The organism is Vibrio artabrorum, assembly GCF_024347295.1.
GTDB lineage: Bacteria > Pseudomonadota > Gammaproteobacteria > Enterobacterales > Vibrionaceae > Vibrio > Vibrio artabrorum.
On record NZ_AP025459.1, the window covers coordinates 173015 to 288357 of the forward strand.

Below are 115343 nucleotides of genomic sequence, written 5' to 3' on the forward strand. Positions count from 1 at the left end.
ATACAGATATAACACTTTAAATGGTTACAGATTGAGAGTAGGCAACGAGGAAGAAAAACATGGAAGCAGAACTCAGCGGCAATAAATATCTTGCTGCCGAACAACATATTAAGGCTCAGATCGATAAAGGACTTTTTCATCCAGATGATCGTCTCCCCTCAATCCGCCAGTTAAGCGAACAGCTTGGCGTGAGTAAAAATACCGTGATTCGTGCCTATCAAGAACTGGAAGCGACAGGTTGGGTTTATTCAGTACCCAAATCTGGCTATCGCGTCAAGGCGCCCAACAACACAAACTGGGATGCACTAAGCCAACCTCAAAAAGTCGATCTGTTGTCTGTCACCAAATCGGTACTCTCTCGTCCAAAAGGTCACCTGAAACTGTTGGCAGGCTCAGCACACCCGAACATCAACAACCCTGCGATTCGAAGCTTGTATGCCGAGATCGGTCGCCATAGCCGCTTGCAGACTCAGCTTCCTGGTTATTACCAACTGCCTCCTGGAGACGAGCAATTAGTAAAGCAATTGTTAAAGATCACCCATGATCTCGGTGTACCCGCGGGATCGAAAGAGATAGCGATTACTCATGGGGCTCAACAAGCGATCAGTCTGGCTTTACGTGCGCTCACCAAACCCGGCGACATCGTGGCGGTCGAGTCGCCCTGTTACTTCGGAAACCTACTTTTACTGGAGTCGCTTGGCTTGCAAGCCCTTGAAATCCCAAGCAGCGTTAGCCACGGTATTGATATCCCATCACTACAGAGTGCGTTGGACAAATGGGAAGTGAAAACCTTACTGCTAACGCCAAACTTTACTAATCCAACGGGTTCACGGATGCCATTGGCGAATCGAAAAGCATTACTGGAGCTCACCGGATCTTTACCAATTATCGAAGACGATGTGTTCGGTAGCTTGGCATTCGATACACCCATCGCTAGCCTCAAAGAGCTCGATGACCAAGATAGAGTCATCTACGTCAACTCTTTGTCTAAAACCTTAGACTCACGCTTGCGAATCGGTTGGTTACTGTCGGGGCGCTACCAACCTTTGGTCGAAAAGTACCTTTTATGCGACAACATGGGCAGCTCAAACCTGATGCAATCCGCGGTGGGTCAATTCCTCACTACCGGTAAATATCGCAGCCATTTGTCTAAAATGAAGCGGCTCTACCAAACCAATCAAAAGCAATTCCAAAGCCTGTTAATACACGCACTAGATAGCCACCCACACCTTGTCGGGCAATACCACCTATCAAAACCGGAAGGCTCTTTTTTAAACTGGATAACACTGCCTGAATCGGTCGACAGCTACGCGGTCTATCAAGACTGTTTAAAACATAAGCTGGGAATTTTACCCGGCACAGTATTTGGAACCAACGATCAATATAAACACTGCTTGCGCTTCACTGTCGCCAATATTGAAGAGAGCAAAGAGTGGAAAGAAGGGGTTTTGACACTAGCGAAGATAATCGCTAAGCACGTACGTTAGATTGCCTTTCTAATTCCCCATTCAATCCAAACAACAAAGCCCAACAGGCAATACCTGATGGACTTTCTCTTTTTCTCAATTTTTATTACCAGCGGCTACCAATATTCTGCATGAGCCAAGCCTTTAACGCAGTTCGATTTTTCACTCGTCACTGTAATTTCACCGCCAGTCAACGATTGAGCTAACCAACCGTGAGGAAAGCTTAATTTAAAGGGTGCTGGGATCTGCTCAACGGTAATTTGCCCAAAGCCCACTTTTGAATAGTAGTCAGGATCACCGTACGTCACTGCAAGCTCGATACCCTGCTCTTTTAGAGCCTGCAAACCGAAGTTAATCAGTTGCTGGCCAATACCACGCTTTTGTACTTGAGTGCTCACCGCTACTGGCGAAAGTAAATACGCCTTTGTTTCATCGCCAAATGAAAGCGGCGTAAAGATAATCGCGCCAACAATCGTACTATCTGCATCCGACTCACTAGAATCGTCTTCAGCAACAAAGCAAAGTAGCTCTGTCGGAGCTGTGGTCGTTAAAAGATCGTTGGCAAGCTTACCCACTGTTTTACCTTCGTTCTCACCTTCTGAATTCGTAAAGGTTTGAGTGAAAACTTGAGTGATCGTTTCGATTTCGTTTGAATTATAATGTCTAAATTTCATGGTGTTACTCACTTACTTTAATTTCTTGAGCACAAAGAATTGATAATCAAAATCACGTTGTTCAGAACCTTTCGAAGGCTGTTGATCCAAACCGTTCTTTGATGTGCTGCTATCGAAAAATTGTTTAACTTCACTGTCGCAATCTACGAGCGCTTTTGAGTTCGGCATCGTTGCTTTAAGCGCTTCTACTCGCTTTTGAAAGGGCTGGTAATACGCAAGCCAACCAGCGTCACTCATTGCAAAGTGCTCCAAAACTTCATAACCCGCAGCTTGTGCCTGTTTAATTCGCTCGGATACCGTTGTCATGTCTGGGTACTCTTTTTGCCAGAACGCTTTGCTCGATTCGTTAGGTTGTTCGGTATTCCAGACTAAGTCATTGACGACCAATATGCCGTCATCACTGAGTAAATTTCTCCACTGCTTTAACGCCTTTTCAACCCCCATAATATAAGCACTGCCTTCCGACCAAATGAGATCAAACGACTGAGCTTCAAACGGCAGATCCATCATGCTCGCGCACACGGTTTGGACGTTGTTTTCTAAGCCAAGAGCCTGTGCTTGCTGAGTCAGAATATCTAAGCTCGGTTGATCATTATCTACCGCCGTTATTTGCACATCCGCTTGATGTTCTCCTAAGGCTTTCGCTAACACAGAGGTGGCAATACCTTTACCACAACCGATCTCAAGTACACGTTTGGGAGAAACCGTAACGTGTGCCAACGCCGCTAAAGTATCCTCCGCCGTTCCGGGCCCTAAGCGCTCTAAACCCTCAAAGATCACCTCAAAATCGGCCATGTACTGCTCATGATCGTTCATGTCTTTTGAAAGCCACTTTAGCCGCAGTGCTTGCTTCTCATCAAAGCCTTGCTTAATTAACCAATCGAGATGCGCATCAGGCGCCACCTTATCCATCGACTCATGCCAATCTTGCAAACCACTCTCGCCTAACAAGGCCGATAGCAACGCACGTGACCGCTGTTTCTGAGCAATCTCTTGGTCTAACTGTTCGAGTCGATTTTGTAACAAGGAGCGGTCAACCTTGGCATCCAAACACGCCTGACACTCTTTCAACGTCAGACCTCCTGCTTGTAACTGCTGCAACAATTTCACACGTTGCAAGTCACGTTCACAATAACTTCGATAACCATTACTGGTCCGTTGAGCTTCAATCAAACCCAACTTTCCATAATACAAAAGCGTGGAACGGCTCAGGCCAACAAGTTCAGCTAATTCAGATATGCGATACATCCACTTCTCCCTCATTTCTATCTATAAGATAAACTATGAAGCTGTAGTCAGGTCAACACTCAATGACGCATTACACTCTTCTTTTACTCATTTTCTTTTTCTAACTTCAAATCGGTAAGGTGAGTTAAGCGTATCTTTTAACCGTAGAAAGATTCGAGATCGACATTGCTTCAACAAAATTCAAGAAAAGATGAATGGGTTAAAAACGGATTAAGGTATCAACCGCCGCCACAATGGTATGTCTGTGTTAATGAGCGAAGATTAAAACCTCACCCCCCCAATACGGTAGATCAAAAAGACTCCGTTGTTAGCTCAGAGCTAGAACGGAGTCTTTGTCGTTTGGGTCCGATAAACCGAACGGTTTAAGAGTTACACCTTTCTCATGATCAACGCCTGAGCATTAAGCATTGCTTCCTTAGTACTGACATCCAAGGTTTTCACGTTCGCAAAGCGTTCAACTTCTTTAATCGCCACATCGTGAGCAAAGATCACCAACCTCGCCCTTTCAATGTCTTTCTGCGTAATGCGATTACCTATTCCGTTGGCACCTTGGGTTTCGACTTTAATCCGAACCCCAAGATGATGCGCCGCCTTTTCTAAAGACTTCGCCGCTAAGAAAGTGTGGGCAACACCAGATGGACAAGAAGTGATCGCCAATACATCCGCTTGCCCCTCTTCCGTTACCGAGCCACCCGTGAACGGATTAGAATTCGCTTCGCCTTCGACCACGTTCTTCTTCAAAAGAATCACGATCAGCGCTGTTGTTAGAGCACCGGCTAATGTGCCGACAATATAGCCAATCTTGCCATCCACCACTGGTAGCACAATCCAGCCGCCCCATGGTGCATGGTTTACCACATGGAACATAAAGCCAACCACGTTACCGACAATACCACCAGCAACAACCGCAGGCAGAACGCGCGCAGGGTCAGCGGCGGCAAATGGGATCGCACCTTCACTGATGCCAATCATGCCCATGATGCCTGCAGCTTTACCCGCTTCACGTTCGTCGCGTTTAAATTTCTTTGGCGATAGGAAAGTCGCCAGTGCCATACCGAGAGGTGGCGTACAAATCGCAATCCCGACCCCACCCATCAACCATGGTTGAGTATTCACCTGAGTTTGGGCAAACAGCGTTGCAACTTTATTGATTGGGCCGCCCATATCAAAGGCCGTCATTGCGCCTAAAATACTGCCCAACACCACTTTTCCGGATCCTGCCATGCCAGTCAGCATTTGGTTCATCTCTAGCATCACTTGGGCAATCGGCGAGCCAATCACCCACATCACCGCACCACAGGTTACAAAGGTGCCGACAAGCGGATAAATGAAGATCGAGCTCAGCGAGATCATGCTGTCTGGCAGTTTGATCCTCTTGAGTAAATTAACCACAAAGCCCGCAAAGAAACCGACCACTATCGCACCAAGGAAACCGGTGTTGTATTGATCGACGGCGACCCAAGAGCCAATCATTCCGGGCGCTAAACCCGGTTTGTCAGCCATTGAATACGCGATGTAACCTCCGAGTACCGCAGTAAACAGGGTTAACCCCGCAATGCCCATCTGTGCGATGTCTGCTAACACGCCACTTTCAGGTACGGCACCATGACCCGACATCATCACCGACAAAGACAAAAGCACACCACCTGCAACCACGAATGGGATCATGTGTGAGGTGCCGTATAACAAGTGTTCTTTGAGGCGATTAAGAGATTGTGCCCAAGGGCTGAGTGGCTCGACATACACTTCATGATGGCTAGAGGCGTAACTATCGAACGATTCAGAATTGGCTTCGAGAAACAGCTCTTGAGCTTCCTCAACTGACTCCACCGCCTTTAATTTTGTAACAAAGCCGTCTTCGATAAGTCGGGTCGAAATCTGAGCCAATACCTCGATATGGTGGTCGTCGTTGTTGTCCGGAGAAGCGAGCATAAAGAACACATCAGACAGTTCGCCGCCGTCTGCACCATAATCGATACCCGTTCGGCTGATACCTACCGCAACAGCAGGTTTCGCTACAGCACTGCTTTTCGCGTGTGGAATCGCAATACCATCGTCAAAGCCAGTATTACCGATGGCTTCGCGCTTCCATATGTCTTCAAGGAATTCACGTTTATTGGAGAGCTTACCGGCACGGTCAAGCAGTTCAACAAGCTCTTCAAATACCGCCTGTTTTGAGTCGGCTTGTAAATCTAAGCAGATGATCTCGGGCTCGATAATGTTGGTGATATCCATATGCAGCTCTGCCTCGTCTGATTTCAGACTGAAGTAATTAGGTAAGTGATAAGGTTAATAAGATGAAAAGATTAACGGTGTGAAAGCACTCAATATATAGGACGAAAGGTGCATTAACTGGATTATTGTAACCAAGAACTCAGAGTGTGACTTTCACCTTGGAATAAAAAACGCCAATCCATAAAATCCACAGAACCCATAACAATATCGTCCCTCCGCCATGCGAGCTTTCCCTACTGGTTTTCCCATACAAGATAGCTTATGCAACGTAACAGGGACGAGATTAAGCCGAGAATAATAATGAGAATTGTAGCGGTGACTGCGTGCCCTACAGGCATTGCGCACACCTATATGGCAGCTGATGCTCTAAATAAAACAGCCCCTAAGTTCAACGTTTCAATCAAGGTTGAGACGCAAGGCGCTATGGGTATTGAAAACTTACTGACCGCCCAAGATATTACTCTCGCAGACAAAGTGTTGATCGTCTCTGATATCGACATCGACCAACCAAGCCGATTTGACCCAGCTAAAACCGTATTTGTTCCCATGGAAGAGGTATTATTGAGTGTCGATAAAGTCTTCATTAAGCATTGTCGAACTTAAACTTTTGATGAACGAATACCAGATCACCTTCTTCGTTGACGATCCTGCCGCGAACTCACATGTCGCACAGCCGCTAACTCGCTTAGCGAAGAAGTTCAAAAGCAACATCCGCATTATCAACATCACTCAAAATCGAACCGCTGATCTCTCCAAATCCGTCGCGATGCTGCAAGTCGGTTTACTTCGTGGTGATTTGTGTCAGATCACCGCGGTCGGTATTGATGCAGAGCTGGCCTGTTTCGTTCTCAAAGATGTCATTGCCGAGCATTACGACATGGTTGGCTCACAAGTAAACCATGAGTTCTCTAACGATCTAATCCAACGCATGCCGCAGATATGCCCACCTTGTGACATTAAATGGCACCACGCTAAGGCGCAAACCCAACTGACCAAATTTGAGTGCTTAAAAGGGCTCGCTCACCTTGTTTATCCAGAAGACCCGGATGAACTGATTCTGGCCTTTATTAAGCGAGAGGAACGCTCTTCAACCTGCGTGTCACCGGGTATCGCCTTGCCGCATGTGATGTTTGAATCGACTCAAGATCTCTCGATTGCGGTTATCGTCAGTGACGACCCGATTGACTGGGCATCACGTATCGGCGAAGTGCACGTTGCCATTGCTTTGGTATTGCCAACCAAGCCACAGCGAGAGCACATTGTGGCGGCGACCAACCTAACTCGAAACCTGCTTCACGATCAGGTCAATGAGCGTCTGCAAAAGACCCGAAGCAGCGTCGACCTACAAGCTCTATTAATGTACATCTCATCACGCCTTATTTAATCAACTAAATTGAACCACGATATTCAGTCGGCGTCCTACCAGTGCGATTCTTAAACACGCGACAGAAGTAGTTCACATCCTTAAAACCGCAACGTAGTGCCACTTCATTGAGCTTGAAATTGTATTTCTTAAGCATGAACTTAGCGCGGTCGACTCGAACACGGGTGATGTATTCTGCCAGCGTCATATGACCTTGTTGACGGAACATTCGCGACAAGTGATTGGATGAAATGCTAAAGCGCGAGGCAATGCTGTCTCGGGTGATCTGGCGATGGAAATTCTCTTGAATATAAATGCAAATGCCCTGATACACATCCTGCACGCGGCTGTGAGATTTCTCGACAGGCGCTTCTAACATTGCCTTGCTGTATTGCAGTAGAGCTTGCAGCAATAACTCATCCATCGGCTGCTTGTTACTCTCTCTCGCTAACGAGCTGAGCGCCTCCAGTATGTTATCAATTGCAAACCCAGAGCGAGTCTGAATACTGTGCTTTTGGATATCGTAAAAGCTCGCTTCCCCTTTGCGCTTACTCACCAAACTTAAACCAAGCTGACGACGGCCAAACAACATACTCAACACCGAACAATCGGTATCCCAGTTAGGTTTATTCCAGCAGTTGGATGGAATAAAAATCGCATCTCCGGCTTTGGCAATGACGTGAGTGATTTTGCGATCATGACTCTCCATTTCATTAATATACTCTCCGTCTAGCACCAGCTCTAAACGTGGAAAGTTCACCTGATAACTGCAAGCGGAAGGCGTGTGAAAGTCTCCAGCAAACCAGATGTTGTGAAACGGTTCTCGCTCATTTAACACCGACGAGATTAAGTCATGAAATATCATTATTCGAACTCTTATAGGCAGCAATAAGGCTACCGGAATAGATATACCTGTAACTGAAACATAGCGCTATTGAGCAAAATCACAATTTGAGATCTAGGTTACAAAAATCCAGAATTAGGAATAAATATCCAGTACCGAAACTGATGGGGCACGTTATTTTCCAGATAACAAAACACGCCGAACCCCTTATAAACAAAAGCTTTAAAGCACGATAAACCTTGTCAATACAGGGCTCAAAACACCCGTTCGACTGATCAAAATCACACTCTATTTATAACGCAACAATCATCCAGTAAATGCGTTTTTTCTTCACTACAGAAGGCAAGTTTTAGATTCCAGAATACTCCTAACAAAATAAAAATAGAGTAGGGGTTTATTATGATCACGACATTGATCAATCAAGATTTGATTAAGCTTTCGCTTAGCGCTAATTCAAAAGAAGACGTATTTAAAGAGCTGATAGACGTACTTTACGCACAAGGCAGAATCTCAGACAAAGCACAGTTTCTTGCCGACATTAAGGCTCGTGAAGAACAAGGTAATACCGGATTTGAAGAAGGTATTGCTCTGCCACACGCGAAAAGCAGCGCGGTGATCAAACCCGCGGTTGTGATCGGCGTCCATCAACAGGGTATCGAGTACGGTGCCGATGACGGTCAGCCTTCCAAACTGTTCTTTATGATTGCTTCTCCGGATGGTGGCGATAACCACCACATCGAAGTACTGGCAGAGCTTTCTTCAAAACTGATTGAAGAAGGCTTTATCGAAAACTTCATGAATGCTCAATCTGAACAACAAGCTTTGGAACTGCTGCTTAGCAAACCTGAGCCATCAGAAACCGAAACCAACGTTGAGAAACAAGGCTTCATCATTGGTGTGACAGGCTGCCCAGCTGGCGTTGCACACACGTATTTGGCCGCTGAAGCGCTAGAGAAAGGCGCAGCGGCGCTTGGCTACGACATCAAGGTCGAAACCAACGGCTCTATCGGTGTCAAAAACAGCCCGACTCAAGAAGAGATCGAACGCGCAGACGCGATTGTTGTCGCTTGTGACAAACAGGTCGACATGGCTCGCTTTGCTGGAAAACGTGTGATCAGCACTAACGTAAAAGCGCCCATCAAAGACGCGCAAGGTTTAATTCAACAAGCACTCAACGCGCCAAACTACCAAGCAGAGCAAGCGCCGACCAACCAATCTGTTTCAGAGAAAGCCTCGCAAGCGCGTTCAGACCTTTATCGTTACTTGATGAATGGCGTATCTCACATGATCCCATTCGTGGTGACTGGCGGTCTTTTGATTGCCCTAGCATTAGCGATTGGTGGTGAGCCGAGTGAATCCGGCATGGCGATTCCTGCTGGTAGCATGTGGAACCAAATCCTAGAAGTGGGTGTGGTTGCCTTCACATTAATGATCCCGATTTTGGCGGGCTACATTGCTTACGCGATTGCTGACCGCCCTGCTCTAACTCCTGGTCTTATCGGCGGTTGGATTGCCAACAATGGCTCTTTCTACGGTGCTGATGCCGGTACAGGTTTCATTGGCGCAATCATCGCCGGCCTATTAGTCGGTTACTTCGTTAAATGGATTACCTCGTTTAACTACCACAAATTCGTTCAACCGCTTGTGCCTATCATGATCGCTCCGATCACTGGCTCTCTATTTATCGCGGGTCTGTTCATCTTTGTTATTGGTGCTCCAATTGCAGGGCTAATGGATGCACTTACTGCGCTGCTAACCAGCATGAGTACAGGTAACGTGGTTCTGCTTGGTATTGTTCTTGGTGGTATGGCCGGTTTCGATATGGGCGGTCCATTCAACAAGGTGGCGTTCCTATTCTCAGTCGGCATGATCGCCAGCGGTCAAACTCAATTCATGGGCGCAATGGCGTGTGCGATTCCTGTGGCTCCACTGGGTATGGCTATCGCAACCAGACTTGGTCGTAAGTTCGACCTGTTTGAATCTTCTGAAATTGAAGCGGGTAAAGCTGCTGGCGCAATGGGCTTGGTGGGTATCTCTGAGGGTGCCATTCCTTTCGCGGCTCAAGATCCGATGTCGGTTATCCCAGCCAACGTACTGGGCTCAATGACGGCAGCGGTTATGGCGTTCTCATTTGGCATTACCAACAGCGTCGCTCACGGTGGCCCAGTTGTCGCTCTACTCGGTGCAATGAACTACCCAATGCTGGCACTGCTGTGCATGGCATCAGGTTCGGTCGTGACTGCGGTGACTTGTATCGCGCTTAAAAATCTACGCAAAGCCAAGCTAGCGGCTGCAACGGCTTAAGCCATTTTTAATGCCAATGGCTTGAGCCCTTCGACCCTACTGTTTTTAGTAGCTAATAGTTTTTTAGGAACGAATAGAGCTCAAGCCATATTTCCCTTCATGGTGATTTCGATGTCTGATTTTTCTTTAGCGAACGACTCGTTCGTACCACGCTTTTTCTACCCTATGACGAACGTAATTCAAAACTACGCATGGGGGAGCCCTTCTTCGTTCAACCTGCTGTTTGGTATTGATAACCCGTCTGGTGAGCCACAAGCGGAGATCTGGATGGGTGCTCACCCGAATGGTTGTTCGACGGTGACCGACAATGGTCAGCAAACCACGTTGTCGAACTTAATTGCCAAGAACCTCAACCTGTTTCTAAGCGAGAAAGTAGCCCGTCGTTTTGGTGAACTTCCGTATTTATTTAAGGTGTTAGCAGCAGAGAAAGCGCTCTCGGTTCAAGTACACCCAAACAAGCAACAAGCAGAATCTGGCTATGCTCTAGAGGAACAACAAGGCATACCAATGACGGCTGGCAACCGTAACTACAAGGATCCCAATCACAAGCCGGAGCTGGTGTATGCATTAACCGACTACACTGCGATGAACGGTTTTAGGTCGATAAGCGAGATCCTCGAGCACTTCCATTACCTCGACATTCCTGAACTGCACTCGATGGTTAACGATCTCGCGGGCGATCAAACCCCCAATGGATTAGCCAGCTTTTTCGCAAGCTTATTGTCGTTGCAAGGTGAACAAAAAGGCATGGCGTTAACAATGCTGCTGATGAAGGCGAAGCTTGCAGATGCCCCTGTGTTCCAGTTGATTTCAGAGTTGGAACAACAGTATCCGGGCGATGTTGGCCTGTTTGCTCCGCTGCTATTAAACGTGATCACGCTAAAGCCGGGCCAAGCCATGTATCTGGATGCCGAAACCCCCCATGCTTATATCAAAGGGACGGGCTTAGAAATCATGGCGAACTCAGACAATGTACTCCGCGCAGGATTGACGCCTAAATACATGGATATCAACGAATTAATCTCTTGTACTCAATTCAATGAAAAGCCTGCAGATAGGCTACTGCTCAGCCCGATTGAGCAAGGTGACGTGATGGAATACCAAATTCCAGTCGAGGATTTTAAGTTCTCTATCGTGCAAAACTCACATCAGAGAAAGATCACCACCGAAGGTGCCGAGATCCTACTGCCACTCGATGAATCCATGGTGCTAACCCATCAATGTGGTGAAACTTGTGTAATCGAAAAAGGCCAATCGGTTTTCATTCCCGCTTACGCAGAAAGCTACAAACTCGATTGCGTTGGACGTGTCGCACGCGCTTACAGCTAGCTCTACAAAGTAAATCTAACTCTCCCGAGTAGATACAAACATTAATCATGCCCTGCTTTGCGGGGCATTTTTGTTCCTACAGCTCTTTTCTTCCTACAGAAAGTTATTTCAACACCGAAATACACCCTCAAATATGACTCACCTCACACTGGATGAATGATGCAAATCACACTTAATTTTGCTTGGTACAAATGTACAGTGAAGCGCTTTTATTTGCTATTTCGCGAATGCCGTTAATCCATTAATTTTAATTCAAGAACTTCAATAGTGAATGAGTTAATAAATGATCACACAGCTAACTAACGTCAATTTAATTAATAACAACCTTCAAGCGAGTAATAAACAAGAACTGTTTGAAGAATTGGCAAGCATGTTATTTGAAAACAACCGAATCAGTAATAAAGAAGCCTTCTTGGCAGACATCGAAATTCGTGAATTTCAAAGCACTACCTCGATGGACGGCATCGCTTACCCACACTCAAAAAGCAAGGCAGTCACTGAGCCGGCGATTGCTGTCGGTGTTAAGCGTCAAGGTATCGAGTATGGCGATGAAGACGGCATCAACCCAACCGTATTTTTTATGATTGCTTCACCCGACAACGGTGCTGACCATCATATTTATGTACTACAAGAACTGTTTGGAAAATTCAGCGATGAATTTATTCAAGATATCCATAACGCAAAAGACGAACAACAAATCCTTAATATTTTAATTAATTCATAAGGCGTAGAAAATTATGAGCACCCAGACAACTCAAGCTACGAATACCAATAGTAATAGTAATAACAATAGTAGCGACTATAAGAAATTCCTTAGTACCATGAAAGGTCACCTACTTTTCGGAACCTCACACATGCTACCTTTCATCGTAGCCGGTGGTGTTCTATTGGCTTTAGCAGTAATGGCATCGGGTAAAGGGGCGGTTCCAGCAGACGGCTTGCTGGCAGACATCTCGAATATCGGAATCAAAGGCCTTGTTCTTTTCCCAATCATTCTTGGTGGCTTTATTGGTTACTCAATTGCAGACAAACCCGCATTGGCGCCTGCGATGATCGCCTCTGGCATCATGGCTGATATGGGCGGCGGCTTCCTTGGCTGCATCGTGGCGGGCTTCATCGCCGGTGGCGTAGTGCTTCAACTTAAGAAGATCCCACTTTCTACCAATATGACAGCACTGGGTGCTTACTTCATCTACCCGCTTGTCGGTACACTAATCTCTGCAGGTATCGTACTGTGGGGCATCGGTGAGCCAATCAAACTGTTCATGGCTTCAATGAACGAGTTCCTAGCGTCAATGGCGGGTGCGTCTAAGATGGTTCTAGGCACAATCCTTGGTGGTATGACGGCATTCGATATGGGCGGCCCTATCAACAAAGTCGCCACCCTATTCGCTCAAACTCAAGTAGACACACAACCTTGGCTAATGGGCGGCGTAGGCATCGCGATTTGTACCCCACCTCTAGGTATGGCTCTGGCGACTTTCCTATTCAAAAACAAGTTCTCTAAACAAGAGCAAGAAGCAGGTAAAGCGGCAGCAATCATGGGCTCTATCGGTATCTCTGAAGGGGCTATCCCATTCGCAGCCAATGACCCAATGCGCGTTCTTCCTTCAATCGTTGCCGGTGGTATCGTTGGTTGTGTGTTTGGCTTCATGACAGACGTTCTACTGCACGCACCTTGGGGCGGCCTAATCACGGCACCAGTATCAAGCAACATTCCAATGTACGTGGTTGGTATTGCACTTGGCTCGCTAACCACAGCGGTTATCGTAGGACTCTGGAAGCCTGTTGTGGTTGAAACGGAAGAAAATATGGTTGAAGCGCCAGTACAAGCTCAAACGGCTCCTGTAGCAGGCGAAGGCGAGTACGACATCGTCGCTGTAACATGTTGCCCTTCAGGCGTTGCACACACCTTCATGGCAGCAAAAGCACTCGAGAAAGCAGGCTTAGCCGCTGGCCTTAAGATCAAGGTAGAAACACAAGGTCAAAACGGTATTCAGAACCGCATCACCGACCTAGATGTAGCGAACGCAAGACTGGTTATCTTGGCTCACGATATTCAAGTGAAAGACGCTCACCGCTTTGCTAACGCGAACGTGATTGAGTGTTCAACCAAGGAAGCAATGAAGAAAGCCGCAACTATGGTGGCTATCTAAAACCTAAGGTTATTTAAAGCCAAAGGCTATCTAAAAGAATCCATAAATTAGTGAATGCTCACTATTGATAAAGTCACGACCCCCTAGTAACCAAAATCCCCATTCGTCAGTCAACGAATGGGGATTTCTTTGTCCTTAAATCGTCACAAAAAATCTTCTCGATACACGTTATTTATGTGTTGAAGGTTGAATTATGCTATTGAACATGGTTCTGTTTCAGAAGTAAGACTTTCTCTTAACTGTTGCGATGGCATCGGGTAGCCAAGATAATAACCTTGGGCTTGTTCGCAATTTAATGTTTCCAAAATTGCCAATTGTTGAGCATTTTCAACCCCTTCCGCCACAGCATGAATACCAAAACCACGCGCGATATCAATGATACCCGAGGTAATCGCCCGCGAACGGTAATTGGTCTCTAAGTCTTTAATATAACTACGATCGACTTTGATTTCATCTACGTCCAATTTATTAAATATACTAAAGGAAGTGTAGCCAACACCAAAGTCATCGATCGAAAAAGACACTCCTTGCTTTTTCAATTTCTGAACCGCACGCGCACATTGGTCTATATCTTTTAAAATCGCCGTTTCTGTGATTTCGAGGCACAACAAACGTGCAAAATCGGGATCCCTTCGTAGATAATTATCAAGGTAATCCATGTCATCAACGCTATTTAGCTCAACCGCTGAAATATTAACCGAAACGCTGTTCAACTCTTTTCCCAGCAAACCGCAAGTTCTAAGTTGTTGCGAAGTCTTTTCTAGAACTAGCATGGTTAAATCTCGGCAAAATTGATGCTCTTCAGCTAGCGCAATAAATACCTCAGGTGAGACAACCCCATAACGTTCATGTGTCCAACGAGACAATACTTCCACACCCACAACGAGTTTACTCTTAATGTTGTATTTTGGCTGGAACACGACCTCAAGTGTTTTTTCATCAATCGCTTTACGCAGTTCAAGCACCATTTCTTGTCGATGACGTTCAAGTTCAGTCAGTTTTGGGTCATGAAACTCAATTGCATTTTTACTTTTCTTTGCTTGGCCCAACGCATGGGTCGCCGAGGCCATCAGTTGCTTTGCGTTATTGCCATCAGAGGGAAATAGAGCAGCACCAATACAACAGGTCGCTGCAATATCATAGCGATAAGCACATTCACTGAATCTGCGATGAACAAGCGCAATGTGAGATTCAATTTGCTCAGTATCATTGAGTTTGATTAAGGATGCGAATCCGTCTGAATGCACTCGGGACGAGAGCAGTTGATGTTCAACGGGAAGTTCAATGGATCGTGCGACATCTTTTAAAAATGCATGGGTGTTTTCGAAACCAATTTGGTCAGCGATAGTTTTGAAATCATCAATGTCGAGTAAGAAGAGGATATAACGGTCACTGGTATCAGAGCTTTTTAGTCTTTTTTTTAAATATCTAAAAAAGACCGAGGGGCTGTGGAGTCCTGTCACACTATCAAGGTCGTTGGCACTCTCTAAGTCTCGATTGTTTTTTTTAACTAATACCCACAATAAAAAAGACGTCATAACAATAAAGACAAGACCTTTAAACGTTTGGAAAAAGGCATGTTCCTGTAAGTCATTTGATAATGCCTCCACCGCAAGATCAGAAAACAAAATCCATGATGATGAAAGCATTAAGTAACTGAATACTATATTTACAGGGTACCGCTTTGTCTTATCCATCATGAGTTGTTATCTCTCAATCTAATCTATTTTGTTCATGTTTTATAAACGACCAACAACATACCATTAACACGAGTAACACTCTACTGTTCGAGGGCTTTCTTGTTAATCCTCGCCTATCAATTTATGACTCTGTACGACGCTTGCCTTTTATGATTAAAGGATGCCCACAATAGAGTGAGTGTCCACAACTCGACCGACCCAAATTAAGGGTTACTGCTACCTATAGCCTTGGTTGAGAACGAACCGTTTTCGAGTGATTCTTCAGCCACTATCGTATTTCGCCCTTTAAGCTTTGCTTGATAAAGTGCCTGATCGGCACGGTCGACACAATCCTTCCATCTTTCATTTCCTGAAAATAGACTCAAACCAAAACTCGACGTGATTTGTAGTGACGGATGCTGTGCAAATTTGAGCTTTTGGATAGCGACTCGCAAGTTCTCTGAAAGAGCGGAGGCTTTGTCTAGATTCGAATAGGGTAGCCAGATAAGGATTTCATCACCTCCAAGTCGAAAAACTTTATTGGGTGGTTCAACTAAACTCACCACTGTTTTAGCGATCGCTTTTATTACGTCGTCACCGACGAGATGCCCATACCGATCATTCACTTGTTTAAACTTATCGATATCCAATAATGCAATACAAACAGGTTTGCTATTCTCTAGGGCTTTATGCCTTTGTACCGCTTCATCTAAAGCTCGGCGATTCTGTAACGTAGTAAGTGGATCTTGTTGCGAAATACGTTGAAGTGAATAGACAAGCCTAGCATTGATAAGCCAAAGCATTGAAAAGGACATAGAGACAATAAGGATAATACTTAAAATATACGTATATTCATTCAAGTAGTTAACGTTAATAAAACGATTAAGCTCATTCAATATGAAATGGGTTTTTACCGCTCGAAAAATCATAAAGAGACTATAAATAACGAAGGGTAATGCCATCATATTGACAGCGAGTGAAAGGTCATTCTTTTTTCCATTCAATATGACGATTGCAGAGCTTGCGGTTGAGAAAGCCAAGTACAGGCTAATAACAATAATCCGATTTTGTACCGAATGTTCGTAATACGTAAAATAGATAAAACTCACTAACACTAAAAGCAACGCTATTCGACTGTAATGAATAATATGACGTGAATGGCAACGAAAAAGAGTCAAACTATGCAGCACTATATGGAAACCATAAGCAATAGTAACATTTGCAACAATAATACTCATAAAGTCGGGAATGATCCCTCTCAGGCTCAACAAAGTCGTGCCGATGCCGATGACGAACATGGATAACGAAAAAAGAGAAAGACCCAATACTTGCTTTTGAGCCGACTGAAATAATAAAAGACCAATACTAAAAATCAGTGAGAAGATAATAAAAATTATACTTAGGGTTCTTATGTCTAGCGGGAAAGTATCCATATTCTTCCTTAAATCGGACAGACAATCACATCATCTAACTTTTTCTGAGCTTGAGATGTTTTTCTATCTTCCTTCTCTCATTTTAATTTCCAAGCAATCAAACTACACAATCAAACCTGTTGCATATCAAAAAGAGCAACATTAAGGTCGAACTATAGCAAATACTAATTAAAAATACATCTCACTATCGTGTTTGTTCTTGATGATGCGATATCAGGCGAGAGAAGTACTGATCTGCTCCAGTCAGACTGGACACCGCATTAAGCGACATATTGTTTTTCAAAGTTAACTGGGCTTAGATACCCAAGAGCACTGTGCCTTCTTGTTCGATTATAATCAACTTCGATATATTCAAAAAGCGCTTGGCGCATCTCTTCTCGCGTCATTATCGGCTCGTATTGGATGGCTTCTACTTTCATTGTGTGGAAAAAGCTTTCAACACAGGCGTTATCCCAGCAATTTCCCTTCCTACTCATACTTTGTTTTAAATTATGAGCTGCGATTAAGTCTCGGTAGTCTTTTGAGCAATATTGGCTGCCTCTATCACTATGGATAATCATTCCTTCTGGCATGCCTCTGCGGAACAAAGCCATTGATAGCGCATCACAGACAAGAGTTGCGGTCATTCTTGTACTCATTGACCAACCAACGACTTGCCGTGAATACAGGTCGATAATAACAGCTAAATACATCCAGCCTTCGCTAGTCGCGAGATAGGTGATATCTCCAGCCCATTTTTGATTTGGGGCTGTCGCATTAAAGTCTTGGTCAAGCAAGTTCGGGGCAACGGGAAGCCTATGCTTACTGTCTGTCGTGCTTTTGAACTTACGGGCGGCCTTCGCAACGAGTCCCTGACGCTTCATGCTCGCGGCGATGGTTTTTACATCGTGCTTATTACCATTTTCTTCAAGTTCTTTTTGAATACGCCTTGCACCATCACGTTCCTTTTTATCATCAAAGACTTCGCGAACTTTGATATCAAGTTGCTTGCGGTGCTCGTTTCGTTGAGTGACTTTATTGCGATTATCAATCCAGTAATAAAACCCACTTCGAGAAACCCCAAACACCTTAGCCATACGGACAATCCTATATTGCATAAGGTGTTTGAGCATAAACTCATAGCAATCTACTTTAGATTTTTCGCGAAGTAGGTGGCGGCCTTTTTTACGATATCTAGCTCTTCAGCTTGCTCTGCCAATAATCGTTTGAGTTTGGCATTTTCGGTGGCGAGCTCTCTTTCTCTATCACTGACTTTCGCGTCTTTTTTGACGGCTTTACGCCATCCATAGATCTGGGATTCATATAACGATAGCTGCCGTGCAGCCGCAGCGACCCCCACTTTCTCTGCTAACTTAAGTGCTTCAGCTTTAAATTCAGGAGCATGTTTGATTCGTATTTTCTTAGTTGTCATTGTTCACCTCGTTAGTGATTGTACTCACTTAACTCAGTGTCCAAAACTTTTGGTGCGGATCATACCATTATGATCGGTGATTACACTCAACAAAATTTAAGGGAGGGGAAGAAAGAATTAGTATAAGGAAGCGATAAGAAAACACCCTAATTAGGGGCTAACGGCTCTTTCGCTGTATGAAGAGTTTTAATGAGCTTTTGCTAGCGTCTTATCATTAACGTCCACAGTCATGCTCTTCCTGATCAATAAGCAAAGTGAACACCTTTATTGGATAGAAATAAATCATATTTCTTTACTGTCTCGTTATAGATTAACGATAAAGGACGTTGATCAGATATTTATGATCAACGTCCCTTTTCTTCTATCTCTTATATCTATGCGTTAGGCCTGAACTCGCATTTAGCCTATCTATTCTTTGATATAGAGGTCCTTAGAATAGATACGCCCTTCCACGTTGTTCTTCGCAAAGCCGCCAACACTTGGTCGCACTAGGCGAGCCTGCATGTAGTAATAGATGGGTGCGATAGGCATATCCTCAGCAAGGAATTGTTCTGCTTGGTCGTAGAGCCCTTGGCGCGCTTGCTCATTGGTTGCTGACAACGCGTTGTTCATCACTGAATCGTACTTTTCATTACTGTAGCGAGCAAAATTACCGGAAGTGCCTGAACGCAATAAGCTCAAAAAGGTTGATGCTTCGTTGTAATCACCACACCAAGAAGCTCGCATCACATCAAAATCCCCTTGTCGACGTGATACTAGGTAAGACTTCCATTCTTGGTTTTCTAAATCAACGTTCGCACCGAGATTGCCCTTCAACATTGAAGCAATAGCCACCGCTATCGATTTGTTCGATTCACTGGTGTTATAAAGCAGTTGAAAACTCAGCGGGTTAGCAGCGTCATATCCGGCTTCTTTTAACAGCTCTTGCGCTTTTTGGTCGCGCTCCTTTTGTGTCCACTTACTGTATGCTGGTTGAGTAGCCTCAAAACCTGACGTGTACTTATGAACAAAGGTATAAGCCGGTAAATTACCCACCTGAGTAACCCCATTAGTAATCACATCACGCATTATCGAATAAGACACCGCTTTGCGCACTCGAGCATCGTTAAACGGAGGACGCGTGGTGTTAAACGCGTAGTAATACGTACACAGTAAAGGCACTGCGGTATACGCATTTTTGTATTTTTCTTTAAGTTGCGGTGCCAGGCTTGTTGGCACATCGGAAGTGATGTCGACCTCACCTGCCGCATATCGATTAATCGAAGCATTTTGGTTTTCAAACGGAATATAGGTTACTTGGGTTAAATGCGTATTTGAGCTGTCCCAATATTGAGGATTCTTCTTAAGTTCAATGCGCTCATTCACCACCCATTTATCCAATACAAATGCACCATTACCAACAAACTGCTTAGGATCGCTCCACGGCTTATCGCTGTTCTCCAGTGTCGCCTTGTGTACTGGCATCATTGAAGTATGTCCCGTCATCGCCACAAAATATGGGACCTTACTGTCAAGTTCAAACTTCACCGTGTATTTATCGACAGCGGAGACCCCCAGATCTTCAATGGGCTTGTTACCTTGTGCTACATCGGCAACGTTTTTAATTTTAGTTAACTTGAGATACCACACGTTGGGTGATGCTAATTTAGGATCAACCGCACGTCTTATTGCATAAACAAAATCATTCGCCGTCACAGGATCGCCATTCGACCATTTCGCATCTTTGCGTAGATGAAATACAAAGGTTTTGTTATCTTTGGTTTCCCATGATTCAGCCACGCCGGGCTTGATATTGCCATCACGATCTTGAATGACAAGACCTTCAAACAGGTCTCGTAAAATGTGCATTTCAGGCATCCCTTCAGCCTTCGCAGGATCTAATGTTGCGGCTTCTGCATCATTCGCTCGCACCAAATGTTGATCTTTCGCCAGAGTCACTCCAGCCGGCAATGTTTCTGCAGCAGCGGTTAATGCTATAAAAGGGGTCAGTAGAGATGAAATGAGTAAAGCCATTGAATGTTTCTTAAAGTCCATATTTTTGCTCTCTTAGCCTATCTTCAAAAATAATAAAAATAATAAAAATAACACTACAACTATTGACGAATTTAGCCGTTCAGTTTATCTAATTAGTGAATAGTTAACAGCACTTTATCAATAAGGGTACTCATGTGAGTTTAATTCCAAGAACGGAAAGAGCAGCATTTTCATTAAAACCTATCCCATTCGGATGCTCAGTATTAGGCGCACCATTGCTCTACTTTCCTGCGCAGCGACAAAGCGAATCTCGCGGACTCATTTTAGCTGGCACACACGGCGATGAAACCGCGTCTATAGCGGGGCTGTCTTGCGCGCTAAGAAGCTTGCCCGCCGCCAACTTACAACACGATGTGATTCTATCGATGAACCCAGACGGTAACCAGTTAGGTACACGAGCCAACGCCAATCAGGTTGATTTAAACCGTGCGTTTCCGACTCAAAATTGGACAGAAAAAGGCACCGTCTATCGTTGGAGTTCTCACATCCCCGTAAGAGACGTTAAAGTGAAAACTGGCCAAACCGATAAACTTGAGCCTGAAGTCCAATCACTGATCAACCTTATAGAGCAACGTAAACCCCAGTTTGTGGTCTCTTTTCACGAGCCACTGGCGATGGTCGACGATCCCGCTCAATCCGAACTTGCGACTTGGCTAGGCAAACAATTCAACCTACCACTCGTCGAAGACGTCGATTACGACACCCCAGGTTCATTTGGCACATGGTGCAGCGAAAGAAAACTACCTTGTATTACCGTTGAGCTGCCACCCGTTTCAGCCGATCTGACGATAGAGCAGTATTTAGATGCATTCATTTCGATATTGCAGCATGATCCTGTCATCTGATTAAACAATAGAGAATGAAAAAATTGACATGCTATTAGCACTGAGTATTTCATTAAACAACATGTCCGTTTTCTCTATTAATTTACAGAAGAGGTTGAGCTTTTAACCAATAATACTCAACCATTGTTCATCATATCGTCAACCTTTAATTCTGACTCATGAAGTATCGCACTTATTCTCTAAATTGGAGTATAATGGGAGTTTTCAGTAGAAAAACATTCATTCCATTTCCCAGGTCAATTGTATTATTTATGAGCTATTTAAAAAAGATATATACCTTGTCAAATAAAGTTCATCCTCACAGCTCTGGGGTTGATTACTTACGTAAAAACATTCGATTTATGATGTGGGGAATATTGAGTCCACATGTTATCCGTGCCATGGATAATCTGCACGAGAATGAAAATCTAACCACCATCTTTGAGCTGAACTATAAGCTTTTTGAAAAGCCGTTAAAGCCTTTTATTTCACCTCGCTTCTCATCCAAGCAACGCGTCAATCTTATCCAATCTCATTTTGATATATTAGCGTCTAAATTTGGTAAAAATGTTATCAATATTTACGCTCAACCCTTTGAGATAACGACCTTTATTGACCGCAATGGTAGCGCCTATCGGATTGAGTTATTCTCTGGTGAAGTAAGAGAGGGGTCTATCGGTATCAGACTTGTAGAATGTGATACTGGTTATTCAATATACTCAATTACCTTTAATCTATCCGAGCAATCAGGGGAAAGAGTATTACACATCGGGTGTTTGCAAGGTTCGAATCGGCATGTGGTTGATAGTAATAGTAAAATAAAAGAGATCACTCGAACATTGCACGGCCTTCGCCCGAAAGCCTTAATGTTGAATTTAAGCTTGAGCTTTGCTAGATATTTTAATGTGAATAAAGTTGTTGCGGTATCAAATAAAGGCCATGTATATCAAGCACTTAGGTATTGGGGCTCAAAGAAAAATGCGATAAAAAGTGATTATGACTCCTTATGGAAAGAGAATGGTGGGGAACAGATAAATAAACATTTCTATCAAATCCCAACCAATCTCGAACGAAAGGAGCTTGCCGGATTAAAAAGAAGTAAACGCAGTCTTTACACAAAAAGATACGCACTACTTGATGATCTCGAAGCAGACCTTATCTCCTCATTGAACAGTCTCATTCAATAATTTTAAGGTATTCACACTCAAGCTTAGCTCAGTTAGCCACAAGCCGTACTTATCCGCTTGTGGTTAGCTCGACCCGCTAGCCATTTCACCAGCCATGCCCCTCCCTGCTCTGAACAATAATCCGCCCGGATGCCTACCAACAAGATATACCTAAGTCCACTCACCTGAGTTCAATCTCTGTCACACTGCTCATTATTACAAATACGTAATAATCATTTTCTATTTAGGGGGATTATCAAAAATAATACTCGCACCTATACTCGCTCCAACAAAACGAGAGGGCGCAAACAATTAAGCTCAACTACGCTTAACGGGTTGAATTTAATTACACGCTTATTCGCTGTACTGAGATAGATAGGAAACCTCCAATGACAATCGAAATTAAACCGGGTCAAACGCATATCAAATCAAAAGCGATGGTTGCATGGGCCGCTGGCGAGCCACTAAAAATGGAAGAAGTTGATGTACAACTTCCTAAAGCGGGTGAGGTTCTCGTTCGCATCGTTGCTACTGGTGTTTGTCACACTGACGCATTCACATTATCAGGTGACGATCCAGAAGGTATCTTCCCTTCAATTCTTGGTCACGAAGGTGGCGGCATCGTTGAGATGATCGGCGAAGGCGTGACAAGTGTTGAGGTTGGCGACCACGTTATCCCACTTTACACCGCTGAATGTGGTGAATGTAAGTTCTGTAAATCGGGTAAAACTAACCTATGCCAAGCGGTTCGCGAAACGCAAGGTAAAGGCCTAATGCCAGACGGTACAAGCCGCTTCTCTATTAATGGCGAAACAATTTTCCATTACATGGGTTGCTCGACTTTCTCTGAGTACACTGTACTTCCAGAAATCTCTCTAGCGAAAGTAAGCAAAGAAGCACCACTTGAAGAAGTCTGTCTTCTCGGTTGTGGTGTAACAACAGGTATGGGCGCGGTACTGAACACAGCGAAAGTTGAAAAAGGCGACAACGTTGCGATATTCGGATTAGGCGGTATCGGTCTTTCCGCCATCATTGGTGCTCGCATGGCGGGTGCTAACCGCATCATCGGTGTAGATATCAACGAGAGCAAATTCGAGCTAGCAAAACAGCTTGGCGCGACGGATTGCATCAACCCGACTAAATTCGACAAGCCAATCCAAGACGTTATCGTTGAGATGACAGACGGTGGCGTTGAGTACTCTTTCGAGTGTATCGGTAACGTAAACGTGATGCGTCAAGCGCTTGAGTGCTGTCACAAAGGTTGGGGCGAATCGGTCATTATTGGTGTTGCAGGTGCGGGCCAAGAGATCGCTACTCGTCCATTCCAACTGGTGACTGGTCGTGTATGGCGTGGTTCTGCTTTCGGTGGTGTTAAAGGCCGCTCTGAGCTTCCAGAAATCGTTAACCGTTACATGGCGGGTGAATTTGGTCTGCAAGAGTTCATCACTCACACAATGGGGCTGCAAGACGTTAACGAAGCATTCGACCTAATGCACAAAGGTGAATCTATCCGTACTGTTCTACACATGGATAGATAATACCAGTCGTAATTAAAACGGGTTGTCCTCGATTCTTTGAGTATCGAGGACAAAGCTATGAATAAAAAGCAACAAACTGTCTTCACCACCTCCTGCCCGGTGGGTGGTGAAACTTAAAATGCTATAGACAAAAAACCATCAACCTAACGGAGCACCATAGATGACAATCGAAAACATTAGCCAAGCAAAGGTTGCTGGTGGTTGGCACAAACAATACACCCACTTTTCTGCAACGCTTGACTGCAACATGCGTTTCGCGATTTTCTTGCCACCAAATGCAAGCAAAGAAAACCCAGTTCCTGTTTTGTATTGGTTGTCAGGCTTAACCTGTACCGATGAAAACTTCATGCAAAAAGCCGGCGCATTTAAAGCTGCGGCTGAACAAGGCATCGCGATTGTTGCACCAGATACAAGCCCACGAGGTGAGAACGTTGCTGACAATGAAAGCTACGACTTAGGCCAAGGTGCAGGCTTCTACGTAAATGCCACTCAAGCACCATGGGGCAGCCATTACCACATGTACGATTACGTGGTAACCGAGCTTCCTGCATTGATTGAGTCTTTCTTCCCAGTAACTTCGGTGAAGTCGATTTCTGGCCACAGCATGGGCGGACACGGTGCCCTAACGATTGGCATCAAAAACGAAGATAGCTACCGTTCTATCTCGGCATTCAGCCCAATTACCAACCCAATGCAATGCCCTTGGGGACAAAAAGCCTTCAACCAATACCTAGGCTTAGATATTGAAGAGTGGAAACACTACGACGCTTCTGAGCTTCTAAAAACCAAAGGCACTAAACTGCCAATGTTGGTTGATCAAGGTGAAGCCGATAACTTCCTGATTGAGCAGCTTAAGCCTGAGCAATTAATCGAAGCCGCGAAGGTAACCAATGCCGAATTAGAGCTACGTATGCAGCCAGGTTACGACCACAGCTACTACTTCATCTCTAGCTTTATTGATGAACACATTGAGTTCCACGCTGCTTACTTAAACAAGTAGCCAGATGAATTTAGCCCGCACCTTGTAAGCGCAAGGTGTGGGCTTTTTTGTGCCTGCTTTTACTCATACTCATCGATATAAATCAAAGGATGTAGGCAGAGAATCGTAAGCAAAGATTTAAGATCAAAAAGTTGTGAACAGTGAGTCAACTCATTCAAACTTTCTAACAGACTGGTGCCACCTTCACTTATTCATACTCTTACAATCAGCAAATCAAACCTGTTACCATAGCGTCTTCAACATCACTTATTTTGAAGGTTGCAATGAAAGTAATTAAGACTCTTTTCTTTCTGATGGTTTTATTAAGCGGCCTATTTACCGCCTGGTTGTTTATACCGATCCCTGCGACCATGGACAAACAAACACTTAATGTGCCACTAACGGAACCGTTCAAGCTTGTGGCATATCGCAGCAATCCGAATGATGCAAGCAAACCACTCACTTACCACTACTATGTGATTTCAGATGTGGTTGGTGTGGACGATATGGATCCGTTTCTAATTACTACAGACCAATTCGTGAAGCTTGGCGAATTCGACGAGAACACATTCAACCTTACGGTTAACGGCAAGATTGAGCGCTACACCAACGATTTGTGGGTCAAAAAGGCCGACGGCAAGCTGCAGCACTGGTACGTGAGTATTGATGCGAACTATATTCGCTAAAATCGAACGGCAATAGACCTCATTCAAAAACTGCGCTTTGGCTTCCAAGCGCAGTTTTTGTTCCCACTCATATTAAGAAACTTTCTTAAGAGCCTATGCTCGGCTCCAAATAAATTAAAAACAATAAAAGGTCACCCATGGAATGTTGACTCTACAGACTTCAAATTATTTGGTAAATAGAATAGCATCAGGAAAAATACAACCTTAACGGAAGCGAAGTAGGGAAAACCTAACGCCTCAATTAAACGATAATTTTCAGTATCTAAATTGGTACCGTCAAGCTAATTGGGTGTAGAATGATATAAAAATCATTAACCGTTATTATTTTTTCGAGGTCACAATGAAAATATTAAAGCTATTACTCGCAGGACTTATATCTATAACCATAGTGGCGTGTGGTGGCGAATCAGATTCAAGTCCGGTTCCAGCACTCAATAAAACATCTAAAGTCGTCATCCAACCTGAATCTGATACAGGGTATTCAAAGAATGCAGTGACCTCATCCTCTCTCCATTTAGGCACTACATTAAATCTCAGGGCTTATGAATTCGATTCGACGGGTGACGATGACCCAGGTCTAATGCCAGATAAGACTGCGTGGAAATCTAGTAATGAAAATGTTGCAACCGTTAGCCAAAATGGAGAGCTGACTACTCACAACGAAGGTCATGCCGAAATAACAGCAGTCATTAATGGTGTAAGTAGCAAAGCTTATATTATCGAAGTCAATCCTGCGGCGTTAGCTGAGATCAACCTCACCAACAACAACTATATGAACCTTCCTCAGGGCACAACTATTCACTACCGCGCTATCGCTACTTATACTGATGGTACTTTACAAGACATAACCTCAAACGCAACTTGGGAAACCGATAATAATTCAGTGGCTAATTTCGTTGAAAAAGGCGTCTTAAAAGGGTTATCTACTGGAGAAACGGAGGTTATCGCATCATTTAAAGGGATCTATTCAAATGTGAACAGTAATAGCTGGGGCTGGGGACATACATATATCAACGTCGTTTCGGCTAAAATTAAGAATATCACACTCACAAACAATACCGAGCTAACCGTAGCTGTGGGTGAAGCGTTTAGACCGACAGTAATAGCTACATATACTGATCTAACCCAGCAAGACGTTACTATCAATACTGACTGGAAAATTTCAGATGAAACAATAGCCAAAAGTGGAAATAAAATTCAAGCCTTATCTGCTGGCAACACCACAGCCACAGCCACTTATGCAGGGAAAAGCGTCACATTAAACTTAAAAGTAACCCCTGCGAAACTGACCAAAATAGACATAACGGAAAATGACCTTAGAAATGGTTATACTGTAGCAAAAGGTTATAGTTTACAGTTACATGCATTGGGTACCTATGGTGATGGCAGCAAACGTGATATAACCTCTATGGTTAACTGGAACACGACTGGAAATTCGACCTATTTTACCTATCAATACAATGAGTCAGGGCTAGTTCATAGCGCAATACCAGGGTTTTCTGATATCACCGCAACCCTTGGTGATGTACAAAGCCAGCCTCAACGCATTCAAGTCAAAGATAAAGTCATTGAGTCTCTTAGGATTGCTCAACCAAAGGATAAGCTTACCCTAACAATGACTGACCAAGATGGAAATACAGATGATCAGCGTTTCACTCCTCGTCACTTTAGTGTTGTAGCCATTGCAACCTATAGTGACAATACGGAAGGTTTCGTTCAGGATAGGATTCATTTCAAGATAGCGGATCAATCAATAGTACAACCTAGCAGGGCTAGCTACACGACAGATATTTTTTATCAAACACTTAAACCTGGCACTACCACGCTTACGGCATGTACATATCAAGAACAACCCGTTTGTACTGCTCCGGTTGAAATTGAAGTCATCAACTAAGTAATAAACATAAAAATAGCCACTTAGCTTAATTCAGTTAAGACGCTATATACCTTTAAAAAGATAAAAATCCGAGAGTATTCTATACACTCGGATTTTTATCTTTTTAAGAGCTTTGTTGCGTAAATCGATGGGCTCTTTACTTGTCATGGCTCGACTCATCAAGGCTCTTGAACTATTGTTAAACATATCAGTCGTTCGAGAGGGTCAAATATGGCAAAGTTCATATTACTACTATTTTTTATGGTTATTTCTACGGGCTGCGGAACAAGCGACAGTACCCTAATTGAAAGCGGACATAACATGGCTTATGTGCAAGGTTTTCATGATGGCAGACACAGTGGTATACAAGAAGCTGGCAATAACTTTGAAACCTATATTAAGGACCAAAAGCGTTATGAATCCGATGTTGATTATCAGCAAGGTTGGATCGCAGGTGAGTCTGAGGGGAAAAGACTACAAGATAATGCAAGATCATTCGGTAAAAGCGTCGCGACTAGCTATCATCCAAAGTCTGAAGTGACCAATCCTGACAATGAGGCAAAAAAAGCATTAAAGAGTGTCGATACATCGGACTTAAAAAACCTAGAATAACAATTCAAAGGGCTTTGTTACAGTGCTCAGAGACTTTGTTTTTTGACGTCATTAAGCCACTCGTTAGCTATTGTATATTCTCAAGGTGAGCAAGTCGGTTTAATTCTGATGCGCCAAGCATCACTTCTTGCTGTCGATTCGTAAAATATCTGCTGTATTATTTAAGACTAATAGTTGTTTTGTAACGTTATATCGCGTTTTTCGAGACATTCCTTTTTCCATATTGCTTTCCCTTTTCCACCGAGTGCTACTCAATGCCGAATAAACCATCAAATGATTCATTCTTTGTATGGAGTGTTGCTCGTCAGCATACAAATTTTTTGGGAAAGAATGACTATCTCAGCGTTTAGACAGTGCTGCTGACAAAGTATCGTAAAATTTGGTTAGGGAAGAGGAAGAAAGTCTCAGCTCCGAATTGACTTGGGGCACGGATAAGCTCGGAAAGCCTACACAATACGATGCAACAGACTCAAACAAAAGCCGCTGTTGATGAGCAGCGGCTTTTTGGTGAAACAAAGAGGGCTTAATCATCTAGCCCTGTCATTGGGCTCATCGAATGGTAAACGGTTTTTACGTCACCTTTGATGGACAGCACACTTAAATCATCAATGAAGAAACGGCTGGTCATGGTATGTTTACCGCCATTGATGAAGATTTCGATGACCGACTTGTCGACATAAACCTCGATGGTTTGCTTGATGCTCAACCTCGGCGCTTTTCTCACACACCCAAAGTCTTCAGCGTAGAGTTTAGACATCTTGCTACGATCGAGAGTGAACGCCTTATTTGTCGCACTGAACACGATGTTATCACCCGCAACGTTGGCAAGTGTAAACTCAAACTCGTCCGCATCCGTTTCGATCTCAACCATGAAGCTGGTCGTATCCAGTTCAAGAACATTTTCAACCGTAACCGCTTCACCCTGTAGCACTTTCAATTCAGGTAAAGCAGACTGAACAAGATAGCCATCTTGGATGTGAAGTTCGCGAGGTAACGACAACATACCCGCCCACTGATGTTCGTTAGATGGTGTGTCAATCTCTGGCAGACCAATCCAAGCAATCATAATACGGCGACCTTTATCATCTAAATAAGTCTGTGGGGCGTAGAAATCAAAGCCGTAATCCGGCTGCGCGATGTCTTGATGATTTTCCAATTCCGCCGTATCTAGGTTCAGGCGATCACCCACAATGTAAGCCACAGAATAGATATTTTTGAAGTCGTATGGGTTTTTGCTCGACACGCCTTGCGGAGAAAACAGCATCACCGACTGATTGTCTATTGCAAAGAAATCGGGACACTCCCACATATAGCCAAGGTTGTTGTAACGAGTTTGAATTGGGCCTTTGTGCTGCCAATTCATCAGGTCACGGCTGCGATATAGCGCCATTGAACCTGTTTCCTGAGGTGTTTGAGCCCCCACAACCATCAGGTAATCGTCACCCTGCTTCCACACTTTTGGGTCGCGGAAATGTTCAGTGTAGTGCTCGTTTTCAATAACCACGCCGTGCTTTTCTATTTTGCCGTCGGCAGACATCTTGGCAAAACATTGAGTTGGAATTCGTTGCCAGTTTTCATCACGTTTATTTCCCGTAAAGAACAACAGTGCCTTACCGTTTTCAACCAATGCGCCACCAGAATAAACACCGTGAGAATCGTAATCTTGGTCTGGGTGTAGGCCAATGCCGTGGTCTTCGAAATGAACGAAGTCTTTGGTTGAAAGGTGGTACCAATACTTCATGCCATGGACAGGACCAACCGGCGTCCACTGATAAAATAAGTGGTGCTCTCCATTAAAGAAACACAAGCCATTTGGGTCATTGAGCAGGCCAAACTTAGGCGCAACATGGTAGCTTGGATAGCCAGAGTCTTGTTTGCGAAGCTCTACCATCGCATCAATACTCTCTTGAGAAATATCTTCTATACGGCGATATCTTTGCTCTACTGTCCAGTTCGAGTTCAAACTCATACACTCTCCTCTACGGCATTCGTATTTGAAGAGTTTTTTTGAATAAACTGAGTTAGAGCTTCTTGCGTTGGAAGTGCGGTCATTGCGCCTTTTTGCGTTGTCGCCAGTGCACCACAACCATTCGCCCACTGAATTGCAGAATCGACGACTTGTTGATTGTTCCACTCATCATGTTGAGAAAGTTTTGCAAGCAAGCCACCAACAAAAGCATCGCCTGCCCCTGTAGTATCCACTGGCGTCACTGAACGACCTGACATCAACACACCTTGCGTTTCAAATACTCGCCATACGCCTTTCGCACCCTGTGTAACCAGAACAAGCGTGTTGTTAAGATCTGCAATATGAGCCAAACCTTGCTCCATCGACGTTGAACAGGTTAAGAAATCCAACTCTTCTTCCGAGAATTTAACCACATCCGCCAACGCTACCGCTTGCATGACCACAGACTTGATTGCTGAGGGATCTTGCCACACTTCATCACGAAGGTTTGGATCGAAGCTGATGTAACCACCAGCCGCTTTCATGCGTCGGATGGCTTCAAAGGTACTGCTTCGACTTGGCTCATTAGCCAGAGAGATTGAGCAGACGTGTAGCCACTCGTTTTTCTTAAACTTAGGAATGTCATCCACAGACATAAACTGATCGGCACTTGGCTTCACCATAAACGTAAAGCTGCGTTCACCTTGGTCATCAAGGTCCACCACCACCGTTGACGTTCGCTGTTCAGGATCCTTCACCAAACGTTCGGTATTCACACCTTCGTTTTGCAGAGTCACTTCCATAAAGGTGCCAAACGGGTCGTTACCCACTCGGCCGAAAAAGGCGCTTTTGCCTAAAAGACGAGTAATAGCAACCGCGACATTGGCAGGAGCACCACCCGGACATTTCAACAATGTCTTATCTGTCTCCGGAATGAGGTCGACGACAGCGTCTCCCGTTACCCAAACTTGATTCATCTTTCTTACCTTAAAACTGAAAATCATGACAAGTGAATGGATATAACGGTTCACATTGTCATGTAAAAATATAAAAAGGCTAGCTAAGCCAAATCACCTAGCTAGCACCCTAAAGCTTAGGAAATGAAGTGAAAAGGGGGACTTCACTTCTAGGGAGAAACGTTAAGCCGTTGCTTTAATGTTTTGTTTATTACGCTCGCGCAGCCCTAAAACAACGGTCAGTGCAAAGGCCGTGACGAACGCGATAATCATACCGACCACGTAGTAACCGATTTTTTCCGGCGATATTGAGATAATACCGGGAATACCAGCCGCACCAAGCGCTTGTGCTTTCACATGAAACATGGTGATGAAAGCACTTGAAACCGCAGCGGCACAAACCGCAGCAATGAATGGATAGCGAAGCTTTAGATTCACACCGAACATGGCTGGCTCTGTAATACCGAGTAAACCAGTGACGCCTGAAGGAATCGCAATACTCTTCATTTTGGTATCGCGAGTCATGAAACCAACAGCCAGCGCCGCCGCCCCTTGTGACACGTTAGACATCGCTGCGATAGGGAAAATGAACGTGCCCCCCGTTGTTGCAATATCCGCAAGCAACTGAGTTTCGATAGCGATAAAGCTATGATGCATGCCTGTGATAACGAATGGCGCATAAATCAAACCAAATACCGCCCCACCAATGAAACCAGCACTGTTATATAGCCAATTTAGGCCGTCACCCAGTAGGAAGCCAATATCACGTGTAAATGGACCCACTACCGTGAATGTCAGTAGGCCAGTCACAAAGATAGCCAATAGCGGTGTTAGCAGGTTGTCCAGAACTGAAGGCACGACTTTACGTAGACCAAGTTCTACTTTCGCAAGAATAAACGCAGAAACGAGCACTGGCAGCACTGAACCTTGATAGCCCACTTTCTCAATTTCGAAGCCCAGAATGTTCCAAACCGGAATATTGCCTGTCACCGATGCACTGCCGAAGCCCCAACCATTCAGAAGATCTGGGTGAACCATTAACATCCCTAAAGCCGCACCAAGGTATGGGTTACCACCAAACTTCTTACTCGCTGAAAATGCCAATAAAATAGGTAAGTAAACAAAAGGAGCATTAGCAAATGTGTTGATCATGTTTGCTAAGTCAGTCAAGCTCGGATTCGCGTCGATCAAAGATTTGCCATCAATGAACAAGCCTTGAGCCGTCAATAGGTTGTAGATACCCATCAACAAACCACCAGCAACAATCGCAGGAATAATTGGGACAAATATATCAGACAGGCCTTTCACTGCGCGCTGCACGATATTTTGGTTGTCAGCCCCTGCCGCCGCCACATCATTGGTCGACATTTCCGTCATCTCAGTCAGTTTTGCCATCTCTGCATAAACTTGGTTGACGATGCCTGAACCAAAGATGATCTGATATTGACCCGCGACTTTAAACTGGCCTTTGACCCCTTCTAGGTTATCAATTGCCTGTTCGTCAATTTTGTCTTGATCAGCAACGGCAAGACGCAGACGAGTCGCACAGTGCGCGAGTGCCGTGATATTACTTTTACCACCTAATAGAGTGAGCAGCTCTTTTGCTATTTTTGGATAATTCATTACATACCCCATTGGATTATCATTTGTGCCTTTGAACTTTCGGGAACGTTTGCAAAACAAATTTTTGCTTAGAAATAACAAATGATCAAAGATAACTGCTCAATAGTGTGAGGATGATCTTTAAATTATCTCCCCTGGATGAGGCGAGAGGGTTAAAATCTCCGAATAAACAGGGAAATTTGATGGCTCGTTTGCAAACAATCCCAAAACTAAAATGATAATGGATAATTTATAATGGCTAGTCTTCATGATGTCGCTCGTCTCGCTGGAGTTTCCAAGTCGACGGTCTCAAGAGTAATCAATGATGAGTATGGCGTAAAAGACGCGACCAAGATTAAAGTGCGCAAAGCGGTTGAAGAGTGTGGCTATCTCCCAAACCAAGTCGCTAAAGACTTAAAGTCTCAGAAAACCAACCTCGTTGGCGTGATTGTTCCTAGGGTTTCTTCCCATGCCACCGCTCAAGGTGTCGACGGTTTAACCGCAGTATTAGAGCAAGCAGGCAAGCATGTTTTATTAGCGAGCACGCACCAAACACACCACAAAGAACTTGAATACATTCAGATATTTAACCAGAAGCGTGTTGAAGGCATCATCCTGTACGCGACCCACCTCGACAACCAATTGGTCAAAGCGATTCAAAGCTCTGCCGTACCCGTGGTGTTGGTTGGTCAAGACGGTTCAATGTTTAACATCCCAAGCATTGTGCACGACGATACTCGTGTAGGGTTTGAAGCAGGCAACCGCCTTATCTCGAAGGGTTGTCAATACATGGGGTTCATAGGCGTACAAGGCGATGATATTGCGGTGGATAAGATGAGATCGGAAGGCTTTGCTCAATCACTTCAATTTAGCGACCTCGCACTGCAATTTCACGCCCGTGGCGACTTCACCATCGATTCTGGCTACAAACTGGCTAAGCATTATCTCAAGGAGCACACCAAGCTCGACGGCCTATTCTGCGCTACTGACCGTATCGCAATCGGTGCGATCAGAGCGATTCAGGAAGCGGGGCTTGTTCCTGGAAAAGACATATTGGTGCTCGGTGTGGGTGACGATGAGCTGGCTTCTGTCTGTACGCCAACGCTGTCTACGTTTAACTATGCGTTTGATAAAGCGGGAGAAAATGGAGCCAAGCTGCTACTCGACCGTATTGAGAAAAAAGGTTTTGAAATGAGTAAAATGGTGCTGACCTTCACCACCATTGATCGAGAATCTTGCTAGCGATTTATTTCAGAGATCAAGTGCTCCCAAAATAAAAATGCCAACCCTCGAGTTAACAACGATAAGGTTGGCATTTGACGATGTGAATCTCACATCATGATTAACACTCTCTACCTAAACGATATATCGAGCCATTAGAACCAAGTTTCCATCTGCAGTGCAAATAGAACCTCACCGCCCTCTCCCATCGTTGCTGCATCCGCGTCAGTGCTGATCGAGTAACCATTCAGATCTTCACTCCAATCCACATAGCTCACAGCGAAACGCAGTTCTGGTCGGTCAAAAAAGCCGGTGCTGGTCGAAAGCTTTAGTGTTGGTGCAATTGTCGCTTTGTAGAAACCGCCGCTCGCTTGCTCGGTCGCGTTGTCCAAATCCATGTACTGCAGTGAACCTTCGTAAACCATCTCAAAGTTCTCTGTGAACTCTTGAGCCAATCGAACGTTTAAAGAAGCCCATGTGAACTCATCATTCTTCTTCAGACGGTCTTGGCTATGCTCTGCCATTAGTGCCGGCGCTAAACGCCAGTTGTCGCCAATGCGAGTCACACCGTAGCTGAATAGACGAACAGCTTTTGCATCATCCAGTAGATCACCATTTGAACCGATGCCTTTTAGCTCCGCACCTAAACCGCTACCCACCAACATACCTGTTTTAGAGAAGCCTTCGCTCACACCAAAGAAGCTGTCTCCATGGTACGCTAGCATAGCGTGTACACCGCTTTTCGCTGCGCCATGTAGTCGGGTGTCGTTGTCTGCTGACGCCATGCCACTCAGCATCACCTGCCATTGGCCAATACGGTTATTCATGGTTGCAATGTAGTTTTCAACATCGGTTGATGAGCTATCAATCTCACCAAAATCTCGACCGTAAATAGAGAAACTCGCTTTCCAGTCGTCGCTCATTTGAACGTCGTAAACACCTGCGCCAGTGCCTGACAGGAAGACAATATCCGAGTCGAAAAAGTGAATATCAAAATTATCGCGATCGAATCGTTTACCTGCCCAGAACGTTGCTTCAGAAAACGCTTCAGATTCAGAGAACATACTCAGGCGATTCAGCTCTGAATACACTTGTCGTACATTCAACTGGCTTTCGCTGGCAGTCCACTCGTTATTTGTCTCGGTACTGTCGGCTAACATGATGCGAAACAAAGCACTAGAACCATCGTCTGCAAATCGTTTATGAATCAAGTTCGCTTCAACGTAATGATCATCTTCAACACCAAGGCGTCCAATTGGCGCACCAATGGCACCTGCTGCCGTCATGTAAGGTCCAGTGCCTGTCGCACCGTTTAGGTCATCGTTGATCAATAACCCAGAACGAGCATAGCCGTGAAACTCAAACAAAGAAGCATTTTCATTAGCCTCGGTGGAGGCCTGTTCCGTTTGTACAACCCTTTGTTCTAATTCATTAATACGTTGCTCTAATGCCGCAACATCTTCACTTGCTAATACCGATGTTGTCATTAGCCCCATTGTTACAGCAACCGCTAAAGTGTGTCGTTTCATTCTGATGTTCTCACGTTAATTATTTTGGATAAAACTGCAAACGTTCCCGAAATAATTCGTAAGCGCACTTAAACTCATACTTTTGATGCACAAGCTTAATATCGAAGAAGAAATAGAAATCAGTTGTATTGATTTCTACAGATTTTGTATCTAGCTGGATGATAGATCGATACTTTCGGGAACGTTACCGAGAATGCATAATTCTGATAACTTTGTCACAAGTGAAGTGAATGAATGAACGAAAAACGGTGTCTCGCGCACATTGATGTACTTTAGCGAAACCTAAGAAAAATAAATTTTTCAAACGTTTGAAATGCCATTGAATGATGTTGATTGATAGGGGGTTAAAATGAGTATATGAACAACTGAAACTTATCGAACCTTAGATTAGAAAGCATAAGGCATGGCGAAAATTACTTCTTTTTGTTCTGCTCAACCAACTTTTCATTCCATGCATCGTTGCCGTCTCGCTTGCTAACATCATACTCAGAACAAAACTGCGATATGGTCATGTTGTTATCACCAGTGGCTAGCTTTAACGCTAACTGCACTTGCTGGAGCTTACTTTGAAGACGAAGGTTTTGACCTGCCTTTGGGCTTTTCTCTTTGGCGAACTTTAAAGCAGCATGTTTGCGCTCTGCAGCACCCGCACGGCGATCCGCTTCTGATAATAGATATTTTAGCTGCGCGACACTTTTTCCCTTTTTGAAAGCAGGTTCAAGCAGTTCAACACATTCATCAAATGATGGATTTATAACATACGGATCAATTTTGTGCGCTTGTTGGCGCATCCACTCTAGCGCGAGCTTTTCATCTGACATTGTATAATCTTTATCGATAAAACAGTCGTATATGGTATCGCTCAATAGCAAACCACTGCAATAACAAATTTAGCGACTTCGTATCTTTGTACTACTGCTAATTCATCATTCCTTTGCTAGGACGCTAACCAAGTATCCTAAGATCCCTTCCTTTCTTAAACATCCAAGCACTTTCTCAAACATCCAAGCATGTAGCCGCAGACTCTTTGATCGATAAAAGCGGATTCTTCGTATATTTAAGTTCTTTAGTGAGCATGCTCGAAGATAACAAAAATGAGAAGAAAAGAAGATATGAAGGACATGACCCTTTCAAGGCAAGACATCCAAGCAATGGATCAACGTGAGCGCGCTCGCCTAATTAACTCCTTATCAGGATTCAAAAGCGCAAACCTAATTGGTACGCGTGATAAACAAGGGCTAGAAAATCTTGCTGTGGTAAGTTCTGTCATTCACCTAGGGTCTGCTCCCGCGCTGGTCGGTTTTATTGTTCGCCCCGACAAAAGCCGCCGTCATACGCTAGAAAACATTCTAGACACTAAGTACTTCACCATTAACAGCATTGGTGCTGACTTTGTTAAAAAGGCCCATCAAACCTCGGCTCGCTACCCTAAACCGGTATCAGAATTCAACGCGGTCGGCTTAACGGCCTATTATGACGACATGTTCCCCGCTCCATTCGTCTTGGAGAGCAGTTTAAAGATAGGGTTAGCGTTCAAAGAACAGATCACAATCGAAAGCAATCAAACGCAAATATTGATCGGTGAAGTTATAACGATCCACGCACCCAAAGGCTACACCGTCTAAGCTATGCCAAGTCAAATAAGTCTCTGTTTCCGCTAACTCGTGAAGGAAACCCAACATCATGGGACGCTCGTGAGCTGAATTTAGGGTAATTTTGTTCGGTAATTTACTCACAAAGGTGCTAATTTTCACATCAGCACCTAATACGCACACAACAGAGCTAAATTAAATCTACGCCCATTTCCAAGGAATCCTTTGAAGTTAACCCACTTTAAATACAAAACGCGCAAAGGCCCTGATTATCGGCATGGCGATCAGGTGTCTTTCATGGACATCAAACAGACCTTCGGTATGGGCAGCATTCGTGTGGGCGCTTGGGTCACTAAAGAAGAGAAAGAGCTCGCCGCGAATCTGATATTCGATTCGCTAGCAGATTTGGCTTACATCTTGGCTCTGCCGCCAGAAGCAATTGGCTTGCGTGGCACATTAGGTTTAGCGTTCGGCAGTGGTGGCAGAAAAGGCGTACAAGCACACTATGCGCCAAACCAAAGAGAGTTAGCCCTCGCTAAAAACGCAGGTGCAGGTGCATTAGCGCATGAGTTCTGGCATGCATTTGACCACTACATTGCCGAAAAGGCGTTTGAGATTGGTGACACCTCCGGTCCACGCAAGCAAATCTTGTTCGCCAGTGATTGTTGGCTACACGATAGAAAGGTAAGGCCTCATCCATTAAACGAAAGTTTGATGTCTGTGTTCGACGCCACACTACTCAGTGACAACAACCTAGATAAACACGACTACGTTGCGCGCAGCGTTATTGCAGACAAGGCAACGTCGGCTCGTTACTTTTCACTACCAACAGAAATGATGGCGCGAGCCTTTGAAGCTACGATTGAATCCTGTTCAGATATCGAGAATTCTTACTTAGTCGATGGCACGACCAAGCCGGATATGTTCCCTCTCTATCCAGACCTCACGCATCGCAAAGAGATTTATGAAGCGCTTCAAGGTTATTTCGCGCCGTTAGGTCGATCTTTAAGTAAGTAACGTTCGAGTCGTTAGAGGTAAGAGATGATCCATCAGCGAAAAGTGTTTATAGTCCAGACATACACTTCAACATCCATGATTTAGAGGCAGTAATGATCAGTTGGCCATCTTAGGTAAAACTCGACGGTGATGATGAGCTTATTTACGTCGCATCCGAGAACGATTTTCAAGCAAAATGCTCAGATATGATCTTGGGTGAAGAGGATTATCTCATAGATTCAGTTGGCGACAGCTACTCGCTACAATCAAACTCAAACCAACTGGGTTTAGCTAAACGAGCCGAGCAGTATTCGGTTGAAAGCGTGACTAAACTGATTCGAAATCATGAGTTCCAGAAGGCCGAAGTGTGCCTGATGAAGATCCACTTCCTAACGATTGAAGAAGCAATTCAATCTTTGGCATTTGAGCCTCGTTAAGATTGGTTATTAATTCAAAACCTAGATTCGAATCAGAACAAACAAAAACAGCGCCAATTTAGGCGCTGTTTTCTAGGATGCAATGAGTGGTAATAACCTCAACAACTAAGACGTCGCTTTGTGCGTAATTCCTGACTTATCAACAACCCCTTCAGCAAACTCACCACGCTCAAGTTTTTCGCGTAAAATTGCATGCTGGTCTTCAGTAAAGGTATAACGAGACATAATAAATATACGTACCAAAGCCCCTAAAGCCGGCAGTAAAGCAATACAAAAGAACATGCCATTCAATGCTGTTTCTGTTTGGTCCGCATTTGGAACATAACCAATAGTTGTCAGGATCAGACCTGTTAAACCACCTGCTACCGCAACGGATAATTTACCTGTAAATGTTTGGCCAGAGAAAGTTATCGCTGCTGTACGCTTACCACTATGGTAGTAAGAGTATTCAACGGTATCTGCAATCATCGCTGAAATAAGCGGGTTAGTCATCATAAAGAGCCCCGTTACTACTGCCAGCCACATCATCACCACCGTTGTGTTGTCATAACCTGTTAGATAAAAACCAACACGTGCGATAATTTCCAACACACATAGAGCAATAAAGATATCTCTCTTCTTGAACCGTTTAGTTAGGATTGGCGTCGCTAAACACGCGATAGCACTGACTAAAGTGATAGTACCAATCAATGAAACTAAACCTGCATCGCCCATGTTGTAGGTGAAAAAGAAAATGTATAAACCATTAACTAGATTAAAGAACACATTCATAAAGAATGCAGCCAAGATGAAGAATAATGGCTTGTTTTTACGTACCGCTTGAAAAGTATCTTTCAGTGTTACTTTTTCACAGCTCGCCGTCGAAATACGCTCTTTGGTATTGTAAAAACCGTTCAGCATAAACAGCAGACCTGCCACCATCAATACGATAACAGCAGGTAAGTAACCTTGATCAGCACGACCATCAGCAAAAAATGCGCTTAATTTAGGAAAAATAACCAGCGTTGCGCCAATACCAGCATTAACACCTAACATGGCACACGTTGCTGCTTTGGCACGCTCTTGAGGCTCATCAGTCATCACCGACGACATTGACCAAAATGGCACATCAGAGATGGTGTAAAGGGTACCCCACAGAATATAAGTGATACCCGCATACATCACTTTAGTCGACATGTCCGCATCGATATTATAGAAGGCAGCGATGGTCACCAATACAATCAAAAACGGAGTAAACAACATGTAGGGACGGAACTTACCGAAGCGAGATTCTAACGTATCCATATAGCCAGCAATCAACGGATCATTAACAGCATCCCACACTCGTGCAATAAGAAATATGGTACTCGCAGCAATCGGCGAAATACCGAGAATATCGGTGTAGAAGTATAAGATGAACGAGCCAACCAAGCCAAAACTAAAGCATTGGCCCACGCCATAGCCGAAATAAGAAATCAGCTCTCTATTGTTTAATCTATTTTTTATAGTAGTCATTGTTCACGTCTCGATTGATTTGATTCTAGTTTAGAAGCCGACCTTTTTCTCTAGGCCGGCTAAATGACAGTTATTCCACCTCTGCGAGTGTTTGAATCAACTGTACTTCGCTTGCATCATATGGCTGTCCTTGCTCATCAAGCAGATCGTGGAACCACTGACTGGCATAGTTAGCGTCATTGCGTTTAATTTCAGGCCAAGGAAGGTGCGTTTGTGTTTTACCTTTCACTAATCCCCATTGATAGCAGCCAATATTCTTAGCTTTAAAAATTGGCAGCTGTTCATGTAAGGAAGATTGTGCATGACGTGCTAACCACTCGGTACACATCATCGGACGGTTGTGCGCTTGCACAACTTCCAGCGCTTCATGGAACAAATCCAACGGAAGATAAGCATGAAAAGTGATAATGTCTGATAGCTCCATCGCTCGACGATCGGTTGGATGTTCAAAAATAGGCAAACTACGGTCGAGAATACTAGGGCAATGCCATGCACCCACCGTTAGCGGCTGAGTCGGGTTCACATCGCGCGCCCACTCAAACGCTTTTTCCATCAACTCGTGGCTGAACGTCTCCATTTCTTCATCGTAAGCTAGCTCACCAGTGGGTGTAAAAATCATACGGTTGGTTGGCTCGTTGTACAGATCCCAAATCGCAATACGCGGGTCGTTTTTATAAGTCGAGAGAATGTCACGGATGTAAGTTTCAACGTCACCCCACTGTGACTTATCCATCACAACATTACGACCTGGGCTGGCCGCAGCTTGGCTATTATGCAGGTCAGGGACGGGGGCTTTTTGTTGACCTAGATACGGATGGTCACCGGAGAATCCACAATCATCCATTGGCGTTAGCATGACTTTGATATTGTTACGTTCACAGATATCTAAAAATCGATCGATACGAGCATGTAACCCCTCACGGTCTGCTTGCCAAACGATAAAAGGCAGGTTGGTACGAAGGGTGTTGTAACCTACCTGTTTTGCCCATGCTAATTCTTCTTCCATGATCTCTGGAGCGAAACTGTCTGCTTGCCACATTTCGTTCCAGTTTACAGCCGTCCTTGGTAAGTAATTAAATCCACGTAGCCATCCATGTTGTTGTTGCCATTGCCACGCTTTGTCTTCAGACCATCTTTTCATATTACTCACCTTGAAACTAAATTATTAACTAATAATATTAGCTAATATAATGAGCTGAATTTTTAGCGCTACTATCTAAAATTAAAAACGCGTGAACGATCACAACTATCAGACTGCTCGGACAACTTTTCGTGATCCCCATCTTTAACAGGTGATCGAAAGTTGATAATTAGCTAATATCTTTAGCTAACTAAGTTGAGTTGAAATTTACGATGGCTAAAAAAATCACTATGAGTGACATTGCTGCAGCGGCAGGTGTGTCTCAATCAACGGTATCACTGGTACTTAATGGTTCAACGTCTGTAAAAATTGCAGACACCACAAAAAGTAAAGTGCTCGATACCGCCGAATCACTTGGCTACAAAAATAAGAAAGTCGCTCATGCGCTGGGTCGACCTAATAAAATAGCACTGGTTGTCAACGGGTTATCGAGTTATGACCCTTTTATTGATGCTATAAACTCAGCGCGTGAAGAGGCTTGGGCGAACGACTTTATTTTAGTGATCTTCAATTACAGCCACGATGAAGTACTAGCGAGTAAGATTGAGGCGGAAATCAACAGCGGTGATTACGCAGGTTTGGTTTATGCATCGAGTATGACTCGAGACCTTGAACAACAAAGAGTTAATACGACGCTACCAACAGTGCTCTTAAATTGCACCAATGAAAGCCTTAGTGATACACCAAGTATTTTGCCTGCCGATATGATTGGTGCTTACAAAGCCGTTTCTCACCTCACGCAGCAAGGCTATCGTCGCATTGCTATGCTCACAGGCGAGAATTGGATGCTGGCAAGTCAACAGCGAAGCGAAGGCTACCGTCAGGCGCTAATTGATGCGGACATTATCCCAAATAGTGATTACTTAGCTGAAGCTAGTTGGTCTTTAAAAGAAGCACATCAACAGACATTAGCATTGTTTAAGTTGCCTCAAACACCCGAAGCCATCTTTTGCGGAAGTGATTACATGGCAATGGGCTGTTACCAAGCCTTAGCTGAACTAGGACTTAAGATCCCTCGAGATGTCGCGGTCGTTGGCTACGATAACCAACAAATCGCATCGGAAAGTTTTCCTGCGTTAACATCCGTTGAATTACCTTACTCAGATATGGGCAAGCTAGCGGTTGAGTCCTTAATGGCGCAAATTGAGGATCAGCCTTTGTTGTCCAGTAGACGAAAAGTGGAAGGAGAATTGATTATTCGTACATCCTCAACACCATCGGATAAGGTGGGCACATAGCCCACCGATAGTTAGGGCCTAAAACTCAAACTGATAAACCGTCTGATGTTGATAAAGCTCTCCAGACTTCAGGAGCCCGCGGTTAGCTCCCCACTCTGGTTTATTAGGACCATCTGGAAAATATTGGGTTTCTAAGCAAAGACCATCGTACAACTCATAATTTTTACTCTTACCAGGCGTCCCTGCAAGAAAGTTACCCGAATAAAACTGAATAGCAGGCTTCGTCGTTTTTACCTTCATCACGACTTCTTTTGCAGGTGCAACCAGAACCGCTGCAACCGACTCTCCATCGGTCACTTCAGGCTGAAACACAAACGCATGATCATAACCACCAGCCATTTTCTGGTCCGACTCAGTCAGAAAATCCCGCCCAATGAGCTTTGCGTGTGAAAAATCAAAACTCGTATCCTTAACCGCCTTTATTTCTCCCGTTGGTATTAAGCCTTGATCTGTCGGTAAATAATGGCCTGAACTCAACTGTAATACATGATCCAAGCTTTTCGAACCAGAAGCCTCACCAGCCAAATTAAAGTAAGCATGATTGGTTAAATTAACGGGGCAAGTCTTATCAGTATTGGCTTCATAAGAAATAGATACTTGGTTGTCATCCGTTAGAGAATAGGTAACTTTGACACCAAGATTACCCGGATACCCTTGATCACCATCTTTGGTATGAAGAGTAAACACTACCTTTTGTGCACTTTGTTCAACAATGCTCCAACGCTTTTTATCAAAGCCCTCTACTCCACCATGTAATGAGTTTTCACCATTATTAACCCCGAGTTGGTAGCGCTTCCCTTCAAGTTCGAATTGGCCTTTAGCGATACGGTTTGCAAAACGCCCAACAATCGCCCCGAAATAAGCGTTCTGCTCCATATGTTCAGCCATATTGGGCGAGCGAAGTAACACCTCTCGAGCTTCTTCATTCACTGGTATAGAACAACTCAGCCAAGTAGCTCCAATATCCATGAAGGATACACTCATTCCATTGCTGTTCGTAAGGTGAACCAGTTTAGCTAACTGACCATCAAACGATGGCGTGGATGCCATGTCTTGCTCTAATTGCTCAAAGTTAGTAATCATTAGTGCCTCTTCGTCTCACAAAAATAGCGTTATATCACCACTACTCATCTGCAACTAATAATATTAGCTAATATTTTGACCTAGATTGCCTTTTGCTTAATTCACATAACTTTTCAAGCGTCAGAAACAAAAACAGCGCCTCAGTAGGCGCTGTTTTCGTTTCTTATCTCGTTATCGCTGGTTTAATTAAGCGTCAAAAAGTAAGATTAAGTGATAAAGAGCTAGATTAAGCGATAAAAATCTGTGCCAGTGCGTAGCCTAAACAACATGCGCCGACCACACCGATTAAACCCACCGACATGAATGAGTGATTGAAGTACCACTTACCAATCTTAGTGGTGCCAGACACATCAAAGTTAACCGTTGCGATATCTGATGGGTAATTCGGGATGAAGAAGTAACCGTACACCGCTGGCATCAAGCCGATAAGCAGTGCTGGGTCTAATCCTAAGCCAAGGCCAACCGGTAACATCATACGTGCTGTTGCAGCTTGAGAGTTCACCACAACCGATACGATAAATAGCGCTAGCGCAAACGTCCATGGGTAGTTGGTCACCATTTCCACGATGCCAGATTTAAACTGAGGCATTGCGTATTGAAAGTAGGTATCCGACATCCAAGCGATACCGAAGATAGCAATCGCTGCTACCATACCCGATTTGAATACCACACCATTTGGCACGTCACGCGGGTCTGTTTTGGTTGCCAACAAAATGATACCGCCGAAACAGAGCATCATCATTTGGATGATCACTGACATCTTAATGGGCTTGTCGCCATCTACGATGGTTCTGATTTCAGGCACCATCGCCACGATAACAATCACGACAATCGACAATAGAAAAATCAATACTGCATTACGAGCCGACGTTGGCAGCTTTTCATCCAAAGACGTCGCGGTGGTGCTTTCAATGCGCTTTTTCCACTCAGGATCTTTTAAACGTGCTTGATAATCGGGATCGTCATTCAACTCTTTACCACGCTTTAAACTGTATAAAGAAAGTAAAAATGTGCCAAACAGCGTTGCAGGAACTGTCACCATCAAGATAGAGAGTAGTGTAATAGAATGTTGAACATCTGACAGTTGCGCGAGGTAATAGACCACTGCGGCAGAGATTGGCGAAGCCGTGATGGCTAATTGTGAAGCCACTGATGCCGCTGCCATTGGGCGCTCAGGACGAATCCCGTTCTTCAATGCGACATCACCAATGATAGGCATGATTGAGTATACCGCGTGGCCAGTACCCAATAAGAACGTCATCGAGTACGTAACAAAAGGGGCTATCAATGTAACCCGTTTCGGGTTCTTTCTCAGCACCCTTTCCGCGACTTGCAGCATATATTTCAAGCCACCAGCCGCTTCGAGGATCGAAGCACAGGTCACAACCGCGAGGATGATCAGCATTACGGTAACGGGTGGAGACGTTGGCGGCATCTTGAAGACAAACACCTCGATCACCAGACCAATTCCAGAAACAACCCCTAAGCCAATACCGCCATACCGAGAACCGATATAAAGGACGACTAATAAAAATAAAAACTCGAAATACAACATAAGCAACCCTGCTAAAAATATGGACTAATGATATTTTGTCCCTAAGTCGCAACATTTACTTTTTGCTTGGTCACACTATGATTGCAAGCTTCTGCAAATTACTTTTTATCAGATTATGGTCACGCTACCAAGCCTGTTCGTTTATGAATTGTAATGGTGAGCTGAAGGTTTAACCGAAATTTGTTATCTATGATAATCAGTATTGTATCTGTTAGATCACGATGCTCTATAAAACACAAAACTCATAACCTAAGGATATTATTAAGGCGAAAACCAATTGTATTGCCAATCATTCAATGGCCTCCCCCATAGACAACTTGTTAGGTTTTGCTCAACACTCGCTCGCCTATCCCTGATACACTATGCCAAAATACTTCCCCTACCACGACACTAGATAAAGAACCACGAATATGAATTTTCAAGCGGCTATTTTTGATATGGATGGATTATTGCTCGATACAGAGCGACTTTGCATGCAGGTTTTTGAAGAAGCGTGTCGCGCGCAAGGCGTTCCTTTTTTGCAAGATGTTTACCTCAGAATCATTGGTTGTAACGCAAAAACCGTCGAACAGATTTTTAGAAATGGCTACGGTGAAGGCTTAGATTACCCAGCGCTGAACAAAGAATGGCGCACTCGCTACAGTGCAATCGTTAAGCACCAAGCCATTCCAGTAAAAGATGGCGTGATTGAGCTGCTTGAATGGCTAAAATCGAATGACATTCCAATCGCGGTGGCGACCTCCACTCAGCTTGATATCGCGAAGAAGAAGCTTGAACTGGCTGGCCTAGATTCTTACTTCACCTCGTTAAGCACGGGTTGTGAAGTCACCAATGGTAAACCCCACCCAGAAATCTACCTGCTTGCGGCAAAGCGCCTAGGGGTTGCTCCGGAGACTTGCCTAGCGTTTGAAGATTCGAATAACGGTATTCGCGCATCAGTGGCAGCCAACATGATCAGTTTTCAGATCCCAGATTTGGTCGAGCCCTGTGAAGAAGTAAGAGCGCTTGGGCATACGATCAGCCCATCGCTGCATCATGTATTGGCGCTGCTGCAACAAGCCGCAGCATAAAAGCACATCACATCCAATAAAAACCAATATTAAACCGACTTACTGAGTCGGTTTTTTGTGGTTATTCCTTTTATAAAAGCTAAAAACGCACACTAGAAACTGTTACAGTCGATGTAAAACAGAGGCTAAGTGACAGGCAACATTGATAACGTCTAGAGATGGAGAAAAGGACGCGTGATTGAAAAATTTGAAAGTCAACTGCTTGATTTTGCACAACAAGAAATGACCCAAGATGCGGCGCACGACATCAGCCACATCAAGCGCGTCGTCAAAACTGCTAAGGTTTTATGTACTCAAGAACAAGCGAAGCTTGAAGTCGTTCTGCCTGCCGCTTACCTTCATGATTGTTTCACCTTTCCCAAGAACCACCCAGACCAAGCCAAAAGCTCGACAATGGCGGCAGACAAGGCGATCTCTTTCCTCAAATCCATCGAGTATCCCGCGCCTTATCTCGACGAGATTCACCACGCGATTGTTACTCACAGCTACAGCGCTAACATCACACCAGAAACCTTAGAAGCTCAAATCGTCCAAGATGCCGATCGGCTCGATTCTCTCGGTGCGATAGGCATTGCTCGCTGCCTATACGTGGGCCAAAGCTTCGAGGCCGAGCTCTATAACCACGAAGACCCGTTCGCGAAGCAGCGTGACTTAGATGATCAACATTACAGCGTCGACCATTTCTACGTAAAGCTGTTCAAGCTCGCTGAAAGCATGAATACAGAATCCGCCAAGTTAGAAGCCAACAAGCGCACCGACTACATGCGTGGTTTTGTTGATAGACTGGCCTCAGAAATTTAACAAGAAGAGCCGAACGTGAAAGAGTTCAATGATAAAACATGGCCCTTGTATCAGATGGCATTAAAGCTCTGCTAGCTTGTTTTAATTAACAGGCTGGTTTTAACAGAATCGCTTTAGTTAACAGAATCGTTTTAATTGCCAAATTTGACCCCATATCATTAAGCATTGGCTACACAGATGTAATTTGGAACCTCCAATGACCCAAGAAAAATTCGATACCATTTATCAACGTGCGGCTCACCGTAAAGGTGGAGCGGCCGAGCTCGAAAAGATTGTTCGTGCGCCCCTTTCCCAAGCCGAGTTATCGCAAACCACCGACGACCGTTGGCTAGCCGCCTTTACCGAAAAGGTATTCCAGTGTGGTATTTCATGGAATGTGGTGAGAAAGAAGTGGCCGCAATTTGAAGAAGTGTTCTTTGAATTCGACATCGAAAAGATGCTTATGCTGCCGAACGAGATGTGGGAGCAGAAAGCGCAAGACCCGCGCATTATTCGTCACCTTACTAAGGTGATGACCATCCCTGCCAATGCCACTATGATTCATAATGCCAAGCGTGACGCTGATTCGTTCTCACAAATGGTTGCCGACTGGCCATCAGAACGCATCACAGAACTTTGGGATTACCTGAAAAAACACGGCAAGCGATTAGGTGGCAACACGGGCGCTTACACCTTGCGTCAAATGGGTAAAGACACCTTCATCTTGTCCTCGGATGTTGAAGCGCACCTGCGCAGTACAGAGGTCGTCGATAGCGGTCGTAACACTAAGCGAGCACAACTCGCGGCAAGTAAGGCTTTCAACGAATGGCAGCAACAGTCGGGGCGTAGCCTGAGCGAAATCAGCCAGATCGTGGCATACAGTTGTGGCGATAATCGCGTTTAATTGAATTGAATATGGCTTAAAGCTAAAGATTGCAGACCGTTCCCTGCAAACTGCATGTTATAAATCATTAACAAATCAGGGCGCATCGCACTTTCATCCGGTGGTATTGTATAGATAACACAGTACAAAGTTTGATATCCAAATCCAAGACGTAAGTGTCTTGCGCGTCTGTCGCATAGAAAGTATTGAACCCGTCCAGATTTGCTTTGCTTTTCAAGACCAGCTGTTAACTCAGCTGGTCTTTGTCTTTAATGCAAACAGGTAAAGTGGCTGTGTGCTTTTTATTTCATAAATAGACGCAAAACTTAGCTATAAAATGCGTATACGATAATAAAATGGAACACGAAACCGACCAACACAGGTACAGATGTCCGCTTAACCACATCAAAAGGGCTTAACTTCGCCCCGGTAGCTGAAGCAATGACAACCGCGGATACTGGAGACATCGCACGACCAATTGCGGACGCTTGTTGCATTGGCATTAACATTGCTGCCGTATTCGCTCCCATACTTGTTGCGATCGTTGGAATTAACTCAACAAACGCTAAGAATGGTGCATTACCTGACCCCATAATGACTGCCGCCATTAAAGTGACAACAGCAAAAACCAAAGTCATAGCGACACTTGGCAAACCAACCGATTGAGCAAGCATGATTAAGTTAGAAATCGCACCAGTCGCTTGAATACCATACGCAAAAACACCCGCAGCGACTAATAAAACGACGACGCTGCTAAACGCACTTCCCATCCCTTTCGAAAAGACTCCAAAGCCATCAAAAACAGCCTTTAAGCTTTTTTTCGTTATGCATTCGCACAGCATGGCGATAAACATAGAGACGAAGACTATCGTCGTTACGTCCATATTAATCGTTGAAACAACCAATTTAGAGAAAGCGATCGCCATCATTATAGGGAGTAGAGGCAACATAACATAATAGCTCGGCGCAGATCCTTCCACTTTTGACTCCGCCATTGCTGTCGCTTCAAACTGCTCGGGGTGTTTTTTGTCGACATGCGTTTGCCAAATAACATGCATAATACCAATAACGACCATTGTCGCTATGGATGTTGGCGCTTGATAATGAGAAACGTAACTCATTAAATCCATTCCTAGCGCCTCACTAGCACGGATAGCATCGACACCGGTTGGCGTAAAACTTACCGCCAATGAGCTAGCAATAACAGCCGCAGCACTACCACGAGAAAGCCCTAAACCCAACATAACAGGAAACAAAGTACCCATTAACAACACGCCTAATCCCGTTGCTGATGGAATCGCGAGCTGAAGGATACTCGCCATACAATAAGCGAAAAAGAGCATGATATTTTTGTTTTTAATGCGACTTAATGGTTTGGTGGCTAAACGAACGACAACATCATTCGCTCCTATATGGCTCATATAATCAGCAAAACCGACTAATGCCATGATCATTAAACCCAACGAACCAGCACGGTATCCCATTAAAAATTGAACGTATTTAAACGGCTCAAATCCTGAAAAGTTTGTTGATGCTACAGAAGCTGGTAGCATCGGTCCCCAGCCAAATATCCCTGTGGCAAAGATTAAACCTATTCCTGACATTAATAAGGTAGGCTCTGCTCGATACCCTTTTAAAATCATTCTGGCAACAATAACAACAATAATAAGAACTAATATTAACTGAGCCATATTTATAAACCTTCATGCTCTGTCAAGTTAATAATAATGCTCTTAACCACATTACTTGCCGCCACGAGTGATGGAACCGGCAAATATTCAAATATCGAATGGAAGTTGTGAGCACCAGTAAATATATTCGGACATGGTAACCCCTTTTCTGAAAGCACAGCCCCATCATAACCGCCACGCATAGGGATCACTTTTGGTTCTATACCATTCTCTTTATAGGCCGTCATTGCGAGATCAACAGGCAACATAGAATCTTTTAGATAATTGTGCACATTGCTATAACGATCCGTCAATTCAAGAACAGCTCTATTATTGTTCCTTTCATTGAATATTCTAACTTGTTCCGCAATAAAGGCTTTACGATACGCATAGCCTTCTTCCGTAAAGTCGCGAATATCCATATTAAGAACCGTTTTCGCTGAGTTACCTGCCAGTTTCTTCATCCAATAGTAACCTTCGCGCCCCTCAGTATGCTCTGGCGTTTCTTTTGCTGGAAATTGGGTCATAAATGAATTGGCCAACAGTAAAGAGTTGATCAAATTACCTTTTGAGTTCATAGGGTGCGCAGATTGTCCTGTGAATGTAACCACGGCATTACCTGCGTTCCAGTTTTCACAAACAAACTCACCAATTCCACAACAATCGAGTGTGTAAGCAAAATCGGCACCAAACTCATTCACATCAAATGCATTTGCTCCAAGAAGCCCTTGCTCTTCATCAGGAACAAAACCTACCTTTACCGTCCCGTGTTCGACGTCTTGATTTTCTTTAAAAAACTGCAACGCATTTAAAATAGCAGCGATAGCGGCTTTATCATCGGCACCGAGTAATGATTGCCCGTCACTCACGATGATTTCTTGCCCAATATAATTTGCGAGTTCAGGCTGTTCTGCTAAAGAGAGAATTGGGCCTGTCGATAATGGAATGTCTCCGCCCTGATAATGAACCACTTCTGCATGCGTGTCTTCAGTGCGTTCTGAGCTAGTATCAAGATGCCCAAAGAAAGCAACGGTTGGTAATTTTTTTTCAGAGTTAGAGGGTAAAGTAGCGGTCAGAATAGCGGTATCTCGAAGAACGATATCAACACAACCTAGCTCTTCTAATTGCTTTTTAACCAAACACGCTAATTCGTATTGTCCAGTGCTTGAAGGCATGATGCCTGCGGCACCGTTTGCTTGGTTTGTGGTTGTATTAATCTCTGTGTAACCTAAAAAGCGCTCCACTATATTCATTGCTTAAATCCAAGTTTTAATAAAACGAAGATATTACAATTTTTACCACTTGATTGAGTGACTATTATCTCAATAAACCTAATCTAAAAGTGATAATTTAACTTTCAAAAATAGCTATACCCAACTCGAGATTTTGAATGTTTAAATATTGTTTTTTATTTGAAAATAAAATGAATCAATTACTCAATGTATATTGTATTGAATTATTCGTGAATAAATAACTTACTGCCGAACAATCGATCAATAAATAAGCACTTCTCATACTGCCTTTTTATCTCTTAACCAGGCAACCCCCTTATATTTCAGCTGAGTTAATCATATTCGTTTCCATAGTAGCTCACTTACTGGTCAGTTTAATTCATCCAACTGAACGAGAATATTCCGTTCAATGCTGTGAAAAAATACAAGACTAATAACAATCTCCTGGAAAATAGGAGGGCGTTTGGCGCTAGACGATGAGTTGTCGAAAAACTACTCGAACGCACTCAACCATGTTTTCAAAAGTTGGTTGGTGTTCTTCTTCTGACTCGCAGACAATGATTTAACCAGTTTTTTCTGCATTTCGACATGTTCAGTTATCATTTGGTCAATCAGAATCAGCCCCTTTTGGGTTAACTGAACACTCACGCTGCGTCTGTCTTCTTTGCTGTGCTCACGACTGATCAACCCTTTCGCTGCTAGCTTATCAAGACGATTGGTCATCGCGCCAGAGGTCAGCATCATAGAGCCAATCAGTTCAGATGGCGTCAATCGGTAAGGTTTTCCAGACCGGCGCAACGTCGCCAGCACATCAAACTCACCCAGTTTCAGGTCGTATTTTTTATGAAGCACGGCAACTTCCGTCTCCATATACTTGGCAATACGCATAATCCGACCCATCATTGCCATCGGTTCAGTTTCTAGTTCGGGCTTTTCCTTTGCCCATTGCTCTACTACGCGGTCGATAGCATCCATTTGCAATCTCGCTCCGTTGTTAGTCTGATTACTTTAAACTAGTTTAACATAAAGATACTTTACAACCACTAGTGCTCAGTATACAGTTCACACAATAGTTATCTTAACGTAAAGATATTTCAGATGAACATATTATTAGCAATGATCCCCGCGTTTTTTTGGGGAACAACCTATGCAGTGACGCAATTTACGCTACATGAGTGGCCACCATTATTATTGGGTGCTTTGCGTGCGTTGCCTGCTGGCTTGTTATTGCTAGCGGTCAAGCCAACACTGCCTAAAAAAGGCGAATGGCTAACTATTTTCACACTGGGCTTTATCAATATCGCGACCTTCTTTAGCTTGATCTTTATGATGGCGCTAACCCTGCCTTCGGCAATCTCTGGCGTGGGTATGATCTCAGTGCCTGTATTCGCAATGATCTTCCACTGGCTAGTGAAAAAACAACGCCCACATTTGATTCAAGCACTGTCTGGTATTGGCTTGATCACCTTAGCGTGGTTCCTGTTCAACCCAAGTCAGATCGCACTCAACCCAATCGGTTTAAGCGCCATGTTTGCTGCGATCATGTGTATCGTTATCGGCAGCAGCATTACTAAGTCACTGGGTAATCGCATGCACTGGTGGAAGGTGTTAACGTGGCAACTGATTTTGGGCGGTACGATTTTATCTGTCGCGTCTGGCGTTCATGCATTTATCGACCCGCAGCCTTATGTTAACGCTGTGACGCATTTCGATACTCGTAATGCTATCGGACTCGTGTGGGTGATTGTGCTCAACACAGCGCTGGGTTACGGCATGTATGTGTGGTTACTGCAACGTATGTCTGTGGTTGATTTCACCTTTGGTGGTATCGCCAACCCAGTAGCCGGCATCGTGACAGGCATGGCGTTAATGGGCGAATCCTTTACCGCAATTCAGTATTCATTAATGGCAGGCATGATCGTGATGTCACTGCTACCGCAACTTATTCTAGCCATAAGACAGCCCAAAAAAAGTTGAGCCTGCTACGCAGTTGCTGGTGCAGTGTAGGAAATATCTATTCCAGAAACCCGTTTTGTGGCCTTTAGAAACAGAGCGGTCATGAACAATCAATCCCTAAGCCATTGATAGCTACCACTGGCTCCTCTTTGCTTCTCAAAAAAATTAGAATGTTGTTGCTTGAACTGGTCGGCTTTGAGTTTAGAAATGGGCCACTGAGTGAAGTCCTCTCGGAAATTGTGATTATTAAAACTAAATTCTACCGATTTTAATCTCTTATTAATCGCTCGATATATATAGCTTTCACCCGAGCTTTCACAGGTCATGAAGGAATGCGATATAGGCTGATGATTAAAAGAGATGAATATCGATTTATTCGATTTCGGTTCACAGGTCTCTTTATTCACAATATCAACTTCAAGCTTATTATCGAATGTCGTCAAAACAAAGATGACGATGTTTTCCTCTAAATACACTCGCCGAAGCAAAAGCTGTTTTGTGTCCTGAGTACGGGTAACTTGAAGACCATTCGAAAATGGCAAATAGTATTCCCAGAGCCAACTCCAGTCCAATCCCTTCTCTACAAAGTGTAATTGCTTAAAGCCTCTCCATAGGGCTGTGCTCCCAAGAGCGAAAGTAAAAATAGTTAAGATGAGAAAAATTCGGATTAATAATTTCATGGTATTGATCAACTCGCGGCCATACCGACTCTTTCATGCATGGCAGAGCGAGTGCAGCGTAAGCCTGTAAAGCCTAGATTTAAGTGTAAGCCTTCTTTTTCATAAAGCAGGCCTTTGATCGGTTCCTGTTAGGCTGGACTCGCCATTAACCCCAGTTTACTTTTCAACGTTAGCTGAAGTTAAATGCCAAAGAACACTGTGCCTTCTCGTCCGATTATAATCAACCCCAATCTATTCGAGGAACACCTGGCGTGTTATACCCAAATAGCCGTTTAGCGGGGCTGGGATATTTTGATGGTGTTGAACAACGGTAAACGGCTCTGGTTCAAGTTCAACGGTGAAGTCACTTTCTTCTTACCCCTATTTTGTCGCCTTCATACTCAACTTCAATAAATAATTGATAGCAAAAATAATAAATGTTTGAACTATTATCTCCTTATAAATAGACTATCGTATGCGCAACTAAATACAACGAAGTACTTATAGACAAGTTCAATATTGAACACTGTTGAGTTTAATTAAAAGTCTCTACAGACAAAAACTAAGGTACACCAATTAAAAGTTGCAAATCACTTGTTTAGTCAGAACAAATTACCGCATGTTGGCACATGGAGAGTACAAAATGAACGCACCATTAAAAAGATCTTTGGAGCATAATAAAACGCTTAACGACCCTCGTAATCGCACCGTATCCACAATAAATAGTACCGATGCTCTGGCGATGATTGAGCACGGCAGTGAGTTAACCTTAAACGTCTTGACTCCTGTTGGGACTAAGTTTCTCGCGACCACTAAATTTATTGGCACGCACAGCGATAATTGCATTGTGGTTGAGGTTCCTGAAGTATCCCATGAAGATCTAAACTTTTTCTTTCAAGAAGGTTTTTGGATGACCGTTCGCGCCTATTCTCTAAGAGGTGAAGGTGCACTTATCCATTTTAAATGTCAGATTTATCATAAAATTGGCGAACCGTTTCCTATTCTTGTACTTTCAACACCAAGTACGATGAAAGTGACTCAATTGCGTAAAGAAACACGCTATGAAGTGAACTTACCTTCAAGAATCATCTTCAACGATCAACGAACAGATTGTGAGATAAGAGACTTATCCAAAAGTGGTTGTCGCTTTGTCACATCCCCCACTTCTCGGGCGATTCAAATTGCGGAACGCGTCTCTATTGAAATCACGCCTCATAACTACAATGGTCCACTGATTCCACCACTGAAAGGCGTCGTCTGCAACCTACAAAAATCGACGCACTATGCTCGATACGGTGTAGAGTTCGACGACATTGGTCGAGCTAACGCCAAGCACTTACTGGCAAAACTAAAGTTCAATGGGACCAAGCTCTGCTTGAGAAACGCGTAAACGCGTTGAGACCTTAACCTCATCCCATACCGTGTACAGCACACTAAGAGGTAGGTAAAAGATCAATAAATAAAAAAGCCATCGACTCTACAATCGATGGCTTTTGCGTTGTATCTCTTTATCACTCTATTTACGCAAGGCGTTCAACTTGGCCTGAGCGATACCAAAAACCGTATCAATTGGGTAACTTCCCTCATCACTCGCCTCACCCGCAGCTTTGCCGGTAAACAGCTTAATCGCTTCAGTAACATGATCGATGGCCCAGATATGGAACTCACCCTTTTCAACCGCTTTAACGATATCACTGCGCAACATTAAGTTATGAATATTCGAGCGTGGAATGATGACTCCTTGCTCCTTTGAACGTCCTTTAATTTCACACACATCAAAGAAGCCTTCAATTTTCTCGTTCACACCACCGATGGGCTGAGACTCGCCAAACTGGTTCATTGATCCTGTAATTGCAATGTCTTGACGATTTGGCTGTTTGGAAAATGCAGACACTACCGCACAGAATTCAGCCATACTCGCACTGTCCCCATCAACCCCTCCATACGATTGCTCAAAGGTAATATGAGTAGTCAGTGGGACTTTTGCTGTCTTACCAAACACCGAAGAGAGATAAGCAGATAAGATCATCACACCTTTAGAGTGAATACTGCCTCCTAGGTCTACATTTCTTTCGATATCAATGACCTCACCATCACCATAAGCGGTGGTGGCAGTGATTCGGTTTGGCGCGCCAAACATGTGGTCCGTTGTACTGAGTACCGACAATGCATTGACTTGACCCACCGCCTGACCGTCCACATGGATCAGCGTTGTTCCATTGGTGAAAGTCTCCATAACACTGTCTTGTAATCGGCCGACACGCATCTGTTGATTAGACAGTGCTTGGTCAACATGGGTAGCACGAATCAGGTTCGATTTCGATCCTCTTGCTACATAGTTTGATTCACGCAGCAGATTCGCAATATGTGCCGAGTGTAGTGATAGTTTGCCTTGGTCTCCTGCTTGACGAGAGCTGTGCTCAATGATCCGAGCAATCGCTTTTCGGTCACAATGCAACATGTTGTTGTCGTGTATGATGCTTGAAATGAAGCGTGCATAATGCATTTCAGAATCCGCAGTACGCTTCATCTCATCTTCAAAATCAGCTGTCACACGGAACAGTTCAGCAAACTCTGCATCGTAATGCTGCAATAGTTGATAAGTACGATAATCACCAAACAGAATGATCTTCACATCTAATGGGATTGGCTCAGGATCGAGTGAAACAGCCCCAGTTAACGGGCTTTGTTGCGTAATTAAATTTAGAGATAGAGCCAACCCGTTTCGCTTGTTTCTTAGTCAATGCGACAAGTTTCAGGCATACCTAACCCAGTAAGCTTGTTCAACGCTTTTATCATCGCGTAAGTTTCACCCACCTGGGCATTGTAATTTCTTAAGCTCAGTTTCCCTCCTAGCAACTGTTTAACTCGATACATCGCTGTTTCTGAGAGTGAACGTTTGTGGTATCCATACCGCTCTTTCCAATACTTATTTGAGCCGTATAATTTCTGGCAACCCACGGCGAGATTTCGAGGGTGACCACGCTCCCAAAAGGCAGCCCCTTCTCTTGGGGGAATAAGCGCAATAGCTCCCTTAATCTTAATAGCAGCGTGACACGCTCTCGTGTCGTAAGCGCCATCACCAGACACCTTAAGGATACTTCGGCGTGTTTGTTTCAGTAAGTTCGGGAGTACTTCTCCATCTGTAACCGTCGATAAACTTAGCTCGGCGGCAATGATCTCATGAGTGTTGGTATCGACTGCAATATGCAGCTTTCGCCAGACTCTACGCTTGCCATCCGTCCCATGTTTTTTGACTTTCCATTCACCTTCGCCATAAACCTTAAGGCCAGTAGCATCAATAGCTAGGTGCTGTATCGCTCCTCTCGTTTTAGTCTTAAATGAAACCTCAACTTGCTTGGCTCTACGACTGATGCAGGTGTAATGCGGACAACTTAACGGTACATGGGCTAACCTAAATATCGAGTCGATAAATCCTTGCAGCGCTCTCAATGGCATAGAAAAAACTCGTTTGACCATGAGTGCTGTCGTGATAGCTAAATCACTGAACCGACGCGGCCTCCCGCGCTTATTCTGTTTGCTTTGCGCCCATCCGCTTATTGCTTCTTCATCAATCCAAAAGGTCAGAGAACCACGGTTAATGAGTGATTGGTTGTATTGCTTCCAGTTAGTTGTTTTGTAACGTGGTTTAGGCATAGGGCTACGAGATAGAGTGGACGTAGCTGCTCAGATCGTAGGTTCTTGATTTAGTTCCATTGAATTACGCAACAACGCCCAGTTAACGTCACCTCCTTCTCTAATGAAGTGAAACTCAACTGACGGGAACGTAATGCACGCTTCAAGCCTTCCCAAACATAGGGCTGTTCAAGCACTTTCACCGCATCCATTAACAATACACCGCCATTGGCTCGGTGTAAGCTACCTGCACGAATCAATGAGAAGTCCGTGAATACCGTTCCCTTGAACGTCGCCGTTTCTACATAGCCAAACAGAGAGTGATAATTTGGGTTCTCTTCAACCACAATCGGCAGAGACTGTTCTTTTTGGCTAACAATAACGTTCACCATATAACGACGGGGCATTTTCTTATCCAAAGAGGCGGTCGCAACTTCTGCCTGATCGGCGCTCTCTTCAAGGAAAATATCGGCATTATCAACAATATCCTTGCGCAGTGCAGTGAGGTATTTTTTTATCTCTGGATATTGGCTGTAATCCAACTTCAACTGCTTGATGAAGTGAGTAATCACATCTCGTGCCGTGTCATCATTCAGCTTTTGGATTTTCTCTGTGTAGGTCTCTTCAAGTTCCGTCAATTCACGAGAAATGGTTCGTAACCCCACTTCCAATGCATCGATGGTTTTATCGAACTGATCTTGCTCTTCAGCAGAGAGCAGATCAAAGCTCTCTTCGGTATGAAGCTCATCACCATTCATTGCGACAAACTGATAATCACCTTGTGTAGTAATCGTCAGGTTAATGCCTTTATCTTTTGCTTCTTGGCTAATCGTTTCCAATGCTGCTTGTTGCTTTGCAGCCAATTGATTTTTAAGCCTATCAGCACGGCTAAAGTACATCTCATTGTCGAATGCGAGCGGCATGGCTTTAAGCAATTTACGCATTAGCTTTTCAATATCTTGCTTTAAGCTACTGCCGACACCACTCGGTAACTTAAGCACCTTAGGTGTACGAATATCTTCAAAGTTCGCGATATAACACCAATCAAAAAGCTCCTCAACGTCTTGTGGGTGACGGTTAAGATAACGCAAAATCATGGTGCGCTTGCCTAAACCATTGCGCCCTATCGCATAAATGTTGTAACCCTTTTCCTTAATTGACATCGCGAACTCAACGGCTTTTTGTGCCCGCTCCTGTCCAACAATTTCATCAATTGGAGCCAGTTCTTTGGTCGACTTACAAGGCAGTTTCTCTAGGTCTGCTACCTGATACAGCTGTTCTGTATTGAGTCTTTGTATCGCCATCGCCGCCTCCTTAGCATTACTTGGGTATAGATAAAATCAGTGTAGATGTAATTACCTATAAATTTAGTGACTTACGCTGCACGGCTGCTCAACCGAACAAATAACACACAATTTAAGCCAATTATTCACAATAGAAAGTCATTTTCTTACCCATATAACGCATAATTAATTTCAATTTATACTTAATAAATATCTCTAAGGTTTTCTTGATCACTTTTTCTGTATTCAGCACAGCTCAAGTTTGATGCTGCAACTAGAATAAATTCAACGTGCCGATCACCTTTTGGGACAGCTTAAAACCACGCCAACGATGCCATCTTGATCTATGTTTCTTAAATTGATAAAGCGATAACATATTGGATCGGTCATTGTTAAAGTTAAGTGCTGATTAGATATGGTTAGTGATGCTAAAGGGTAAAGTGATGGAAGAATGAACTGCAAACAACACTTTCAATGCGCCGAAAAATGACGACACCAAGAAATGAATCGCAGCGTAATTCGACTTAGAAAATAAATCGAAAAAAAACACGACGTAAAGGGAACTAATCAAGATTAACCGCGTCTTATTAGTACATTCTGAATATTTATCGATACTCAAAATAATTGGAATTGCAGCTAGGCAACAAATAAGTTCAGCCCGATGAGCATAGGGGTTCTACCTGATTAGGGTGAACTAGGCAGTTAACAACGCTGCAGCTTCAAGTATGAAGAGTAGAATGGATTGCACTCTAGAATGGATATAGCAAAACTGGTTTGGCCGCCAAAAGAAAAATGTCGCATGGATGCGGCATTTTTCGTTTCTAGTGTATATGAAAAATCAACTCAGTGATTATAAAGGTTTGCTAAAACTGACGGACTTTAAACAGGGTTAGCTAGTAGTCGGGTCACAGTAGCAGAGCGGCTTCGCTCAACTCGTTTTTGGACAGAAATGAGTTGGGAGCTTTAGCCTGGATCTACCCTTCGCATAACTTTTGGTATTGTAAAATGCAGCACGGCACCAATTGATATGGTGCCACCCGCGCACAGAAATGGACATTTTCTTTCATCTTCTAACAGTGGTATCAGACCAGATTTATGGAGAACTTGGCTTTGTTGCATAATTCAGATAGCAAACCAACCAGCCTGAAATTGAATGATTATTAAACAGCATAGTGAGTGTCAGGCATACCAAGCCCTGTAAGTTCATTTAGCGCTTTGAACATGGCGTAAGTCTCACCAACCTGAGCGTTGTATTTTCTCAGGCTTAGTGTTCCTCCCAACAATTGTTTCACTTGATACATGGCTGCTTCGGAGAGCAAACGCTTGTGATAGCCATATCGCTTTTTCCACTTCTTATTGGATCCGTAGAGCTTTTGGCAACCTACAGCTAAGTTCCGAGGATGACCATCCTCTCAAAACGCCGCCCCCTCTCTTGGAGGGATGAGCGCAATGGATCGTTTTAGCCGTATGGTATCGTGACAATCCCTTGTGTCGTAAGCTCCATACCCAGATATATCAATGATTCTTCGGTGTTTCTGCTTGAGTAAGTTGGGCTCTGCATCAGTGACATTAGATTAGCTCAGTTCTGCGGCAATTACTTCGTGGATGCTGGTGTCTAGATATGCAGCTTTCTCCAAACTCTACGTTTCTCGTCGGTACTATGCTTTTTAACTTTCCATTCACCTTCTCCATAAACCTTGAGGTCTGTTGCATCAATCCAGAAGGTCACAGGAGCACGGTTGCTTAAGGCTTTATTGTACTGCTTCCAGTTAGTTGTTTTGTAATGAATTTTCGGCATGAGACTACAATGATTAACGGATATAACCGATCAGATCGTAATTTTCTGATTTAGCTCCATAGAATTACGCAACAAAGTCCGGGTGGGGGTCAAGATCAGAAATAACGCCTTCGGTGTTTAAAATTAGTAAACGATTTGTTTAATGCTAAACATATTCCTCTTATTAATTAGCAGGACTATTATGTGGGAAATTTTTACGGAGAATAATTTTGAAAAATAAAGTGTCTTTTATATTGGCATTATTAATATGTTTCTTATCTTTAGGTGGATTAATATCTACAGATATTTTTCTTCCTGCATTAAAAAGTATGGGTGAATTTTATGATGCAACTCCACAGGACATGCAAAGTTCTATAGCTATATTTTTACTTGGAATATCAATAGCGCAACTTATTTATGGACCAATTACAGATAGTCTTGGAAGAAAGAAAGTTCTGTTATTTGGATTATTAGTTTGGTTCCTTTCGACGGTTGGAGTCTATTTATCTCAAGATTTTCGGTCTTTAATGATATTAAGATTGCTACAAGGTATTGGGGCATGTGCGGGGATAACAATTAGTAGAGCTATAATCAGTGATTTACTTGATAAAGAGAGCGCAGGTCTTTTCTATTTAACAATATTTCCATTTGTTGGTATGTCACCTGCGATAGCTCCAATGATAGGAGGTGTTCTAAGTGATAATTTTGGATGGAAATCGTGCTTTCTATTTTTGACGATATTCATCTTTGTTACGATAATTCTTAGCTTATTTGTATTAAAGGAAACACTACCTAAAGAGAAAAGAATTCCATTTAACTTCAAGTCCCTATCACTAAATACTGTCAAGGTATTGAAGTTCGGCCCATTTTTATACTACTCGGCAATTCCGTGTTTTGCTTACGCAATATATTTTGCCTACATCGTTGAGTCGCCATTCATACTTACATCCCTAGGGTTAGGTGGCGAGTTGGTTGGATACTCATATTTTACTTTGTCTCTGACTTATGTTTTAGGAAATATTACAGCCAAAAAATTGGCAAAAAAACAAGGCGTAAACGCGACTATAGACCTTGGCTATAAGATATTTTTTATTGGTGGCCTTTTATTCGGATTGCAAACATACATCAGTCCATTTCCAGTTTTCACAAGTATTCTGACTATTTCTATTCTGACATTCGGTAATGGTTTCTTATTACCTCTAGGAACAGCTAGCGCAATCGGTTCAGTTCCTGATTTATCTGGTATTGCCTCTGGAATTATGGGATGTATGCAAATAGGAAGTGCAGCAGCCTCATCATACTTTATTGGGATTTTGTCAAACCACGATAATTTAAAAACAGGTGTGATAATCGCAATTTCATCTTTCATTGGAATTACAATTTATACACTTGGTAAAAAAGAAGAAAAGAAATTTAGCAGCGCAATTAATAAAGGTGTGCAAAATGAATAATTTACAAAATGTAGATGTGACGTTACGTGACGGCGGGTATTTAAATAATTTCAACTTTACCTTGGAATATGCTATCGAACATGTAAGAAATATGACGCTAAGTAACATAGAATGGATTGAAATTGGTTATAAAAATGGTTCATTTAAGCCAATTAATAACATTGGAATTACAGGTGTGTGTAGTAACCAATATGTATCAAAGATCCATCAAGCAGTACCAGAAGCAAACCTTTGTGTTATTTGTCATACCAAGAATATCTCAAAATCTGATATTACGCATCTCTTTGAAAATGGCGTTGGATTCTTAAGATTGTGTTTAAACATTGACACTTGTACTGATGAATATTTCCATCAAACATTAAGTTATGCTGAATATGCGAAAAGTCTTGGCATGTTGGTTAGTATTAATGCAGTTCGTGTAAGTCAGACCAAGCTGAATAAATTGATAAACCTTGTTTGGGCTGCAGAGAAATGTGGAGTAGATATCATATATCTTGCTGATTCCAATGGGAGCTTGACACCAAGACTTGTAAATAAATACATCTCTACACTCGCAAATACCAGCGATTCGATGAGAATAGGCTTTCATGCTCATGACAACATTAATATGGCTATGGCTAATAGCATTGAAGCGCACCTAGCCGGAGCTGAATTCATTGATAGCTCCATATCGGGAATGGGTAAAGGCTCTGGCAACTTAAACATTGAAAGTTGGATCAGTTATGTAACTAATAATTTAGGCTCCGACAAGTATCGACTTGGTCATTTATTCAAGCAATGCGACATCCTTAGCGCTCAATCTTTCTTTATAAAACCTGAGAGAAAAGTCTTAGACATGATTCTTGCCGTTAGTAACCTAAGTGTCGAATACAAGGAAAACCCACTATTCGCTAACATGGATGATGTCGATAAAGTACTTGAAGGGGCGCTAAGTTTAAGTGGGGGGATTCCTGCTTGAATTCAATTTCGTTTCCAGCCACCAGTATATTAGGACTAGATAAAAAAATTGCCGTCATATTGGCACCCGTAATGCCAGTATGGGACTGCGGCCAATTTTGTGAGCCATTGATATCCTTGCTTACTCGTCGTGGCTTCGACGTGACAGTTATTGATACGCTGTCAATCACAACCACCCCCGATTTAGGTGTTTCACTGCAGCAATTAAAGGGAGCTCTTAGCTTTATAACAAATGGCAGGCCATTTTTAATAGGTGGGGTGGCTCTGGGCGGAGCATTAGCGCAAAAACTTTCTTGTGAGCTACCTAATATTGATAGGGTGATTTCTATTTCTGGCCCGACATTTCCTAACCAGGAACTAGATACAAAACTCTCGACGCTAGTTGATAGTTTGGAAGCCAAAAATTTAGATGTTGCAATGAATCAATTGTACGACTGGTTACCTCCTAAAAACAGTTATGAACAGAGAGCTCCGAGAATCGATAAAAACGCGTTTAGTGATGCTATAAATAGGATGAAAGCTGGCTTCTCTATTCTTAGGCAAATCGACGCCAGAGAGTCCATTAAGGAATTTAAAGGTAAGACACTTTTAATGGTTGGTGAGCTCTCTCAGATGGTCAGTAAAGAAAACCTTTTAGAGAACTATCACAGTCCAACATACACCGCTTCAATTATTAGAAATGCCGGGATGCGTCCTTGGCAAGACAATGAGAAGCTATCCTATAAAACAGTCGAAAATTGGTTATAAAATGGAAAAGAAAAAAGTCCTAGTCCTTCCTGGGGACGGTATTGGTGTGGATGTCTGTAACGCTGCGTTACCAATATTTGATGTTTTAGCACTGCCTATTGAATTGTCATTTGGAGATATTGGTTGGTCTTGTTGGGAAAACGAAGGCACTCCAATACCAGTGAGAACCTGGGATCAAATATCAAAATCGGATGCAGTACTGCTAGGTGCCATTACCAGCAAAGGTAAAGATGAAGCCGAGAAGGCACTTCCGAAAGAACTTCAAAATAAAAATTGGCAATATGTGTCACCTGTCATTCAACTGCGACAACAACTTGGTCTCTTCGCTAATATTCGACCAGCACATTATATTAACGGAGACCGGGAACCGTTTGATCTATGCGTTATAAGGGAAAATACAGAAGGATTGTATGCTGGTTTTGATTTCAAGGGGATTCCCGAGAATCTAGATAACTTTCTGACTCACCCTAATATCGGTGTTTACGGCCCTAAAGAAGTAGCCTGGTCTGTTCGCCTACAAACGAAGCACGGACTTTCTAGATTATTTAAGAAAGCGTTCATTTATGCCGAAGACCACGGTCTTAAAAGAGTAACCTTTGCAGATAAGCCAAACGTAATGCGTGAAAGCGGTAAATTTGCAAAAGACATATTTTTTGATATTGCGAGTAACTATCCTGATATCACAGCTGACATACACAACGTTGATGCAGTTGCCTTATGGTTAGTTAAGAAACCACATGAGTTTGGTGTAATTGTCGCTGAGAATATGTTCGGAGATATCTTATCGGATTTGGTTGCTGGTGTAATGGGTGGCTTAGGTGTAGCTCCTAGCGCGAATATAGGCTCAGATATTGCGTACTTTGAACCAGTTCATGGCAGTGCACCCAAAATGGCTGGAAAGGGAAAGGCGAACCCTTGTGCGTTATTTATGTCTATTGCATTAATGCTGGATTACTTGGGATATCCAGATCACGCATCTCGTCTAGAAGTTGCCGTAAAGCATGTCATAAAATCTCGTGTAGCCCTTAGTTATGATTTTGGAGGAGACGCTACAACTGTTGAAGTCGCTAAAGCGATTATCGATGCATATCGAAATCAAACCGAAGGTAGGACAGTGGCCATATTAACTATCGGTGACGAATTACTTTCGGGAAAATCAATAAATACTAATTTATCTGATTTATCCCAAATTGCCGAGCACAAGGGCTATTCAGTGGTTAGGCAGATAGTTTGTAGCGATTCCGTTGGAGACATTGAACAAACCATTTCAAAACTAGCTGGTGATGTTGACTACCTGGTGCTCTCCGGTGGTTTAGGGCCTACAAGTGATGACCGAACCAGATTTGCAGTAGCTGAAGTGGCCAAAGAAAGCTTAGTCTTTAACGACTGTTCCTGGAGACATATAGAGTCACGTTTGACAAATTTCAACGTAGCTGTAGATGAGTCAAATCGAGTTCAAGCTATGTTCCCTGAAACCGCAGCTATTTTAAGTAACCCAATTGGCACTGCTAATGGCTTCTCTTTAAACATTTATGGAACAAAAGTACTTGTCTTGCCTGGTCCACCAGCCGAAGCAAAATATTTACTTGACAAGTACTTAGCCGAAATCGTAAATGCTTCAAATTCTACCAATAGCTACAAATGGAGCATTATGGGCGTAAGCGAAGGAGAGGTAGGGACTTTTTTTGAAACAACGCTCAAGAAATATGATTTAAAACTCCATTACCTTTGGAAGTACCCATATGTGCAGGTCGAAGCAATTCTTCCTAAAGGGCATACTGTTGCTGACTCAACACTTCGAACCATAAGAAAGGAATTTGGAAAACTTCTCATTAGTGAAAGTGGCGAAAAAGCATCGGAGATAGTATCTAGACAAAATCTCGGTATTAACTGGGAATCCAATAGTGAATCAATTAGTAAAAACATTTCGAAGGAACTGTCTGCTATTACTAGCAACAAAAATATCAATACAACTATTCATTTTGAAATTTACCCTTCGTTAAGTGAATTACTGAATAATAAGATTTTCACAGGCGATTGTTGGTTAGTTTGTCACGACGATAACGGAAATAAGGACTCAATCTCATTCCCGTGCCGTGGGTCAGAAATCCAAGTGTTTATAAAAGAATATCTATGTAATTTCGTGCTCAGATTATCAGAGAGTAATATAAAGGATGCTGTATGCTAACTAACAAACAAAAAGAACTCCGAGCAAGACTACTTGCCTTAGATACACCGGCGATTTCTGATGCATTGGATAGTTTATCAATAAACGGTGGTCTGCTAGGTATTCAGTGTAGAATTAACGGCCTGAAAATGGCTGGTCCGGCATTTACCGTTAAATACAAACCAATACAGTTTGATTCGCAGCATTTTAAAAACGCAGGAAACTACATCGACAACGTACCTGAGTGCAGTGTGGTTTTAGTTGATAACCAAGGACGTACGGACTGTACTAGCTGGGGCGGCATACTAACCACAAAAGCCAAACTAAAAAATTTAGCTGGAACTGTCATTTTTGGCTCAGTTCGCGATCTACAGGAAATCAATGAAAAAGAATACCCTTTGTTCTCAGCAGGGGTGTACATGGTTTCGGGAAAAAACCGAGCAGTAGTTGAAGCGACTAACGTACCACTGAACATCAATGGAACAACTGTTAAAGACTCGGACTGGCTGTTTGGTGACATGAATGGTGTTCTGGCGATCCCCGCTGAACACTTGGAAGAAGTGATTTATAGGGCAGAAAAAACCGAACAAACCGAGTTAAATATTCTCGGTGCAATTTCTGGTGGCCAAAATCTCGAAGAAGCCAGAGTACAACACGGCTATAGTGAGCCCTGGAAGGAAAAGTAGCGTGTCAGAATTTTCCAGTTATTGGAGTGAGCGTCTTGAGTTTCTAGACGTTCATTACCATGCAGATGTAGACCAATTCAAAAGGCGCTATAACGTTATACAAGCGGGGGAAATGTACCAAAAGCTAAAAGGAGGCGTGGTACTTAAGAATCATCTTGGTAATTGTGCATCTTTAGCTAGTTTGGCTCAAAGTTTTGATTTACCCGTTTTTGGTTCCACCGTTCTAAATGATATATCGGGAGGCCTTAGCGTCCAGCCAATAAAGAATGCTCTTTGCCAATATGAGTTTAAGCTCAAAGGAAGAATGTTGGTCCACTTGCCAACCATTGTTCCTAATAAGCATAAGAGTAAGCTAACTCGTTCATACACTAATGAACAGGTGGTTAAATTTGCCACTAAGTCTATAAAAATAACCGACGATGATGGCAAGCTACTCGATAGTGTAAAAGAGATCATCGAGTTTGCCGAAAAGCAAAACATCGTTATTTCTACGGGCCACGCAGCAAAGCATGAAATATTCGCTTTGGTGGAATACATTCATGGTCATAGTAAAAAAGTTAAGCTGATGCTCAATCAGCCAGCAAATCCTATTACTGGCCTTTCTGCAAAGGAGCTAAGACAGTTTGAAGGGTTTGACTGGTTGTATACTGAACAAACAGCACTAACACTTTTATTAGGCTACCAATCGATTGAAGACTTTGCGGATGTAGTAACTAACCAAAAAAATGTAGTATATAGCTCAGATTTAGGTCAGATCAGTCAAATAGATATTCCCGAATGGAGGGCTCAATCAGCGACTTGGTTTGAAACCATAGGATTAACTAAATCCAGAGTGCAGGAAATATCATTAGAAACGCCACTCAAAATGTTGGACCCTGATTGATTTAGCACGAGCATATCTTCAGAGACTTAATGAATTCGACAAAAGCTTTCTCTTTTGGTGATAAGTTTCTGTTTATATGCACGAGGTATATAGGAAGAGGTGGGGGCATAAACTCATCGAGAACTGTAATAAGCTCACCTCTTTCTAATTCTTGGGAAACAGTGAAATCTGGAAGATAACAGATACCTAAATTTTCACTAGTAAACTTTAAAATATCTAAGCTGTTATTAATAGTCGTATTTCCCCTAACCGCCACATCAACTTCTAGTTTGTTAACGACATATTTCCATGTTGCCGTTCTGTTGGCAAAATGAACAATGCAATTGTGGTTTTCTAAATCAGCTGGTATTTTAGGTGTTCCATATTTTTCCATGTATTTTCTGGTGAGACAGGTCTTTTTTCTCCAGTATCCTAATTTAGTAAAATATAAGTTAGAGTCAGGCAGATTGCCGCAGTGAAAAGCTAAATCGTATCCATGACTGAATAATTCCAGGGAATGATTGCCTGATATTAATTCCAAATTTATATTAGGGTGTTTTTCAATAAATTTATTTAATCTCGGTAAAAGGTGAAGGTTGTTTATTGAATGTGGAACACCAACTTTGAGTTTCCCGTTTATATCGCTAAGAACGCTCATCTGTTGATGCATACAGAGGTCATAATCTTTAAGTAGATTAATCACATTGTCATAGAAGACCTTACCTTCGGTCGTCATAGTAATGTTTCTTGAGTTTCTTTTTAACAAAGCAGTATTAAGCTTCTGTTCTAGGGCGTTTATGTGTTTAGTCACTAACGATGGCGATATATTCAGTTCCATGGCGGCAGCTCTGAATCCACCTTTAGTAACCACCATTCTAAAGGATTTCATTTCTTTAATCATTTTCGTTTTGTTTTTTTATATGCTATGTAATATATGAATACACCATGAAACAAAAGGATTTGTCAAACCTCTAAGTTGTTAAAAACAATCTCACACGTCAGCGTCATTAACAACGAGTGCACCAAATATTCACCTTCGCCATAAACCTTGAGACCTGTAGCATAAATGGCTAGGTGCTGTATTGCTCCTCTGGTTTTTGCCTTAAATGAGACCTTAACTTGCTTAGCTCTTCGGCTGATACGGGTGTAGTCTGGGTAGGTTAGGGGGATGTTAGCCAGTTTGAACAGTGAATCGATAAATCCTTGTTGCGCTTTCATTGACATAGAAAAGACTCGTATCACCATCAGGGCAGTAGTAACGGCTAAGTCGCTGAACCCGATGCCTACCGCGCTTTATCTGCTTGCTTTGCTTCCACTCGCTTATCTTCCTCATCAATCTAGAACGTCAGAAAACCACGGTTGATTAAGGCTTTGTTGTACTGCTTCCAATTGGTTGTTTTATAACAAGGTTTCGGCATAAGGCTACGATGATTAACGGATATAGCCGATCAGATCGTAAGTTTCTGATTTAGCTCCATCGAATTGCGCAACAAAACCAGGTACTGCAAAACTTTCTAAAAATTACTACATAACGTCAGTCTAGGGCTAAAGAGCTTTGGTGACAGGTTTTGTCCATAACCGTTCACGCCCCGGTTCTGGCCCGACATTAGGAAATGTAGGGCAAATTCTGACGGGATTTATCGGCCCCAAATCAAGCTGACACGCTTTGGGGCATTTCTGTGTTACACACTCCGTCAGCACACCTTTGGACATAAATGAGTTTCGGAGATTGGAGTATTAGTATTTCATGAATTACTTAAAGTATAAAAAAGTCGCTTAACTCACTGTCCAAACTTTATGGTACAGATCACTGACCAAGGCTGGCCTAAAAACCAACAAAATGGCAGCCCAATCAGGCTGCCATTTCTTTATTCGGTTATTTGAAAGATGCGACTTGGCGAGGTATTACGAAGCAAAACGCATCAGCTCTTCTGGCGAGTAGTGTTCTGCTTCTGCGCCTTTGGCGATTAAGTCGATCACTTGGAACTCGCTCATGTCACCAAACTCCTTGGTTAAATAATCACGGAACGCTTTCTCGTTCGGCCATTTACCTCGCACAATATAGCCTTCTTCTTTGTCAAAATCTTCCGTTTCAAAAAAGGAAAAGTCTGTCATACCAATATTGTGACAATACAAAACGAGATACATGTTGAATCCTTAAACTGCTATTAATAAAAACTCACCGGGAGATGAAAATCAAGTTCAAACACCTCGTCACTATTGAGAAAATGATTTTGAAAATAGTGAACATAAGCGGGGGTTGAGCGTTGCTTGAAGCCAGATGTCGGTAGCCATTTTTCCAATACCATACTGATCTGTGGTAACAGTTCACCATAGCGCCCCTTAAGTCGAAATACAGCGTGTAAGCCACCCGGAATCACCATTTGGTTAACCACGCCACGATACTTAATCGGCTCATCAATTGCGATACACGCCACATAGCGACACTGATCCATTTCAACCCAAGCAGGGTTTGAGTGGTGCAAACCAAATTGGCGCGAAAAGTCACGCTGTTCGGAGTTAGCCCAAGCCTTCAGTATCAACCACGCATTGCGAATGGAACGATTATACCCCGTATGTCGAACATAAGCCGCCATGCGTTCCGACACTTCAATAATCTTCGGCTCTGGTAATGCGTGTTGCGCCACATTTAAATAGCCCGCAGCAACTTCAGGGTCTTTCAAATAGGGCTTCTCTGCGACTTGTAAATCATGCTTACGCCATTCTCCGGGCGACATATTAAAGGTCGCTTTGAACGCTCGACTGAACGAAGAGGCAGAACTAAAACCACACTTACTCGCAATTTCTACCACGGATGACGTGGTGTCAAACATCAATTGATTGGCTGCATATTCCATTCGAGTACGTCGAATATATTGATGTAACGACTCCCCAACCACACTTTTAAATGTGCGATGAAAGTGTTGCTCAGAATAAGCCGCAATCTCAGAGAGCGCTTTAGCCGATAAAGGCTGGCTAATATCTTGATGAATATGGAACAGAACATCATTGATTCGGGATATGTGTTGACGTGACATCGTTTAAATAGCATAAATGGACATGTTTAAGAGCATAAACGGACACGCTTATTTTTACAATTGCCGTGTAATATCAAATGATAAAATAAAAACGACAAACGACGAGACACAACACATGGAAATCGCACAGTCATTACAACAAATTCAATCTTCATACATTCGAGAAATCCTCGCAGCCGCAAGCGATCCAAATGTCATCTCATTGGCTGGCGGTTTACCGGACGAGAAGACATTCCCTATCGATTTGATGAAGCCAACGTTAGAAAACCTAGCGAACATGCCTGAAGTTTTCCAATATGGTTCCACGGCTGGTTATGGCCCACTACTTGAGCACCTAACCCAAAGCTTCCAGTTACCAGAAACTCACACCGTCATGATTTGTACGGGCTCCCAACAAGGCTTGGATTTGATTGCACGTGCGTATGTCGATCCGGGAGATGTGATTGTGATGGAAGCGCCAAGCTACTTGGGTGCGATGCAAGTGTTTGGCTTGGTTCAAGCAAACATTGTGACCGTTTCTCAAACCGAATTTGGCCCGAACCTTGAAGAGCTGAAAACCTGTTTTGCGCAACAAGCGCCGAAAATGTTCTACGCGGTGCCCGATTTCCATAACCCAACAGGGGTATGCTGGACAAAAGAGACTCGTCAAAAAGTCGCAGAGTTGTGCATCCAATACGACGTAGCATTCATTGAAGATGCCCCATACCGTGAACTACGCTTCTCGGGGTCTGAGCTACCTATGGTTTCTTCATTCTGCCCGGACAACTCTATCGTTCTTCGTTCATTCTCGAAGATTGCATCACCAGGGCTACGCATTGGCGCAGTAACAGGCAAACGCAGCTACCTTGAGCCATTGATCAAAGTGAAACAAGGCGCGGATTTGCACTCAAGTGTACCGATGCAAGCACTGCTCGTTGGCCTTCTGAAACATGACGATTTCAACCTGCACATGGAAAACATTCGTACTCTGTACAAGTCTCGCTATGAAGTGCTGTTTTCAGAACTAGAGAAACAACTGCCAGCAGACTGCGTGTTAAAATCCGTTGATGGCGGGATGTTCATTTGGGTAGAAATTCCAGAGTGCGACACCTTCGAACTGGCTAGAACTCTGCTTGCTAACGGCGTTGCTGTCGTGCCAAGCCCTGTGTTCTATCCAAAAGCTGACGAAGCAAAAGCCGCACTGCGCCTAAACTTCACCAACGCCAACCCAGAAGAATTAACGGAAGCGGTGAAACGCCTAACACAAGTGCTGAACCAAGCGTAATCGTTTTTACTATTTACCGTAACGCAGTAACCATTCAGCATTAAAGGCCAACGTTGATTCTCAATAAAAGAATCACATTGGCCTTATTTTTTTGTCGAATTTGATGTGTATTTATAATGGAACAATGAAATGAAAGTGATCGTTGGCAACAACCCAGAGCTGATACTTAAAGCGCAATCTATTCGCCACCAAGTGTTTGTCGTTGAACAACAAATCCCTCAAACTTTAGATCTTGATGGGTTAGATCTCAAATCACACCATGTGTTAGTTACCGACGCCGACAATCTGGTCGCAACTGCTCGCTTATACATTGATGACAACGGCCACGCGATTATGGCTCGTGTAGCCGTTTTACAAGCGTATCGAGGTTTAGGTATCGCCTCTAAAGTGGTGTCCACCGTTCTTGAACATGCCCGCCAGCAATGTGCCAAAGTCATTGAAATTCATGCCCATCAATACTTAAGACATTACTACGAAAGATTTGGCTTTGATTTTATTCGTGAAGTAGAAATCGTCGGAGAGCATCAACTCATTGAAATGAGATACGACATCGCGCCTTCAACCCACATTCAGTAAGACAAGAGGGCGTTGGCGAACCCAGATAGACAAGATAGAAACGATAATGCCCTTTTTTGAGCCCCTTTCCCGCTTTGTGTATCGAACCACATTTATCGACTAAAATAGATTCTATACTGGGGTTCATTCGACTAGAGAGGAAGTGCCAATGCTCAATGAAAACCATGCCTTTATCTTAGATTTCCCAGATCTTAAATTAGACATTGTTCAGCTCAACCACGACGACGAAAGATTCAAAGCAGACATGCAGAAGTACCACCAACTCGACTACGACATCCGTCAGCTAGAGATTTCTGGCAGCCCTATCGATGACGACAGCATGCACAATCTCAAAGTAGAACGCATGGAGCTAAAAGACTCGCTACACAAACAGCTCATGCGCCATCACGCGCTCAAGATCGTATAAATACTCATTATGCTAGTGTGGCTAACTTGGCCACACTAATGCCCTTCTCAATGGGTACTTTGTTTGTCATTGAAATGATCGATTGTCCAACCAACCTATAACCTCAACCAACCTATAATCGTTTACCGCTACCATCTTCCCACATCACTTCGCACTCTTCTCTGATCGCTGATTTCAACAGTTCAACCAAAGGGAAAGCTCGGCTACCAATACTGATAGGAACTTCAACAATCTCTTCTTCACGGCCATCATCGGCATTCTCTTGCTCGACAGGTTGACTCTGTTCAGCGTCAATCGCAGACCGTAAATGATTCAGCGCCTGAGAGACTTCTGAAGCATCAATCGCTCCAGGTACAGTGCCACTGTGTCCCAGCATTTTAATCAGCTGAAGACCGACCTCTCCTAACATCGTGACATTCGCATGTGCCTTGCAACTAAACGTAATTAACATAATGAGATTCTCTTCAATTTGATTGTTTGCAAACTATGTTGAGTAAATCATTAGAAAGCAAGTCGATCATCAAAGAATCATGAAGAACCAGAATCTCTAATTCGCTATTTCTGAATGGCTATAGGTACCGTCAGTGATACCGTTCACCGTTTACAATCTCAGATAAGTCTTTAATTAATATCCTTGATAGTCGTCACACAAAATCGACAACCGCCAATGATTATTTAATCTACTATTAACATCATCATTAAACTTTGTGGCACAAATCACATGAATAGGCTAGTAGGCAGACACCTCGAAGAGATGGCGGACATACGCTCGACTCGTAAACAAAAAATTGTCTATTCCTTTTCACTGACTTCTGCTGCAATTTTTACCTTCTACACTTGGGCTTATATTCAGGAACAGTTTTATGCGTTGTCGACTCTCGAGTTGTGTTTTACGCTTATCGTAGTCTTAAACGCCATTTCTATAAAAAAAGCCACCACACCAAAGTACCCAGAGCTGATATTAAGCGCAGTGCTACTTGCGCAAGGGGTTACTTTATTCTTGTACAACCAGACTATTCCCGAGCGAATACTCTGGTTGTATCCTATTTTAGCCGCCGTGATTTTTATCAATAATTTCAGAATGGGCATGATATTCAGTGTTTCGTTTTGTCTGTTTATTTTAGCCTTGGTTCTCACCTTCCCTAACCAATTTTCTGTGCCCTTTAACAGCACGCATCGCTTTATTCTTAGCTTGTTTACTATGAGTTTGGTGTGCCACACCGGCGCTTATTACTACACACAAGCCGTGAGTTATATTCAACGACTTTACCAAGAAGGGATTGAAGACTTAGCCTATCGAGACCAACTCACAGGATTAGCCAATCGTTGGAGTTTTGAACGTTGGGCAACAGAAAAACTCACGAAAGTTGAGAGCAAACCGTCACTGACCGCGCTGGTATTTTTAGATATTGATAACTTTAAAGACATCAACGACAACTATGGGCATGCCGTTGGCGACAATGTTTTACAGCATTTCGCTAATCGCTTGAGCAATAATATCCGCACCAAAGACAGAGACAGTCAAAAATACGATTATTCCATCGCTCGGTTTGCCGGAGATGAATTTGTTTTGATGCTCTACGACATTCCAACTAAAAAAAACCTGGATGACATTTTAACGCGTATATGTGGATTGTTCGCAAGCGATTACCAAATCAATGAACGAATCAACGAACTCACTCTTAGTGTTGGCGTCTCTTTATACCCTCAAGATGGTACAGACCTACACGAGTTAACGAGATGCGCCGATAAAGCCATGTATGTCGCCAAGCGCTCTGGAAAAAATAGATATGCCTATTATCACGATAATCCAGTAGTGCCCCTGATTGAAGAGCGAGCAGCTCGCTCACAGTCTGATTCATCTGACTTTGAACATTGCCGTGAAGGAAAGGCTGAAGGGAACAATATTACACGGCTAAATATACGTCAGCGTTAAGTGTGACTGTCGCTGACATCTAAGCGCACTAGCCTGCCATATACATCAACCACAGGCTGACTAACCCTATCACAATGATCCAAATAACTTGTCGTGTGGTATTCAGATTATCGCGTTTAGATTTCATTACTGTCTTATAAGCCGCTTGCTTAGCAGAATGAATAAAAGGGCCATTAACACTGCGTCTTTTTAGGCGACGTTTACATGCACTGTTTGCGACAGCGGTAAAGCGGTGGCTCTGCTCTGTTGTAAAATCGTTATCAAAGTCGAGCCGACCTTGACTATCGCCATGCTTTGGTTGTATTGCCATAGCGTCCTCCTCAGCGATTTACTCCCTCTTGAGTATAGGCCTAATCTTATATTGTTGCCTGTTCAATATTTTCGAATAAGTCACTCAATACCGTGCCATCTTCTTTTTTAATCAAATCACATAAACTATCGCTATTCCCGTTAATGAGGTTTTCATTATGATCAATACAAGAGCAGTCGAGCATGTCATGTCTACGCATGCCACCTCGGATGGTGATGGTGTCAAAATTCAAAGGATCGCTGGTTTTAATAACCCGCGTTTTTCTCCCTTTTTGATGATTGATGAGCTGAGATCAGAGACAAGTAAAGACTACATTGGTGGCTTTCCCCCACACCCTCATCGTGGGATAGAAACGCTCACTTACATGCTACAAGGCCACTTCCAACATAAAGACCATATGGGTAACGTTGGAGAACTGCGTAGCGGAGGTGCACAGTGGATGGCCGCAGGTCGCGGTGTGATCCACAGTGAAATGCCAATGATGGAACAAGGCGCGTTGCATGGGTTCCAGATTTGGATAAACCAACCCGCGACACACAAAATGCAACCCGCTCAATATCATGATTTCCAGCGTAAAAGTATTACGGAGCATCAAAATGAACAAGTGGGGTTGCTGAGAATGATTGCGGGTGAGTTTGAACTAGACACAACATCCAGCGCAGCGGCTATACAAATTCAAGGTCCATTGCAAAAGACAGGTGTGCCACTAAGCGTTGCAGACTGGCAGGCTGATGCCGGACAAAAAGTCGTATTAGGGACGAATGTTAACCACCATTCTATGGCGTACGTGTACCGAGGCAGTGTTCAGATCGACGGCAAAGTGATCAAGCAAGGTCAACTGGCACTGCTCACCCAAGCTGAATGGCTGTCTTTGGATAGCATAGAAAATTCAGGTGTACTGGTTTTTTCTGGTGAACCGATTAATGAGCCTGTGGTGCACTATGGTCCGTTTGTGATGAATTCGATGGAAGAGATTGAACAGACGGTTGAGGATTACAACAACGGCGTATTTGAAACTTACTGATTTACGATACGTTAATGAGCTTTGAGCTTTGAGCTTTGAGCTTTGAGCTTTGAGCTTTGAAGAGACATTACAACCAACAACGAATTTGGTCATCCATTTGATGACTACAAAAACAAGTGACACTATCCACTGCCGGTTATTATCACTTATTCAACCACGCTCTTAGAGCGTGGTTTTTTCTATTAAATCAGAGACAAACAATATCCTGATTGAACAAATTTAGATCAGGTTACAAATACTCACACAGGTAAGCCGTCGCTTCTTTTACCTGTAGGTCGAATGAAGAGTCACCCGCAACATCAAAAGATTCACCAGATTGGTATGTTGTCCAATCATCATCCCCAACCCGCTTGACTATCAAAGCACCTTTAACAACGGTCATCTTTTCTGGAGCCGCAGTCCCAAATGTGTACTCGCCCGTCGCCATTACACCAACACTCATGTCAGCCCCAGACTGGTTAAACGCTAACGACTTAACGTTCCCTTCAAAGTATGTGTTTTCTTTAATCATTGTACTTCCTTGTTATCTTCAAATTGCAATTATTGAGCTCACCGAGTAAGCCTATGCGTAAATTTAGGTGATAATTGTTTTAACCAATTCAAGACTTTCCTACAAGAAATAAATACGCATAGCTTAAACCTTTTCGAGAATAGAGATTGATTGACGGAATAAATACTTTTAGACATCGCTAAAACGCCACGAAAGCAATTCATATATCGACAACATTTGAACCTGCTTCTAACTCTTGCAACCATCTTTGCAAACTATAATTTTAGTTTGTAGCATTTAATGCGGTATGAGTGACGGACGGATAAAACATGGCAAAAAAGATTACCAAAGCAACAACTTTAGTTGCTACCTCAATACGCTACCTTTTGTCATTGATGGTGATTATCATTGCTCTGTCTGTCGGTTATGTTACCTACCAAGCCCAACAACAATCAGACAGCAAAAGTAATGTGCATGGCACATGGATAGAGATTGGCTCTCCACCTTACAAAACGGATACCCTCACTCTGTCAGATAATGGCGTACTGATGAATCATCGCTTAATCAGCACCTCGTTTGATTTTGATGGCAAACTTATCACCATCAATACAGGTTCAGGAACAACGGTTTATACCATCAGTGGCAGCGCCGATTCACCTCGCTTAAAACGACTGATTCCAAGTGTCCCGGCACAACAGTTCGTCAAAGAGGGCTACGAACATACGGCTGCTGGTGATAACCATGGTGTTATGCAGCAACGACGCGCTTCTTTAACAGAACACTTCCAAAAATAACCCCTTCCTTTGCAGAACACCCACAGTATTGCGCGCATAACCTATCACAGCTTCCTACATCCTACTCTGTGACCGCCCTTCAAATAACAATATTTCCTTTCGTTTGTCGCATTTTTCCATCACTTAATATCGCCTAATTTTACTTATAAGACTCTCATTCTAAAGACGGTTTTATTCTCGATAACATGGACTCAGCCTCTCACCAATTAAGCAACAAAGTTGCAACAAAATACAATTTTTTAGTTGTCCATCGAAAACGCGTTTATTTTCAATCATGAAATTAAAACTATCTTGAATACTGATTAGGAAGCTCCTTTAAAAACGACGGGAGCCACTTATGGAACCATTTGGTTCTCGTAACCTTCAAGGAATGAGAGAAATAGTATGATTCGTATTAATACCTGTGCTGCGAGCATCGCGCTAGCGCTATCTGGTACAGCCCTAGCTGCTCCAACAGCACCTAGCATTGACATGTACGGTTCTAACAACCTACAGTTTTCTAAAATTGAACTCGAGATGGATACCACTTCTGGTTACAACCAAATGGTGACCTATCACGACAAAGCAAAGATCGCGGTCAAATTCAATCAATGGAGCGGAACATCAGGAGACACATACAACATCTATTTTGATGGCGTTAAAGTCGCTACAGGCCCAATCAGTGGCAGTCAAACTACCGCAGCATTTGAATACGGCCAAGGCGGCTTATTCGAAATGGAAATCGAAGCGTGTGATGAAACCGGGTGTAGTAAGAGTGCACCGGCAAAAATCACGATCGCCGATACTGATGGCTCACACTTAACACCACTTACGATGAATGTTGATCCAAACAACAAATCATATAATACAGATCCAAACACGGTAGTGGGTACTTACTTTGTTGAGTGGGGGATCTATGGCCGTGATTACACAGTAGACAACATACCTGCCGACAATTTGACTCATATCCTCTATGGCTTCATCCCAATTTGTGGTCCGAACGAATCAGTAAAGGCTGTGGGTGGAAACAGCTATACCGCCTTAGTGACAGCGTGTAACGGCGTTAATGATTATGAAGTGGTCATTCACGACCCTTGGGCCGCCTTCCAAAAAAGTTTCCCCCAAGCAGGCCACGAATTCAGTTCCCCGATTAAGGGTAACTACGCAATGCTGATGGCGTTAAAACAGCGCAACCCTGACTTAAAAATAATGCCATCGATTGGCGGCTGGACGTTATCTGACCCGTTCTTTGATTTCACAACGAAAGCCAACCGTGACACCTTCGTTGCGTCTGTTAAAAAATTCCTTAACACATGGAAATTCTACGATGGTGTAGATATCGACTGGGAATACCCAGGTGGAGGCGGTGCCGCGCCCGATCTTGGTGACCCTGTCAACGACGGCCCTGCTTATGTTGCATTGATGGCAGAGCTGCGTGCGATGTTGGATGAGTTAGAAGCAGAAAACGGCCGTACTTACGAGCTCACATCCGCGATCGGTGTTGGTCACGATAAGATTGAAGACGTGAACTACGGCGATGCTATCCAATACATGGATTACATCTTCGCAATGACTTACGACTTCTACGGCGGTTTTAACAACGTGTTAGGTCACCAAACAGCACTTAACTGCGGTAACTTCATGCGCCCTGGTCAATGTGATGGCACAGGCCTTGATGAAAATGGCGAACCCTACACTGGCCCTGCTTACACCACAGACAACGGCATCCAATTGCTGCTTGAGCAAGGTGTTCCAGCGAACAAACTTGTGGTTGGTACAGCTATGTATGGTCGTGGTTGGGAGGGCGTATTACCTTCATCACTCACCGATCCTACAGACCCAATGACGGGTGTAGGTAATGGCAAACTAACCGGCAGCTCTGCGCAAGGCGTATGGGAAGATGGCGTTATTGACTACAAAGGCATTAAAGCGAACATGCTTGGTGCAAACAACCAAGGCATCAACGGCTTTGAATATGGTTACGACGAAATGGCAGAAGCGCCTTACGTTTGGAACCGTACTTCGGGTCAGCTCATTACATTTGATGATGACCGCTCAGTAAAAGCAAAAGGCGCATACGTTCGTAGCCTTGGTCTTGCGGGTCTATTCTCTTGGGAAATTGATGCGGATAACGGCGACATCCTCAACGCAATGCATGAAGGTCTGGCGGGCGGAACGACCGACCCAGTCAACCGTAAACCAACCGCTGCAGCGGGGGCTGACCAAACAGTTGAAGGCCCGGCTTCTGTCTCTTTAGACGGTAGCGCTTCAAAAGACAGTGACGGCACAATTACAAGCTACGCTTGGTCACAAGTAAGTGGGGCAACGGTAGTACTGGCTAACGCCAATGCGGCTGTTGCAAGCTTCGATATCGGTGAAGTGACACAACAAGAAACACTAACGTTTAGCTTAACCGTGACGGATAACGAAGGGGCGACAGCAACAGACACGGTTATGATTACCGTAAACCCTAAAGATACCGGTCCAACCAATACCGCTCCAGTCGCAGTTGTTTCGGCTCCGGCTGAAGTGAATGCGGGTGATGTGGTCGTGGTTGATGCTTCGGCTTCAAGCGATGCTGACCAAGACACATTGACCTTCACTTGGGATGTACCAGCTGGTATTGATGCAACGGTTCAAGGTGCTTCTGTGAGCTTTGTGGCGGCAGAGTACTCGCAAGATACGGTACTGAGCTTCTCAGTAACAGTGAGTGATGGCATGGAGACATCGGTCGCGGCTACGTCGGTTAAAGTCCTAATGAAAACGACCGGCGGCGATACGTGTACTAACGCTTGGGATTCCAGCGCAGTCTACACTGGCGGCGACCAAGTGACTCATGCCGGTAAGATTTGGGAAGCCAAATGGTGGACGACAGGTGAAGATCCAACAACAACAGGCCAATGGGGCGTGTGGAAAGAGATTGGTCCTGCAAACTGTGCGAGCTAAAAGTAGGGGTTAGTTAAACACGAACTCGACACCTAAAAGTAAAGGCCAACCCGATGGTTTCTGGTTGGCCTTTTTATCTGTGTTTTCTAATCTTTCAACTTCCGTTCATTACACTTGGTTAATCAGATGATCAAAGCTCTCAAACACTTGTGGGCACTTCATCACTCGGCCATGCCCCTGCCCTTGAGTCGTGATTAAAGTCACACGACTCATTTCATTGGCAGCGCGCTGAGACACATCAAACCGAGTGAACTTGTCTTGCTCGTCATGAACAATGATTGTCTGAGACTCACGCAGTGCCAACTTACCATAAGGATCAACCGACTGAATGGGGTAGTTAAACTGCTCTTCTACTTCCCCCACTACGGCCTCAAACAGCTTCATCGAGTAACCCGAGCGAGCCACACTACCGAACAGGTTTTCGAGATAATCCAAGACAGGTGCGATCAGCAACAACGGCTTATTTTCCAGTTTGACATGCTTACATTCCAACGCTGAAGCCGTCCCCATACTATGGCCAACTAAACCAGCCACTTCACCCACCGAATCTAAAATCGCTTCTAGGCCGTTCACAAACGCAGGGATATGACCATGTACACCATCACTACCACCATGAGCAGGGTGGTCGTAAGCCATTGCAGTAAAGCCTTTAGTTGCGATGTGTTCCATTAAAGGAAAGAACTGACTCGCGGTGCCAGACCAACCATGGGTCAGCACCCAAACGGGACCACTACCCAAAGAATACGTTTTTAAAACGCCATCACGGCCTTTGATTTCACTCTTGATAAGCCCTTGTGGATCCGCATTTTTTTGCTCGGTACGCATCGGGGTAAGCAGCAGTTTACGTGCTGTTTTCTTTGCATGGCCCGGCGCTAAAATGTAATGCAGGTTCGTTGTCGCTCCAATCAGGCTGCGCTTGAAGCTGAATTTGTTCGATGTATTAAAATAGATTTTGTCACTCATGACCCTTCCTTGTATCGCCATCTTCACTGGCGGATCGTGCTCGCCCCAAAAATCGAACGACCGTGCTATTTGTTGATATAAAAACGGCGCGACTGCGGCTTATAAAAGTTTACCGCCATTTCCCGCCACTTATCTAAAATGTGTATCCGCCGAATTCAAGCAAAGCTGATACGCTTTGTCGGTTAAACGGCTTAGTGAATTAAACGGCTTTCCAACTGGCGACTAAACGTTCGACACCACTCCAAAAGTGCGCGTGACTCGCTTGCTGGCCTCGTAGTGAGTAAAACAAGTTCGCACTTAAATAGAGACCATATAGCTCAAAAGTTGCCTGTTTAGGCTCTAAATCGGCTCTAAACTGCTTGTTTTCCACCGCTTTTGCTACCTGAATCGTCAAGTAATCAATCCAAACTGAAATGGTTCTTTGCAGTGCCTTCTGAATCAAAGAGGTTTCACTGCCCGCATCTTTCCATGCATCAATAAACATGCAACTACCTTGGAATGAATGATTCCAGCCTAGCCAATTATCGAGCAGCTGTTTCAATTTCGCTTCAATATCACCATCACCGAGCTCTCTTGCAGGAACAATGACTCTTTCAGTGAATATGGCATTAGAATACTCGAGTACAGAGAGTTGCAGATTCTCTTTTGAGTTGAAGTGCGCAAACAAACCACTCTTAGACATGCAACACTGCTTGGCCAATTCACCAATCGTCAAACTCTCAAGTCCATTTTCACTCGCCAGTGCAAATGCATGGCTCAAAATATACTCTTTGGTTATCTTTCCTTTGCTCATTATTCACCAACAATAAAATGGATGGTTTATTTTTAGCACGTTCGTTCTTTTTTTCAAGTTTTTCCATTATTCTTTAGTATTCATTTTGTCTTATCAAAGAATTGTGGAAAAATGCGACAGTATTCAAAGGAATTTGAGTTAACCGATTATTAAATCAAACCACTGATTGAGCTTAGCCACTAAGGAAAGAGAATGGATACACTTTGGGAACAGTTTGCGTTTTCGGCTTCGGTGACAGGCCCTATCTGTTTAATGCTGTTTCTTGGTGTTATGCTCAAGCGAATTGGCTTAATTAATGACAATTTCATTGATGTCGCATCCAAGGTGGTATTTCAAGTCACCCTACCTGCGATGTTATTTCTCAGCATTGTTCAATCTGACCATGATTTTACCGCGAGTGGTCAACTTATCATTTTTGGCTTAGTTGCTAATCTTGCTTTCTTCGTGTTCACTACGATCAGTACTAAAGTGGCCTTTAAAAAACCTCAAGACCAAGGGGTTATTGTGCAAGGTGGCTTTCGTGCCAATACCGCCATTATTGGACTCGCTTATGTTGCCAATATCTACGGGAACGATGGCGTTGCTCTCGCCGCCCTTTATGTCGCCTCGCTGACGGTTCTCTATAACATTCAGGCCGTTATTGCGCTCACTCCAAAAGGGCAAGAGTCAGGGGGGAAAGCCATTCAAGTGATTGTTAAAACGCTCACTAGAAACCCTCTTATTATCTCGATAGCGATGGGGGTCTTGTTCTACTTGCTCTCGATTCCAGTCCCAAAAATGGTGACCGATGCAGGGCGGTATTTCGCCAATATGACGTTACCGTTGGCTCTGTTATGTACCGGAGGTTCGCTTGATATACGTTCTCTGAAAAAAGACAAGGGCTCAACCTGGTTCTCTGCGGGATACAAGCTGGTTTTGGCTCCGCTAATGATCACTTCAGCGGCGCTATTTTTCGGTTTTAGAGGGTTAAATCTTGGTCTTATTTTCTTAATGAGCGCTGCACCAACCGCCGCAGCAAGCTATGTGATGGCACGTGCGATGGGCGGAAATTCAACACTGGCAGCCAATATTATCGCACTGACTACTATTGTTTCACTTATCACTTGTACGCTTGGTATATTCACACTAACCGCAATGGATTTAATATAGCTGCGACCCGCGTCAAAAAATCAATATAAGCCTTATATCCAAGGCCTCCACCTTTGATTTAAAGCTAACAGCTTCCACATAAAGACTGCTAGATTCTACGAAATTTTTTCTTAGAGATCTGATATGTCTACCGTTCAATATACGCCTTCACAACGCATCGCCAGTATCGAGCTGGGTCGAGTGATTGCTATCTTAGCGATCATTGGTTTACACGGCCAAATGGCACTTACTTATTGGCAAATCAATGACGTTCCATGGGTTGGCTATGTGCTCAACCAATCCGCTCGTTTCGCCGTACCTTTGTTCTTCCTTATTTCCGGCTATCTGATTCAACCTAAGCTTACCGCCTCGCCTTGGACAACAGTGATCAACTATTCCAAACCACTGCTGAAAGTCTGGTTGGCATGGAGCATCATTTGTTTAGTCATGCCTTTCAACCTCGCGAAGGTAGAAGAGTTTGGCTATCTAGGCGAACGTGAAGGCTATTGGGGCTTCTTAATGAATACCCCTCTCAACTCTTTTTTGGAGGGTGGATTGGTGCACTTATGGTTCATTCCTGCTCTAGTGTGCGCCGTTTTAATCATCGCCTTAATGGTTGAGATGAAACTCGATAAACGACTATTGCCTGTGGCAATTTTACTTTACGTATACGGAGTGTTGGCAGGCAGTTACACAAGTTTAACCGACCTCAGTGCTCCTTTTTTTACTCGCAATGGCCCGTTCTTTAGCACGTTAATGGTGAGTTTAGGTTTTATCATTCGTCAGCATCAATGCAAAATATCATCCGCTAAGGCATTGGGGTTATTCGCGTTAGGCATGGTGATTCATTTTGCTGAGGCAGCATGGTTAACCCAGTTTGATATCGCCTTTAATACTCACGATTTCTTGTTTGGTACGGCTTTGTGGGGCGTGGGGGTGTTCATGTGGCTTTTAGCTAATCCAAACCTCGGTGACTACGCTTGGGTTCGTGCCATTTCAAACCGTATGTTGGGTATCTACGTAAGCCATCTGTTGATCATTATCATGTTGTTCAATGTCTGCCGAATACTGGGGATCACAGAAATGGCAAAAGACGTCACCGTATTCTTTGCAACATTTGTACTAAGCTTAATGTTAGTGACCGTTATTGAAAGGACACCACTAAAGCCGTGGCTGTTGCGTTAACTCAATAACAACATTAATACCGAATTGAGCGAAACTAATGCGTCCACAAAGTCAGATAGAAAGGCATAAACTCCCGCTCGATGTTGGCATATAGCATCAAAGAGGTTACAACTTGATTGTAACCTTTTCTTTTTCAGGACGAAGAATGAAAATCAACCAACCAACAACCGCTGTTATTTTCTTTGCTTTGTTGATTAGCCCCTTTGCATTTTCAAGCAGTGAGTTACCTTGGGTATTTGTAAAAAGCGAAGCGGGTATCATCATTCACAAAAGGGCGCATCGTGAAGGCTTGGTTGAGATACGAGCACAAATGCAAACCCCCACCACTTATTCCGGTTTTTTGTCGCTATTGGAAGACAGTCAGAACGTACCGAATTGGGTTGATAATGTGTCGGAAAGTCGAGTTTTGAGGCAAATTTCAGCAACGGAAAATATCGTTTATACCCAATTCAAAGCACCTTGGCCTGCCAGAGACCGAGATATGGTGACCTACTCTAAATACACAATTGACAATGATCAGTTTATTTTGTCGATTAAAGATGCATCGACTTATTTGCCCAAAGAGCCCGGGTATATTCGAATTTACAATGTAAAAGCTTTATGGACACTTCAGCCACTCAACAATAGTAATACCTACATCACCTATACCGCGTACGCCAACGCGGGCGGTATTCTGCCCAATTGGTTAATGAACAAATTATCCATTAGCAGCGCATTGAACACATTTAAAGGGTTAAGAGAGCAGTTACCCAAATACCAAAGCCAACAACACCCAAACCTACCAAGCGAGTGAGCGAATTCGGATGCAGATACAAACTAAGCCACAAAAGCATGCATTATGCTTGTTAGATTTTACGTGTCAAAAATCATCAACAACAGCCATAATAAATAAACCCCGCTTGATGGACGCCAAACGGGGTTTTCTTTTTCATGATGTGTGGCATCAAGCCGGATTCACGTTACAAAATCATGCTCATCAAGAACATCGCGCCAAAGGCATTCAACACTGAAATCGCGATCATCACTGGGATATAACGACCTTCAGTCCCAATTGGGCCCATAATACGCCCCATGTATTGCACTTGTGAGCCCATCAAGTAAATAGCAGGCGCCAAGATAGCGATATGAGTACCGTTCAGGATACCTTGATCAAACAGCGTGATAACCACACCGACCGCTCCCCCCATCGACATCCAAGCGCCAATCAATACGGCAGCCGCTTCACCGGGTAAGCCAAATACAGCCATGATAGGCGCAAACACGCTACCCATCAGATCCAACGCTCCGGTAATTTGCAACGCCTTGATGATCACAAACGCCATTAAAACATTAGGCACAGTCGAAGTGGTCGCAATTACCCAGCCTTTCTTAGCACCTTCCACGAAAATATCAGTAACCATTGGTTTTTTTGCTTTCACTTCGCTCATAATGCCACTTCCTCTTCCAATTTTTGTTTTTGTTCTTTTTCTGATTTTGGTTTGTCTTCTTTGCCTTCAGTAATATTGAGGTAGATACGGAACAGGTTCGCACCGACAAATTTGAAAACAAACATCACGGCAACCGCTAAACCAATAGACGATGTTACCGCAAGAGATCCATCCATCGCCGTCAGAGTAAACAACACCGCGCCCGATGAAAAAAAGTTAACGATCGCCGCACCAGCTGTGAACTGAAACATAGTAAAAACGTCGGTTTCACGCTTAGTAAGATGTCCCTCATCTTTCAACTGCCGAGTCATTGCGGCACCAGCGTCAGTACTTTGTAGAGAGGCAATAAGAGCCAAACCAGAATTACCAGGAATCCCCATTAAAGGACGAAGCATAGGAGTAAGCAATCTACGCGCGGCATCAAGAGCACCATAATGCTCAAGTACGTTGATCATACCAAGTGCAAACATCACGGTCGGAATCAATGTCAAAGCAAAAATAAAGCCGTCACGAGCTCCATTACCACCTTGGCCACGCAATGACGTTGTTGCTGCTTGAATACCATCAGCCGTTTCACTGACATCGTAAGCAACTTTGCCAAATGAACCATTGAGCGTCGTAAAATCGAACACTCCATACCATTCATTTGACTGCATTAAGCCCGAAAAAAACACAATCGCAAAAGCGAGTGCAATGTAACTCCCGACCGTGACTTTACGATCGGTATTGGTTGGATTAGTCATAATGGCCTCTATACATCTGGTTTATGTGGAACAGAACACGCAATCAATAATGCAAACTAATTACTCGAAAGTGTGTGACTAAAATCAAATAGTTCCGCGGTTTAAACGAAAGAGACAATGGAATATTTAAAACTGTGACTTGGATTTAAATGCAGAAGAATGTACTGCTTGAAGCTAAATAAATAACATACAGCACTAAATATAAACCGCTTTAATAGCATAAAAAAAAGCAGAAAAATCAATGATGATTGCTCCATGTTTTTTATCATTTGAGCAACAGTAACCAACCGGACATTTATAGTTTTTTCACCATAATCTATTGAATAAACAGACATCTATCACGCCCTACCTGGTTATTTAGGTCTACGCTTTTATGCGTGTTAATAACTCATTAACTTCGGAGCGCAATCCATGGTAGGTATCCAGCTTTCTGCTGTTCTCTCATTATTATTCTTTTCGACAGCCGCAAGTGCTGCCACATCACCGCTAGGAGAACCTCTCAAGCTCACCAGCTCGTTTGCTGGCTATCTTTCTCTGACCATTTTCGTCATCGCTTATATCGTGGTGATGATGGAAGAGTACCTAAAGCTCCGAAAATCTAAGCCTGTTTTACTTGCGGCAGGTCTCATCTGGATCATCATAGGTTTTACCTACCAAGAGCACGATCTTGTTGAGGTGGCTAAACAGGCTCTCGAGCACAACCTACTGGAATACGCCGAGTTGTTACTTTTCCTACTCGTGGCGATGACTTACATCAGTGCCATGGAAGAGAGAAGGTTATTTGATGCCCTACAAGCATGGATGGTGGGCAAGGGCTTCAATTTCCGCTCATTGTTCTGGATAACCGGTATTCTGGCCTTTTTTATTTCGCCGATTGCCGATAACCTCACCACCGCGCTATTAATGTGTGCCGTGGTTCTCAAGGTCGCAGGATCGAATCCCAAATTCGTTAACCTCGCCTGCGTAAATATCGTCATTGCAGCCAACGCTGGCGGCGCTTTTAGCCCCTTTGGCGACATTACAACGCTCATGGTGTGGCAGGCTGGTTATGTGAGTTTTAGTGAGTTCATTCCTCTGTTTATTCCTTCCGTGGTGAACTATCTCGTTCCCGCACTGATCATGTCTTATTTTGTACCCACGACTCAGCCCGATACGGTTCATCAACACGTTGAATTAAAACGTGGCGCAAGACGCATTGTATTCTTGTTCATCATGACAATAGCGACTGCCGTTGCTTTCCATGCAGTACTTCATTTCCCTCCTGTGATGGGGATGATGATGGGACTGGCCTATCTGCAATTCTTTGGCTTTTACTTACGTAAGACCTTACCCAATTCACTCGCGAAGAAAAAAGCGGTGGCGATCGCCAACAACGATGAAGGGGCATTGAAGCGACTCGGGTCAGTTGTGCCCTTTGATGTATTTCGAAGAGTATCGCATGCCGAATGGGACACACTGCTGTTCTTCTACGGGGTTGTAATGTGTGTTGGTGGTTTAAGTTTACTGGGCTATTTGGAACTCGCTTCAGGCATAATGTACAGCCAATGGAATCCCATTTGGGCCAACATCATGGTGGGGATCTTGTCTGCGATTGTCGATAACATTCCGGTGATGTTTGCAGTGTTATCCATGGAGCCACAAATGTCGATGGGTAACTGGCTACTTATTACCTTAACCGCAGGCGTTGGCGGCAGCTTACTGTCTGTAGGCAGTGCTGCAGGTGTGGCACTAATGGGGGCAGCACACGGCAAATATACCTTCTTTGGTCACTTAAAATGGATGCCAGTGATCATGATAGGTTACGCCATCAGCATCGCGACTCATCTATGGCTCAATGGTCGCCTTTTCTAGTGATATGAAGGCTCAAAAACTTGATACCCCTTGTCCAGTCAAATTACTGGACATCGGCTTTTGATGCGTTAGTCACACCTTTAACGCAACGCTTTCCAATGTCAACCGCTGCGGTTTTCGCAGCAAAGACCAGATAAATCAAAAAAAAGTTTAAATTTCGTTCAATTCGACTAAGTTTACTTTAGAGAAAGGATTCTTCTCACAACGTCAACGATAGGTACTGAGCACACAAAGATGCTAAGACCTATTGAATAATAAGGAAAAAGGCTATGGATCTTCACACGTGTCGAATTGTGTTATCAAACCAACAAGTTCTCATCTGTCAATCGGTCGAACAATCTCTCAATCTACTTGAGGAACAAGCTGACAAAGGAATTGCCAAGATTGAAATTGATGCCACTGATGGGCATCAAATCCATTCGTACCTGTCTCACTCTCTTGAAGAGTCAATCGAAAACTTAATGAACCTCTAGTCTCTTTCGCGAGGTGACCGATACTAGGCTAACACTGATTTGAAAATAAAATGGCTCACAAAGGAGCCATTTTATTCAATCAACAAAACGTATTGATGGCAACGAAAGCCATTATTCCGGTGTTTGTTCTGCCGCTTGTTGCAGCGTATACGCTGTTGATGGGTCAATCTCATTCACGAGTTTTTCAACCTGTATAATCGCCTCAACTGAAGTACTGCTTTTACGGTAGCTCAAGTAAATTGGCCGATACCAGTCTTCGACCCCTTTCACTTTGTGTAACTGACCCGAAGCAATAAAAGGTTCCACTAGCGATACCGGTAAGTAAGCGCTTCCCCCTTTCTCCAAGATAAAGTCTAAAGCGATACGAGCCGTTGAGGTGCGTAAATACGGAGCAGGCACTTTGGGGTGACGCTCAGCGTGTTCAGAGCCAAAACGCGTTCCCCAGTCTACATAGACATATTTATGTTGGAATACCGACTCCAGATCATCTTGCTGCGTTGATACCAACACCAAAACCAAATCAGCCACTTTTTTACAATTCAACTCTTCCGCTTTGATCTGATCGAAAGCGAAAGCCATATCTAAGGTTCTTTCTAACAGGTGACGATTGAGTTGCTCTCGGCCCATCACCTCGGCCATAAAGCCATATCCCCCCAGAGAATCGGTCACCACACTCAAACAATTTTGCAGATATGCATCCCAAATATTCGGAGTGCCACCCAGTGTTAACTGCAAGGCTTTACCACTCTCTAACGACAGTTCAAATTTGGCTTGTTGTAAAGTAGAAACCATCACTTCAGCATAACCTATCAAACGCTCACCTGAAGAGGTGAGTTTGATATTATTACGGTCACGAATGAAGAGCTGAGTATCAAAATAGCCTTCTAACTGTTTGATACGCGCACTCACCGCCGCCTGTGTTAAATACAAATTTTCCGCTGCACGCCCAAAATGGCGCACCCTTGCAACCTCAAGAAAGGTTCTGAATACTTTTACATCCATCAAATACATCTCTGTAATAAATCTGCCAACTAGCCGATCTAGGATTATTTATCGTCAAGGAAAAAAAGTTTTGTTTTCCATTTTTACCTTTTAACAATATTTTCGCGTGAGCAATAAACACTAATTTTTTATCTAACCACATTACTGAGGCTGATATGTCTGAGACCGAATTCCGACACGGAAAAAAACGTTTTTATGACACAATTAAATTCCCGCGAGGCTTCGCAAAGTCAGGTGATTTTACTCTTTCAGAAGAGGAAATCCTAACCTTGTTTGGTGACACAATGCTTGCACTTGAGACCGGCGAACTCACACCAACCAATGCAGAAGAAAAACACTTCATTAAAGTGTTGTCTCATCCTCATAAGGCTAAGTCCAAGTTAGAGCGAGTCTGGTTAAAATACATACAGCTAGCTCGTGGACGACGTCGCTTTCACACCCTAAACGGCTGCAAACGCGGTGAGGTACCTAGGGAAGAAGATGAAAATGAATTAGTGTTAGAAGATTAGTAAAAAGGCTCAAAGTGATACCTCTTCACTTTGGGCTTTTTTGTCTTCAATCCACTTCTTCTTGCTACCTAATAGTGAGTTTAGCTAAACTATTCACTTTTACCAATATTGATATAAAATTCATAGCGATAGCTTAAATAAATTACAAAATAGCACCAAGATCACAATGAAGATAATTATACTTCATCTCACTTGTTTTGCTACAGCCTCTTCCTCTGCTTTCTAGCCCCCACAATACACTTATAGCTCATCACCACCTTGAAATTAATGCCCTTTAACCTGCGGAAATAAGATAACATTTCTATCGAATTGAAACGCATTAACCTTGTTTAACGCCACCAAATATCCCTATCATCATTGTGTGATATTGATACAGCGAGTCACAAATATGGCGAAAATTTCAAAAAATTGACTTAAAACAATAGCGGAACCTGATAACTTATTTTATAATGCGAATTAATGTTTGAGAACACTCTAATTTCTAATATCTAGGGGCAAAAATAATGAGACTTATTCCATTAAGCAACAAAGCACAAGTAGGTAAATGGGCTGCTCGTCATATCGCAGATTCTATCAACAAGTTCGCTCCAACTGCTGAGCGTCCATTTGTACTAGGCCTTCCTACTGGTAGTACACCTCTAACGACTTACGCTGAGCTTATTGAACTGTACAAAGCAGATGAAGTAAGTTTCAAGCACGTGGTAACGTTCAATATGGATGAGTACGTTGGTATCGACCCTAACCACCCGGAGTCTTACCGCACATTCATGCACGAAAACTTCTTCAACCACGTTGATATTCAAGCAGAAAACATCAACCTGTTAGACGGCAAAGCTGAAGACATCGATGCTCACTGTGCAGCATACGAAGAAAAAATCCGTTCATACGGCAAAATCAACCTGTTCATGGGCGGCGTAGGCATCGACGGTCACATCGCATTCAACGAACCAGGTTCTTCTCTATCTTCACGCACTCGTATCAAAACACTGACTGAAGACACTCGTATCGCGAACTCTCGTTTCTTCGATGGCGATATCAACCAAGTTCCTAAATACGCACTGACCATTGGTGTTGCGACTCTTCTCGATGCCGAAGAAGTGATGATCCTTTCTTTAGGTCACAACAAAGCTCAAGCTCTTCAAATGGCTATCGAAGGTTCTGTAAACCATATGTGGACAGTTACTGCTCTACAAATGCACCGCAAAGCGATCATCGTTGCCGATGAACCAGCTCAACAAGAGCTAAAAGTTAAAACTCTTCGCTACTTCCAAGAGCTAGAAGCTGCGAACATCCAAGACCTATAATTTGATGTAGATCTTGATTACAGAATTAAAACCACTTCTTCTATCGGAAGTGGTTTTTTTTTTATGTCACAATCGTATCAACTAGAAAATATGGAAATAGACATGTTGTTGAATGAAATTGTCGAGGTCATCGAACTAACTGACAGTGATCACCTCTCAGAAGCATTAGAAGAGTTTAACCTACACGGCGTAGTTCACTCTAGCCACCTTCCTTTTTTGAATGTTGTCTATGATAACGCCAAGCTTAATCTTCTAAAAAAGCTTGGAAATATTGGATTTAAAGGAAAGGTTCAATACACAAAATTGATAAGTGGTGACTATATTATTTTCAATGCAGACACATATACGCCCGAACAAGCTAGATCAAAATTCAGGTAAAACAGGCTTCAATTTATTAGGAACTGACTTAAATGACAGATACAACTAACCTAAGTAGTGAACAACTATCTCTACTTGGACAAGCTCTGCTTTCAGTACAAAGATTAGAAAATTCACTCTACCAATCGATTAGAGCACTTTGTAAACAAAACAGCTCTAGTGATGTCCAAGCCATTAAAGATCTGACGGCAGAGCAGTTCCTAAAGGGCACTATTGTAGAGTTACAACCGATTATACAACGGCTACATGATGTATTTGGTGAATCTCTTCCGCTTTCATCAACGGAATTAAATGAGTTTCTATACAAAAGAAACCTAGTCTCACTGAGTTTTTGGCAAGCAACGACAACGAGTATAAAAGGAAGTGAAAAGCTTGCGAACCCTACTCTATTTTTGCAAGAACTCCTCGCTCAGTGTGATCTGTGGTTGGCAAAGGTAGAGTCATAAGCACTTAACTTACTTTCACTACCTAGAAATAGCTTAAGAAGTCAGCACATTCTCTTTCGCTAGCTGCTGATGTATATCATTAACCGCTAGCACTATCGTAGAGCGCACTTTTTGAAAGTGACGCTCTAAAAACATCTGCTTCATATCATCAGACATGCCTTCGACCAACTCCGGGGCGTAGTCGATTGGCATCATTTTTTGAATAGCATTGATACGATTAAGTTCAAAAACGACATCTTGCCCCCAGAAATTCACCTGACCGTCTTGAACATTTACCCACTCTTTTAGAGTAACGAAAACTTCAATATCGTCATACACTTCTTTACTGATCACGCCTAACCCTAACAATAATTTTGTTCGAACAAGAATTTCCCCTAAAGGGCCATCAGTGGTAAGGAGAGGATCGACAACAAATTTTACTGCGTAGTCATCTTTATAGAAGATACTTTTCAACAAAGCGTCCAGCATATCTTCTAAGACATCGTAAGCGCACAACAGGCACTCCGCAGCATTAGCTGATTCGGCTAGTTCTTCGAGTAAATCTGATTCGAGTGTTGTATGTATGGGCATGGTTGCTCTAAAAGAATAAAGTGCCACTGATGTAGCACTTTGATGGTTTATCATTTCAATGCTAGATAAGCTTCTTCTGCTAGTTTAACAACTTCTGAGTCACTATTCAGCTCAGAATAGTGCGCTAATGTCTCAGCAAAGCCTTTTTCTGCGAACATTGCTTGAAGTTCAACGGCTTGAGGGTCGTCTTCGTTCTTGTAATGGAACGCAGCAGCGATTGCTTTTACTAAGTGAGCATTCGGTAAGCCGTACTCTAACGTACCGTTTAGAGGTTTGACTAGGCGGTCTTGCGGGCTCAGTTTACGAATTGGCTGACGACCAACACGGTCTACTTCATCACGTAGGAACGGGTTAGCAAAACGACCTAGAATCTTTTGGATGTAGGCAGCGTGAGCTTCTGGATCAAAGCCATAGCGCTTAATCAGAACCGCACCACTCTCTTCCATCGTCGCTGTTACTTCAGCTCGGATCACGTCATCTTCGATAGAGTCTTTAATCGTCTCATGACCCGCAAGCACACCAAGGTACGCCGTTACCAAGTGACCCGTATTTAGCGTGAACAGTTTACGCTCAACAAATGCCATTAGGTTGTCAGTGCATTCCATGCCTGGGATGTTTGGAATCTCACCTTTGAACTGTGTTTGGTCTACGATCCACTCGCTGAATGTTTCAACCGTTACCGCTAGAGGGTCTGTTTCGCCCGCTTCTGCAGGTGGAACAATACGGTCAACCGCTGAATCAACAAAGCCAATGTGCTCTTCAGTGAACGCTTTCATTTCATCAGAAAGGTGCTCTAACACTGCTGCTTTTAATTGGCTAGTACCGCGAACCATGTTCTCTGCCGCGATGATGTTCATTGGTGCAGTGTTGTTTGTTGCTACACGCTTTTCAATGCCTTGCGCGATAGACTTAGAGATAATTTTAAGAACTGTAGGACCAACCGCTGTCGTCACTAGATCAGACTCAGCAATGCAATCTACCACAGCGCTTGTCGCTGAGTTTACTGCTGTCACGTTTTTAACGATCTCAACAACACACTCTTCACCAACTATCTTTACTGGGTATTCTTGGCGTTCAATTAACGCATTGACAACCGTTTCATTTACGTCAGCAAACGTAACCTTCATACCAGCATCAGAAAGAAGCTTACCAATGAAACCACGACCGATATTACCTGCACCAAAATGTAACGCTTTCATAATCTTTACCTTATAAATATTTGAATCTAGATAGCTACCGGCTAACAACATGCCTTGACGATGCGCCCTAGACATTAAGCGGTAAGCTATCGAGACTGAATCTTTTGACCTTAAGATTAAGGCCGAAATGAAGCCGGTAGGGGGATACCGGCCTCCTTCACTCAGGAGCTTGACTAGAGCTTTTTAGTTTCCGTTGAGAATCCGTAGAACATCAGCAGGGTTTGTTGTGTTCTGTAGACAATTCACAGCGTCTTCATCATCGAGTGAATTAGTAATTGCCATCAGCACCATGTTGTGCTCATCGCCTTGTGCAGCAATACCGATAACCATCTTCGCAATATCATCTTCATCTTCACCCCATTGAATACCTTCAGGATACTGACAGAAAACGATGCCGGTTTTTTGTACGTATTTTTTCACTTCAATTATGCCGTGTGGTACTGCGATAGACTCACCAAGGTAAGTAGACACAAGCTTTTCACGAGCAAACATACCATCGATATATTCTGGAGATACGTTGCCAAGCTTTACCAACTGCTCACCAGCAAACTTGATTGCGTCTTCTTTTCGAGTCGCTTTTAGGCCAAGGAAGATGCTGTCGTCAGTCAATGCAAGCTTATTACCGTTTTGGGCTTGCGCTACTGATGAATAAGCTGACACGGCAACTTTGATTTCACCACGTTGAGCGTCTATAAGCTCAGCAACTAACTGGTCGTATACGCCTCCGTCGAGGAAGTTACTCAAAGACATATGCAGCGCACCTGGTACAGTTTTACGAGCACGATCTGTTAGATCTTTATGCGTAATAACAACTTGTGAATCAGCTGGTAGGTTGTTAATTGCATAGTTAGTTACTTCAATATCTAGACCCGCTGTTGCGATTTTCTTACGCAGTAAACCGGCGCCCATTGCACTTGACCCCATACCCGCATCACACGCTACATAAACTGCTTTTACATCCGCTAAGTTTACATTTGTCTCTACGGTTGCGCCTTTAGAAGACGCTTTCATGTCTTTCATTTGAGCCGATGCTTTTTCTAGTGAATCTTCGTCATCACCTTGAGCTGAAGTTTTCAGTAAAATTGAAGCGACGATAAAAGACACAGCCGTTGCAGCGATAACAGAAAGTACAACACCGATGTAAGAGCCTTTTGGCGTCATCAACAAGATAGCGAAGATAGATCCAGGTGATGCTGGAGAAATAAGACCTGAATCGAACATCACATTAGTGAATACACCAGTCATCCCCCCCGCAATTACTGCAAGGATTAGACGTGGATTCATAAGAACATAAGGGAAGTAAATCTCGTGGATACCACCAAGGAAATGGATAATAGATGCACCAGCAGCAGACTGCTTCGCGCTACCTTTGCCAAACACCATATAAGCAAGTAGAAGACCAAGACCTGGGCCTGGGTTAGCTTCAATTAAGAAGAAGATTGAACGCCCTATTTCTTCAGACTGCTGAATACCTAGAGGAGAGAAAATGCCATGGTTAATTGCGTTGTTTAAGAATAATATTTTCGCAGGTTCAACAAAGATAGAAGCAAGAGGCAGCGCGCCCGCTTCGACCATTACGTTAACACCAGCAGCAAGTGCACTAGAGAGCATCTTAACCGCAGGACCAACCACTATGAATGCGATAATCGCGCAAATCATGCCGATAATACCCGCAGAGAAGTTGTTCACCAACATTTCGAAACCACTCTTCACCTTACCGTGAACAGCTTCATCGAATTTCTTGATTGCGATACCACCAAGTGGACCGACAATCATCGCTCCCATGAACATAGGAATGTCAGTACCAACAATAACCCCCATAGTCGTGATAGCGCCCACTACCGCACCGCGGTCACCACCAACCATTTTACCACCGGTGTAACCAATCAATAGTGGCAGTAGGTATGTAATCATAGGACCAACCATTGATGCTAACGTTTCGTTAGGCCACCAACCTGTTGGAATGAATAGTGCAGTAATGAAACCCCACGCAATAAATGCGCCGATGTTTGGCATTACCATATTGGATAAGAAACGACCAAAGTTTTGAACCTTAATCTTTGCTTCTGGTGATAACATAGGTAGAACCCCGTAATGTATTGGTTGGCCAAATGACCGAAAGTGTGTACTCAAAAGTCGATTAAAATGTATCACAACATTTCCAAAATGCACCTTAGCCCAACTTTCGTGACACTTATCACACATAAAAAACACTTTCGGATTAACTAGTACAACTTAGATCACAAAAACACCATGAATGTAAATTACAAATCCAAGCAAATGAGAATGAATACCATTAACTATAGACATTGATCACACTTTATTTTGTAGTACTTAAAAATAAATCGTGACCGAGATCACATTTAATAAAATGCAGGGTCTAAAACTAATGCAAACCGCATAAAAGAGCACCACTCAAAGCACGATTGATATGCACATGAGTGATTAAAATAGCCATGAGTGTAATTTAATTACAGATTAATCTATATTTTTATACAAATACAAAACGAGATATAACGCTCTACCAAAACACAGACCCGTGAACTGCTGTTAGCATTGATAGATGTGATATGGTATTCACCAGTGCTATTGCATCATGTATCTCTCTAACATCCATCAGCGGATCACTCCGCTATTTGAGAAAAGACTATGTCAGACAAAATTTCCACATCCGCGCTCGCGAAACAAAAAGGCATAGAAGCGAAAGCTTTATTTAGCGAGCTAAAAACAGCAGGCTATATCGTACGTTCACAAGAGCGTTGGATTCTCACAGAGCGAGGAGAAAGCTTTGGTGGGGAATATATCGAGCACAAGAAGTTTGGTGTCTTTATTGTCTGGCCAGAGAACCTGCTTATCGATTTGGACTCATTTTCAGGAAAAACATTAACCGCGACTCAGCTCGGTAGTGCCTTTCAACTCAGCGCTAAGAAAATCAACTTACTGCTTAACGAGCTTGGCTGGATTACAAAAGAAGAAGACGGTTGGCACGTCACCTCGACAGGCTTGAAAGCCGGAGGTGAACAAAGAGAAGATAAAGTAACTCAAAACTTATTCGTGGTATGGCACGACTCACTGGTTCGCAATAAACGTTTGAAGCAGTCTGTTGTTGAGTTCCTAGGGCATGATGCTGAAAGCCATTCTACAGATGTGTCATTCTCCAGTTTTCGTCAGAAATTCGAAGCAAAGCACCGAAGCTTAGATGGGCATTATGTTCGTTCAAAAGGAGAGCTGATCATCGATAACTGGCTTTATATGGCAGGAGTGGTTCATGCGTACGAGCGTCCTCTACCGATATCAAAAGAAGTAATCAGCGATTTTTATCTACCAAGTGGCAAAGTGTACATCCAATTCTGGGGAACCGATTCTGCACCAATCACCGAAGAAAAGCGTAATGAGGTGAGAGAAATATACGAGGAGCACGGTTTTGGCTTAATCGAAATCATGCCAGAAGATATCCCAAATCTAGACAGCGTACTTCCGCCATTATTGCGTCAATATGGCATAAAAGCGTATTAACCCACTGATCTTTGAACGCCATAGCAAATCAACATCACACTAATGGACTTATTATGGATATTTTATACCATAGTGAATTGATGTGTTCGCTCTTTTTTCCAAACCACTGATCTATTATCTTAACCCCCATAGATTTGAAGAGCCCCTGACATTCGATGAGTCGGGCCTGTTCGATAACCATGTAAACGCGCGTTCGATTTGAGATTGGATCTATTTAAGATTCTATCAAAATGGATTGTCCGTTTATTTTTGACGTTACTGAACATTACACTCTACAGCATTTACTATTGATAGATATTAGGATTCAACATGACTCACCCAATCATTACTGATCTAAACACTCGTTACACTGCTAAGAAATACGATGCTGAAAAACGCATCTCTGCGGAAGACATGGAAGTCATCAAAGAAGCACTTCGTATGTCGGCATCCTCAATTAACTCTCAGCCTTGGAAATTCATCATTATTGAGAGTGACGAAGCGAAGCAGCGCTTCCACAATACGTTCGAAAACATGTTCCAGTTTAACCAACCACATGCGAAAGAAGCGTCACACACGATCCTGTTTGCTTACGATCCTAAGTACACCAAAGAGAAATTCGCTAAGCGTGCTGATACAGAAGTCAGCTCTGGTCACCTACCCGCTGAAATGTATGAGCAATTCTTGGGCGCTTACGCATTCGCAGAAATGAACACCGACGAAACGGGTTTCAACGGTAACTGGACTAAGTCTCAAGTTTACATCGCACTGGGTAACATGCTGCATACACTCGCGCGTCTAGGCATCGCTTCAACGCCTATGGAAGGTGTAGACGCTAAAATGATCAGCGAAGAGTTTGCTGACGAACTAGAAGGTCATGTTGTTGATGTGGCACTGGCTATCGGCTACCACAAAGACGGCGAAGACTACAACCACGGTAAACCTAAAGCACGTCTTGCTCTTGATGAAGTGGTTACCACGCTTTAATCGTCTATAACGCGTTTGGCTTTACAAAAAAGCACAGCTCTAACAAAACATTAGACTGTTCAATCAAACTGCCTTATTTGGCCAGACTGTTGTCTGGCCTTTTTTATAGAATTGGAATCAATTTGAGGGGGGTTAAGTGACTTGGTCAATGTCTACTTTATCATGTAAATTGCGGCAACATTACGAGCCGTCATTTCTACATTTTGTGCAGCTAAAGCCAGTGCAGTGGGTAAATCAATAGCACCGTTAACCACTGAAAACACAGCGTCAATTCCGTGCTCATGTACGACATGACAATCAGAGGCTAGGCTACCCGCAATACCAATAACCGGTAAATTGTATTTTTTCGCAGTACGAGCTACGCCAATAGGTGTCTTACCGTGAATTGTCTGGCTATCAATACGACCTTCACCAGTAATGACTAAATCAGCATCGGCAACGACATCTGATAAATTCACTGCATCCATAACAATTTCAATACCTGGACGTAAGTCTGCATCAAGTAACCCCAGCAAAGCCGCGCCTAAGCCACCAGCAGCACCTGCGCCAGGTCGATCTTTTACGCAACGGCCCAATTGAGATTTCATAATTTCCGCATAATGAGCAAGATTCTTATCCAGTTGCTTCACCATTTCTGGTGTTGCCCCTTTTTGTGGGCCAAAGACAAATGAGGCTCCCTTCTCACCGCATAATGGGTTGTCCACATCACAGGCGACCTCAAACTGAACATTTGCTAATCGAGGATCTAACCCAGAAATATCGATGGTATCCAGAGCTTCTAACGCACCGCCACCATAACCAAGATCACGACCATCTTTATCCAACATACGAATGCCAAGGGCTTGTGCCATGCCTAAGCCGCCATCATTCGTCGCACTCCCCCCGATACCAACAATAATATGGTTAACGCCTTGATCGAGTACCGCCTTGATCAATTCACCTGTACCGAAAGTTGTTGTATGCAATGGGTTACGCAGTTCTGTCTCAACAAGATGTAAACCCGATGCGGCTGCCATTTCAATAATGGCTGTTTTACCATCGCCCAGTAAACCGTAGAACCCCTCTACTGGCTTACCAAGAGGACCGGTCACAGTATGCGCAATAACCTTTCCACCCGTCGCATCAATTAGAGACTGAACCGTCCCTTCGCCACCATCAGCCATAGGCAACTTAATGTATTCTGCATTAGGCAATACTTTTTTGAATCCATTTTCAATCGCAACAGCAACTTCCATTGCTGTTAAGCTTTCTTTATATGAATCTGGTGCAATTACAATTTTCATTTTTATACCTCAAAGCTTAAACAAACAGACCAAAAACACCGAACATCATTACAGAAACGAACGCAATCATAAGACCGACAGCCGATTCATAAGGAATCAACTTTAAACGCTCGCGAATGTCCATATGTACAGCTCCGCCCGTTGCATGGAAGAAACTACCGTGGGGCATATGGTCAAGCACTGTCGCACCTGAATGAATCATGGCGGCTCCCGCAAGAGCCGGAACGCCAAGCTCAAGAATGGTGCTACTAAATACGTTCGATGCAACTGCAGCACCGGCGGTTGTTGAAGCCGTTGCCAAAGACATCATCGCACCCGAGATAGGAGCCAACAGATAAGAAGGCAAACCAGAAGTCGTTAAGAGGTCAATCAAGCCACCTTTTAAGCCCGAATTAGCTATGATGCCAGCTAAAGTACCTGTGCCCATCAACATGATTGCGACAGGTGCCATTCGGTTTAATCCAGAAATGGCAAAACGGTTACTGTCCTTAAAGCGGCCCATTGCAAGAGCTCCTAAAAGGCCCCCCAAAGGCAAAGCGATCAATGGGTCAATATTGATACCGGCAATAGGACGTAATGAAAGCAAAATGATAGCAACCAGCGGTGCAACGATAGCGGCTGAAAACTGAGGTAATTTAGAGTGATCAACAGCGACCACTTCATGTTCCGCTACCTTGCTACCTTTATTGATAAGGCGTTTGGCAATGAAATAGGCGAAGAACATCCCGCAAAGGCCAGGTATAACACCAGCAGCCATAACAGAGGTCAATGGCACGTGGAAGGCTTCTGACGCCGCAATAGCATTTGGGTTAGGAGACATGACGTTGCCGGCTTTACCGCCGCCAATCATAGCCAATAAGATAGCGGTCTTGGAGATGTCGGCACGACGGGCAATCGCTAAGGCTATCGGGGAAACAGTAATGACGGCGACATCAACAAATACGCCAACCGACGTTAAGATCATTGTGGCCAAAGCAAGCGCAAGTAATGCTCTTGTTTCGCCCACTTTTTTCACAATGGTTTCGGCAATCGAGGTGGCTGCACCTGATTCAATCAACACTCCGGCTAACACACCCGCAGCCAGAATACGAAGTACGGCGGTAACAATACCCTGAGCACCTCCAATCATCAGAGCGACGGTATCAGTCAGAGAGACACCACCGATGACACCACCGATGAGCGCACCAATGATCATGCCATAAGCCGGCGGTACTTTTTTTAAAATTAGAGCAATCGCTACAATCAGTGCTGATAACGCACCTAAGGTCGAGACTTCAATCATGTTCTTTCCATCATTAATACTATTCAATTGCCGTCAATATAATCGGCATACTGAAAGACGTCTTTGGCTGATTGAACAAATATTAATGAAGGACTGATATATTTACTGTGCAATTGAACAATAGCATTGTTCAATTTAAGTATATGCCCCCCCTAAATAAAGTTGAATTATAGAGTCTAACTTATTGATATCTAAGGATGTTACTTTGGATATCTTTTCAAGCCGGTAACGGAGTGTATTCCGGTGAATATGGAGTAACTCGCAAGTTTGATGCAAATCACAGTTTTGTTCGAAATACACCTTAAGGGTTTTCGCCAGTGTGCCTTTATCATCTTTCTGCAACAGTTTTTGATACGGCGCTGAAAGCTGTTGATATCGCCATTGCTCATTTTTCACATTACTGAGTAGTACCGGCAATTTATAATCTTCATAAAAAAAGACTTGGCCTATCCTGTCTTTCGTCAGTTCCATGGTCAGTTTTGCCGTTTGGTATGAGGTAGCGAGCCCAGGCAATGACGGGAAATAATCCCCCACAGCAATACGAATAGTAAACTTACCTTGCTTTTTTACACGGCGAAGCAGCTTGTTTATCCGCTTTATTTCTAACTCTTTAGACCAACCTGTCGCCGTGAGAGTTATCGGCTTTAAAACCACCACCTTGCGCTGTGAAACAGAGATGATACCGACCAAGTTATCACGCTGAGGGTATTCAAGTAAGTGCACCAATTCTTGCAAGCTTTCTAAAGACAGAGAGGTTTTTCGTTCAGGAATGATTTGAACAACCGTTGCGACTCTCGGTTGGGTAAGATCTAATTGAAGTCGATCAGCAATATCCGTCAGTTGATCTTCATTTAATGCCCCGCCCTTAATCAGCTGCAAAACCAACTCTTCTCGATGACGCTTATCCCATTGAATCTGTGACATTAGGGAGGCTTGTTCAATGATGAGTTCAGCGGTCATCTTAACCAATTCACCATAGCTCCGAACTTGTTCAGGAAACCCAGAAATACCAACCACACCGATCACCTCATCTTGATAAAGGATCGGTAAATTTATTCCTGGTTTTACCCCTTTCAAATTTTCAGCGGTTCCAGTATCAATTTCGACAATTCGCTTTTCGTTAACCGCTAAGATTGCTCCCTCATGCTTTTGATGCAAACGAGAGGGATCTCCCGAGCCGATAATTCTCCCTCTCTCATCCATAACATTGATGGAGTACGAAATAATTTTCATCGTTCGCTCAACGATTTGTCGAGCAATAGTCTCATTTAACTGCATAAAAGTGCCAACATAAGCTTAGTCAATGGTTAAGAAGTACTGTCGGATAATAGCATTAACCCATATTCATGAGGGAGATGCTTTTTCATTACAACCCATATGATTGCGTTATCACGTCGCAAACCATACCTTAAAACCTGTCAACCACAGATAAGTAGAAAAGCCAGTCAATTGACTGGCTTTAAAAGGAGGTATTGGTTTATTGAAAATTAACCGATAAACGAAATATACCCTTGTAGGATAATCAGGTTAACAATATCAATGAAGAATGCACCCACAATTGGCACAACCATAAAAGCCTGCGGTGAAGGGCCGTATCGATTAACCAAAGACCCCATGTTCATTACCGCTGTTGGTGTTGCACCTAAGCCAAAGCCACAGTGCCCCCCTGCCATTACCGCCGCATCGTAGTTAGACCCCATCACTTTAAAGGTAACAAAATAAGAGAAGAGACCTAACACCACAGACTGAATACCAAGAATCACTAAAAACGGAATCGCGAGATCAAAGATATTCCATAATTTCAGGCTCATTAACGCCATTGCCAAGAATAATGATAACGACACCGTACCAAGGATATCGACCGTTTCGCTGTCGATTTTATGCAGTTTAGTCACTTCAAAAACATTCGTAATGAATACCCCAATAAAAAGAGCATAAACAAAGTCAGGTATCATTAACCAAGATATTTCAAAAGTCGCGACCCACTGCTCTAGGTATTTTGCACCGGTGACACAGATAAGTAAGATAAACAAGACTTCAATGACCTTCTTCGCCGTCACTTTATCTTCTTCATATTCATTGTAAGTCACGAGCTCAGGAAAACGTTCATGCGTTTGTGTGCCAGTGCCGTATTCAGATTCAAGGTTGTTCTTATCAATCAGCTTTTGAGCCACAGGGCTGCCGATGATGCCGCCAATAATCAAGCCGAAAGTGGCTGAAGCCATTGCAATTTCGAGAGTATGAGCAATGCCAAATGTGTCGGTAAACGTTTGTGACCATGCCGCACCAGTGCCGTGACCACCGGATAACGTGATAGACCCAGCGATCAATCCCATCAAAGGGTCAAGACCAAGAGCCGTTGCCAGTGTCACACCGACACCATTCTGAATAATGATGTAAACCGAAGCGACCCCTAAAAACAAAAACACCTTTGCGCCGCCCTTTAGTAATTGAGTATAGTTAGCCGCCAAGCCAACAGTCGCAAAGAACATCAACATAAACGTGTTCTGTAATGGTAAGGAAAATGCTAGATCAACGCCGTTAAAATGCAGAGCGGTAATAGCAAAAGCGACGATTAAGCCGCCGACGATCGGTTCAGGGATATTGTACTTTTTAAGAACCGGTAGCTTTGCATTGACAAAATGACCTAGAAACAAAACGCTAATCGCGATTAAGAAAGATTCTAGTGGCCCTATTGAAATTAATTGATTCATATAACCTCTATTTTTTTACATGCTCATCGTCCCTAATGAGTCTGGTTTTGTCTGTAATTGTGTGTGCTGCTCTACCTGTAACTATGGAAAGGGGTGAGAAATTGTCGATGAGAAAACCAACACATTACTGCGATCACTTCGTATCATGTTAGTGGTACGTTAACTTTTAAGAGAAAACGACAGTTTTGTGACTACCATCTATCTCCTAAACACATAAACCGACAGCAGTAACACGGTTGATCAATCTCTTTCTGAAAACCTAAAAAAGCAAAAAGGAGCTATTGCTAGCTCCTTTTTTATTACCATCGCTGGTAATTAGAATTTTTTCGGGGCATACCCTGTCATCACTTCAATACGAAGTTCTTTACCAATTTTCGTCATTGGGTGAACAATCACTAATCCTTTTACAGACTTTTTCAATTTACCCATATCCGCTTGCTCTGCTTTTGTGATTTCACGGCTAAACGGCATATCAATCAGAGATTTACGCTCTTGATTTACATCAAAGCTTTGTTTGTGTTTAAGCTGGGCAATTTTTTTGGTTAGCTTCTTAATCTCATCTTCAAATTGACGAACAACAGGACGATCATTACGAGTTTTAGCAGCCGCTAACTTGTTGCGACACTTGTCTAGACGGTTGTTAATTTGTTGAAGTTCGTTTTTAACACTCATAATAATTTCCTAAGATTAAACAAGCCAATTCGGATTGGGGCGCGGAGTATAGCACAAGGCTTTACCCGAACCGAAATTTATCTGACAGATAGCCGATAGAATGAAACATAAACGGAATGGGTTATCTCAACCATTAACGAATAAAATACACCGCAGAAACCATGGGCAAATGACCATTAGAAATTCTTAGCCTGTCATCTTAAACTTTCACTTTATACTTGAGGTCTTGAGCCTCATCACCCGTCATGCCTCGGAACCCCCAACAGTGCGATGGTTGCTCTTTAATGGTGATTTCAATATCAATGGGAGAGATAGCCAACTGCTTTTCTATTTCAGAAAATATTTTTTTTATTAGCCGTTTTTTGGTATTCACCGCTCGACCTTCCATCATATTGATCTCAATGACAGTATAAGCGTCTGTTCTTCCTTCTGGGTAAAAGAAATCATCTCTTTCCAACGGCACAAATCGATGTGCTCGTTTATCATCTGGCAAACCCAACTCACTGTTTAAGCACTGCTGCAACACATTAGAGAGCAGCAACTTAATAGGATTCAAGCACTCTTTGATACCATAAATAACAATCATGACCATTCCTTTGATGCGATGTTAACTATAGAAAAACGTCGGATAGAAGCCCCCTTTGGCGACGACCCATTCGCTTACTATTTGTAGATATATTACCTAATGAAGCGCATGAGAAAAGGTAAAAACAATGAATTTATGAACAGGTGCAACAAAATACCTATCCCTATTTTTTTTATCTCGATACACATCAGCGAAACAACCTGGGCAGCAAGTTGATCGAACCTCAAAAATTGCCCGTATATCTGTTCAAATCACATTTAAATTAAGGAGGGCTATGTGTCGAACTCACCTCGGAAGTGCACATGGACGAAAACCGAATCAGGAACACCCATCGCGTCTTCTCATGAACTCGCCGTGTTTCCCCTTCCCATTTTCCTGTTACCCGGAGGCCGACAAAGACTGAGAATTTTTGAACCCAAATACCTTGCTATGGTCGCGAATGCCGCACAAGGAGAGGGCTTCATCCTTGCCACTCAGCACAATACTCGCTCAGAACAACTCAGTGATTGGGGAACAAAAGTCTCTATTGTCGATTTCAACATGGCTGATGATCACATTTTGGAAATCGACGTCGAAGGCCAAGAGCTTGTCCAACTTCATTCATCATACCGATCGCAGGATGGGCTGATAAAAAGTAGCTTCAGCGCACAGCCTCACTGGCCACAACTTCACTACAAAGTCCCGAAAGTATTCGCGGCGTTCTTAGTGCAACTGTTTCGTGATCACGACGCAATCAGGAAGCTCTACCCAACACCGAACTTTGAGAACTCACAATGGATATGCGCTAGGTTGCTAGAAATGATGCCTATCCCTCTGGAAAAGAAAACAGAATTTACGAAGCCGACCAGCTTTCCATCTTTAGTTCCTTTTTTGAATCAAATAATTACGGGGCAATAAACACTTTTATTCACTATAGTTTTGTATAGTAGAAACTATTTTAATGAAAAGTGATCCCTCGCCTCATTGCTCACGTAATGCCAGTCAAATTCAAACAATGGTGATTGGCTATGCAAGTGGAAAGCAGAAGTGTAGGGAGCGGCAAGGAGCACGTCATTATCCCTGACAACAAATTACCAACGGACTCAAAAGTGCCCAAAGAGCTCTCTAGCTGGCTGATTTTGGTGGGTACGGACCGAGACAAGCAGGCCTTTACCTACTTGTTCAAATTCTTTGCGCCGAAGATAAAACGTTTTGGTATTAATAAGCTCGGCGGAGAAGCGGCGGCGAATGAGCTCGTCCAGGACACCATGACCAATGTCTGGAAGAAAGCGCACCTCTACAACCAAGAGAAAGGCGCCGCAACGACTTGGGTTTACACTGTGATGCGAAATGCCGCCTTCGACATGCTACGTAAGGTGAAAGCAAAAGCAGAACAAACGATCGCCGATGATATTTGGCCAATCGACGCGATGGTCGCTGAAACTCAGAATGAAGAGTTACCTTTTGGTGATCATTTAATGAGTCGTCACGTAATGACTCAAATAGAGAAGCTTCCATTGGCTCAGAAAACCATCGTCAAAGGTGTGTATTTTCAAGAGCTCTCTCAAGAACAGCTCGCACAACAACTCGGCGTTCCACTTGGAACCGTAAAATCGCGACTAAGACTCGCTTTAGCTAAACTCAAGGTTCACATGGGGGAACAAAGCCATGATTAAACATCACCCAAACGCGACAATGTTAAAAGGCTTCGTCGAGGGCACACTTGCTGATTCTGTCTCTCTAATAGTCTCCAGTCACATCGAACTGTGTGAACATTGTCAGCAACACGTGGATCAATTGACCCTCCAAGCAGCCAATGTCGTTTTTAACGAAGACCAAGCCATTGATGATGCTTTCTTTGAAGAACATTTACTGTCCGATGACGATCCGATCTTAAACAATGGCCTGTTTGAAAACATCGAGTTTGACTTGGACGCGATCGACAAAATTACGGCTGATACGTCTCGGTCAATCGAGATAGCGCCTGAAGTTAAGAAAGTGACCATTGCAGACACGACATTCACTGTCCCTCGCGCCCTGCATTCCGTCGCGAGAAAAGATTGGGTGAATTTAGGGAAGATTTCTCGATCAAGACTCGATTTTGATGACGAAACCCACCACACCAGTTTGCTGCATATCGGCAAAGATGGACAAATCCCTTGTCATACCCACAAAGGCTTCGAGATCACACTGCTTTTAGAAGGCAGCTTCGAAGACGAAATGGGCGTTTATAACAAAGGCGATTTCATTTGGTTAGATGGAAAGCACACGCATCAACCATCGACGAAAGAAGGCTGCGTATGTTTAACGGTTTCGAGTGATGCGCTTTACTTCACAAAAGGAATGAGTCAACTATTCAATCCATTAGGGAAATATATCTATTAACTCAGTTGCACGCTATAAATATACAGGATGACATGAAGTCATCCTGTAAATCGTTGAGGCTTGTTATTTAGAATATTAACGATGGTGAGCTTTAAAACACACTCGGCTCTGTAAACACAGTGGGTAACGTTGTAATACAGAAAATAACTCAAAGCGAGAGCAAAGGAGTGAGCAATGGTAAATAAAATTAAAATCGGCATCAGCGCGTGTGTGGCAGGACATAAAGTACGTTTCGATACAGGTCATAAGCGCTCACGCTTTTGTACAGACGATCTTGCCGATTACGTCGAGTTAGAGCCCGTATGTCCAGAAATGGCCATCGGCCTCCCAACACCTCGCCCAACCATTCGCCAAACCAGGATGTTAGACGACATCATCCATGTATCTCGACCAGATGGTTCCGGCGATGTGACTGACGAACTGATCGAGTTTGGACAAAACTACGCCAAGACGAATCCACACATCGCTGGCTTCATTGTTTGTCAAAAAAGTCCTACCTGCGGTATGGAACGAGTAAAGGTTTACCACCACCATGGTCGTGGCTCGGAATCAACTGGTGTTGGCATGTTCACTCAACAAATTATGAGCGCCAACCCTTTGTTGCCGGTTGAGGAAAATGGTCGCCTCAACGACCCTATTTTGCGCGAAAATTTCATGACCCGAGTCTTTACCTACCAAAAATGGCTCGATCTGATCGACGAGGGCGTGACCAAACATAAACTGATTCAATTCCACAGTGCTCACAAGTATTTGGTGATGTGTCACCACGTTGAGGGCTACAAGAACTTAGGTAAACTACTCGCTGGCAACGAACTTGAAATTGATGAATTAGCAAACCAATACATCGAAGGCTTGATGACGGCCTTGTCCCACCATGCGAATCGCGGTAGCCACGCCAACACATTGCATCATTTACAAGGTTACTTTAAGAAACAGTTGAGTAGCGCCCACAAACAAGAGCTTACCAACCAGATCGCCTCATTTAGAGAAGGGGTTGTCCCATTATTGGTTCCCTTAACGCTCATTAATCACTACTTGATGGAGTACCCAAACGAGTATCTAGAGTCACAGGTTTACCTCAACCCTCATCCACAAGAGCTTAAACTGAGATATGGCTATTGAACGATATTTTATGGATAAGACGAGACCTGCGAATCCACGATAATCCAGCGCTTGTCGCGGCTGTTGAAAACGGCGTTACAATCGCCGTTTTTATTTCCACTCCGCAACAATGGCGGCAACATCATCTTGCACCAATAAAAGCCGATTTCATCTATCGTCATCTAACACAACTTGAACAGCAGCTCGCTGCATTTGGGATTACCCTACTGCACCTGAAAGCGACCGACTTTAATGACCAATCCGAGAAGTTGACTCACCTTTACAAACAGATTGGTGCTCAGTGTGTTTACGCAAACTCAGAGCCTGAGGTTGATGAACAAGCTCGCGATCATAAGTTGATTTCAAGCGGCCTAAACCTGAAGATCAGCAATTGTGACGTTATGCTGCCACTCGGTAGTGTTCTCAACAAACAAGGCGAAATGTTCAAAGTCTTTACGCCCTTTAAGAACGCGTGGCTAAAAGAAGTTCAGGTGAAAGGCATCATCTGCAGCCCAGCTCCTGTCGTGCCCGTTAAGCTTCAACAAACTCAGCGTTCACAAGCACAGCTTCCTGACAACTTAAAAGCCTTAACCCTCTCCGCTGACTACGATTTCGACTTTCCTCGTGTTGATTCAAGTCGCTGGCCATTAAGCCAAGACGTATTAGGCAATGTGATCCCCAACTTCTTAAGCTATAAAGTCAACGACTACGCACGTCTGAGAGATATACCCTCAGTTAAAGGAACATCAGGGCTATCGCCTTATTTAGCGATTGGCGCAGTGAGCCCGCGTTGGTTAGCAATTCAATTGATTCAGCAACAACCCGATCTGTTATTTGATACGCAATTACCGGCCTTTTGTTGGCTCAATGAATTGATTTGGCGAGATTTTTATAAGCATTTGATGTTCCACCATCCTAAACTGGTTAAAGGGGCGAACTTTCAGCAAAAATACAATGGTTTAGATTGGTATCACGATCATCCTAGCTTCAAAGCTTGGTGCGAAGGAAAAACCGGCTATCCATTGGTTGATGCAGCAATGCGTCAACTGGTTGAAACGGGTTGGATGCACAACCGGCTAAGAATGGTCGTGGCAAGCTTCCTAACCAAGCATCTGCTTATTGACTGGCGTTGGGGTGAACGTTTCTTTATGTCACACCTTATCGACGGTGATTTTAGTGCCAACAATGGTGGCTGGCAGTGGGCTTCAAGTACGGGCTGTGATGCGCAACCTTACTTCCGAATTTTCAATCCAATCACCCAGAGTGAAAAGTTTGATCCAAAAGGCATTTTTATTCGTAAGTACATACCAGAGCTGCAAAAAATCCCGGATAAGCATGTGCACTTTCCACATGACTATATCGCTAAAAACGGAGTAGACAGCGAATACTGGCAACCCATCGTTGAGCACAAAGAAGCACGATTGAGAGCCTTAGCCTTCTTCAAATAATTAGAGTGAATATTATGGATAACTCTCTCTGGCTTGATAACTTTCTCAACCTGTATCGAGCACTCGGAACCGACAATTTCGACGTGCTTAAGACGGTTTATCACCCTGATATTGAATTCCAAGATCCGCTGCATCATGTCAGCGGTATTTCGGCGCTTACGCACTACTTCGAGAACCTCTACACCCAAGTAACCAGCTGTTACTTTCATATCGAACACACTTTCGAAGCGAACGATGAGGCTTCCGTTTACTGGACGATGCAGTTTGCTCACAAGCAATTAAATGGGCAAAAGCCGATCGAAGTACAAGGACACAGCCACCTTAAGATGCTCGACGGTCAAGTGGTCTACCATAGAGATTACCTCGACGTCGGTGCGATGCTGTACGAACACATTCCAGTGTTAGGTTGTGCGATAAAATCCATCAAAAAGAGAGCGAGTCGATAATGCGTATTATGATCACAGGCGCGACCTCAGGTATCGGCCAATCCTTAGCTAAAGATTACGCTCAGCAAGGGCATCAGGTGATTGCTTGTGGCCGTAACCCAGACAAGCTGCAAGCCTTGGTTGATTCTCACCAGACAGACATCGCGCATTCATCCATTACGCCGCTCTGTTTCGATCTGACCGATTACCACAACTTCCCAGAACTCGGCCAAGACAAACCGCTCGATCTGCTGATTTTAAATGCCGGTGATTGTGAATACATCGACGACCCATTGAATTTTGATGCCGAGCTTTTCGAGCGCGTCATCAACATCAACCTGGTTTCCATTGGCTACGCGCTTAAGTCTTGGCTTAAGAACATCAAGCCCGGCGGTCGATTAGTCTTAGTCAGCTCGAGCGCCAGCTTTTTACCTTTACCTAGAGCCGAAGCTTATGGCGCTTCAAAGGCAGCCCTTACCTACTTAGGCAGAACTCTTTCGGTTGATCTGGCAACGTACAATATTCATGTCTCAATTGTGCACCCTGGCTTTGTTGAAACGCCATTAACCGAGCGAAATACGTTCTCTATGCCTATGATTATTAGTAGTGAGGCTGCAACTCAGCGAATCGTAAATGGTATCGCTCAAGGAAAGAGTGAAATCGATTTCCCAAGACGATTCATTATGTTGATGAAGCTATTAAGAATGCTTCCAACTTCAGTTTGGCAAAAACTTGCTTCAAGGATGGTATAACAATGAAGAAAATCGCCATTATAGGTTCAGGCATTTCTGGACTGACTTGCGCACATATATTAGATAAACACCACGACGTAACAGTATTTGAAAAGAATGATTACGTGGGGGGACACACAGCAACCGTTGATATTGAACATCAAGGCTCGGCGTTTTCAATCGATACCGGTTTCATCGTATTCAACGATCGAACCTACCCAAACTTCAACCAGCTTCTGGAACAACTCGGTGTTGAAAGGCAACCGACAGAGATGAGCTTCAGCGTCCACAATACGACGACCAAGTTTGAATACAACGGCCACAGCATTAATTCGTTATTCGCGCAGAGGCGTAACCTCTTCAAACCTCAGTTTTGGTCTTTAGTGTCTGATATTCTTAAGTTCAACAAACTCTGTAAAGCGCAGTTCGAAAGCAATGAGTTCACACCGGATGTTACCTTGGGCCACTTCCTACGCGACAACCAGTTTTCCGATTTTTTCAGTCAGCATTACATCCTGCCGATGGGCGCGGCTATTTGGTCGACAAGCTTGGAAGAGATGGAAGAGTTTGAGCTCAAGTTCTTCATCCAGTTTTTCTACAACCATGGATTGCTCGATATCGCGAACCGTCCTCAGTGGTATGTGATCCCAAAAGGATCGCGTTCTTATGTTGAAATCATCCTTTCACGCTTAAACAAACCCGTTGCACTCAATACATCGATTAAACAAGTGACTCGCCAAGAAACGGGCATCACGATTGAATTTGAAGATGGCAGCACACAAGGTTTCGACGAAGTAATCTTTGCTTGCCACTCAGACCAAGCCTTGCGTCTGCTTGGTGATGCGACAGAACAAGAGCAACAGGTACTGGGCGAGATCCCATACAGCCGCAATGAAGTGGTTCTGCACACCGATACTCGCTTGTTACCAGACAGAAAGCTGGCTTGGGCAAGCTGGAACTACATGTTGGATGGAAACAGTCAACGACCCGCTTGTGTCACGTACAACATGAACATTCTGCAAGGGATCGAAAGCCAAGACACCTTCTGTGTCACCTTGAATCAAAGCGAAGCCATCGACCCAGAAAAAATCATTCGCAGCTTTGTTTATTATCACCCGGTACTTAATTCGAACACGGTCGAAGCGCAGCACAAGCGTGAGCAGATCTGTGGCAAAAACCAGACGCACTTTGCCGGCGCGTACTGGTACAACGGCTTCCATGAAGACGGTGTCCACAGTGCACTCGATGTGACCAAACGCTTCGGTTTAGATCTGAGTACGAGTTCAGCGCTATGAACAGTCAAACCCTGAAACCCGAAATCGGGATTGCATCCGAAAAGAGTGAAGAACTCAGCGGTATCTATTGGGGTAACGTCAGACATCGCCGCTTTGGCGACATCACCCATGAGTTCAGCTATCAACTGTATATGATGGGACTCGATCTTGATGAGCTGCCCCAAACTACCGCGCGTAGTGCGCTGTTCGGAACTCGATGGTTCAATCCGATTCGCTTTGTTGAATCGGATTATCTCGCTGAAAAAAAAGAAAATGTCACCACAGATGAACCAAAATCACTTAAGCAACGTATAGCTTCCAAAGTGCAACAACTTGGTGGGGTTTGGTCGGATTCAAACCGTGTGACGATGCTGGCTCAGTGCCGCTGTTTAGGCATCTATTTCAGCCCAATCAACTGTTTCTTCTGTTACGACGAAACTGGAGATTGTAAGTACATGTTGGCTGAAGTGAGTAACACGCCTTGGCGAGAAAGACACTACTATCTGATCGACATGCACCAAGAGTTAAAGGTAAAAAAAGAGTTTCACGTTTCGCCGTTCATGGATTTGAATATGACCTATTTTTGGACGATTAAGCCACCAGCGAAGCGCACGTTAGTCCACATCGAAAGCCGCCGAGACGACAAGCTTTTCGATGCGACACTGGCTCTGACTAAACAGTCAGTAACCAAGACAAACATTAGACGAACGGTATTCAAGATTCCGGCGATGACGATAAAAGTCGTGATGGGAATTTATTATCAGGCGCTCAAATTATTCCTGAAAAAAGTACCGTTTGTGGCGCATCCAGACTCAACATCTTAAGCGCTTAAAACAGAAATCAATTCTAGCTTGGATTCGCTCCAACCAAGGAGCAGAACTCAGCTTAGTTGGCACAAAATATTAGAATGAGTTATCAGCGAGGTTTACATGGAACAGCTTGCCAAACAAAACAACAACATTGAACAACAAGCTAAAGCCGTTGCTGTTTCAAGCAACTGTAAATATCGAGCTTTAATCTTTAAGGTGTTAGAAAGCCTGCAATTCGCAACGCTTGAAATCATTGAGCGCGACCAGCATTCGGTGTTCGGCGATCGAGACGCAGACTTGAAAGGTCGAATCGTGATTCATGATGCGACCTTTTTTAGAGATGTCGTCATCAATGGCAGCATTGGGGCCTCTGAAGCCTATATCGATGGCAAATGGACCAGTCCAAATCTCACGCGTGTGATTCAAATCATGGCTCGTAACCAAGCCCAATTGGATGAGCTTGATGACAAGACACAGTGGATTTCTCGCATCAAAAACCTCTTGCTTCGTCGTAAGAATGCCAACACCGAACAAGGCTCTAAGCGAAATATTATTGCTCACTACGACATTGGTAATGAACTCTATGAGCGCTTCCTCGATAGCTCAATGCAGTATTCTTCCGCTATCTACAGCGAAGATGCAGAAACCTTGTCGAAGGCTCAGCAAAACAAAATGAAAACCATCTGTGAGCGATTAGAGCTTTCGGAGAACGATAGCGTGGTCGAGATAGGCACCGGCTGGGGTGGCTTAGCCATCTTCATGGCACAACACTACGGTTGTCATGTCACCACAACCACCATTTCAGATGCTCAGCACGAGCTTGCGGAGCAAAAAGTCAAAGCGCTTGGTTTAACCGACAAAATCACCCTACTTAAAGAGGATTATCGCAACCTCACGGGTGAGTATGACAAGTTAGTCTCTATCGAGATGATAGAAGCGGTCGGCCATGAATATCTCCAAACCTTCTTTGAGAAATGTTCTTCACTGTTGAAACCATCAGGCAAGATGCTGATTCAAGCGATTACTATTGCCGACAGCCGTTACGACAAATACCGTAAAGGCATCGACTTTATTCAGAAATACATCTTCCCTGGCGGCTGTTTACCGTCGGTTTCCGTGATGACCCAACACCTTGCGACTAGCACCGACCTTGTGGTTCAAGAAATTGATGATATTGGCCTGCACTACGCTCGAACGCTGAATGATTGGAACATCGCCTTTGAAAATAGTTGGGAAGAGCTAGAGTCTCTCGGCTATTCAGAAGAGTTTAAGCGCTTGTGGATCTTCTACTTCTGCTACTGCGAAGGCGCATTCAAAGAGCGTGTGATCAGTACTCATCACTTAGTTGCTAGAAAACCTCGTTACTTTGGAGCAAAAGATGAAACGGTTTTGGATTATTAATCTCGTTCTGTTTCAAGCGACCTGGGTTTGCAGTGCATTCTTTACCGCACAAGCCTCGTTCATTACCCCACTGATCGTGGTGGTTCATTTTCTTCTCTCTCCAACTCGCAGTCACGACTTGAAAGTACTGTGTTTATTACCGCTGGGGCTATTACTAGATAGCCTCATGCTTCACTTCGGTATCTTTGCCGCCGATTCTGAGATCGCCAACCAATCGTGGTTCCCGGTTTGGCTAATATGTCTTTGGATCATGTTTTTAATCAGTTTCAATCACAGCCTCAATTGGCTTTTAAAATGCTCGAAAGTGATCTTGTTTGTCATTGGGTTCGTAGCAGGTACTAGTAGTTATTGGGGGGGCATCAAAGCGGGCGCCCTTCTTACGACTTGGCCTGATGCATCGGTAGTCGCTGCCCTTGCAATAAGTTGGGGGATTTTGTTGCCCTTACTGGTGGCCGCCTACTCCAACTTAGTACAACCTAAAATGGCAATAACGAGGTGACTTATGGCTTATCCACGCAACCCGAGACAAACGTTCAAACCTGAGAGCGGTGTTGTTCGCACTCATCAGCAAACAAAAAATACACTGTTAAGCTTTATCACTCTCTCGTTGTTTTTTGCTGCGCTGCTCTTTACCGGAAACACCAAAGCCTCTGTTGTCGATGATTTAAGCAAACGTGGGCAGGGTGAAATGAGTTACCTGTTTTGGACGCTCTACTCTGCAGAATTCTACGCGACACCAACCAACTCTGAACGAGCCTTAAAGCTTGAATACTACCGCTCTATCGATAGCAAAGACCTCGTAGACGCGACCGAAGATCAATGGAACAAGCTTGGCTACTCTAACAACAACATTCAACGCTGGTTGAAACCGCTCTACGAAATGTGGCCAAACGTTGAAGCAGGAAGCACACTCACGATCCGTATCGCAGAAGATAACGTGAGTCGCTTTTATTTCGATGAACAACCGATCGGCATCATTCAAGACAAGCAATTTGGTGAAGCCTTTCTAGCGATTTGGTTATCTGAAAACACCTCTGAACCCGGTCTTCGTAAACAACTTTTAGGTTTGAACAAATGAATCCAAAAACAACAATAATAAAATTTGCTCTGGCATTTTTTTCACTCACTTGGCTAGTGGGCTGTGGCTCTGCAAGTTTAGAAGACCATGTCGACACTACGCCAGAGCTCAAGCTTGAAACCTTTTTTAATGGCGAGCTAATGGCCTACGGCATGGTGCTCGACCGCTCTGGTAACTTACTGCGCCGCTTTGATGCCAAACTGAACGCGACTTGGGACGGTGACAACGGAGAAATAAAAGAGTGGTTCTCTTTTGCTGATGGCGAGCGCTCAACTCGCGTTTGGAATCTGATCAAAACGGGCGAAAACACCTATTCTGGGACTGCCAACGATGTCGTTGGAACCGCTTATGGTGAAACGCAAGGCTCTGCGCTTTATTGGAAATATAACCTTGAAATAGAAGTGGATGGCAGTACCTATGACGTCGTTTTAGATGATTGGATGTTTTTGATGGACGATAAACGACTGTTTAACAAGACAGAGATGTCCAAGTTC

General features: G+C 43.6%; 102 protein-coding genes and 5 pseudogenes (1 of these 107 cut by a window edge). 61 read left to right on the forward strand and 46 right to left on the reverse strand.

The annotated features are described in order from the left end of the window. Positions 1-59: 59 nt before the first annotated feature. Positions 60-1487 carry an aminotransferase-like domain-containing protein gene (locus OCU36_RS14955; protein WP_261840347.1) on the forward strand — a complete coding sequence of 476 codons (1428 nt, stop codon included), beginning with the start codon at positions 60-62 and terminating at the stop codon, positions 1485-1487. Between the two features lie 95 nt (positions 1488-1582). Here OCU36_RS14955 and OCU36_RS14960 read toward each other — a convergent pair whose 3' ends face one another. The 3 genes from OCU36_RS14960 to OCU36_RS14970 all read right to left on the reverse strand — a co-directional run bounded on the left by OCU36_RS14960 (position 1583) and on the right by OCU36_RS14970 (position 5623). Further along, positions 1583-2152 carry a GNAT family N-acetyltransferase gene (locus OCU36_RS14960; protein ID WP_261840348.1) on the reverse strand — a complete coding sequence of 190 codons (570 nt, stop codon included), beginning with the start codon at positions 2150-2152 and terminating at the stop codon, positions 1583-1585. Beyond that, positions 2153-3388, reverse strand: a complete 1236-nt coding sequence (locus OCU36_RS14965; RefSeq protein WP_261840349.1) for a MerR family transcriptional regulator — start codon at positions 3386-3388, stop codon at positions 2153-2155. A 369-nt stretch (positions 3389-3757) separates the two neighbouring features. Next, positions 3758-5623 carry a fructose-specific PTS transporter subunit EIIC gene (locus tag OCU36_RS14970; RefSeq protein WP_261840350.1) on the reverse strand — a complete coding sequence of 622 codons (1866 nt, stop codon included), beginning with the start codon at positions 5621-5623 and terminating at the stop codon, positions 3758-3760. Positions 5624-5923: 300 nt separating this feature from the next. On the opposite strand from OCU36_RS14970, the gene OCU36_RS14975 reads away from it, so the two are divergent. Both OCU36_RS14975 and OCU36_RS14980 read left to right on the forward strand, forming a co-directional pair. Further along, the gene (locus OCU36_RS14975; RefSeq protein WP_261840351.1) at positions 5924-6226 is read left to right on the forward strand and encodes a PTS fructose transporter subunit IIB; all 303 of its coding nucleotides are present in this window, start codon (positions 5924-5926) and stop codon (positions 6224-6226) included. A gap of 7 nt (positions 6227-6233) precedes the next feature. Continuing rightward, positions 6234-7007: a PTS sugar transporter subunit IIA gene (locus tag OCU36_RS14980; protein WP_261840721.1), complete on the forward strand. Its 774-nt coding sequence runs from the start codon at positions 6234-6236 to the stop codon at positions 7005-7007. A 4-nt stretch (positions 7008-7011) separates the two neighbouring features. On the opposite strand, the gene OCU36_RS14985 is transcribed toward OCU36_RS14980, so the two are convergent. Continuing rightward, positions 7012-7851 (reverse strand): helix-turn-helix transcriptional regulator, encoded by an 840-nt coding sequence (locus OCU36_RS14985; RefSeq protein WP_261840352.1) that lies wholly within the window; start codon positions 7849-7851, stop codon positions 7012-7014. Positions 7852-8229: 378 nt separating this feature from the next. On the opposite strand from OCU36_RS14985, the gene OCU36_RS14990 reads away from it, so the two are divergent. The 4 genes from OCU36_RS14990 to OCU36_RS15005 all read left to right on the forward strand — a co-directional run bounded on the left by OCU36_RS14990 (position 8230) and on the right by OCU36_RS15005 (position 13619). Then, on the forward strand, positions 8230-10134 hold the full coding sequence (locus tag OCU36_RS14990) for a PTS fructose transporter subunit IIABC (RefSeq protein WP_261840353.1): 1905 nt from the start codon (positions 8230-8232) through the stop codon (positions 10132-10134). A 111-nt stretch (positions 10135-10245) separates the two neighbouring features. Continuing rightward, positions 10246-11463 carry a mannose-6-phosphate isomerase, class I gene (gene manA, locus OCU36_RS14995; RefSeq protein WP_261840354.1) on the forward strand — a complete coding sequence of 406 codons (1218 nt, stop codon included), beginning with the start codon at positions 10246-10248 and terminating at the stop codon, positions 11461-11463. A gap of 283 nt (positions 11464-11746) precedes the next feature. Then, positions 11747-12187 (forward strand): PTS sugar transporter subunit IIA, encoded by a 441-nt coding sequence (locus tag OCU36_RS15000; RefSeq protein ID WP_261840355.1) that lies wholly within the window; start codon positions 11747-11749, stop codon positions 12185-12187. 13 nt (positions 12188-12200) lie between these two features. Beyond that, positions 12201-13619, forward strand: a complete 1419-nt coding sequence (locus OCU36_RS15005; protein WP_261840356.1) for a fructose-specific PTS transporter subunit EIIC — start codon at positions 12201-12203, stop codon at positions 13617-13619. Positions 13620-13810: 191 nt separating this feature from the next. Here OCU36_RS15005 and OCU36_RS15010 read toward each other — a convergent pair whose 3' ends face one another. From OCU36_RS15010 to OCU36_RS15025, 4 genes are all read right to left on the reverse strand, one after another. After that, a complete protein-coding gene (locus OCU36_RS15010; protein WP_261840722.1) occupies positions 13811-15316 on the reverse strand; it encodes a putative bifunctional diguanylate cyclase/phosphodiesterase in 1506 nt (501 codons plus the stop codon). A gap of 206 nt (positions 15317-15522) precedes the next feature. After that, positions 15523-16731, reverse strand: coding sequence for a GGDEF domain-containing protein (locus OCU36_RS15015; protein ID WP_261840357.1), 1209 nt, complete (start codon positions 16729-16731; stop codon positions 15523-15525). 260 nt (positions 16732-16991) lie between these two features. Beyond that, a protein-coding gene (locus OCU36_RS15020; protein WP_261837465.1) for an IS3 family transposase occupies positions 16992-18142 on the reverse strand; the annotation gives its coding sequence in 2 pieces (ribosomal slippage) (positions 16992-17899 and positions 17899-18142; 1152 coding nt in all). A gap of 408 nt (positions 18143-18550) precedes the next feature. Continuing rightward, on the reverse strand, positions 18551-20176 hold the full coding sequence (locus OCU36_RS15025) for a peptide ABC transporter substrate-binding protein (RefSeq protein WP_261840358.1): 1626 nt from the start codon (positions 20174-20176) through the stop codon (positions 18551-18553). Positions 20177-20310: 134 nt separating this feature from the next. On the opposite strand from OCU36_RS15025, the gene mpaA reads away from it, so the two are divergent. From mpaA to OCU36_RS15060, 7 genes are all read left to right on the forward strand, one after another. Next, positions 20311-21021, forward strand: coding sequence for a murein tripeptide amidase MpaA (gene mpaA, locus OCU36_RS15030; protein WP_261840359.1), 711 nt, complete (start codon positions 20311-20313; stop codon positions 21019-21021). Between the two features lie 251 nt (positions 21022-21272). Then, positions 21273-22187 (forward strand): VirK/YbjX family protein, encoded by a 915-nt coding sequence (locus OCU36_RS15035; protein WP_176312021.1) that lies wholly within the window; start codon positions 21273-21275, stop codon positions 22185-22187. Positions 22188-22555: 368 nt separating this feature from the next. Further along, a complete protein-coding gene (locus OCU36_RS15040; protein ID WP_261840360.1) occupies positions 22556-23704 on the forward strand; it encodes an S-(hydroxymethyl)glutathione dehydrogenase/class III alcohol dehydrogenase in 1149 nt (382 codons plus the stop codon). A 160-nt stretch (positions 23705-23864) separates the two neighbouring features. Beyond that, positions 23865-24704: an S-formylglutathione hydrolase gene (gene fghA / locus OCU36_RS15045; RefSeq protein ID WP_261840361.1), complete on the forward strand. Its 840-nt coding sequence runs from the start codon at positions 23865-23867 to the stop codon at positions 24702-24704. Positions 24705-24967: 263 nt separating this feature from the next. After that, positions 24968-25369 carry a hypothetical protein gene (locus OCU36_RS15050; RefSeq protein WP_261840362.1) on the forward strand — a complete coding sequence of 134 codons (402 nt, stop codon included), beginning with the start codon at positions 24968-24970 and terminating at the stop codon, positions 25367-25369. Positions 25370-25709: 340 nt separating this feature from the next. Continuing rightward, positions 25710-27263 (forward strand): Ig-like domain-containing protein, encoded by a 1554-nt coding sequence (locus OCU36_RS15055; protein WP_261840363.1) that lies wholly within the window; start codon positions 25710-25712, stop codon positions 27261-27263. Positions 27264-27476: 213 nt separating this feature from the next. Then, positions 27477-27857: a hypothetical protein gene (locus OCU36_RS15060; protein ID WP_261840364.1), complete on the forward strand. Its 381-nt coding sequence runs from the start codon at positions 27477-27479 to the stop codon at positions 27855-27857. 523 nt (positions 27858-28380) lie between these two features. On the opposite strand, the gene OCU36_RS15065 is transcribed toward OCU36_RS15060, so the two are convergent. From OCU36_RS15065 to OCU36_RS15075, 3 genes are all read right to left on the reverse strand, one after another. Then, positions 28381-29826: a sucrose-6-phosphate hydrolase gene (locus tag OCU36_RS15065; protein ID WP_261840365.1), complete on the reverse strand. Its 1446-nt coding sequence runs from the start codon at positions 29824-29826 to the stop codon at positions 28381-28383. Beyond that, a complete protein-coding gene (locus tag OCU36_RS15070; RefSeq protein WP_261840366.1) occupies positions 29823-30782 on the reverse strand; it encodes an aminoimidazole riboside kinase in 960 nt (319 codons plus the stop codon). The genes OCU36_RS15065 and OCU36_RS15070 overlap by 4 nt, the downstream gene beginning before the upstream one ends. 162 nt (positions 30783-30944) lie before the next feature. Then, positions 30945-32384, reverse strand: coding sequence for a sucrose-specific PTS transporter subunit IIBC (locus OCU36_RS15075; protein ID WP_261840367.1), 1440 nt, complete (start codon positions 32382-32384; stop codon positions 30945-30947). 234 nt (positions 32385-32618) lie between these two features. Here OCU36_RS15075 and OCU36_RS15080 point away from each other — a divergent pair, with 234 nt between their 5' ends. Further along, positions 32619-33605, forward strand: coding sequence for a LacI family DNA-binding transcriptional regulator (locus OCU36_RS15080; RefSeq protein ID WP_261840368.1), 987 nt, complete (start codon positions 32619-32621; stop codon positions 33603-33605). A 134-nt stretch (positions 33606-33739) separates the two neighbouring features. On the opposite strand, the gene OCU36_RS15085 is transcribed toward OCU36_RS15080, so the two are convergent. Next, positions 33740-35113 (reverse strand): carbohydrate porin, encoded by a 1374-nt coding sequence (locus tag OCU36_RS15085; protein ID WP_261840369.1) that lies wholly within the window; start codon positions 35111-35113, stop codon positions 33740-33742. 413 nt (positions 35114-35526) lie between these two features. Beyond that, positions 35527-35934 (reverse strand): hypothetical protein, encoded by a 408-nt coding sequence (locus OCU36_RS15090; RefSeq protein WP_261840370.1) that lies wholly within the window; start codon positions 35932-35934, stop codon positions 35527-35529. A 291-nt stretch (positions 35935-36225) separates the two neighbouring features. Between OCU36_RS15090 and OCU36_RS15095 the strand changes: the two are divergent. The 3 genes and pseudogenes from OCU36_RS15095 to OCU36_RS15105 all read left to right on the forward strand — a co-directional run bounded on the left by OCU36_RS15095 (position 36226) and on the right by OCU36_RS15105 (position 38138). Next, a pseudogene (locus tag OCU36_RS15095) lies at positions 36226-36827 on the forward strand (flavin reductase family protein). A 103-nt stretch (positions 36828-36930) separates the two neighbouring features. After that, positions 36931-37722, forward strand: coding sequence for a CLCA_X family protein (locus OCU36_RS15100; protein WP_017105021.1), 792 nt, complete (start codon positions 36931-36933; stop codon positions 37720-37722). A 140-nt stretch (positions 37723-37862) separates the two neighbouring features. Next, positions 37863-38138: a DUF4144 family protein gene (locus OCU36_RS15105; protein ID WP_372040452.1), complete on the forward strand. Its 276-nt coding sequence runs from the start codon at positions 37863-37865 to the stop codon at positions 38136-38138. A gap of 105 nt (positions 38139-38243) precedes the next feature. Here the strand turns inward: OCU36_RS15105 and OCU36_RS15110 are convergent, their stop codons facing one another. Together OCU36_RS15110 and OCU36_RS15115 are read right to left on the reverse strand one after the other, a co-directional pair. Beyond that, positions 38244-39632: an MFS transporter gene (locus tag OCU36_RS15110; RefSeq protein ID WP_017069083.1), complete on the reverse strand. Its 1389-nt coding sequence runs from the start codon at positions 39630-39632 to the stop codon at positions 38244-38246. Positions 39633-39702: 70 nt separating this feature from the next. Next, positions 39703-40773 carry a cellulase family glycosylhydrolase gene (locus tag OCU36_RS15115; protein WP_261840371.1) on the reverse strand — a complete coding sequence of 357 codons (1071 nt, stop codon included), beginning with the start codon at positions 40771-40773 and terminating at the stop codon, positions 39703-39705. A 212-nt stretch (positions 40774-40985) separates the two neighbouring features. Here OCU36_RS15115 and OCU36_RS15120 point away from each other — a divergent pair, with 212 nt between their 5' ends. After that, positions 40986-42011 (forward strand): LacI family DNA-binding transcriptional regulator, encoded by a 1026-nt coding sequence (locus tag OCU36_RS15120; protein WP_261840372.1) that lies wholly within the window; start codon positions 40986-40988, stop codon positions 42009-42011. 18 nt (positions 42012-42029) lie between these two features. Here the strand turns inward: OCU36_RS15120 and galM are convergent, their stop codons facing one another. Together galM and OCU36_RS15130 are read right to left on the reverse strand one after the other, a co-directional pair. Then, a complete protein-coding gene (gene galM / locus OCU36_RS15125; RefSeq protein WP_261840373.1) occupies positions 42030-43094 on the reverse strand; it encodes a galactose-1-epimerase in 1065 nt (354 codons plus the stop codon). Positions 43095-43320: 226 nt separating this feature from the next. Continuing rightward, complete coding sequence (locus tag OCU36_RS15130; RefSeq protein WP_261840374.1) at positions 43321-44649, reverse strand: anaerobic C4-dicarboxylate transporter; 1329 nt, start codon at positions 44647-44649, stop codon at positions 43321-43323. Positions 44650-45059: 410 nt separating this feature from the next. Here OCU36_RS15130 and OCU36_RS15135 point away from each other — a divergent pair, with 410 nt between their 5' ends. The 3 genes from OCU36_RS15135 to OCU36_RS15145 all read left to right on the forward strand — a co-directional run bounded on the left by OCU36_RS15135 (position 45060) and on the right by OCU36_RS15145 (position 47403). Continuing rightward, positions 45060-45719, forward strand: a complete 660-nt coding sequence (locus OCU36_RS15135) for an HAD family hydrolase (protein ID WP_261840375.1) — start codon at positions 45060-45062, stop codon at positions 45717-45719. Between the two features lie 174 nt (positions 45720-45893). Continuing rightward, positions 45894-46520: an HD domain-containing protein gene (locus OCU36_RS15140; protein WP_261840376.1), complete on the forward strand. Its 627-nt coding sequence runs from the start codon at positions 45894-45896 to the stop codon at positions 46518-46520. 196 nt (positions 46521-46716) lie between these two features. After that, positions 46717-47403 (forward strand): DNA-3-methyladenine glycosylase I, encoded by a 687-nt coding sequence (locus OCU36_RS15145; RefSeq protein ID WP_261840377.1) that lies wholly within the window; start codon positions 46717-46719, stop codon positions 47401-47403. A gap of 305 nt (positions 47404-47708) precedes the next feature. Here the strand turns inward: OCU36_RS15145 and dcuC are convergent, their stop codons facing one another. The 3 genes from dcuC to OCU36_RS15160 form a co-directional block, all read right to left on the reverse strand. After that, positions 47709-49073, reverse strand: a complete 1365-nt coding sequence (dcuC, locus tag OCU36_RS15150) for a C4-dicarboxylate transporter DcuC (RefSeq protein WP_261840378.1) — start codon at positions 49071-49073, stop codon at positions 47709-47711. 2 nt (positions 49074-49075) lie between these two features. Further along, positions 49076-50305, reverse strand: a complete 1230-nt coding sequence (pepT, locus tag OCU36_RS15155) for a peptidase T (protein ID WP_261840379.1) — start codon at positions 50303-50305, stop codon at positions 49076-49078. Between the two features lie 471 nt (positions 50306-50776). Further along, positions 50777-51259, reverse strand: a complete 483-nt coding sequence (locus OCU36_RS15160) for a MarR family winged helix-turn-helix transcriptional regulator (RefSeq protein ID WP_261840380.1) — start codon at positions 51257-51259, stop codon at positions 50777-50779. Between the two features lie 123 nt (positions 51260-51382). On the opposite strand from OCU36_RS15160, the gene OCU36_RS15165 reads away from it, so the two are divergent. Next, on the forward strand, positions 51383-52261 hold the full coding sequence (locus OCU36_RS15165) for a DMT family transporter (protein ID WP_261840381.1): 879 nt from the start codon (positions 51383-51385) through the stop codon (positions 52259-52261). A gap of 89 nt (positions 52262-52350) precedes the next feature. On the opposite strand, the gene OCU36_RS15170 is transcribed toward OCU36_RS15165, so the two are convergent. Next, entirely contained in the window at positions 52351-52920 is a 570-nt protein-coding gene (locus OCU36_RS15170) for a threonine transporter RhtB (RefSeq protein ID WP_261840382.1), read from the reverse strand. Positions 52921-53542: 622 nt separating this feature from the next. Here OCU36_RS15170 and OCU36_RS15175 point away from each other — a divergent pair. After that, positions 53543-54289: a flagellar brake protein gene (locus tag OCU36_RS15175; protein ID WP_261840383.1), complete on the forward strand. Its 747-nt coding sequence runs from the start codon at positions 53543-53545 to the stop codon at positions 54287-54289. 126 nt (positions 54290-54415) lie between these two features. Here OCU36_RS15175 and OCU36_RS15180 read toward each other — a convergent pair. From OCU36_RS15180 to OCU36_RS15195, 4 genes and pseudogenes are all read right to left on the reverse strand, one after another. Then, positions 54416-55582: pseudogene (locus tag OCU36_RS15180) on the reverse strand (Lon protease family protein); the annotation flags it as partial. A gap of 53 nt (positions 55583-55635) precedes the next feature. Next, positions 55636-56556: an IS5 family transposase gene (locus tag OCU36_RS15185; RefSeq protein WP_261837391.1), complete on the reverse strand. Its 921-nt coding sequence runs from the start codon at positions 56554-56556 to the stop codon at positions 55636-55638. Positions 56557-56633: 77 nt separating this feature from the next. Next, a pseudogene (locus OCU36_RS15190) lies at positions 56634-57839 on the reverse strand (AAA family ATPase); the annotation flags it as partial. Positions 57840-58978: 1139 nt separating this feature from the next. Then, a pseudogene (locus OCU36_RS15195) lies at positions 58979-59616 on the reverse strand (IS5 family transposase). Positions 59617-59825: 209 nt separating this feature from the next. Here OCU36_RS15195 and OCU36_RS15200 point away from each other — a divergent pair. Genes OCU36_RS15200 through OCU36_RS15225 form a run of 6 tightly spaced genes read left to right on the forward strand, consistent with a single transcriptional unit; the run spans position 59826 to position 66486 of the window. Then, positions 59826-61046 (forward strand): multidrug effflux MFS transporter, encoded by a 1221-nt coding sequence (locus OCU36_RS15200; RefSeq protein ID WP_261840384.1) that lies wholly within the window; start codon positions 59826-59828, stop codon positions 61044-61046. Further along, positions 61039-62004, forward strand: coding sequence for a beta/alpha barrel domain-containing protein (locus tag OCU36_RS15205; RefSeq protein WP_261840385.1), 966 nt, complete (start codon positions 61039-61041; stop codon positions 62002-62004). The genes OCU36_RS15200 and OCU36_RS15205 overlap by 8 nt, the downstream gene beginning before the upstream one ends. Continuing rightward, a complete protein-coding gene (locus OCU36_RS15210) occupies positions 62001-62750 on the forward strand; it encodes a hypothetical protein (RefSeq protein ID WP_261840386.1) in 750 nt (249 codons plus the stop codon). The genes OCU36_RS15205 and OCU36_RS15210 overlap by 4 nt, the downstream gene beginning before the upstream one ends. Position 62751: 1 nt before the next feature. Beyond that, complete coding sequence (locus tag OCU36_RS15215; RefSeq protein ID WP_261840387.1) at positions 62752-64938, forward strand: isocitrate/isopropylmalate family dehydrogenase; 2187 nt, start codon at positions 62752-62754, stop codon at positions 64936-64938. Further along, positions 64932-65603 (forward strand): RraA family protein, encoded by a 672-nt coding sequence (locus tag OCU36_RS15220; RefSeq protein WP_261840388.1) that lies wholly within the window; start codon positions 64932-64934, stop codon positions 65601-65603. The genes OCU36_RS15215 and OCU36_RS15220 overlap by 7 nt, the downstream gene beginning before the upstream one ends. 1 nt (position 65604) lies before the next feature. Continuing rightward, positions 65605-66486 carry a DUF6282 family protein gene (locus OCU36_RS15225; RefSeq protein WP_261840389.1) on the forward strand — a complete coding sequence of 294 codons (882 nt, stop codon included), beginning with the start codon at positions 65605-65607 and terminating at the stop codon, positions 66484-66486. A 1-nt stretch (position 66487) separates the two neighbouring features. On the opposite strand, the gene OCU36_RS15230 is transcribed toward OCU36_RS15225, so the two are convergent. The 4 genes and pseudogenes from OCU36_RS15230 to OCU36_RS15245 form a co-directional block, all read right to left on the reverse strand. Beyond that, positions 66488-67366 (reverse strand): LysR family transcriptional regulator, encoded by an 879-nt coding sequence (locus OCU36_RS15230; protein WP_261840390.1) that lies wholly within the window; start codon positions 67364-67366, stop codon positions 66488-66490. Positions 67367-67485: 119 nt separating this feature from the next. Further along, a pseudogene (locus tag OCU36_RS15235) lies at positions 67486-67883 on the reverse strand (transposase); the annotation flags it as partial. A 487-nt stretch (positions 67884-68370) separates the two neighbouring features. Further along, positions 68371-68613, reverse strand: a complete 243-nt coding sequence (locus OCU36_RS15240; protein WP_261840391.1) for a hypothetical protein — start codon at positions 68611-68613, stop codon at positions 68371-68373. Positions 68614-68633: 20 nt separating this feature from the next. Continuing rightward, a complete protein-coding gene (locus OCU36_RS15245; protein ID WP_261840392.1) occupies positions 68634-69503 on the reverse strand; it encodes an AraC family transcriptional regulator in 870 nt (289 codons plus the stop codon). A gap of 115 nt (positions 69504-69618) precedes the next feature. Between OCU36_RS15245 and OCU36_RS15250 the strand changes: the two genes are divergently transcribed. The 3 genes from OCU36_RS15250 (at position 69619) to OCU36_RS15260 (ending at position 71749) form a co-directional block, all read left to right on the forward strand. After that, the gene (locus tag OCU36_RS15250; protein ID WP_261840393.1) at positions 69619-70767 is read left to right on the forward strand and encodes an aminotransferase-like domain-containing protein; all 1149 of its coding nucleotides are present in this window, start codon (positions 69619-69621) and stop codon (positions 70765-70767) included. A 129-nt stretch (positions 70768-70896) separates the two neighbouring features. Further along, positions 70897-71343 carry a GNAT family N-acetyltransferase gene (locus OCU36_RS15255; RefSeq protein WP_261840394.1) on the forward strand — a complete coding sequence of 149 codons (447 nt, stop codon included), beginning with the start codon at positions 70897-70899 and terminating at the stop codon, positions 71341-71343. Positions 71344-71491: 148 nt separating this feature from the next. Then, the gene (locus tag OCU36_RS15260; protein ID WP_261840395.1) at positions 71492-71749 is read left to right on the forward strand and encodes a YdcH family protein; all 258 of its coding nucleotides are present in this window, start codon (positions 71492-71494) and stop codon (positions 71747-71749) included. Between the two features lie 112 nt (positions 71750-71861). Here OCU36_RS15260 and OCU36_RS15265 read toward each other — a convergent pair whose 3' ends face one another. Next, complete coding sequence (locus OCU36_RS15265) at positions 71862-72200, reverse strand: DUF1840 domain-containing protein (RefSeq protein WP_261840396.1); 339 nt, start codon at positions 72198-72200, stop codon at positions 71862-71864. A gap of 303 nt (positions 72201-72503) precedes the next feature. Here OCU36_RS15265 and OCU36_RS15270 point away from each other — a divergent pair, with 303 nt between their 5' ends. Next, entirely contained in the window at positions 72504-73685 is a 1182-nt protein-coding gene (locus tag OCU36_RS15270) for a GGDEF domain-containing protein (RefSeq protein WP_261840723.1), read from the forward strand. A gap of 28 nt (positions 73686-73713) precedes the next feature. Here OCU36_RS15270 and OCU36_RS15275 read toward each other — a convergent pair whose 3' ends face one another. Further along, positions 73714-73995 (reverse strand): hypothetical protein, encoded by a 282-nt coding sequence (locus OCU36_RS15275; protein WP_261840397.1) that lies wholly within the window; start codon positions 73993-73995, stop codon positions 73714-73716. A 157-nt stretch (positions 73996-74152) separates the two neighbouring features. On the opposite strand from OCU36_RS15275, the gene OCU36_RS15280 reads away from it, so the two are divergent. Then, positions 74153-75019 carry a pirin family protein gene (locus OCU36_RS15280; protein ID WP_261840398.1) on the forward strand — a complete coding sequence of 289 codons (867 nt, stop codon included), beginning with the start codon at positions 74153-74155 and terminating at the stop codon, positions 75017-75019. Between the two features lie 229 nt (positions 75020-75248). On the opposite strand, the gene ppnP is transcribed toward OCU36_RS15280, so the two are convergent. Beyond that, a complete protein-coding gene (gene ppnP / locus OCU36_RS15285) occupies positions 75249-75530 on the reverse strand; it encodes a pyrimidine/purine nucleoside phosphorylase (protein WP_261840399.1) in 282 nt (93 codons plus the stop codon). 308 nt (positions 75531-75838) lie between these two features. On the opposite strand from ppnP, the gene OCU36_RS15290 reads away from it, so the two are divergent. Further along, the gene (locus OCU36_RS15290; RefSeq protein ID WP_261840400.1) at positions 75839-76303 is read left to right on the forward strand and encodes a DUF2850 domain-containing protein; all 465 of its coding nucleotides are present in this window, start codon (positions 75839-75841) and stop codon (positions 76301-76303) included. A gap of 384 nt (positions 76304-76687) precedes the next feature. Further along, on the forward strand, positions 76688-79228 hold the full coding sequence (locus OCU36_RS15295) for a glycosyl hydrolase family 18 protein (RefSeq protein WP_261840401.1): 2541 nt from the start codon (positions 76688-76690) through the stop codon (positions 79226-79228). Positions 79229-79336: 108 nt separating this feature from the next. Here OCU36_RS15295 and OCU36_RS15300 read toward each other — a convergent pair whose 3' ends face one another. Both OCU36_RS15300 and OCU36_RS15305 read right to left on the reverse strand, forming a co-directional pair. Beyond that, positions 79337-80191, reverse strand: a complete 855-nt coding sequence (locus tag OCU36_RS15300; RefSeq protein WP_261840402.1) for an alpha/beta fold hydrolase — start codon at positions 80189-80191, stop codon at positions 79337-79339. Positions 80192-80390: 199 nt separating this feature from the next. After that, on the reverse strand, positions 80391-80984 hold the full coding sequence (locus tag OCU36_RS15305; protein ID WP_261840403.1) for a TetR/AcrR family transcriptional regulator: 594 nt from the start codon (positions 80982-80984) through the stop codon (positions 80391-80393). Between the two features lie 192 nt (positions 80985-81176). Here OCU36_RS15305 and OCU36_RS15310 point away from each other — a divergent pair, with 192 nt between their 5' ends. From OCU36_RS15310 to OCU36_RS15320, 3 genes are all read left to right on the forward strand, one after another. Then, positions 81177-82133, forward strand: coding sequence for an AEC family transporter (locus tag OCU36_RS15310; RefSeq protein ID WP_261840404.1), 957 nt, complete (start codon positions 81177-81179; stop codon positions 82131-82133). A gap of 123 nt (positions 82134-82256) precedes the next feature. Continuing rightward, the gene (locus OCU36_RS15315) at positions 82257-83297 is read left to right on the forward strand and encodes an acyltransferase (protein ID WP_261840405.1); all 1041 of its coding nucleotides are present in this window, start codon (positions 82257-82259) and stop codon (positions 83295-83297) included. Between the two features lie 145 nt (positions 83298-83442). Continuing rightward, positions 83443-84090 (forward strand): START domain-containing protein, encoded by a 648-nt coding sequence (locus tag OCU36_RS15320; RefSeq protein WP_261840406.1) that lies wholly within the window; start codon positions 83443-83445, stop codon positions 84088-84090. A gap of 166 nt (positions 84091-84256) precedes the next feature. Here the strand turns inward: OCU36_RS15320 and OCU36_RS15325 are convergent, their stop codons facing one another. Next, on the reverse strand, positions 84257-84724 hold the full coding sequence (locus OCU36_RS15325; RefSeq protein WP_261840407.1) for a YjiG family protein: 468 nt from the start codon (positions 84722-84724) through the stop codon (positions 84257-84259). Next, positions 84721-85467, reverse strand: coding sequence for a nucleoside recognition domain-containing protein (locus tag OCU36_RS15330; protein WP_261840408.1), 747 nt, complete (start codon positions 85465-85467; stop codon positions 84721-84723). Before OCU36_RS15330 ends, OCU36_RS15325 begins: the two co-directional genes overlap by 4 nt. 411 nt (positions 85468-85878) lie before the next feature. On the opposite strand from OCU36_RS15330, the gene nhaD reads away from it, so the two are divergent. Further along, positions 85879-87318, forward strand: a complete 1440-nt coding sequence (gene nhaD, locus OCU36_RS15335) for a sodium:proton antiporter NhaD (RefSeq protein WP_261840409.1) — start codon at positions 85879-85881, stop codon at positions 87316-87318. 269 nt (positions 87319-87587) lie between these two features. Further along, entirely contained in the window at positions 87588-87791 is a 204-nt protein-coding gene (locus OCU36_RS15340) for a hypothetical protein (protein ID WP_261840410.1), read from the forward strand. A gap of 111 nt (positions 87792-87902) precedes the next feature. On the opposite strand, the gene OCU36_RS15345 is transcribed toward OCU36_RS15340, so the two are convergent. Beyond that, positions 87903-88793, reverse strand: coding sequence for a LysR family transcriptional regulator (locus OCU36_RS15345; protein WP_261840411.1), 891 nt, complete (start codon positions 88791-88793; stop codon positions 87903-87905). Positions 88794-88948: 155 nt separating this feature from the next. On the opposite strand from OCU36_RS15345, the gene OCU36_RS15350 reads away from it, so the two are divergent. The 4 genes from OCU36_RS15350 (at position 88949) to OCU36_RS15365 (ending at position 91430) form a co-directional block, all read left to right on the forward strand. Next, positions 88949-89302: a DUF413 domain-containing protein gene (locus OCU36_RS15350; RefSeq protein WP_261840412.1), complete on the forward strand. Its 354-nt coding sequence runs from the start codon at positions 88949-88951 to the stop codon at positions 89300-89302. Positions 89303-89805: 503 nt separating this feature from the next. Continuing rightward, on the forward strand, positions 89806-90606 hold the full coding sequence (gene nagB, locus OCU36_RS15355; protein WP_261840413.1) for a glucosamine-6-phosphate deaminase: 801 nt from the start codon (positions 89806-89808) through the stop codon (positions 90604-90606). A 102-nt stretch (positions 90607-90708) separates the two neighbouring features. Next, positions 90709-90984, forward strand: a complete 276-nt coding sequence (locus OCU36_RS15360) for a hypothetical protein (RefSeq protein ID WP_261840414.1) — start codon at positions 90709-90711, stop codon at positions 90982-90984. Positions 90985-91016: 32 nt separating this feature from the next. Continuing rightward, the gene (locus tag OCU36_RS15365) at positions 91017-91430 is read left to right on the forward strand and encodes a glucosamine-6-phosphate deaminase (protein WP_261840415.1); all 414 of its coding nucleotides are present in this window, start codon (positions 91017-91019) and stop codon (positions 91428-91430) included. 33 nt (positions 91431-91463) lie between these two features. Here the strand turns inward: OCU36_RS15365 and OCU36_RS15370 are convergent, their stop codons facing one another. The 3 genes from OCU36_RS15370 to OCU36_RS15380 form a co-directional block, all read right to left on the reverse strand. Beyond that, positions 91464-92000 carry an MltR family transcriptional regulator gene (locus OCU36_RS15370; protein ID WP_261840416.1) on the reverse strand — a complete coding sequence of 179 codons (537 nt, stop codon included), beginning with the start codon at positions 91998-92000 and terminating at the stop codon, positions 91464-91466. A gap of 50 nt (positions 92001-92050) precedes the next feature. Then, positions 92051-93199, reverse strand: coding sequence for a mannitol-1-phosphate 5-dehydrogenase (locus tag OCU36_RS15375; protein ID WP_261840417.1), 1149 nt, complete (start codon positions 93197-93199; stop codon positions 92051-92053). 183 nt (positions 93200-93382) lie between these two features. Beyond that, positions 93383-95278 (reverse strand): PTS mannitol transporter subunit IICBA, encoded by a 1896-nt coding sequence (locus OCU36_RS15380; RefSeq protein WP_261840418.1) that lies wholly within the window; start codon positions 95276-95278, stop codon positions 93383-93385. 570 nt (positions 95279-95848) lie between these two features. Here OCU36_RS15380 and OCU36_RS15385 point away from each other — a divergent pair. Together OCU36_RS15385 and OCU36_RS15390 are read left to right on the forward strand one after the other, a co-directional pair. Beyond that, positions 95849-96715 carry a glycerol kinase gene (locus OCU36_RS15385; RefSeq protein WP_261840419.1) on the forward strand — a complete coding sequence of 289 codons (867 nt, stop codon included), beginning with the start codon at positions 95849-95851 and terminating at the stop codon, positions 96713-96715. Between the two features lie 309 nt (positions 96716-97024). Beyond that, the gene (locus OCU36_RS15390) at positions 97025-97681 is read left to right on the forward strand and encodes an NAD(P)H-dependent oxidoreductase (protein WP_261840420.1); all 657 of its coding nucleotides are present in this window, start codon (positions 97025-97027) and stop codon (positions 97679-97681) included. Between the two features lie 152 nt (positions 97682-97833). On the opposite strand, the gene OCU36_RS15395 is transcribed toward OCU36_RS15390, so the two are convergent. The 6 genes from OCU36_RS15395 to OCU36_RS15420 all read right to left on the reverse strand — a co-directional run bounded on the left by OCU36_RS15395 (position 97834) and on the right by OCU36_RS15420 (position 104218). Next, positions 97834-98964: a glycerate kinase gene (locus OCU36_RS15395; protein WP_261840421.1), complete on the reverse strand. Its 1131-nt coding sequence runs from the start codon at positions 98962-98964 to the stop codon at positions 97834-97836. 16 nt (positions 98965-98980) lie between these two features. Then, the gene (locus OCU36_RS15400) at positions 98981-100246 is read right to left on the reverse strand and encodes a GntP family permease (protein ID WP_261840422.1); all 1266 of its coding nucleotides are present in this window, start codon (positions 100244-100246) and stop codon (positions 98981-98983) included. A gap of 135 nt (positions 100247-100381) precedes the next feature. Continuing rightward, entirely contained in the window at positions 100382-101524 is a 1143-nt protein-coding gene (locus tag OCU36_RS15405) for a sugar diacid recognition domain-containing protein (protein WP_261840423.1), read from the reverse strand. A gap of 209 nt (positions 101525-101733) precedes the next feature. Next, positions 101734-102960, reverse strand: a complete 1227-nt coding sequence (gene gltS, locus OCU36_RS15410) for a sodium/glutamate symporter (protein WP_261840424.1) — start codon at positions 102958-102960, stop codon at positions 101734-101736. 315 nt (positions 102961-103275) lie between these two features. Further along, positions 103276-103632: a YibL family ribosome-associated protein gene (locus tag OCU36_RS15415; RefSeq protein WP_261840425.1), complete on the reverse strand. Its 357-nt coding sequence runs from the start codon at positions 103630-103632 to the stop codon at positions 103276-103278. Between the two features lie 199 nt (positions 103633-103831). After that, positions 103832-104218 (reverse strand): tautomerase family protein, encoded by a 387-nt coding sequence (locus OCU36_RS15420; protein WP_261840426.1) that lies wholly within the window; start codon positions 104216-104218, stop codon positions 103832-103834. A 276-nt stretch (positions 104219-104494) separates the two neighbouring features. Here OCU36_RS15420 and OCU36_RS15425 point away from each other — a divergent pair, with 276 nt between their 5' ends. The 13 genes from OCU36_RS15425 to OCU36_RS15485 form a co-directional block, all read left to right on the forward strand. Then, on the forward strand, positions 104495-105115 hold the full coding sequence (locus OCU36_RS15425) for an LON peptidase substrate-binding domain-containing protein (protein ID WP_261840427.1): 621 nt from the start codon (positions 104495-104497) through the stop codon (positions 105113-105115). Positions 105116-105225: 110 nt separating this feature from the next. Beyond that, on the forward strand, positions 105226-105873 hold the full coding sequence (locus OCU36_RS15430; RefSeq protein ID WP_261840428.1) for a sigma-70 family RNA polymerase sigma factor: 648 nt from the start codon (positions 105226-105228) through the stop codon (positions 105871-105873). A gap of 19 nt (positions 105874-105892) precedes the next feature. Continuing rightward, on the forward strand, positions 105893-106582 hold the full coding sequence (locus OCU36_RS15435) for a ChrR family anti-sigma-E factor (protein ID WP_372093778.1): 690 nt from the start codon (positions 105893-105895) through the stop codon (positions 106580-106582). Between the two features lie 174 nt (positions 106583-106756). Beyond that, entirely contained in the window at positions 106757-107704 is a 948-nt protein-coding gene (locus tag OCU36_RS15440) for a YbgA family protein (RefSeq protein ID WP_261840430.1), read from the forward strand. Continuing rightward, the gene (gene phrB, locus OCU36_RS15445) at positions 107701-109131 is read left to right on the forward strand and encodes a deoxyribodipyrimidine photo-lyase (RefSeq protein WP_261840431.1); all 1431 of its coding nucleotides are present in this window, start codon (positions 107701-107703) and stop codon (positions 109129-109131) included. Before OCU36_RS15440 ends, phrB begins: the two co-directional genes overlap by 4 nt. 14 nt (positions 109132-109145) lie before the next feature. Continuing rightward, complete coding sequence (locus OCU36_RS15450) at positions 109146-109577, forward strand: nuclear transport factor 2 family protein (RefSeq protein ID WP_261840432.1); 432 nt, start codon at positions 109146-109148, stop codon at positions 109575-109577. Then, positions 109577-110308 (forward strand): SDR family NAD(P)-dependent oxidoreductase, encoded by a 732-nt coding sequence (locus OCU36_RS15455; protein WP_261840433.1) that lies wholly within the window; start codon positions 109577-109579, stop codon positions 110306-110308. The genes OCU36_RS15450 and OCU36_RS15455 overlap by 1 nt, the downstream gene beginning before the upstream one ends. A gap of 2 nt (positions 110309-110310) precedes the next feature. Continuing rightward, complete coding sequence (locus OCU36_RS15460; protein WP_261840434.1) at positions 110311-111582, forward strand: NAD(P)/FAD-dependent oxidoreductase; 1272 nt, start codon at positions 110311-110313, stop codon at positions 111580-111582. Continuing rightward, entirely contained in the window at positions 111579-112385 is an 807-nt protein-coding gene (locus tag OCU36_RS15465; protein ID WP_261840435.1) for a DUF1365 domain-containing protein, read from the forward strand. The genes OCU36_RS15460 and OCU36_RS15465 overlap by 4 nt, the downstream gene beginning before the upstream one ends. A gap of 105 nt (positions 112386-112490) precedes the next feature. After that, complete coding sequence (locus OCU36_RS15470) at positions 112491-113771, forward strand: SAM-dependent methyltransferase (protein WP_261840436.1); 1281 nt, start codon at positions 112491-112493, stop codon at positions 113769-113771. After that, positions 113749-114270, forward strand: a complete 522-nt coding sequence (locus OCU36_RS15475; RefSeq protein WP_261840437.1) for a DUF2878 domain-containing protein — start codon at positions 113749-113751, stop codon at positions 114268-114270. Before OCU36_RS15470 ends, OCU36_RS15475 begins: the two co-directional genes overlap by 23 nt. 3 nt (positions 114271-114273) lie before the next feature. Then, the gene (locus tag OCU36_RS15480; RefSeq protein WP_261840438.1) at positions 114274-114849 is read left to right on the forward strand and encodes a chalcone isomerase family protein; all 576 of its coding nucleotides are present in this window, start codon (positions 114274-114276) and stop codon (positions 114847-114849) included. Continuing rightward, positions 114846-115343: the 5' portion of a DUF3833 domain-containing protein gene (locus OCU36_RS15485; protein WP_261840439.1), read on the forward strand. The gene runs 45 nt beyond the window's last position; 498 of the gene's 543 nt are visible here — the first part of the coding sequence; its start codon is at positions 114846-114848; its stop codon lies off the right edge, out of view. The genes OCU36_RS15480 and OCU36_RS15485 overlap by 4 nt, the downstream gene beginning before the upstream one ends.

Coding starts and splice junctions, on each gene's coding strand:
- OCU36_RS14955 (WP_261840347.1), top strand. CDS start 60: ATGGAAGCAGAACTCAGCGGCAATAAATATCTTGCTGCCGAACAACAT.
- OCU36_RS14965 (WP_261840349.1), bottom strand. CDS start 3,388: ATGTATCGCATATCTGAATTAGCTGAACTTGTTGGCCTGAGCCGTTCC.
- OCU36_RS14970 (WP_261840350.1), bottom strand. CDS start 5,623: ATGGATATCACCAACATTATCGAGCCCGAGATCATCTGCTTAGATTTA.
- OCU36_RS14975 (WP_261840351.1), top strand. CDS start 5,924: ATGAGAATTGTAGCGGTGACTGCGTGCCCTACAGGCATTGCGCACACC.
- OCU36_RS14980 (WP_261840721.1), top strand. CDS start 6,234: ATGAACGAATACCAGATCACCTTCTTCGTTGACGATCCTGCCGCGAAC.
- OCU36_RS14985 (WP_261840352.1), bottom strand. CDS start 7,851: ATGATATTTCATGACTTAATCTCGTCGGTGTTAAATGAGCGAGAACCG.
- OCU36_RS14990 (WP_261840353.1), top strand. CDS start 8,230: ATGATCACGACATTGATCAATCAAGATTTGATTAAGCTTTCGCTTAGC.
- manA (WP_261840354.1), top strand. CDS start 10,246: ATGTCTGATTTTTCTTTAGCGAACGACTCGTTCGTACCACGCTTTTTC.
- OCU36_RS15000 (WP_261840355.1), top strand. CDS start 11,747: ATGATCACACAGCTAACTAACGTCAATTTAATTAATAACAACCTTCAA.
- OCU36_RS15005 (WP_261840356.1), top strand. CDS start 12,201: ATGAGCACCCAGACAACTCAAGCTACGAATACCAATAGTAATAGTAAT.
- OCU36_RS15010 (WP_261840722.1), bottom strand. CDS start 15,316: ATGGATAAGACAAAGCGGTACCCTGTAAATATAGTATTCAGTTACTTA.
- OCU36_RS15015 (WP_261840357.1), bottom strand. CDS start 16,731: ATGGATACTTTCCCGCTAGACATAAGAACCCTAAGTATAATTTTTATT.
- OCU36_RS15025 (WP_261840358.1), bottom strand. CDS start 20,176: ATGGACTTTAAGAAACATTCAATGGCTTTACTCATTTCATCTCTACTG.
- OCU36_RS15035 (WP_176312021.1), top strand. CDS start 21,273: ATGAGCTATTTAAAAAAGATATATACCTTGTCAAATAAAGTTCATCCT.
- OCU36_RS15040 (WP_261840360.1), top strand. CDS start 22,556: ATGACAATCGAAATTAAACCGGGTCAAACGCATATCAAATCAAAAGCG.
- fghA (WP_261840361.1), top strand. CDS start 23,865: ATGACAATCGAAAACATTAGCCAAGCAAAGGTTGCTGGTGGTTGGCAC.
- OCU36_RS15050 (WP_261840362.1), top strand. CDS start 24,968: ATGAAAGTAATTAAGACTCTTTTCTTTCTGATGGTTTTATTAAGCGGC.
- OCU36_RS15055 (WP_261840363.1), top strand. CDS start 25,710: ATGAAAATATTAAAGCTATTACTCGCAGGACTTATATCTATAACCATA.
- OCU36_RS15060 (WP_261840364.1), top strand. CDS start 27,477: ATGGCAAAGTTCATATTACTACTATTTTTTATGGTTATTTCTACGGGC.
- OCU36_RS15065 (WP_261840365.1), bottom strand. CDS start 29,826: ATGAGTTTGAACTCGAACTGGACAGTAGAGCAAAGATATCGCCGTATA.
- OCU36_RS15070 (WP_261840366.1), bottom strand. CDS start 30,782: ATGAATCAAGTTTGGGTAACGGGAGACGCTGTCGTCGACCTCATTCCG.
- OCU36_RS15075 (WP_261840367.1), bottom strand. CDS start 32,384: ATGAATTATCCAAAAATAGCAAAAGAGCTGCTCACTCTATTAGGTGGT.
- OCU36_RS15080 (WP_261840368.1), top strand. CDS start 32,619: ATGGCTAGTCTTCATGATGTCGCTCGTCTCGCTGGAGTTTCCAAGTCG.
- OCU36_RS15085 (WP_261840369.1), bottom strand. CDS start 35,113: ATGAAACGACACACTTTAGCGGTTGCTGTAACAATGGGGCTAATGACA.
- OCU36_RS15090 (WP_261840370.1), bottom strand. CDS start 35,934: ATGTCAGATGAAAAGCTCGCGCTAGAGTGGATGCGCCAACAAGCGCAC.
- OCU36_RS15110 (WP_017069083.1), bottom strand. CDS start 39,632: ATGACTACTATAAAAAATAGATTAAACAATAGAGAGCTGATTTCTTAT.
- OCU36_RS15115 (WP_261840371.1), bottom strand. CDS start 40,773: ATGAAAAGATGGTCTGAAGACAAAGCGTGGCAATGGCAACAACAACAT.
- OCU36_RS15120 (WP_261840372.1), top strand. CDS start 40,986: ATGGCTAAAAAAATCACTATGAGTGACATTGCTGCAGCGGCAGGTGTG.
- galM (WP_261840373.1), bottom strand. CDS start 43,094: ATGATTACTAACTTTGAGCAATTAGAGCAAGACATGGCATCCACGCCA.
- OCU36_RS15130 (WP_261840374.1), bottom strand. CDS start 44,649: ATGTTGTATTTCGAGTTTTTATTTTTATTAGTCGTCCTTTATATCGGT.
- OCU36_RS15135 (WP_261840375.1), top strand. CDS start 45,060: ATGAATTTTCAAGCGGCTATTTTTGATATGGATGGATTATTGCTCGAT.
- OCU36_RS15145 (WP_261840377.1), top strand. CDS start 46,717: ATGACCCAAGAAAAATTCGATACCATTTATCAACGTGCGGCTCACCGT.
- dcuC (WP_261840378.1), bottom strand. CDS start 49,073: ATGGCTCAGTTAATATTAGTTCTTATTATTGTTGTTATTGTTGCCAGA.
- pepT (WP_261840379.1), bottom strand. CDS start 50,305: ATGAATATAGTGGAGCGCTTTTTAGGTTACACAGAGATTAATACAACC.
- OCU36_RS15160 (WP_261840380.1), bottom strand. CDS start 51,259: ATGGATGCTATCGACCGCGTAGTAGAGCAATGGGCAAAGGAAAAGCCC.
- OCU36_RS15165 (WP_261840381.1), top strand. CDS start 51,383: ATGAACATATTATTAGCAATGATCCCCGCGTTTTTTTGGGGAACAACC.
- OCU36_RS15170 (WP_261840382.1), bottom strand. CDS start 52,920: ATGAAATTATTAATCCGAATTTTTCTCATCTTAACTATTTTTACTTTC.
- OCU36_RS15175 (WP_261840383.1), top strand. CDS start 53,543: ATGAACGCACCATTAAAAAGATCTTTGGAGCATAATAAAACGCTTAAC.
- OCU36_RS15185 (WP_261837391.1), bottom strand. CDS start 56,556: ATGCCTAAACCACGTTACAAAACAACTAACTGGAAGCAATACAACCAA.
- OCU36_RS15205 (WP_261840385.1), top strand. CDS start 61,039: ATGAATAATTTACAAAATGTAGATGTGACGTTACGTGACGGCGGGTAT.
- OCU36_RS15215 (WP_261840387.1), top strand. CDS start 62,752: ATGGAAAAGAAAAAAGTCCTAGTCCTTCCTGGGGACGGTATTGGTGTG.
- OCU36_RS15220 (WP_261840388.1), top strand. CDS start 64,932: ATGCTAACTAACAAACAAAAAGAACTCCGAGCAAGACTACTTGCCTTA.
- OCU36_RS15230 (WP_261840390.1), bottom strand. CDS start 67,366: ATGATTAAAGAAATGAAATCCTTTAGAATGGTGGTTACTAAAGGTGGA.
- OCU36_RS15240 (WP_261840391.1), bottom strand. CDS start 68,613: ATGTATCTCGTTTTGTATTGTCACAATATTGGTATGACAGACTTTTCC.
- OCU36_RS15245 (WP_261840392.1), bottom strand. CDS start 69,503: ATGTCACGTCAACACATATCCCGAATCAATGATGTTCTGTTCCATATT.
- OCU36_RS15250 (WP_261840393.1), top strand. CDS start 69,619: ATGGAAATCGCACAGTCATTACAACAAATTCAATCTTCATACATTCGA.
- OCU36_RS15255 (WP_261840394.1), top strand. CDS start 70,897: ATGAAAGTGATCGTTGGCAACAACCCAGAGCTGATACTTAAAGCGCAA.
- OCU36_RS15260 (WP_261840395.1), top strand. CDS start 71,492: ATGCTCAATGAAAACCATGCCTTTATCTTAGATTTCCCAGATCTTAAA.
- OCU36_RS15265 (WP_261840396.1), bottom strand. CDS start 72,200: ATGTTAATTACGTTTAGTTGCAAGGCACATGCGAATGTCACGATGTTA.
- OCU36_RS15270 (WP_261840723.1), top strand. CDS start 72,504: ATGGCGGACATACGCTCGACTCGTAAACAAAAAATTGTCTATTCCTTT.
- OCU36_RS15275 (WP_261840397.1), bottom strand. CDS start 73,995: ATGGCAATACAACCAAAGCATGGCGATAGTCAAGGTCGGCTCGACTTT.
- OCU36_RS15280 (WP_261840398.1), top strand. CDS start 74,153: ATGATCAATACAAGAGCAGTCGAGCATGTCATGTCTACGCATGCCACC.
- ppnP (WP_261840399.1), bottom strand. CDS start 75,530: ATGATTAAAGAAAACACATACTTTGAAGGGAACGTTAAGTCGTTAGCG.
- OCU36_RS15290 (WP_261840400.1), top strand. CDS start 75,839: ATGGCAAAAAAGATTACCAAAGCAACAACTTTAGTTGCTACCTCAATA.
- OCU36_RS15295 (WP_261840401.1), top strand. CDS start 76,688: ATGATTCGTATTAATACCTGTGCTGCGAGCATCGCGCTAGCGCTATCT.
- OCU36_RS15300 (WP_261840402.1), bottom strand. CDS start 80,191: ATGAGTGACAAAATCTATTTTAATACATCGAACAAATTCAGCTTCAAG.
- OCU36_RS15305 (WP_261840403.1), bottom strand. CDS start 80,984: ATGAGCAAAGGAAAGATAACCAAAGAGTATATTTTGAGCCATGCATTT.
- OCU36_RS15310 (WP_261840404.1), top strand. CDS start 81,177: ATGGATACACTTTGGGAACAGTTTGCGTTTTCGGCTTCGGTGACAGGC.
- OCU36_RS15315 (WP_261840405.1), top strand. CDS start 82,257: ATGTCTACCGTTCAATATACGCCTTCACAACGCATCGCCAGTATCGAG.
- OCU36_RS15320 (WP_261840406.1), top strand. CDS start 83,443: ATGAAAATCAACCAACCAACAACCGCTGTTATTTTCTTTGCTTTGTTG.
- OCU36_RS15325 (WP_261840407.1), bottom strand. CDS start 84,724: ATGAGCGAAGTGAAAGCAAAAAAACCAATGGTTACTGATATTTTCGTG.
- OCU36_RS15330 (WP_261840408.1), bottom strand. CDS start 85,467: ATGACTAATCCAACCAATACCGATCGTAAAGTCACGGTCGGGAGTTAC.
- nhaD (WP_261840409.1), top strand. CDS start 85,879: ATGGTAGGTATCCAGCTTTCTGCTGTTCTCTCATTATTATTCTTTTCG.
- OCU36_RS15340 (WP_261840410.1), top strand. CDS start 87,588: ATGGATCTTCACACGTGTCGAATTGTGTTATCAAACCAACAAGTTCTC.
- OCU36_RS15345 (WP_261840411.1), bottom strand. CDS start 88,793: ATGGATGTAAAAGTATTCAGAACCTTTCTTGAGGTTGCAAGGGTGCGC.
- OCU36_RS15350 (WP_261840412.1), top strand. CDS start 88,949: ATGTCTGAGACCGAATTCCGACACGGAAAAAAACGTTTTTATGACACA.
- nagB (WP_261840413.1), top strand. CDS start 89,806: ATGAGACTTATTCCATTAAGCAACAAAGCACAAGTAGGTAAATGGGCT.
- OCU36_RS15360 (WP_261840414.1), top strand. CDS start 90,709: ATGTTGTTGAATGAAATTGTCGAGGTCATCGAACTAACTGACAGTGAT.
- OCU36_RS15365 (WP_261840415.1), top strand. CDS start 91,017: ATGACAGATACAACTAACCTAAGTAGTGAACAACTATCTCTACTTGGA.
- OCU36_RS15370 (WP_261840416.1), bottom strand. CDS start 92,000: ATGCCCATACATACAACACTCGAATCAGATTTACTCGAAGAACTAGCC.
- OCU36_RS15375 (WP_261840417.1), bottom strand. CDS start 93,199: ATGAAAGCGTTACATTTTGGTGCAGGTAATATCGGTCGTGGTTTCATT.
- OCU36_RS15380 (WP_261840418.1), bottom strand. CDS start 95,278: ATGTTATCACCAGAAGCAAAGATTAAGGTTCAAAACTTTGGTCGTTTC.
- OCU36_RS15385 (WP_261840419.1), top strand. CDS start 95,849: ATGTCAGACAAAATTTCCACATCCGCGCTCGCGAAACAAAAAGGCATA.
- OCU36_RS15390 (WP_261840420.1), top strand. CDS start 97,025: ATGACTCACCCAATCATTACTGATCTAAACACTCGTTACACTGCTAAG.
- OCU36_RS15395 (WP_261840421.1), bottom strand. CDS start 98,964: ATGAAAATTGTAATTGCACCAGATTCATATAAAGAAAGCTTAACAGCA.
- OCU36_RS15400 (WP_261840422.1), bottom strand. CDS start 100,246: ATGATTGAAGTCTCGACCTTAGGTGCGTTATCAGCACTGATTGTAGCG.
- OCU36_RS15405 (WP_261840423.1), bottom strand. CDS start 101,524: ATGCAGTTAAATGAGACTATTGCTCGACAAATCGTTGAGCGAACGATG.
- gltS (WP_261840424.1), bottom strand. CDS start 102,960: ATGAATCAATTAATTTCAATAGGGCCACTAGAATCTTTCTTAATCGCG.
- OCU36_RS15415 (WP_261840425.1), bottom strand. CDS start 103,632: ATGAGTGTTAAAAACGAACTTCAACAAATTAACAACCGTCTAGACAAG.
- OCU36_RS15420 (WP_261840426.1), bottom strand. CDS start 104,218: ATGATTGTTATTTATGGTATCAAAGAGTGCTTGAATCCTATTAAGTTG.
- OCU36_RS15430 (WP_261840428.1), top strand. CDS start 105,226: ATGCAAGTGGAAAGCAGAAGTGTAGGGAGCGGCAAGGAGCACGTCATT.
- OCU36_RS15435 (WP_372093778.1), top strand. CDS start 105,893: ATGTTAAAAGGCTTCGTCGAGGGCACACTTGCTGATTCTGTCTCTCTA.
- OCU36_RS15440 (WP_261840430.1), top strand. CDS start 106,757: ATGGTAAATAAAATTAAAATCGGCATCAGCGCGTGTGTGGCAGGACAT.
- OCU36_RS15450 (WP_261840432.1), top strand. CDS start 109,146: ATGGATAACTCTCTCTGGCTTGATAACTTTCTCAACCTGTATCGAGCA.
- OCU36_RS15455 (WP_261840433.1), top strand. CDS start 109,577: ATGCGTATTATGATCACAGGCGCGACCTCAGGTATCGGCCAATCCTTA.
- OCU36_RS15460 (WP_261840434.1), top strand. CDS start 110,311: ATGAAGAAAATCGCCATTATAGGTTCAGGCATTTCTGGACTGACTTGC.
- OCU36_RS15465 (WP_261840435.1), top strand. CDS start 111,579: ATGAACAGTCAAACCCTGAAACCCGAAATCGGGATTGCATCCGAAAAG.
- OCU36_RS15470 (WP_261840436.1), top strand. CDS start 112,491: ATGGAACAGCTTGCCAAACAAAACAACAACATTGAACAACAAGCTAAA.
- OCU36_RS15475 (WP_261840437.1), top strand. CDS start 113,749: ATGAAACGGTTTTGGATTATTAATCTCGTTCTGTTTCAAGCGACCTGG.
- OCU36_RS15480 (WP_261840438.1), top strand. CDS start 114,274: ATGGCTTATCCACGCAACCCGAGACAAACGTTCAAACCTGAGAGCGGT.